Source organism: Streptomyces sp. NPDC006458 (genome assembly GCF_040612135.1).
In the GTDB taxonomy this organism is placed as follows: domain Bacteria; phylum Actinomycetota; class Actinomycetes; order Streptomycetales; family Streptomycetaceae; genus Streptomyces.
Genome location: NZ_JBEXPR010000007.1, coordinates 1 through 99,024, shown reverse-complemented (window position 1 = coordinate 99,024; position 99,024 = coordinate 1). Strand labels below are relative to the sequence as shown.

81 protein-coding genes and 15 pseudogenes are annotated in these 99,024 nt (G+C 71.5%); 51 read left to right on the top strand and 45 right to left on the bottom strand.

Annotated elements, in window-relative coordinates; translation table 11 throughout:
• Window positions 1-153: 153 nt before the first annotated feature.
• On the bottom strand, window positions 154-828 hold the full coding sequence (gene pdxH, locus ABZZ79_RS11680) for a pyridoxamine 5'-phosphate oxidase (protein ID WP_356688724.1): 675 nt from the start codon (window positions 826-828) through the stop codon (window positions 154-156).
• Between the two features lie 231 nt (window positions 829-1,059).
• Between pdxH and ABZZ79_RS11675 the strand changes: the two genes are divergently transcribed.
• Window positions 1,060-2,160 carry a citrate synthase 2 gene (locus ABZZ79_RS11675; RefSeq protein WP_356688923.1) on the top strand — a complete coding sequence of 367 codons (1,101 nt, stop codon included), beginning with the start codon at window positions 1,060-1,062 and terminating at the stop codon, window positions 2,158-2,160.
• An 82-nt stretch (window positions 2,161-2,242) separates the two neighbouring features.
• On the opposite strand, the pseudogene ABZZ79_RS11670 reads toward ABZZ79_RS11675, so the two are convergent.
• From ABZZ79_RS11670 to ABZZ79_RS11650, 5 genes and pseudogenes are all read right to left on the bottom strand, one after another.
• Window positions 2,243-3,272: pseudogene (locus ABZZ79_RS11670) on the bottom strand (2-oxoglutarate and iron-dependent oxygenase domain-containing protein).
• A 945-nt stretch (window positions 3,273-4,217) separates the two neighbouring features.
• Window positions 4,218-5,633 carry a PAS domain-containing protein gene (locus ABZZ79_RS11665; protein ID WP_356688723.1) on the bottom strand — a complete coding sequence of 472 codons (1,416 nt, stop codon included), beginning with the start codon at window positions 5,631-5,633 and terminating at the stop codon, window positions 4,218-4,220.
• A gap of 148 nt (window positions 5,634-5,781) precedes the next feature.
• A complete protein-coding gene (locus tag ABZZ79_RS11660) occupies window positions 5,782-6,234 on the bottom strand; it encodes a GNAT family N-acetyltransferase (RefSeq protein ID WP_356688722.1) in 453 nt (150 codons plus the stop codon).
• Window positions 6,235-6,267: 33 nt separating this feature from the next.
• Window positions 6,268-6,660, bottom strand: a complete 393-nt coding sequence (locus ABZZ79_RS11655; protein ID WP_356688721.1) for a RidA family protein — start codon at window positions 6,658-6,660, stop codon at window positions 6,268-6,270.
• Window positions 6,661-6,784: 124 nt separating this feature from the next.
• The gene (locus ABZZ79_RS11650; protein ID WP_356688720.1) at window positions 6,785-7,540 is read right to left on the bottom strand and encodes an SIS domain-containing protein; all 756 of its coding nucleotides are present in this window, start codon (window positions 7,538-7,540) and stop codon (window positions 6,785-6,787) included.
• 390 nt (window positions 7,541-7,930) lie between these two features.
• Here ABZZ79_RS11650 and ABZZ79_RS11645 point away from each other — a divergent pair, with 390 nt between their 5' ends.
• Together ABZZ79_RS11645 and ABZZ79_RS11640 are read left to right on the top strand one after the other, a co-directional pair.
• Complete coding sequence (locus ABZZ79_RS11645) at window positions 7,931-8,623, top strand: metal-dependent transcriptional regulator (protein ID WP_356688719.1); 693 nt, start codon at window positions 7,931-7,933, stop codon at window positions 8,621-8,623.
• 656 nt (window positions 8,624-9,279) lie between these two features.
• Window positions 9,280-10,173: an alpha/beta hydrolase gene (locus ABZZ79_RS11640; protein ID WP_356688718.1), complete on the top strand. Its 894-nt coding sequence runs from the start codon at window positions 9,280-9,282 to the stop codon at window positions 10,171-10,173.
• Window positions 10,174-10,540: 367 nt separating this feature from the next.
• Here the strand turns inward: ABZZ79_RS11640 and ABZZ79_RS11635 are convergent, their stop codons facing one another.
• The 4 genes from ABZZ79_RS11635 to ABZZ79_RS11620 all read right to left on the bottom strand — a co-directional run bounded on the left by ABZZ79_RS11635 (window position 10,541) and on the right by ABZZ79_RS11620 (window position 14,293).
• Window positions 10,541-10,951, bottom strand: coding sequence for a hypothetical protein (locus ABZZ79_RS11635; protein WP_356688717.1), 411 nt, complete (start codon window positions 10,949-10,951; stop codon window positions 10,541-10,543).
• A 26-nt stretch (window positions 10,952-10,977) separates the two neighbouring features.
• Window positions 10,978-12,564 (bottom strand): transporter, encoded by a 1,587-nt coding sequence (locus tag ABZZ79_RS11630; protein WP_356688716.1) that lies wholly within the window; start codon window positions 12,562-12,564, stop codon window positions 10,978-10,980.
• Entirely contained in the window at window positions 12,561-13,334 is a 774-nt protein-coding gene (locus ABZZ79_RS11625; protein WP_356688715.1) for an ABC transporter ATP-binding protein, read from the bottom strand. The genes ABZZ79_RS11630 and ABZZ79_RS11625 overlap by 4 nt, the downstream gene beginning before the upstream one ends.
• 296 nt (window positions 13,335-13,630) lie before the next feature.
• Complete coding sequence (locus ABZZ79_RS11620) at window positions 13,631-14,293, bottom strand: bifunctional DNA primase/polymerase (protein WP_356688714.1); 663 nt, start codon at window positions 14,291-14,293, stop codon at window positions 13,631-13,633.
• A 321-nt stretch (window positions 14,294-14,614) separates the two neighbouring features.
• Here ABZZ79_RS11620 and ABZZ79_RS11615 point away from each other — a divergent pair, with 321 nt between their 5' ends.
• Both ABZZ79_RS11615 and ABZZ79_RS11610 read left to right on the top strand, forming a co-directional pair.
• Window positions 14,615-16,000, top strand: coding sequence for a transcriptional regulator (locus ABZZ79_RS11615; protein ID WP_356688713.1), 1,386 nt, complete (start codon window positions 14,615-14,617; stop codon window positions 15,998-16,000).
• Window positions 16,001-16,119: 119 nt separating this feature from the next.
• Complete coding sequence (locus ABZZ79_RS11610; RefSeq protein WP_356688712.1) at window positions 16,120-17,838, top strand: hypothetical protein; 1,719 nt, start codon at window positions 16,120-16,122, stop codon at window positions 17,836-17,838.
• 97 nt (window positions 17,839-17,935) lie between these two features.
• On the opposite strand, the gene ABZZ79_RS11605 is transcribed toward ABZZ79_RS11610, so the two are convergent.
• Window positions 17,936-19,294 (bottom strand): ABC transporter substrate-binding protein, encoded by a 1,359-nt coding sequence (locus ABZZ79_RS11605; protein WP_356688711.1) that lies wholly within the window; start codon window positions 19,292-19,294, stop codon window positions 17,936-17,938.
• Between the two features lie 118 nt (window positions 19,295-19,412).
• Between ABZZ79_RS11605 and ABZZ79_RS11600 the strand changes: the two genes are divergently transcribed.
• Both ABZZ79_RS11600 and purU read left to right on the top strand, forming a co-directional pair.
• Window positions 19,413-19,913 carry a hypothetical protein gene (locus ABZZ79_RS11600; protein WP_356688710.1) on the top strand — a complete coding sequence of 167 codons (501 nt, stop codon included), beginning with the start codon at window positions 19,413-19,415 and terminating at the stop codon, window positions 19,911-19,913.
• A 46-nt stretch (window positions 19,914-19,959) separates the two neighbouring features.
• Window positions 19,960-20,841, top strand: coding sequence for a formyltetrahydrofolate deformylase (gene purU / locus ABZZ79_RS11595; RefSeq protein ID WP_356688709.1), 882 nt, complete (start codon window positions 19,960-19,962; stop codon window positions 20,839-20,841).
• Window positions 20,842-20,982: 141 nt separating this feature from the next.
• On the opposite strand, the gene ABZZ79_RS11590 is transcribed toward purU, so the two are convergent.
• The 3 genes and pseudogenes from ABZZ79_RS11590 to ABZZ79_RS11580 all read right to left on the bottom strand — a co-directional run bounded on the left by ABZZ79_RS11590 (window position 20,983) and on the right by ABZZ79_RS11580 (window position 23,293).
• Complete coding sequence (locus ABZZ79_RS11590) at window positions 20,983-21,147, bottom strand: hypothetical protein (RefSeq protein ID WP_356688708.1); 165 nt, start codon at window positions 21,145-21,147, stop codon at window positions 20,983-20,985.
• Window positions 21,148-21,231: 84 nt separating this feature from the next.
• A pseudogene (locus ABZZ79_RS11585) lies at window positions 21,232-22,589 on the bottom strand (zf-HC2 domain-containing protein).
• 122 nt (window positions 22,590-22,711) lie between these two features.
• Window positions 22,712-23,293, bottom strand: coding sequence for a sigma factor (locus ABZZ79_RS11580; protein ID WP_356688707.1), 582 nt, complete (start codon window positions 23,291-23,293; stop codon window positions 22,712-22,714).
• A 368-nt stretch (window positions 23,294-23,661) separates the two neighbouring features.
• Here ABZZ79_RS11580 and ABZZ79_RS11575 point away from each other — a divergent pair, with 368 nt between their 5' ends.
• Both ABZZ79_RS11575 and ABZZ79_RS11570 read left to right on the top strand, forming a co-directional pair.
• Window positions 23,662-24,042 carry an STAS domain-containing protein gene (locus ABZZ79_RS11575; protein ID WP_356688922.1) on the top strand — a complete coding sequence of 127 codons (381 nt, stop codon included), beginning with the start codon at window positions 23,662-23,664 and terminating at the stop codon, window positions 24,040-24,042.
• A gap of 143 nt (window positions 24,043-24,185) precedes the next feature.
• The gene (locus ABZZ79_RS11570) at window positions 24,186-24,698 is read left to right on the top strand and encodes an EF-hand domain-containing protein (protein ID WP_356688706.1); all 513 of its coding nucleotides are present in this window, start codon (window positions 24,186-24,188) and stop codon (window positions 24,696-24,698) included.
• 145 nt (window positions 24,699-24,843) lie between these two features.
• Here the strand turns inward: ABZZ79_RS11570 and ABZZ79_RS11565 are convergent.
• Window positions 24,844-26,021 (bottom strand): annotated as a pseudogene (locus tag ABZZ79_RS11565) (AMP-binding protein); the annotation flags it as partial.
• On the opposite strand from ABZZ79_RS11565, the pseudogene ABZZ79_RS11560 reads away from it, so the two are divergent.
• Window positions 26,021-26,617, top strand: a pseudogene (locus ABZZ79_RS11560) (acyl-CoA dehydrogenase family protein); the annotation flags it as partial. The pseudogenes ABZZ79_RS11565 and ABZZ79_RS11560 overlap by 1 nt on opposite strands.
• Window positions 26,618-27,125: 508 nt before the next feature.
• The gene (locus ABZZ79_RS11555) at window positions 27,126-27,584 is read left to right on the top strand and encodes an ATP-binding protein (protein WP_356688921.1); all 459 of its coding nucleotides are present in this window, start codon (window positions 27,126-27,128) and stop codon (window positions 27,582-27,584) included.
• Window positions 27,585-28,032: 448 nt separating this feature from the next.
• On the opposite strand, the pseudogene ABZZ79_RS11550 reads toward ABZZ79_RS11555, so the two are convergent.
• Window positions 28,033-28,958: pseudogene (locus ABZZ79_RS11550) on the bottom strand (cyclase family protein).
• Window positions 28,959-29,043: 85 nt separating this feature from the next.
• Here ABZZ79_RS11550 and ABZZ79_RS11545 point away from each other — a divergent pair.
• Together ABZZ79_RS11545 and ABZZ79_RS11540 are read left to right on the top strand one after the other, a co-directional pair.
• Window positions 29,044-29,931: an SDR family NAD(P)-dependent oxidoreductase gene (locus tag ABZZ79_RS11545; RefSeq protein WP_356688705.1), complete on the top strand. Its 888-nt coding sequence runs from the start codon at window positions 29,044-29,046 to the stop codon at window positions 29,929-29,931.
• Window positions 29,932-29,944: 13 nt separating this feature from the next.
• A complete protein-coding gene (locus ABZZ79_RS11540) occupies window positions 29,945-30,994 on the top strand; it encodes an alcohol dehydrogenase catalytic domain-containing protein (RefSeq protein WP_356688704.1) in 1,050 nt (349 codons plus the stop codon).
• An 82-nt stretch (window positions 30,995-31,076) separates the two neighbouring features.
• Here the strand turns inward: ABZZ79_RS11540 and ABZZ79_RS11535 are convergent, their stop codons facing one another.
• Window positions 31,077-32,147, bottom strand: a complete 1,071-nt coding sequence (locus tag ABZZ79_RS11535) for a helix-turn-helix domain-containing protein (RefSeq protein ID WP_356688703.1) — start codon at window positions 32,145-32,147, stop codon at window positions 31,077-31,079.
• A 104-nt stretch (window positions 32,148-32,251) separates the two neighbouring features.
• Between ABZZ79_RS11535 and ABZZ79_RS11530 the strand changes: the two genes are divergently transcribed.
• On the top strand, window positions 32,252-33,529 hold the full coding sequence (locus tag ABZZ79_RS11530; RefSeq protein ID WP_356688920.1) for an MFS transporter: 1,278 nt from the start codon (window positions 32,252-32,254) through the stop codon (window positions 33,527-33,529).
• A gap of 407 nt (window positions 33,530-33,936) precedes the next feature.
• On the opposite strand, the gene ABZZ79_RS11525 is transcribed toward ABZZ79_RS11530, so the two are convergent.
• From ABZZ79_RS11525 to ABZZ79_RS11515, 3 genes and pseudogenes are all read right to left on the bottom strand, one after another.
• A complete protein-coding gene (locus ABZZ79_RS11525; RefSeq protein WP_356688919.1) occupies window positions 33,937-34,548 on the bottom strand; it encodes a flavin reductase family protein in 612 nt (203 codons plus the stop codon).
• A 73-nt stretch (window positions 34,549-34,621) separates the two neighbouring features.
• A pseudogene (locus tag ABZZ79_RS11520) lies at window positions 34,622-35,194 on the bottom strand (enoyl-CoA hydratase-related protein); the annotation flags it as partial.
• Between the two features lie 83 nt (window positions 35,195-35,277).
• Window positions 35,278-36,477 carry an NAD(P)/FAD-dependent oxidoreductase gene (locus ABZZ79_RS11515; RefSeq protein ID WP_356688702.1) on the bottom strand — a complete coding sequence of 400 codons (1,200 nt, stop codon included), beginning with the start codon at window positions 36,475-36,477 and terminating at the stop codon, window positions 35,278-35,280.
• A gap of 253 nt (window positions 36,478-36,730) precedes the next feature.
• On the opposite strand from ABZZ79_RS11515, the gene ABZZ79_RS11510 reads away from it, so the two are divergent.
• From ABZZ79_RS11510 to ABZZ79_RS11500, 3 genes are read left to right on the top strand one after another with little or no spacing between them, the layout of a single operon-like run.
• Window positions 36,731-37,141 (top strand): DoxX family protein, encoded by a 411-nt coding sequence (locus ABZZ79_RS11510; RefSeq protein WP_356688701.1) that lies wholly within the window; start codon window positions 36,731-36,733, stop codon window positions 37,139-37,141.
• Entirely contained in the window at window positions 37,129-37,530 is a 402-nt protein-coding gene (locus tag ABZZ79_RS11505; RefSeq protein WP_356688700.1) for an OB-fold domain-containing protein, read from the top strand. The genes ABZZ79_RS11510 and ABZZ79_RS11505 overlap by 13 nt, the downstream gene beginning before the upstream one ends.
• A 30-nt stretch (window positions 37,531-37,560) precedes the next feature.
• Window positions 37,561-38,172 carry a GNAT family N-acetyltransferase gene (locus tag ABZZ79_RS11500; RefSeq protein ID WP_356688699.1) on the top strand — a complete coding sequence of 204 codons (612 nt, stop codon included), beginning with the start codon at window positions 37,561-37,563 and terminating at the stop codon, window positions 38,170-38,172.
• Here the strand turns inward: ABZZ79_RS11500 and ABZZ79_RS11495 are convergent.
• A complete protein-coding gene (locus ABZZ79_RS11495) occupies window positions 38,150-38,815 on the bottom strand; it encodes a pyridoxal 5'-phosphate synthase (protein WP_356688698.1) in 666 nt (221 codons plus the stop codon). The two genes, ABZZ79_RS11500 and ABZZ79_RS11495, sit on opposite strands and share 23 nt — an antisense overlap.
• Before the next feature lie 193 nt (window positions 38,816-39,008).
• Complete coding sequence (locus ABZZ79_RS11490) at window positions 39,009-39,626, bottom strand: LysE family translocator (protein ID WP_356688697.1); 618 nt, start codon at window positions 39,624-39,626, stop codon at window positions 39,009-39,011.
• An 82-nt stretch (window positions 39,627-39,708) separates the two neighbouring features.
• On the opposite strand from ABZZ79_RS11490, the gene ABZZ79_RS11485 reads away from it, so the two are divergent.
• The gene (locus ABZZ79_RS11485) at window positions 39,709-40,161 is read left to right on the top strand and encodes an Lrp/AsnC family transcriptional regulator (RefSeq protein ID WP_356688696.1); all 453 of its coding nucleotides are present in this window, start codon (window positions 39,709-39,711) and stop codon (window positions 40,159-40,161) included.
• 138 nt (window positions 40,162-40,299) lie between these two features.
• Here ABZZ79_RS11485 and ABZZ79_RS11480 read toward each other — a convergent pair whose 3' ends face one another.
• Window positions 40,300-40,935 (bottom strand): TetR family transcriptional regulator, encoded by a 636-nt coding sequence (locus tag ABZZ79_RS11480; RefSeq protein ID WP_356688918.1) that lies wholly within the window; start codon window positions 40,933-40,935, stop codon window positions 40,300-40,302.
• 133 nt (window positions 40,936-41,068) lie between these two features.
• Here ABZZ79_RS11480 and ABZZ79_RS11475 point away from each other — a divergent pair, with 133 nt between their 5' ends.
• The 3 genes and pseudogenes from ABZZ79_RS11475 to ABZZ79_RS11465 form a co-directional block, all read left to right on the top strand.
• On the top strand, window positions 41,069-41,791 hold the full coding sequence (locus tag ABZZ79_RS11475) for a VOC family protein (RefSeq protein WP_356688695.1): 723 nt from the start codon (window positions 41,069-41,071) through the stop codon (window positions 41,789-41,791).
• Window positions 41,792-41,981: 190 nt separating this feature from the next.
• Window positions 41,982-44,348 carry a PQQ-binding-like beta-propeller repeat protein gene (locus tag ABZZ79_RS11470; protein WP_356688694.1) on the top strand — a complete coding sequence of 789 codons (2,367 nt, stop codon included), beginning with the start codon at window positions 41,982-41,984 and terminating at the stop codon, window positions 44,346-44,348.
• A 191-nt stretch (window positions 44,349-44,539) separates the two neighbouring features.
• Window positions 44,540-45,142 (top strand): annotated as a pseudogene (locus ABZZ79_RS11465) (tyrosine-type recombinase/integrase); the annotation flags it as partial.
• Between the two features lie 194 nt (window positions 45,143-45,336).
• Here ABZZ79_RS11465 and ABZZ79_RS11460 read toward each other — a convergent pair.
• The 4 genes and pseudogenes from ABZZ79_RS11460 to ABZZ79_RS11445 all read right to left on the bottom strand — a co-directional run bounded on the left by ABZZ79_RS11460 (window position 45,337) and on the right by ABZZ79_RS11445 (window position 46,855).
• Window positions 45,337-45,702 (bottom strand): hypothetical protein, encoded by a 366-nt coding sequence (locus ABZZ79_RS11460; RefSeq protein WP_356688693.1) that lies wholly within the window; start codon window positions 45,700-45,702, stop codon window positions 45,337-45,339.
• Between the two features lie 191 nt (window positions 45,703-45,893).
• Window positions 45,894-46,115: pseudogene (locus ABZZ79_RS11455) on the bottom strand (helix-turn-helix transcriptional regulator); the annotation flags it as partial.
• 29 nt (window positions 46,116-46,144) lie between these two features.
• The gene (locus ABZZ79_RS11450) at window positions 46,145-46,483 is read right to left on the bottom strand and encodes a helix-turn-helix transcriptional regulator (RefSeq protein WP_356688692.1); all 339 of its coding nucleotides are present in this window, start codon (window positions 46,481-46,483) and stop codon (window positions 46,145-46,147) included.
• Window positions 46,480-46,855, bottom strand: a pseudogene (locus ABZZ79_RS11445) (type II toxin-antitoxin system RelE/ParE family toxin). The gene ABZZ79_RS11450 and the pseudogene ABZZ79_RS11445 overlap by 4 nt, the downstream one beginning before the upstream one ends.
• A 201-nt stretch (window positions 46,856-47,056) precedes the next feature.
• On the opposite strand from ABZZ79_RS11445, the pseudogene ABZZ79_RS11440 reads away from it, so the two are divergent.
• Window positions 47,057-47,836, top strand: a pseudogene (locus tag ABZZ79_RS11440) (AMP-binding protein); the annotation flags it as partial.
• A gap of 143 nt (window positions 47,837-47,979) precedes the next feature.
• On the opposite strand, the gene ABZZ79_RS11435 reads toward ABZZ79_RS11440, so the two are convergent.
• The gene (locus ABZZ79_RS11435; protein WP_356688691.1) at window positions 47,980-48,168 is read right to left on the bottom strand and encodes a sigma-like protein; all 189 of its coding nucleotides are present in this window, start codon (window positions 48,166-48,168) and stop codon (window positions 47,980-47,982) included.
• Between the two features lie 203 nt (window positions 48,169-48,371).
• Window positions 48,372-51,317 carry a BTAD domain-containing putative transcriptional regulator gene (locus ABZZ79_RS11430; protein ID WP_356688690.1) on the bottom strand — a complete coding sequence of 982 codons (2,946 nt, stop codon included), beginning with the start codon at window positions 51,315-51,317 and terminating at the stop codon, window positions 48,372-48,374.
• Window positions 51,318-51,493: 176 nt separating this feature from the next.
• Here ABZZ79_RS11430 and ABZZ79_RS11425 point away from each other — a divergent pair.
• From ABZZ79_RS11425 to ABZZ79_RS11410, 4 genes and pseudogenes are all read left to right on the top strand, one after another.
• Window positions 51,494-51,643: pseudogene (locus ABZZ79_RS11425) on the top strand (amidohydrolase); the annotation flags it as partial.
• 210 nt (window positions 51,644-51,853) lie between these two features.
• Entirely contained in the window at window positions 51,854-52,705 is an 852-nt protein-coding gene (locus ABZZ79_RS11420; RefSeq protein ID WP_356688689.1) for a TIGR03619 family F420-dependent LLM class oxidoreductase, read from the top strand.
• Between the two features lie 123 nt (window positions 52,706-52,828).
• Entirely contained in the window at window positions 52,829-55,414 is a 2,586-nt protein-coding gene (locus tag ABZZ79_RS11415) for a bifunctional FO biosynthesis protein CofGH (RefSeq protein ID WP_356688688.1), read from the top strand.
• A gap of 91 nt (window positions 55,415-55,505) precedes the next feature.
• A complete protein-coding gene (locus tag ABZZ79_RS11410) occupies window positions 55,506-56,066 on the top strand; it encodes a L,D-transpeptidase (RefSeq protein WP_356688687.1) in 561 nt (186 codons plus the stop codon).
• On the opposite strand, the gene ABZZ79_RS11405 is transcribed toward ABZZ79_RS11410, so the two are convergent.
• The gene (locus ABZZ79_RS11405; RefSeq protein ID WP_356688686.1) at window positions 56,063-56,632 is read right to left on the bottom strand and encodes a DUF2165 domain-containing protein; all 570 of its coding nucleotides are present in this window, start codon (window positions 56,630-56,632) and stop codon (window positions 56,063-56,065) included. The two genes, ABZZ79_RS11410 and ABZZ79_RS11405, sit on opposite strands and share 4 nt — an antisense overlap.
• Window positions 56,633-56,812: 180 nt before the next feature.
• Between ABZZ79_RS11405 and ABZZ79_RS11400 the strand changes: the two genes are divergently transcribed.
• A complete protein-coding gene (locus ABZZ79_RS11400) occupies window positions 56,813-57,931 on the top strand; it encodes an ADP-ribosylglycohydrolase family protein (protein WP_356688685.1) in 1,119 nt (372 codons plus the stop codon).
• A gap of 13 nt (window positions 57,932-57,944) precedes the next feature.
• On the opposite strand, the pseudogene ABZZ79_RS11395 reads toward ABZZ79_RS11400, so the two are convergent.
• From ABZZ79_RS11395 to ABZZ79_RS11385, 3 genes and pseudogenes are all read right to left on the bottom strand, one after another.
• Window positions 57,945-58,198, bottom strand: a pseudogene (locus ABZZ79_RS11395) (SDR family NAD(P)-dependent oxidoreductase); the annotation flags it as partial.
• 141 nt (window positions 58,199-58,339) lie between these two features.
• The gene (locus ABZZ79_RS11390; RefSeq protein WP_356688684.1) at window positions 58,340-60,163 is read right to left on the bottom strand and encodes an MFS transporter; all 1,824 of its coding nucleotides are present in this window, start codon (window positions 60,161-60,163) and stop codon (window positions 58,340-58,342) included.
• A gap of 171 nt (window positions 60,164-60,334) precedes the next feature.
• Window positions 60,335-62,689, bottom strand: coding sequence for a D-alanyl-D-alanine carboxypeptidase (locus ABZZ79_RS11385; protein WP_356688683.1), 2,355 nt, complete (start codon window positions 62,687-62,689; stop codon window positions 60,335-60,337).
• 235 nt (window positions 62,690-62,924) lie between these two features.
• Here ABZZ79_RS11385 and ABZZ79_RS11380 point away from each other — a divergent pair, with 235 nt between their 5' ends.
• The 3 genes from ABZZ79_RS11380 (at window position 62,925) to ABZZ79_RS11370 (ending at window position 65,752) form a co-directional block, all read left to right on the top strand.
• On the top strand, window positions 62,925-63,677 hold the full coding sequence (locus tag ABZZ79_RS11380; RefSeq protein ID WP_356688682.1) for a GPP34 family phosphoprotein: 753 nt from the start codon (window positions 62,925-62,927) through the stop codon (window positions 63,675-63,677).
• A 790-nt stretch (window positions 63,678-64,467) separates the two neighbouring features.
• A complete protein-coding gene (locus ABZZ79_RS11375; RefSeq protein ID WP_356688681.1) occupies window positions 64,468-65,331 on the top strand; it encodes a helix-turn-helix transcriptional regulator in 864 nt (287 codons plus the stop codon).
• A gap of 229 nt (window positions 65,332-65,560) precedes the next feature.
• Entirely contained in the window at window positions 65,561-65,752 is a 192-nt protein-coding gene (locus tag ABZZ79_RS11370) for a DUF397 domain-containing protein (RefSeq protein ID WP_356688680.1), read from the top strand.
• Between the two features lie 172 nt (window positions 65,753-65,924).
• Here ABZZ79_RS11370 and ABZZ79_RS11365 read toward each other — a convergent pair whose 3' ends face one another.
• The 3 genes from ABZZ79_RS11365 to ABZZ79_RS11355 all read right to left on the bottom strand — a co-directional run bounded on the left by ABZZ79_RS11365 (window position 65,925) and on the right by ABZZ79_RS11355 (window position 68,337).
• Window positions 65,925-66,776, bottom strand: a complete 852-nt coding sequence (locus ABZZ79_RS11365; RefSeq protein ID WP_356688679.1) for a MerR family transcriptional regulator — start codon at window positions 66,774-66,776, stop codon at window positions 65,925-65,927.
• A 101-nt stretch (window positions 66,777-66,877) separates the two neighbouring features.
• Window positions 66,878-67,384, bottom strand: coding sequence for a glutathione peroxidase (locus tag ABZZ79_RS11360; protein ID WP_356688678.1), 507 nt, complete (start codon window positions 67,382-67,384; stop codon window positions 66,878-66,880).
• A gap of 518 nt (window positions 67,385-67,902) precedes the next feature.
• On the bottom strand, window positions 67,903-68,337 hold the full coding sequence (locus ABZZ79_RS11355) for a MarR family transcriptional regulator (protein WP_356688917.1): 435 nt from the start codon (window positions 68,335-68,337) through the stop codon (window positions 67,903-67,905).
• 88 nt (window positions 68,338-68,425) lie between these two features.
• On the opposite strand from ABZZ79_RS11355, the gene ABZZ79_RS11350 reads away from it, so the two are divergent.
• Complete coding sequence (locus ABZZ79_RS11350) at window positions 68,426-69,208, top strand: hypothetical protein (RefSeq protein WP_356688677.1); 783 nt, start codon at window positions 68,426-68,428, stop codon at window positions 69,206-69,208.
• A pseudogene (locus ABZZ79_RS11345) lies at window positions 69,124-69,498 on the top strand (MFS transporter); the annotation flags it as partial. The gene ABZZ79_RS11350 and the pseudogene ABZZ79_RS11345, both read left to right, overlap by 85 nt.
• A gap of 151 nt (window positions 69,499-69,649) precedes the next feature.
• Here ABZZ79_RS11345 and ABZZ79_RS11340 read toward each other — a convergent pair.
• Window positions 69,650-70,360: a DUF4232 domain-containing protein gene (locus tag ABZZ79_RS11340; RefSeq protein ID WP_356688676.1), complete on the bottom strand. Its 711-nt coding sequence runs from the start codon at window positions 70,358-70,360 to the stop codon at window positions 69,650-69,652.
• A gap of 182 nt (window positions 70,361-70,542) precedes the next feature.
• Between ABZZ79_RS11340 and ABZZ79_RS11335 the strand changes: the two genes are divergently transcribed.
• Together ABZZ79_RS11335 and ABZZ79_RS11330 are read left to right on the top strand one after the other, a co-directional pair.
• A complete protein-coding gene (locus tag ABZZ79_RS11335; protein ID WP_356688675.1) occupies window positions 70,543-72,204 on the top strand; it encodes an alkaline phosphatase D family protein in 1,662 nt (553 codons plus the stop codon).
• Between the two features lie 17 nt (window positions 72,205-72,221).
• Window positions 72,222-73,877: a VCBS repeat-containing protein gene (locus ABZZ79_RS11330; protein ID WP_356688674.1), complete on the top strand. Its 1,656-nt coding sequence runs from the start codon at window positions 72,222-72,224 to the stop codon at window positions 73,875-73,877.
• A 384-nt stretch (window positions 73,878-74,261) separates the two neighbouring features.
• Here the strand turns inward: ABZZ79_RS11330 and ABZZ79_RS11325 are convergent, their stop codons facing one another.
• From ABZZ79_RS11325 to ABZZ79_RS11315, 3 genes are all read right to left on the bottom strand, one after another.
• On the bottom strand, window positions 74,262-74,525 hold the full coding sequence (locus ABZZ79_RS11325; protein ID WP_356688916.1) for a hypothetical protein: 264 nt from the start codon (window positions 74,523-74,525) through the stop codon (window positions 74,262-74,264).
• A 919-nt stretch (window positions 74,526-75,444) separates the two neighbouring features.
• Window positions 75,445-75,723 carry an SHOCT domain-containing protein gene (locus ABZZ79_RS11320; RefSeq protein ID WP_356688673.1) on the bottom strand — a complete coding sequence of 93 codons (279 nt, stop codon included), beginning with the start codon at window positions 75,721-75,723 and terminating at the stop codon, window positions 75,445-75,447.
• A gap of 76 nt (window positions 75,724-75,799) precedes the next feature.
• Window positions 75,800-78,151: an arylsulfatase gene (locus ABZZ79_RS11315; protein WP_356688672.1), complete on the bottom strand. Its 2,352-nt coding sequence runs from the start codon at window positions 78,149-78,151 to the stop codon at window positions 75,800-75,802.
• Between the two features lie 969 nt (window positions 78,152-79,120).
• On the opposite strand from ABZZ79_RS11315, the gene ABZZ79_RS11310 reads away from it, so the two are divergent.
• The 4 genes from ABZZ79_RS11310 (at window position 79,121) to ABZZ79_RS11295 (ending at window position 82,915) form a co-directional block, all read left to right on the top strand.
• Window positions 79,121-79,582 carry an SRPBCC family protein gene (locus ABZZ79_RS11310; protein WP_356688671.1) on the top strand — a complete coding sequence of 154 codons (462 nt, stop codon included), beginning with the start codon at window positions 79,121-79,123 and terminating at the stop codon, window positions 79,580-79,582.
• Window positions 79,583-79,781: 199 nt separating this feature from the next.
• On the top strand, window positions 79,782-80,108 hold the full coding sequence (locus ABZZ79_RS11305) for a hypothetical protein (RefSeq protein ID WP_356688670.1): 327 nt from the start codon (window positions 79,782-79,784) through the stop codon (window positions 80,106-80,108).
• A gap of 135 nt (window positions 80,109-80,243) precedes the next feature.
• A complete protein-coding gene (locus tag ABZZ79_RS11300) occupies window positions 80,244-80,651 on the top strand; it encodes a hypothetical protein (RefSeq protein ID WP_356688669.1) in 408 nt (135 codons plus the stop codon).
• Between the two features lie 845 nt (window positions 80,652-81,496).
• Complete coding sequence (locus ABZZ79_RS11295) at window positions 81,497-82,915, top strand: DUF2252 domain-containing protein (RefSeq protein WP_356688668.1); 1,419 nt, start codon at window positions 81,497-81,499, stop codon at window positions 82,913-82,915.
• 796 nt (window positions 82,916-83,711) lie between these two features.
• Here ABZZ79_RS11295 and ABZZ79_RS11290 read toward each other — a convergent pair.
• The gene (locus tag ABZZ79_RS11290) at window positions 83,712-84,959 is read right to left on the bottom strand and encodes a DUF4231 domain-containing protein (RefSeq protein WP_356688667.1); all 1,248 of its coding nucleotides are present in this window, start codon (window positions 84,957-84,959) and stop codon (window positions 83,712-83,714) included.
• Between the two features lie 241 nt (window positions 84,960-85,200).
• On the opposite strand from ABZZ79_RS11290, the gene ABZZ79_RS11285 reads away from it, so the two are divergent.
• Both ABZZ79_RS11285 and ABZZ79_RS11280 read left to right on the top strand, forming a co-directional pair.
• On the top strand, window positions 85,201-86,577 hold the full coding sequence (locus tag ABZZ79_RS11285; protein WP_356688666.1) for an IS1380 family transposase: 1,377 nt from the start codon (window positions 85,201-85,203) through the stop codon (window positions 86,575-86,577).
• A gap of 937 nt (window positions 86,578-87,514) precedes the next feature.
• The gene (locus tag ABZZ79_RS11280) at window positions 87,515-89,278 is read left to right on the top strand and encodes a hypothetical protein (protein WP_356688665.1); all 1,764 of its coding nucleotides are present in this window, start codon (window positions 87,515-87,517) and stop codon (window positions 89,276-89,278) included.
• 279 nt (window positions 89,279-89,557) lie between these two features.
• Here the strand turns inward: ABZZ79_RS11280 and ABZZ79_RS11275 are convergent, their stop codons facing one another.
• From ABZZ79_RS11275 to ABZZ79_RS11265, 3 genes are read right to left on the bottom strand one after another with little or no spacing between them, the layout of a single operon-like run.
• Complete coding sequence (locus ABZZ79_RS11275; RefSeq protein ID WP_356688664.1) at window positions 89,558-89,938, bottom strand: hypothetical protein; 381 nt, start codon at window positions 89,936-89,938, stop codon at window positions 89,558-89,560.
• Window positions 89,938-90,363, bottom strand: a complete 426-nt coding sequence (locus ABZZ79_RS11270) for an ATP-binding protein (RefSeq protein WP_356688663.1) — start codon at window positions 90,361-90,363, stop codon at window positions 89,938-89,940. The genes ABZZ79_RS11275 and ABZZ79_RS11270 overlap by 1 nt, the downstream gene beginning before the upstream one ends.
• A 46-nt stretch (window positions 90,364-90,409) precedes the next feature.
• Window positions 90,410-90,817, bottom strand: coding sequence for an NUDIX hydrolase (locus tag ABZZ79_RS11265; RefSeq protein WP_356688915.1), 408 nt, complete (start codon window positions 90,815-90,817; stop codon window positions 90,410-90,412).
• Between the two features lie 107 nt (window positions 90,818-90,924).
• On the opposite strand from ABZZ79_RS11265, the gene ABZZ79_RS11260 reads away from it, so the two are divergent.
• The 11 genes and pseudogenes from ABZZ79_RS11260 to ABZZ79_RS11210 all read left to right on the top strand — a co-directional run bounded on the left by ABZZ79_RS11260 (window position 90,925) and on the right by ABZZ79_RS11210 (window position 97,776).
• On the top strand, window positions 90,925-91,713 hold the full coding sequence (locus ABZZ79_RS11260; protein WP_356688662.1) for a GntR family transcriptional regulator: 789 nt from the start codon (window positions 90,925-90,927) through the stop codon (window positions 91,711-91,713).
• 91 nt (window positions 91,714-91,804) lie between these two features.
• Window positions 91,805-92,161, top strand: coding sequence for a hypothetical protein (locus tag ABZZ79_RS11255; RefSeq protein WP_356688661.1), 357 nt, complete (start codon window positions 91,805-91,807; stop codon window positions 92,159-92,161).
• Window positions 92,161-93,537, top strand: a complete 1,377-nt coding sequence (locus tag ABZZ79_RS11250; RefSeq protein ID WP_356688660.1) for an FtsK/SpoIIIE domain-containing protein — start codon at window positions 92,161-92,163, stop codon at window positions 93,535-93,537. Before ABZZ79_RS11255 ends, ABZZ79_RS11250 begins: the two co-directional genes overlap by 1 nt.
• Window positions 93,538-93,616: 79 nt before the next feature.
• A complete protein-coding gene (locus ABZZ79_RS11245) occupies window positions 93,617-94,276 on the top strand; it encodes a DUF2637 domain-containing protein (protein WP_356688659.1) in 660 nt (219 codons plus the stop codon).
• A 12-nt stretch (window positions 94,277-94,288) separates the two neighbouring features.
• Complete coding sequence (locus ABZZ79_RS11240) at window positions 94,289-94,480, top strand: mobile element transfer protein (protein ID WP_356688658.1); 192 nt, start codon at window positions 94,289-94,291, stop codon at window positions 94,478-94,480.
• Window positions 94,481-94,495: 15 nt separating this feature from the next.
• Window positions 94,496-94,690 carry a hypothetical protein gene (locus tag ABZZ79_RS11235; protein WP_018471713.1) on the top strand — a complete coding sequence of 65 codons (195 nt, stop codon included), beginning with the start codon at window positions 94,496-94,498 and terminating at the stop codon, window positions 94,688-94,690.
• Between the two features lie 25 nt (window positions 94,691-94,715).
• Entirely contained in the window at window positions 94,716-94,961 is a 246-nt protein-coding gene (locus ABZZ79_RS11230) for a SpdD protein (protein ID WP_356688657.1), read from the top strand.
• A gap of 153 nt (window positions 94,962-95,114) precedes the next feature.
• Window positions 95,115-96,415, top strand: a pseudogene (locus ABZZ79_RS11225) (replication initiator).
• Entirely contained in the window at window positions 96,408-96,620 is a 213-nt protein-coding gene (locus ABZZ79_RS11220; RefSeq protein ID WP_040252376.1) for a helix-turn-helix domain-containing protein, read from the top strand. Before ABZZ79_RS11225 ends, ABZZ79_RS11220 begins: the two are co-directional and overlap by 8 nt.
• Window positions 96,620-96,937: pseudogene (locus ABZZ79_RS11215) on the top strand (site-specific integrase); the annotation flags it as partial. The gene ABZZ79_RS11220 and the pseudogene ABZZ79_RS11215, both read left to right, overlap by 1 nt.
• Window positions 96,938-97,098: 161 nt before the next feature.
• Window positions 97,099-97,776, top strand: coding sequence for a tyrosine-type recombinase/integrase (locus tag ABZZ79_RS11210; RefSeq protein ID WP_356688914.1), 678 nt, complete (start codon window positions 97,099-97,101; stop codon window positions 97,774-97,776).
• Between the two features lie 292 nt (window positions 97,777-98,068).
• Here the strand turns inward: ABZZ79_RS11210 and ABZZ79_RS11205 are convergent, their stop codons facing one another.
• Window positions 98,069-98,905, bottom strand: a complete 837-nt coding sequence (locus tag ABZZ79_RS11205) for a RelA/SpoT domain-containing protein (protein ID WP_356688656.1) — start codon at window positions 98,903-98,905, stop codon at window positions 98,069-98,071.
• Window positions 98,906-99,024: the final 119 nt, after the last annotated feature.

Here is a 99,024-nt window from a genome sequence, read left to right as displayed (position 1 = left end):
ACGGGTCTCCCGCTGCCCGGGTCGGTCCGGTCTCGCGCCGCTCCGGGTCCGCCGGGTCTCCCGCTGCCCGGGTCGGTCCGGTCTCGCGCCGCTCCGGGTCCGCCGGGTCTCCCGCTGCCCGGGTCGGTCCGGTCTCGCGCCGCTCCGGTCCGCTCAGGGCGCGAGCCGCTCCACCTGCCAGCTGCCGTCCGACCGGGCGTCGTAGCGCAGCCGGTCGTGCAGCCGGTTCTCGCGGCCCTGCCAGAACTCCACCGTCCGCGGGGCCACCCGGAAACCGCCCCAGTGCGGCGGCACCGGCACCTGCTCGCCCTCCGGGTAGCGGGCCTCCAGCTCGGCGTAGGAGGCCTCCAGGTCGGCACGGCCGGCGATCACCGAGGACTGGGCGCTGGCCCAGGCGCCGAGCTGCGAGCCGTGCGGCCGGCTGCGGAAGTACGCCGCCGTCTCGTCCCGCCCGGTGCGCCGGGCCACCCCGTGCACGATGACCTGGCGGGCCATCGGATGCCAGGGGAACAGCAGCGAGACATACGGGTTCTCCCCGAGGTCGCGGCCCTTGCGGGAGTCGTAGTTCGTGTAGAAGACGAAGCCCTGTTCGTCGAAGTGCTTCAGCAGCACCGTCCGGGAGCTGGGCCGGCCCTCCGAGCCCACCGTGGACACGATCATCGCGTTCGGCTCGAACAGATGTGCCTCGACGGCGGCCTGCTTGAACCAGCGCGCGAACTGCTCCACGGGCGTCGCGGCCAGATCGGTCTCGGCGAGTCCCTCCGTCCGGTACTGCTTGCGCATGGCGGCGGGATCGGGCATGGCGGGCACGGCGTCGGCGTCGGTCACGCGGTCATCTTGCCGCATGTGCGGGCGGCCCGGCCGCGGGCGCCTTCGTGGCACTCAGTGCCGCCGAACCTCCCCGTGCCTGGCACTCAGGGATATGGTGCTGATGCCATCCAGGTTGGGTGACCGCCGACCGTACGGGGCATCACTGGGGTGACAGCCAGGACCGCCAGTCCCCGCACGGACCGTGGATCCATCGGCGTCATCTCCCGAACGATCATGAGGAGCCGCATGATGTCGGACTTCGTACCCGGACTCGAAGGAGTCGTCGCGTTCGAAACGGAGATCGCCGAGCCGGACAAGGAGGGCGGCGCACTCCGGTACAGGGGCGTCGACATCGAGGATCTCGTCGGCCACGTCTCCTTCGGCAACGTATGGGGCCTGCTCGTCGACGGTGCCTTCAACCCCGGACTGCCCCCGGCCGAACCCTTCCCGATCCCCGTGCACTCCGGCGACATCCGCGTGGACGTGCAGTCGGCGCTCGCCATGCTCGCCCCCGTGTGGGGCCTCAAGCCCCTGCTCGACATCGACGCCGAACAGGCCCGCGAGGACCTCGCCCGCGCGGCCGTCATGGCCCTGTCCTACGTCGCCCAGTCCGCGCGCGGACAGGGCCGCCCGATGGTCCCGCAGCGCCACATCGACAGGGCGCAGTCCGTCGTCGAACGCTTCATGATCCGCTGGCGCGGCGAACCCGACCCCAAGCACGTCGCCGCGGTCGACGCCTACTGGACCTCGGCCGCCGAGCACGGCATGAACGCCTCCACCTTCACCGCCCGCGTCATCGCCTCGACCGGCGCGGACGTAGCCGCCGCCCTCTCCGGGGCCGTCGGCGCCATGTCCGGCCCCCTGCACGGCGGCGCGCCCTCCCGCGTCCTGCACATGATCGAGGAGATCGAACGCACCGGCGACGCCGAGGCCTACGTCAAGCAGTCCCTCGACAAGGGCGAACGCCTCATGGGCTTCGGCCACCGCGTCTACCGGGCCGAGGACCCCCGCGCCCGCGTGCTGCGCCGCACCGCACGCGAACTGGGCGCACCCCGCTTCGAGGTCGCCGAGGCCCTGGAGAAGGCGGCCCTGGAGGAACTCCACAACCGCCGCCCCGACCGGGTGCTCGCCACGAACGTGGAGTTCTGGGCGGCCATCGTCCTCGACTTCGCCGAGGTCCCGGCCAGCATGTTCACGTCCATGTTCTCCTGCGCCCGGACCGCCGGCTGGTCCGCGCACATCCTGGAGCAGAAGCGGACCGGACGTCTGGTGCGCCCCTCCGCCCGCTACATCGGGCCCGGTCCGCGCAACCCGCGCGAGATCGAGGGCTACGGCGATATCGCCCGCTGAGCCACGTGCCTCAGCGGCGCGGGCGGCCACGGGCCGCGCACGGTCGGCCGCACCGAGTCCCGCGCCCTTGAAGGAACGTTTCTCAAGCCGGGGTCAGCAGATCCGCGTGATGCCGCTTCGCCACCAGCGGATGGGCGCGGAGCTTGCCCTTGAGCTCGTTGTAGCCGTACTCGGCGAACAGCGGATTGGACGGGTCTGCCGACACCCCGGGCGCGGCGTCCGCGTACGGGAAGACCAGGGGCTCGACGCGGGCGTCCAGGCGCGGGTTGTAGAAGAACGGCACCGAGAACCGCTCGGTGGCGCCCGGCGGCGACACGACCCGGTGGTTGGTGGCCACCAGATAGCCGTTGGTCGCCACCTCCAGCAGCTCACCCAGATTGACCACGAAGGCCCCGGGGATCGGCGGCACCTCGTGGAACAGCCCGTCCTCCCGCTGCACCTGGAGCCCGCCCACCTGGTCCTGGAGCAGCAGCGTCAGGAACCCGTAGTCCTTGTGCGCCCCCACGCCCTGGCCGGTCCCTTCCCCGGCGCTGCCCGGATACCGGACGAGCTTGAGATGCGGGTGGGCGTGCGCGCCGAAGGCGTGGTCGTAGAAGTCCGGGGAGGCCCCGATCGAGGCCAGCAGCTCGTGCAGCAGCTTCTCGGCGACCTGGCTCAGCCGCTCCACCCACCGCAGTGCGGCCGTCCGCAGCTCCGGGAGCGCCTCGGGCCACTGGTTGGGCCCCTGGAGCCACCAGTACGCGGGCTCGCCCGGCCCGGGAGCGCGGGCGGGCCGCTCCGCCCCGATGTCGAGCTGGTCCCGCCAGTCCTGGCGCCCGCCGGTGCGCTCGTCGCCGGTCCGCGTGTAGCCGCGGAAGTGCGGCGAGTTCACGTTGTCGATCGCCAGCCGCTGCTCCGTCGGCAGCGCGAAGAACCGCCGCATGGCCGACAGCAGCCGGTCGGTCTCCTCCTGCGTGACCCCGTGCCCCACCAGCTGGAAGAAGCCCACGTCGTGCGCGGCCCGGTGCAGCCGGGCACGCAGCCCGGCCCGCGCCTCGGGGCCGTCGTCGGCGGCGGAGAGATCGATGATCGGGCAGTTGCTGGTACGACGGATTCGTCGAGTCGTTCGTCATGAGATGCGTCCGCGGGTGTACGGGTCCCGGTCCCGCCGGGGGTGGGGCGGTGCACGGGTGCCGGCTGTGCAGGAGAGGTGGGGCGAAGCCCGGGCGGCCCGACACCGCGGGACCGCGAGAGGAATCCGAAACGGGGGCCGGAAGGCTCAGATCGAGCGTCGACAGCCCATGCTCGTGACGCGGACGTAGTCCACGTGGCGGCGTCGGACGAGCGAAAGCATGCGCCCAGGGTACTGCGTGCCGAAGGATTCGTAGGTGACGGGGGTCACCTGCCGCAGATCATCCGGCAGAGAACGCAGACGACCCGCGAGTCTGGTCCTCCAGAGGAGGGGCCGGCCGGACGTACCGGCGACTCGCGGGTCGGGTGACTGCGTTTGGATTGGCCGGCTGCGTGTATGGCGCACACGCTGGTCCGGCGCCGAACCGAGTTTGACGACGGGCTGCTAGCCCGCAGTCACCTCGCACGTCCGGGATGCATACATTCTCCGGATCACCTCCTTTCAGCGTGTGCCACACACTAAGGACCCGTGTGCCGTGGTTCAACGGGATTTTCGAGACGCTGACTCGACGCCGGCTCGTGGACTTCGGCCGGACGGGACGACGGCGGGCACGAGGCCTCCGGTGACAAGGCCGAAGTGCTGCTCGGCGCGGGTTCGCCGCGGACGCGGGAACCCATGGCGATCCGGCGTGGGGCGGGCGCGATCCGGCGTGGGGCGGGCGCACGACCCGCGCCCGGTGGCCTGGGTGACCAGGACGTGTTCGGGCAGTCGCCCGATGCCCCACGCGGTGGCGGGGCCTCCGTGAGCCGATTCGTCCCTGCTCCCAGGGGGCGTCCGCGCTCACCGGTGCCAGTGCGGACTGAGAGGTCCGCCCTCACCGAGCGCAGCGGCGCGCTCCGGTGCTACTGGATCTTCATCGCGCCGCGGCCCGAACAGGGCTCATGTGTCACTCCCGCCCCACCAGCCCCGCCAGGTCCAGCGCCGCCGCGATCCGTACGGCCACGTCCTCGGCGTACGAGGCATCGGCGCGTTCGAACGGGGTGCGGCCCGCGCCGCGCAGGAAGGTCACGACGCCCAGGTTGCGCCCCCGGCTGCGCAGGACCGCGCACAGGGCGTGCACGGCGTCGCCGGGCCACTGGCGGGCCAGCGCCCATTCGCGGGCCTGGTCGGGCGGGACCGAGCCCACCCCGGCACGGACGGTGCTCGCGCGGTCGACGCAGCTGAGGGCAGGGTGGCCCTCGCGGTAGCGGACCGGGAGCCCCGCGCGGCCCGCGAGGAGGCTCGGGCCGGGGGCGCCGGAGGGGGTCGAGGCGAGCCGGACCAGCCGTACCGGCGCGGCCGGTTCGCTCTCGGGGGCCGTGGCGCCCGCGATCCGGTCGATCAGCGCGTGATCGGCGAATCCCGCGAGGGCGAAGTCCAGGTGGACGGTGGCCGCCTCGGTCGGGTCCTCGCACTCGGCGGCCGCGCGGGCGGCACGGTGCAGCTGGTTGGTGCGGAAGCGCAGCACAGACGCCTCCTGCTCGCCCTGCTTGGCCTCCGTGACGTCCTGGAACAGCCAGCCCACGCCCAGCGGGACGGGCTCCTCGGCGAGCGGGGAGGCGAGGCGGACGAAGCCGCAGCGCCAGCAGCGGCGCCGTTCGCCGTCGGGGGTGCGCACACCGACCCAGATCTCGGCGGGCGCGGGCGGGGCACCCTCGGCCAGCACATGGGTGAGCGCGCTCTCCAGCTCCTCCACGCCCTGCGCGAGCAGTTCGCCGAGGGGACGCCCGAGAGCGGAGGTGCGGCCGGTGCCGAGCGCGCGGGCGGCGTGGGCGTTGACGACGGCGGGCCGCAGGTCGGCGTCCACGAGGACGACACCCCAGGACGCGTCCTCGAACAGGGCCTCGCTCAGGGCGATGGACCGCTCCAGGTCTATCTGCGCGTGCACCTCGCTGAACGCGCAGTACACGCCCGCGGGCTTGCCGTCGGTGCCGCGGACCGCCGCGGACTGGGTGCGCACCAGGACCCGGCCGCCGTCCTTGGTCAGCAGCGCGAACTCGTGCACCTGGCGTCCGGGGGCGTTCATGGCCGACAGCAGCCGGCCCTCGACCTCCTCGGCGTCGGCACTGCGCACCGCCCAGCCGGCCAGCCCCCGCCGGCCGACCGCCTCGGACGCGGTCCAGCCGAGGATTCGCTCGGCCTCGCGGTTCCAGTGGGTGACGGCTCCGTCCGCGTCGAACGCGCACAGGGCCGCGTCCATCCCGTCCAGCAGCGCGGCGAGCAGGTCCGAGCCGTCCCGGTCGGGCTGTTCCGACTCTTCGGGCTGCTCGGGCTCGTCGGGCCCCACTTCATCCGTGGTCCCACTACGCCGTGAAGCACTCACCTGGACCCCCAAGCAGGCTGCGTCCGCACGAACGGCGCGTCGGTTGCTCACTGGTCATCATTCAACTCGAACGTGACGCAGCCCACATATGGTTCCTGCAAGATTGCCGGGGAATCGTTGTACGGCGGATATCCCGCGGCCCGTTCTTCTAGTCTGCGGCGGGAGCCAGCCGCAGGTCGACCCAGACGTCGCTCTCGCCGTCCAGGGTGTAGCGCTCGGTCTCGACGAACCCCCGCGCGCGGGCGAAGGCCAGGCCCTCCTCGTTCACCGCCAGCACGCAGGTCTCCACCGCCCCGGCGCCGACCCCGCGCGCGTGGGCGAGGCCGTCCTCGTACAGGGCCGCGCCGTAGCCGTGGCCGCGGTGGCCGGGCAGCACGCGCGCGATGACCGTCACCGCCCTGTCCTCGCCCTCCGGCGCCCGCACGGTCGAGCAGCCGACCAGCTCGTCACCGACGTAGGCGTTGCACAGCCGGTGCCGGGCGGCGCGCTCGCGGACCTCGTCCAGGGACATCGCGGCGGGCGGCACGATCGCGTTGTGGACGTACCGCCACTGCCGCAGCATGGCGTCGCCGTCCACCGTCTCGATACGAAGATCAGTCACGGCAGCCAGCGAACAGGGGCACCCACCCGGACGTCAACGCGTTTGCGGCAAGCGCGCGTAGACCTCGATCTCGATCCGCATCCGGGGGTCGGCCAGCCCGCAGACCATCATCGTGGCGGCCGGCCGAACGTCCCCGAAGCGGCGGCGCAGCACCGGCCAGCACGGCTCGAAGTCCTCCCGCGCGGGCAGCAGGTACCGCACCCGGACGACGTCCCCGAACCCGCACCCGGCCCGCGCCAGCGCGTCCCCGATGTTGCGCAGACACTGTTCGGCCTGCTCCACCACGTCGTCGGAGATCGTCATCGTCGCGTAGTCGAACCCGGTCGTCCCCGACACATGGACCCGGTCCCCGTCGACCACGGCACGGGCGTACCCGATCTGCTCCTCGAACGGTGAACCGCTGAGGATGGCACGTCGCTCAGTCATGGCCGGAAAGCTAGGTGAGCTGCGGCGATACGTCGAATACGCACAGCGGACAGGTTCGATACGCGTAGACGTATGCTCCCGGAATGGAGCGCCCCACGCGCCGGGGCGCCTCGGCCCCTGGGGCTCAGTGCCGGTAGAAGATCCGGTCCCGGTACTCCTCCATCACGCGGCCGTTCCACTCGTGACCCCCGTCGACGTTCCCCGAGCGCAGCAGGGGCGGTTCGATGCCGCGGTCGGCGAGGGAGCCGGCGGCGGTGGCCATGACGGCCTGGAGGAGGGCGGTGGTGACGACGGTGGAGGCGGGGGCGAAGGGGGCCGGGACGGTGTCGAGGGTGAGTTCGGCGTCGCCGACGGCGATCTTGGAGTCGAGGACGAGGTCGCAGTGGTCCTTGAGGAAGGTGCCGGAGCTGTGCCGCGACGTCGTCTCGGAGGTGTAGGCGACGGAGGTCACGCCGATGACCTTCACGCCGAGGGCGCGGGCGTGCGTGGCCATCTCGACGGGCAGCGCGTTGCGCCCGGAGAGCGAGATGATCACGAGGGCGTCGCCGGCGCGGAGCGGGGAGGAGTCCAGGACCGCGCTCGCCAGGCCGTCGACGCGTTCCAGCGCGGAGCCCAGGGGCGCGGGCATCACGTCGACGCCCACCACACCGGGCACGGTGAGCAGGTTCATCAGGGCCAGGCCGCCCGCCCTGTATACGACGTCCTGCGCGGCGAGCGAGGAGTGCCCGGCACCGAAGGCGAAGAGGCGGCCGCCGGCCGCGACGGTGTCGGCGAGGAGGGTGCCCGCGGCCGTGACGGCGTCGGCCTCCTCGTCGCGGACGCGGCGCAGCAGGCCGATCGCGGCGTCGAAGTACTGGTCGGCCAGCTTGCTGTCGCCCATACAGAGCCCCTTCGCTCCTCGCGGTGCCGTCCCGCTGTCGGCGGTGCCCGCTTCCAGCGGTGCCTGTGTCGCGGATCACCGTGCGGTCTGGACCAGTGGGATGTCAATACGGCGGTCAAGGCGGTGCACCGGGCCGCTCCGGATCCCTGACGCGGGTTTGCCCCGCCATGGCCTGGGCCTTCCTGCGGCCCGGCCCCGGCCCGCTCCCCGCCTGGCCCGGCCTTGTCGGCCCCGGTCCGGGCCGGGGAGGGGGCAGGGCTTACCCACGCGTAACAGTCGCGTTCCGTCCGCGCGGCCCGGTTGTCAGTGGTATCCGGCAGAATTGACTCCAGGGCCAGCGCATGGGCCGGAGACCGTCATGCCTCCGGCAGATCTCACCGAGGGGCACGTATGTCCGGACTGATCGACACCACGGAGATGTACCTCCGCACCATCCTGGAGCTGGAGGAGGAAGGTGTTGTCCCCATGCGCGCCCGCATCGCCGAGCGGCTGGACCAGAGCGGGCCGACGGTCAGCCAGACGGTCGCGCGGATGGAGCGCGACGGCCTGGTGTCCGTGGCGAGCGACCGGCATCTGGAGCTGACCGACGAGGGCCGCCGGCTGGCCACGCGCGTGATGCGCAAGCACCGGCTCGCCGAGTGTCTGCTGGTGGACGTGATCGGTCTGGAGTGGGAGCAGGTCCACGCCGAGGCGTGCCGCTGGGAGCACGTGATGAGCGAGGCCGTGGAGCGGCGCGTGCTGGAGCTGCTGCGGCACCCCACCGAATCGCCGTACGGCAACCCGATCCCGGGTCTGGAGGAGCTGGGCGAGAAGGACGGCGCCGACCCGTTCCTGGACGAGAGCATGGTCTCGCTGGCCGAGCTGGACCCGGGCCCGGACGGGATGACGGTCGTGGTGCGCCGCATCGGCGAGCCCATCCAGACGGACGCGCAGCTGATGTACACGCTGCGGCGGGCGGGTGTGCAGCCCGGTTCGGTCGTGAGCGTGACCGAGTCCGCGGGCGGTGTGCTGGTGGGCAGCAGCGGCGAGGTGGCCGAGCTGCAGGCGGACGTCGCCTCCCACGTGTTCGTCGCCAAGCGCTGACGCGGCCGGGGGCGTTCGGGGTCCGGGCGTCCAGGGGTGACCCCCGGGGCGGGAGAGCCTCGGCGGTGTCCCTCGTGCGTGGCGATTCCCGGACCGGCTCCGCCGAATCGCAGCGGCGCGGCGCCGCGCGTGCCAGGCTTTGGCCGTGAGGCATATGACCGGGAGGGGCGGGCGGATGTGCCGAGAGCGTGTGGAGGGCCCCGGCGCCGTACGGCGCCGGGGCCTGTCCTCCCCGGTGTCGACCCGGAGCCCCGAGCTCTCAGGGTCGTTCCCCTCGGACCGGTTTCCCCGAGCGGTCCGCCTCCCGCTGAAGATCTCCCCTCGACGGCGGCGATCATTCCTCGGGCGGTGTCACTCGAATGAGGGGTGTTCCTCACGAAGACCGCGTTTTCGAATAGGGGTTCGATAGTCTGCGAGCGCGGCGGACGGCCCGAAGGGCCCCGCGGCACACCGGGGTACGGCAGTCGGCAGGCCCGGCCGTACCGCACCGGCACGACGAGTACCTACGACACGGGTACGGCCGCAGCGGCAGCGTGGACCGGCGGCACGGCCCAGCAGCACAGCGGTACGACGGGCGGGGCGGACGCGGATCGGGCGGACGCGCGGCCCCGGCGGCAGCGGGCGGTCCGAGCGGAGCTTGGGGGTGGCCAGAACCAATGGCGCGGCGCATCGATGTGACCGGAACGGGCGGCGTACGCCTCGCGGCCTGGGAGTTCGGCGACCCTCCCAAGCCCGGCGACCCGCCGGCCCCGGCAGGCGACTCGCACACCGTGGAGCTCCACCCTCCGGGTGTGCTGTTACTGCACGGCCTGATGGGCCGAGCCTCGCACTGGGCGTCCACCGCCCGCTGGCTCTCCGAACGCCACCGCGCCGTGGCGCTCGACCAGCGCGGCCACGGCCAGAGCGACAAGCCCCCGCAGGCCGCCTTCACCCGTGAGGCGTACGTCGAGGACGCCGAGGCCACCCTCGAACAGCTCGGCCTCGGCCCGGCCGTGCTCATCGGCCACGCCATGGGCGCGCTGACCGCCTGGCAGCTCGCCGCCAAGCGCCCCGATCTGGTGCGCGCCCTGATCATCTGCGACATGCGGGCCTCCGCGCTCGGCGCGGCCTCGCAGCGCGAGTGGTCCGACTGGTTCAAGGCCTGGCCCGTTCCCTTCGCCACCCTGGCCGACGTCCGCAAGTGGTTCGGCGAGGACGACCCGTGGGTGGAGCGGCCGAACCGGGCGAGGGGCGCCTTCTACGCCGAGGTCATGCAGGAGTCGCCCGACGGATGGCGGCCCGTGTTCGAATTCGAGCAGATGCTGAAGTCCCGCGAGACCTGGGTGTACGACGCCCACTGGGAGGAGCTGGCCCAGGTCCGGTGCCCCGCGCTCGTCGTCCGCGGCCTGGACGGCGAACTGGGCCGTGCCGAGGCGCAGGAGATGGTCCGCGTCCTGCCGCGCGGCCAGTACGCGGAGGTCGCCGACGCCGGCCACCTCGTCCACTACGACAGGCCCGAGGCGTGGCGCCTGGTGGTCGAGCCCTTCCTGGACGGGGTGCTGACACAGTGACGGACCCGGGCGGTGTCTCTGGGGAGTGACGGCTCTGGGCAGTGTCTCTGGGCAGTGGCGGCTCGGGGTGGCGTCTCTGGGGGGTGGCGGCTCGGGGTGGCGGGCTTGGGGAGTGGCGGCCCGGGGCGGCGGCCCTGGGGACTGACAGCTCCGGACGGCGTCGGCGGCCCTGGGGAGCGCCGCCGCGGCGGCGGACCGCAGCCTCTTGTCCTCCTTCGCTCCGGCGGGGGCGGGGAGGGCGAGAGCGGCGCGCGGGTGGGCGTGGTGCCCGCCCGCCGTGCCGCCCTCGGCGTCGTCCGTGTCGCCCTCGGCGAAGGGCCCGGGGCTGCCCGAGGGCAGCGGCGGCCGGGTCGGCTCCCCGGGCCGCTCACGCCTTCTCGATCCCGCCGACACAGCGCAGCACCGCCGCCACCGCCGCCCGGTGCGCGGGGAGTTCGAGCCGGGTGGCGAGGGCGGGGTCGCGGGATCCGGCCAGGATCTCCCGGAAGACCGGGGCCAGCGGGGCGAGGGAGGGATCCGCGCCGAGGTCCGCCAGGTTCTCGCGGGTGACCTCGGCCGTCTCGCCGTACCCGGTGGCGGCGGCCGCCAGGTTGCCCAGCGCCAACCCCAGATGCGTTACCGGCCACAGCTCCGCCGCCACGTCCGTCTCGCCGCGCAGCGCGGCCAGGGCCCGTGCGGCGACCGGCGCGTCGAGCGGCCCCAGCCCGGCGGCACCGCCGGATCGCGCTCTCCGTCGAGCACCCGCCGCAACGTCTGTGCGTACGCACGGTGTACCCAACGAGATCCGGGATCAGCCGAGTTGATTCACCCCTTGCTCACCGCCGCCAGGATCTCCGGCAGCCGCCGGGCAGTGCGCGGCGCGGCCAGCCGCAGCCCGAGGAGGGTGAGCCCGGCCCCGTACGCCGTGCCGAGCGGCAGCAGCAGCCACTGTCGGCGGTCGCCGTCGGCGCTCATATGCAGCCAGATGGTGGCGGCGATGACGGGGGAGCACAGCAGGGCCGCCGAGACCATGCCGCCGAAGATGGAGATCCAGGCGAGCCCGGCCTGACCGGGTGCCACGTTCTTGTAGCCCTCCTGCGGGATGGAGTACGGGAAGGAGGCGGAGGTCCACGCCCCCGTCGCCAGCATCGCGCCGAGCAGCGCGAAGGACAGCCCCAGCACCTCGGGCAGCGCTTCCCAGTCGCCGAGCAGGGCCGTCGTCACGACCGTCACCAGCGCCGAGTACGGCACGGTGATCACCATCAGGGCCAGGGCCCGCGCGCGCAGCTCGGCGTAGGCGTCCCGGGTGGAGGAGATGGTCGTCGCGACCATCCAGAACGCGGAGGTGTCCTGCCCGAACTGGTTGTACATCTGGATGCCGAGCATCCCGGCGGCGAAGCAGGCGAAGTAGACCGAGCCGGTGCCCTGGAGCGCGTTGAACGCGGGCACGATCAGACCGATGGCGAGCGAGGTCACCCAGGCGGCCTTGGTCTTGGGGTCGCGCCAGATGTAGCGCAGGCTGCGTTCCATGACCGTGCCGGTGCGCCCGGCCGGCAGCAGCCGGGCCAGGCCGGTGGAGGCGCGGGCGCGCGGGCCGGGGTCGGCGGACTGGAGGGTGGAGCCGTCCGGCGAGGTCATCAGCCGGGTCAGATGCCGTGCCCACACCGTGAGCGCGGCCGCCACCGCGGCCGCGCTGACCGCGAGCTGCGCGGCCGCGGTGCCGTAGGCCCCGTCGCTCACCGAGTGCACGGCGCCGACGGCCGACGCGGGCGGCACCCAGCGCAGTACGTCGGCGACCGGGTCGAGCTGGCCGAGCCCGCTCGAACCGAGGCGCTGCGCGCCGAAGTTGACCAATTGGGCGCCGACGGCGATCACCAGACCGCTGAGCACGGCCAGGTCGCGGCCCTTGCGGCTGGTCAGCAGGCGGATGTTGGCGGCTGCCACGGCCCGCGCGACGGCCACGCACACCAGCAGCATCAGCGCCACCGCGACGACCCCGACCGCGTACGCCGCTCCGCCGTGCGCGACCGCGATCACCGAGCCGACGGCCAGGCACAGGGTGAACAGCGGCCCTATCCCGACCAGCGAGGCCACCAGCAGCGCCCGCACCAGCGGCATCGGCCGCAGTGGCAGCATCACCAGCCGGGTCGGGTCCAGGGTCTCGTCGCCGCTGGGGAAGAACAGCGGCATCACGGCCCAGCCGAGCCCCAGCACGGCGGCCAGCAGCACGACCACGGCGTCCGCGTGCGCGGTGCCCCGCAGGAGGATCAGCCCGAACAGCTGGGCCACCGCGAACAGCAGCACGAACACGGCCGAGAGCACATACGCGGCCAGCCGCCCGCCGGACTGCCGCAGTCCGTTGCGCAGCAGGGACAGTTTCAGACGGACGAAGGTGGACGTGAGGGACGTCATCGGGCGCCGCCGCCGAGCCAGTCGAGGTCGCTGCCGGTGTTCCGGACGGCCACGCCGACCAGTTCGAGGAAGGCCTGCTGAAGGGTGGGCGCCTCGCCCCGCACCTCGGCCAGTGTGCCGTGGGCGCGGATCCGCCCGGCGGCCATCACGGCCACCCAGTCGCAGAGCGACTCCACCAGCTCCATCACGTGCGAGGAGAACACCACGGTCGCGCCGGAGGCGGTGTACCGCTCCAGCACGCCGCGAATGGTCTGCGCGGACACCGGGTCCACACCCTCGAACGGCTCGTCCAGGAACAGCACTTCGGGGTTGTGCAGCAGCGCGGCCGCGAGCCCGATCTTCTTGCGCATGCCGGTCGAGTAGTCGACGACGAGCTTGTGCTGGGCCCCGGCCAGGTCGAGCACGTCCAGCAACTGCGCGGCCCGCTTGTCGACCTCGTCCCCGGGCAGCCCCCGCAGCCGCCCGGTGTACGCGAGGAGTTCCCGGCCCGACAGCCGTTCGAACAGCCTGAGCCCCTCGGGCAGCACCCCGATACGGGCCTTCACCTCGACGGGATCGCGCCACACGTCGTGCCCCACGACCTCGACCGACCCCTGATCCGGCCGCAGCAGCCCGGTCACCATGGAGAGGGTCGTGGTCTTACCGGCCCCGTTGGGCCCCACCAGCCCGATGAACCGCCCGGCGGGCAGCTCCAGATCGATCCCCCCGACAGCCACTTGCTGCCCGAACCGTTTCCAGAGCCCTCGAACGACAACAGCACTTTTGGTCATGCCGAGACACTAAGGGCCTTCAAGGGGCGCGGGCTGTGTCTCTGCGCGGCTCCGCCGCGTGGGCGCGACGGGCGAGCGCTGCCTTCAGGGGCGCGGGGCTGTGTCTCTGTGCGGCTCCGCCGCGTGGGCGCGAAGGGCGAGCGCTGCCTTCAGGGGCGCGGGGCTGTGTCTCTGCGCGGCTCCGCCGCGTGGGCGCGAAAGGCGAGCCCTGCCTTCAGGGGCGCGGGGAACTGCGCGAACGACCACGAGCGACCCGCAGCCGCAAGACGAACAGGAACCCGGCAGACGAGAACGCGCTACCGATCCCGCCCACACGCATACGCCAGCGGCGAGATCAACTCCTCCGCGTCCGGCAGCCACCGGTTCGCGGGCGTAGGCCGGCAGGCCCACTGCACGGCCCCCCGGGACCCGAACCGCGTGGGCGGCGCGGCCACATACGCCCCCTCGCCCAGGGCCACCAGGTTCAGCGACGCGGGCGACCACCCCAATTTCCGCACCAGGTCGGGAACCTTCACCGAGGTCCCCGGCAGCACGAAGAAGTGCATGCGCCGCTCCGGCGTCAAGATCACCGGGCCCAGGGTGAGTTCCATCCGCTCCATCCGCGCCAGCGCCAGGAAGCCGGCCGTCTCCGGGACGGAGATCGCGTCGAACGTCCGCCCCGTCGGCAGCAGGATGGAGGCGTTCGGCTGCTTCTGCCACATCCGGCGCGCGACGGTCGCGCTGCCCGTCGCCTGCGTCGCCCAGTCGGGACGCGCGGGGTGCGCGCCGGGCGCCTCGCACGCCGCCTCCTCGCAGGAGCAGCGCTGCAGCCCGTCCACGGCATCCAGCCAGGTGCCGGGGAACACGTCCCAGTGGCGTTCCTCGGCGTAGCGTACGGCTGTCTCCAGCAGGGATTCCCCGCGCTGCTGGGGAATCTGTGCGGTTTCGGTGCCCTGGATCGTCTCTTCCACGCTCAACACAACTCCGCCGTCCACCTCGGGTTACGGGCGCGCTCGCGCGCGGACGAGGAGCATCGATCCGGCGTCCGGGGCGCATGGGTGCACGGGTGGGGGCGCGCGGGAGGATCCGGGGAGCGAGCCGGGTAGGCACCCCGGAGGCGGCTTGCACCTTTACCCCGGCAATTCTGGCATGCCTCGCATTGTCGGCATGTCCGCTGGGCATCGATCTTCCCGGCCGGAACTTTTCGGTGCACAAGCCGGTGCGTCCGATCCGCGTTCGGTTCTGAAATGACACGTCAACCGGTGCACGGGCAGGCACCGCAGCCACAGGGGGTCAGGACCATGGCCGCAAGGCCTCTCGTCGCGCGGCAGCCGAACGAACGGCTGCAGGCGCTCATCCAGGAAGCGGGCTGCTCGAACGCCGGGCTGGCCCGCCGGGTCAACATGTGCGGGGCCGAACACGGCCTCGACCTGCGTTACGACAAGACGTCCGTGGCCCGCTGGCTGCGCGGACAGCAGCCGCGCGGGCGCGCCCCGGCGATCATCGCCGAGGCGCTCGGACGCAAACTCGGCCGTACGGTCACGATCGACGAGATCGGGATGGCCAACGGCAAGAACCTCGCCTCGGGAGTGGGTCTCCAGTTCTCGCCGACGGTACTGGGAGCCATCGAGCAGGTGTGCGAGCTGTGGCGCAGCGACGTGGGCCGGCGGGACTTCCTGTCCGGGTCGTCCGTCGCCGCGTCCGCGCTGGTCGAACCCAGCCGCGACTGGCTGATCTCCTCGCCTGACGCGCAGGTGGCGCGCTCGGCGGGCCCGCGGGTGGGCGCGTCCGACGTGGCCGCCGTACGGGCCATGACGCAGGCGCTGACCGGCCTCGACCACCAGTACGGCAGCGGGCATGTCCGGCCCGTCGTCGTGCACTACCTCAACAGCGTGGTCTCCGGGCTGCTGGCCGGATCCTATCGGGAGGCGGTGGGCCGCGAGCTGTTCGCGGCCGTGGCCAGGCTCACCGAACTCGCCGGGTACATGGCCGTCGACACCGGCCAACCGGGCCTGGCCCAGCGCTACTACATCCAGGCGCTGCGGCTCGCCCAGGCGGCGGGCGACCGCGGTTACGGCGGCTATGTGCTCGCCGCGTCCATGAGCCATCTCGCCGCGCAGCTCGGAAACCCGCGCGAGATCGCGCAGTTGGCGCGCGCGGCGCAGGAGGGGGCGCGTGGAATCGTGACCCCGCGCGCGGAGGCGATGTTCCTCGCCGCCGAGGCCCGTGGCCACGCGCTGCTGGGTGACGTACGCGCGGCGCAGGCGGCGTCCTCGCGGGCGTTGGCGGCGATGGAACGGGCGGACCCGGACTCCGGGGACGACCCGGCGTGGATCGCGCACTTCGACGAGGCGTATCTCGCCGACGAGTTGGCGCACTGCCACCGCGACCTCGGACAGCCCGAGGCGGCCGCCCGCTACGCAGAGCAGTCCCTGGCCGGGCACCCGCACTCGCGTGCCCGCCGCCGGGCCATCGGCTATGTGCTGCTCGCCACAGCGCAGGTGCAGCAGCGCGAGATCGAACAGGCCTGCGCCACGGGCCTGAAGGCGGTGGAGATCCTTGAGACCCTGCGCTCCAACCGCGGCGCCGAGTATCTGGAGGACTTCCAGCAGCGGCTGGAGCCCTACCGGGACGAGGCGGTGGTACGGGAGTTCGGGGCGCGGCTGGATCTGCAGCAGGCGGCCTGAGCGCGTGTAACCGACGTCACAGGAAGGGAGATCGCTGTCTGAGCTGCGTGGCATGCGGCTCCGGGGACCCGGTAGCGTGAGCCGACGATCCCGAAGGTCCCCCATTCGTAGGAGTCCCGGTGACGCAGAGCGGACAGGGCGAGGAGCCCTCGGCGCGACCCGCGCACGAAGGCGTCGTGCTGCCCTCCGACGGCGGTGCGCCGCTGCTGCCGGGCGGCCAGGCCGCGACGCCGCCCGGCGGTCAGGCCTGGGGCACGCCGTGGGGGCCCGAGGCCCAGCAGAACCCGGCACCGGCCCAGTCCTGGCCGCAGCATGCCGACCAGCAGCCGGCCGACCCGCAGTGGGGCGCCGCGGACCAGGGCGCCTGGCCCGGGGCGCAGCCGGGCACCGTGCCGCCCGCGCCCGGTGCCCAGCCGCACGGGTCCGGCCCGGCGGCGCCGCCGGCCGGCCCGCTCCCGCCGGAGGCCCCGGCCGCACCGTCGTACGGCTACCCGCAGGACGGGTACGGCGGCCAGAGCCCGCAGGGCGGGACGTACGGCGGTGCGCCGCTGCCGCCCGCCGTCGACGAGGCCACCCGCTACATACCCCCGGTCGCCCCCGGCGTGGACGACGGGGCGACCCAGTACATCCCGCCTGTGGCCCCTGCCGCGCCCGGCCTGGACGACGGGGCGACCCAGTACATCCCGCCCGTGGCGCCTGCCGTGCCCGCCGCGGACGAGGGCGCGACGCAGTACATCCCGCCCGTGACCCCGGGCGCGCTCCCGCCGGAGACGCCCGGCGCCTCCTACGGCGGCCCCATCGCCTCCCAGGGCTCGTACGGCGGTCCCGCCGGGGCGTACGGCGGTCCGGCCCCCGAGGCGCCCGCGGAGACCACGACGTATCTCGGCACGGGTCCCGGCGCGGGCGGCCGGGCACCGGGCGGTGCCGACGCCGAGGCCACCCAGTACATCCCGCCCGTTCCCGCGGCCGGTGACCGGCAGCCGCCCGCCGAGTTCGCGGGCCTGTTCCGCGACGAGGAGGGCCCGGCCGGGGCCACCCAGCAGATGCCGCGTGTGCAGGCGCCGCAGGGCGGCTACGCCCAGCAGCCGCAGTACGACCGCCAGGGCGGCGCGGGCCACGGCTCCCCCTACCCGGGCGAGGGCCGGCGCGCGGGCCGGGACGACGACGGCGGCCGCGGCCGCGGCCGCGGCGGGCGCACCGGTTCGCGGGTGCCGGTGATCGCGGCGGTCGGCATCGGCATCGCGGTCCTCGGCATCGGCGCGGGCGCGCTGATGGGCAGCGACGGCGGTGACGACGACACCAAGAACGTCTCCGCCTCGACCCCGGCGACCGCCGAGAGCTCCTCTCCCTCCGCCTCGGCCTCCCCGTCCGCCGACCCGGCGAAGGCGCAGGCCGAGGAGCTGGACAAGCTGCTGGCCGACAGCGGCAACAGCCGGGCCTCGGTGATCGGCGCGGTGGCGAACGTGCGCGGCTGCAAGGACCTCGACAAGGCCGCCCAGGACCTGCGGGCCGCGGCCCAGCAGCGCAACGGCCTGGTGACCCGGCTGGAGGGCCTCGCCGTCGACCAGCTGCCCGGCCACAGCGAGCTGACGACGGCGCTGACCGCCGCGTGGAAGGCGTCCGCGTCGGCCGACGACCACTACGCGGCGTGGGCGGACCAGGTGGCCGGGAACAAGAGCAAGTTCTGCCGCGGCGGTACGGCCCGGTCCACCGGCCAGACCCAGGCGGGCGACCGCGCGAGCGGCACCGCCACCACGGAGAAGGGCAAGGCCGCCGGGTTGTGGAACACCATCGCCGACAAGTACGGCCTGACCCGGCGCCAGCCGACCCAGCTGTGACACGCGCGCGGGGCGCGGACCGGTCCGACCGGCCCGCGCCCCGCGGTGTCGTGCGTGCGGCTGCGCCGCTCGCACGGACCCGTAGGCCTGTCCTTCGCTACACGTCCGCGCCCTGGAGCGCCTTGGTCATGTCGACGAAGCCCTTGCGGGCCGCGACCAGCCGGCCGTCGCGGACGACCTGGAGGGTCACGTCGGTGTTGACCAGGCGGGGGAAACCGATGGAGGCGAGGCGGTCCTGGAACCGCCAGCGCAGGGTCGGGGTGAGCCCGCCGGTCTCGATCTCCAGCCCGCTGTCCAGGGTGCGCCGCACGGTGTCGGCGGTCACCTCGCCGGCGCCGATCTTCTCCAGCGCGGCCATCAGCACGGTGTAGGCGATCCAGCTGGTCTGCACGGCGGCGTCCGCGGGGTCGATGCGGGTGTCGGTGAACGCCTGCTCGCGGATCACGCCCTTCATCCGGTCCCAGCGCGGATCGGTCTCCACCGGGTACCAGCCGGTGATGTACGACCCCTCGTAGGGGCCCGACCTGCCACCGGAGGCGTCGATGGCGGTCTGGTCGACGCTGCCGAGGACGGTGCCGGTGCGCACCTCGGGGTACTCCTCGCGGGCGCGCCGGAAGGAGTCCATGAAGGTGCCGGTGCGGTCGCCGAGGGCGGGCACCACACAGCCGGTGGTGGAGGAGCCGGAGGAACCGGAGGAACCTGAGGAACCTGAGGAATCGGAGAAGCCGGAGGAGTCGGCGGTCGCCTCGCCCAGGGCGCTGCGGCTCTGTCCGGAGAACTCGGTGGCGTCCTCGGCGGCCCGCACGTCCCCGGCGGGCTCGTGGCCGCCGGCCTTCAGCCCGGCGTTGAGCATCACGGGCAGCTGGTCGCCGCCGATGGTGTCGGGCCGCACCAGGGAGACGGCGCCGCAGTCGTCGGCGAGCTCCTGGCCGAGTCCCGCGAGAAGGGTCGGCTGGCCGCCGTTGACGGGGTAGGACAGGGGCGAGGTGAACTCGTCGTTGGTGATGCCGTACCCGCCTATGTAGGGGATGCCGGCGCTCTCCAGGATCGGGAAGAAGGAGTTCGGGTGCTGGCTGTAGGAGCCGACGACGGCGACGGCGTTCTCCTTCACCGCACGCCGGGCGCACTTCGCGGCGGACACCGAGTCGTCGCGCTCGTTGCACGTCGCCACGTGCAGCTTGCGGCCGTTGATGCCGCCGCGGGAGTTGACCCAGCGCGCGAAGGCGCGGGCGAATGCGGGCATTCCGGGCTTGTTGGTCGCGTTCGTGTCCTGGGGTGCCCAGGTCATGACGGTGATGCGGTCGTCCCCGTCGCTCCCCGTGACGCCGGGGATGGCCCCGCAGCCGACGGCCAGCGACGCGAGCGTCACCAGGGCCCCCGCTGCGCGGATGCTTCTCCTGACGGGCCTGGTGAGGGTGGGGAGGAATGTGCTGCGGTCGCTTAGCCTGCCGGTCATGTCCACGCACGATTCCCCCGCATCCCTAACCCTGGAGTCTCCTTCAGGCAACAGCGAGTGACATCGAGGTGAATTACGGGGGACTGTTCCGACACGTGAGATGAGGAACGTACGATCGATGACCGTGCAAGGTTCGGAGAACTCTTCCCGTCGCGGCCGTCGCTCCTCCACCATGGGCGGCATGCCACTCAACGACATGCCGTGGTGGCGCTGGCGCAGCAATGTGCGCTCCGCGCTGCACATGCTCTCCGACCCGGTGTTCCAGCGGGACGTCTGGCTGGCCGGGATCGACGGCTACGGAGACGTCACCGACGCCGTGTACCGGCTGGTGGAGGACACCTGGCTGGACAACTGGTCCGCCGAGAAATACGTCGGCACGATCTTCCGCGACTCCCAGGAGGCGGCGCTCATCGACACCGCCGTGCTGCGGGTGCTGCGGATCATGCACCAGGTCGGCCCGGACGCTCCGGTCAGCTCCTACCTGGAGAACGCCGGCTGGCCCGAGGCGGTACGGGCCGCGCGCGACGCGCACGTACGGATGGCCACCGCGGACGGGGACGACCCCGACACCCCGCCGCGCTCGCTGGAAGTGCTGCAGATCATGACGCGGTCCGCCTAGCGGAACGGTTGCCGGTGGCTCGGCCGCGTGTGGGACCCTTTCCTGCATGAACGAGCAGCCCACCCGAGCCGCGGCCCCGGCCGAGCAGTACGTCCTGACGCTGTCCTGTCCCGACAAGCAGGGCATCGTGCACGCCGTGTCGAGCTACCTGTTCATGACCGGCTGCAACATCGAGGACAGCCAGCAGTTCGGCGACCACGACACGGGTCTGTTCTTCATGCGCGTCCACTTCTCGGCAGAGGCACCGGTGACGGTGGAGAAGCTGCGGGCGAGCTTCGCGGCGATCGGTGACTCCTTCCACATGGACTGGCAGATCCACCGGGCCGAGGACCGGATGCGGGTCGTGCTGATGGTCAGCAAGTTCGGGCACTGCCTGAACGACCTGCTCTTCCGCGCACGCATCGGCGCGCTGCCCGTCGAGATCGCGGCCGTGGTGTCCAATCACACCGAATTCGCCGAGCTGGTGGCTTCCTACGACATTCCCTTCCACCACATCACGGTGACGCGGGACACCAAGCCCGAGGCCGAGGCGCGGCTGCTGGAGCTGGTCCGCGAGCAGGACGTCGAACTGGTCGTCCTCGCCCGCTACATGCAGGTCCTCTCCGACGACCTGTGCAAGCAGCTCAGCGGGCGGATCATCAACATCCACCACTCCTTCCTGCCGAGCTTCAAGGGCGCCAAGCCGTACCACCAGGCGCATGCGCGGGGTGTGAAGCTCATCGGGGCGACCGCGCACTACGTCACCGCCGACCTCGACGAGGGGCCGATCATCGAGCAGGAGGTCGAGCGGGTGTCCCACGACGTCACCCCCGACCAGCTGGTCGCGATCGGGCGCGATGTTGAGTGCCAGGCGCTGGCGCGGGCCGTGAAGTGGCACGCCGAGCGGAGGATCCTCCTCAACGGCCGCCGGACGGTCGTGTTCGCCTGACGCCGGCGGCTGCCGGTTGTGGGTGGCTGATCGCGCAGTTCCCCGCGCCCCTGAGGGCATGGCCGACTGGTTGGTCGCGGGTGCCGGTTGTGGGTGGCTGGGCGTGCGGTTCCTCTTGGGACTGAGGGTGACGGCGTGTCCCTAGGGGCGCGGGGAACTGCGCGAGCAACCCACGATCACCCGCACCCGCACCCGCAGCCGCAGCCGCAGCCGCAGCCGCAGCCGCAGCCGCAGCCGCAGCCGCAGCCGCAGCCGCAGCCGCAGCCGCAGCCGCAGCCGCAGCCGCAGCCACAGCCGCACCCGCACCCGTACCCCGCAGCCGCACCCGCACCCGCACCCGTACCCCGCAGCCACAGCCGCACCCGCACCTGGTGATACGCGCCAGCCCCGCTACATCCGGCTCAAGGAAGCCGTCGCGTACAGGACGTCCCTGATGGCGTCCCGGTCGCCGACCTGCCCAGCCGCGGCCTCCTCCGGAGGAACGTGCCCCGCGGCCAGCCGGCAGAACTCCACGTCGTCCAGGGCGACATGAGCCACCTCGTGCGCGACGGAACCCACCGCCGCGGGGGAGTCCAGCGGGATCAGCCACTCACCGCCACCCGTCCCCTCGATCTCCAGCCGAAGGCTCCGGCCGGGCTCACCGGCGGCCACCAGATGGCGCTCGGGCCCCCGGGAGGCCAGCCCGGCCTGCCGCCGGGAGGCCAGCGCGGTGGGCAGCATCCTCGCGGCGAGGTCGATCATCCCGTGCAGATGGCGGCCGGAGGGCGGGTCGTAGGGGTAGTCCACGGCCTCGGCGATGTCCTCCGCGTGGACCCAGCACGCGAAGGCCCGGTCCATCATCGCGTCGTGCAGGGACAGTTCGAAGGCTCCGTAGGACACGCTGAGGCCGCCCGAGGTGCCGCCCGTGAAGGACACGGTGCGCACGATGTCGTGGCTCTGCTCCCGCCAGGGCGTCCGCACCGTGCGGGTGGGCGGGAAGTGCGAGTCGCGCCAGTACGCCTCGGTGCGCGCGGCCGGACCGCCCGCGCCGGGCGGGTCCGTGGCGTCGCCGAGCGGGTCGCCGAGGCCGAGGGAGAGCGCGACCAGCCCGTCGACCGCCATGAGATGCGCGATGACCCCGGCGACGGTGGTACGGCGGTTGTCGAACTCCTCGCCACCGAACCAGCGCAGCCGCACGGGCGCGTGCCACTCGGCGTCCCCGAAGTCCTGGAGCAGCGCGTCGAGGCGGGCGGTCTCGGCGTCGTAGGCGGTGGCCCAGGCGGCACCGGGATGCGCGGCGGGCGCCGCTCCAGGCAGCCGGCGAGGACACGGGTGCGCAGGCCGGGTTTGAGGTCGAGCGGCTCGGGCCGCTGGAGCAGTCCGACCGCCTCGCGCAGCCGCAGCGCCTCCTCCGCGCAGGTGCCGCAGTCACCGAGGTGCTCCTCGACGGCGGCGGTCTCCTCCGTCGAGCACGCGGCCAGCGCCCACGCGCCGAGCAGTGCCTTCAGCACCTGGTGCTCCAGCACGAGCGGCACCACCTCCCGCGGGGCCGGCGCCGGCAGCGGTACGCCGCTGTCCTCGACGGAGGCGCGGGGGAGCGGTATCCGGGGCGGCCCGGCCGCGCCGGAGGACTCCCCGAAGCCGGAACCGGAACCGGAACCGGAACCAGAACCAGAACCAGAACCAGAACCAGCGTCACCGGAGCCGGAGCCGGAGCCGGAGCCGGAGCCGGAGCCGGAGCCGCCGACGCCGGACCCGGTGGAGCCCACGGGCCCTCCAGACCCTCCAGGCCCTCCGGAGCCCTCGGATCCCGGCCCGTCGCCCCGCGGCGGCCCCTCGTGGTCGCGCGGCCCCTCCCGGTCGTCGTACGCCCCGAACGGGTTCGGCTCGGTCACGCCGCACCTCCGCATCCCGGGGGTGCGCCGGGGGCACCGGCGTCGTGCGCGGTGGACAGGAGCTGGAGGCCGAGGCGCAGGCGGCGGCGGGCCTCGTCCTCGGTGACGCCGAGGTCGACGGCGGCCTGGCGGTAGTCGCGGCGCTGGAAGTAGGCCAGCTCCAGCGCGGCGCGCAGGGGCGCGGGCATGGACTGCACGATGTAGTCGGCGCGGGCGGCGACGGAGGCGTGGCCGACCTTGTGCTCCAGTTCCTCCGTGCTGCCGGGGCGGCCCCGCTCCAGCGCGGCGGTCTCCGTGGCGCGCAGCCGCTGCACGGCCAGCCGGTGGGTCAGTGTGGCGACCCAGGAGCGCAGCGGGCCCTGCCGGGGGTCGTAGCTGTCGGGGTGCTCCCACACGTGGGCGAAGACGTCCCGGGTGACGCCGTCGGCGGCGCGTTCGTCGCCGAGGACGGTGTGGGCGAGGCCGTGCACGAGTGAGGCGAAGCGGTCGTAGAACTCGCCGAGGGCCGCCGCCTCGCCACGGGCGAGGCGCTGTTGCATCCTGCGGTCCCAGCGGGGCTGTGCGTCCTTCGTCGCCATGCGGCCCCCTCCCCCTGCTCCCGTCCGGTCCGTGACAAGCGTGCGTCCACCGCGTTCTCGAATGTAGTCGGCACATCTGACAACGCACGCCCCTTTATGGCAATGTGCGCCCCCCTGCGAGCCCCGAGTGATAGTGGACCTTTGGTGCACCTCGTGCCTTCTGCCGTGCTTACCCACCCTGTTCTTGATCAAGCTTGATGACAAGTCGATCGAACAGGATCAAGTGCGACTGAAACAAGCCTCTTCTGATCAGCTCCCGTTTCCGGTGCCGTGTTTCAGGGAACGGCGGCTGGGCAGCCGCGCTGAAAGGAAGCGTAGGCTCTGCTTCCGTTTCCGGGCTGTTCCGGGAAGTTCCGCGAATGAAGGGCATGGTGGTGACGTTCAATGTGACCGATGACGAGCGCGGTGACTGGGCCGTGCTCCGGGTGACGGGCGAGCTGGACCTGGTGACATCGCCGGTTTTGCGCCAGCGGGTCCACGACAAGGTGGCCGACGGCCGCCACTGCCTCGTCGTCGACCTCTCCGAGGTCGTCTTCTGCGATTCCAGCGGCATAGGCGTGCTCATCGCCACCCGCCGACTGCTGCGCTCCTGCCAGGGCCGGCTGCGCCTCATCCTGCCCGCCGAGGGGGCTGCCGAGGGCTCCCACGTCAACCGCGTCATCGGCGCCCTGGGAGTGCGCCGGCTGTTCGACGTCCACGCCGACGTCAGTGCGGCGGTCGCGGAGGAGGACCGTCCTCTGTCGGCGTGAAGGCCCGCCCGCAATGCCACATTGTTGTTCCGAAATTCCCCCGGTCTTGGCACATCCGTCGTTTTCCCGCTCCGGTGGGCCGCCCGGCGTCGTACGCTCCGTGCCTGAAGCACCCCGACGTCATGTGAGGCGGCCCGAGAGACATGGTCAGCAGCGAGTACGAGCGCAGGATCGCGGCCAGGTTCGCCGGTTTCGACCAGGACGGCAACGGCTACATCGACCGCCAGGACTTCAGCGGCGCCGCCAAGGCGCTGCTCGCCGAGTTCGGCACGCCCGCCCGCTCCGACAAGGGGCAGGCGCTGTACGCGGGCGCCGAGGCGTTCTGGCAGGGCATGGCGGGGATAGCGGACCGGGACGGCGACCAGCGCATCACCCGCGAGGAGTTCGTCGACGGCGCGGTCAAGCGGCTGCGCGACAACCCGGACCGGTTCGCGGAGATCGCCCGCCCCTTCCTGCACGCTGCCCTGGACGTCGCCGACACCGACGGGGACGGCGCGGTCACGGTCACCGACACCGCGCGCGTGCTCGTCATCCTGGGCGTCGCCGAGGCCGTCGCGCAGGAGGCCGCGGCGGCACTCGACGCCGACGACGACGGCAGGGTCGGCGAGGCGGAGCTGGTCCCCGCCTTCGCCCGCTACTTCACCGTCCCCGAGTAGCACCCGCGCCCCGCGTGCCCGAACGCGCTCGTGCGGCATCCGCGCCCCACGTGCCAGACCTGCCCGAACGCGCCCGTGAGCCATCGGCACCTCACGCGCCAGACGCGCCAGACGCGCCCGAACGCGCCCGTGAGCCATCGGCACCTCACGTGCCCGCGTAGCGCTCCCGCAGCTTGTACTTGAGCACCTTCCGCAGCGTCTCGCCCCGCGGAAGGGCGTCCACCACCTCCAGTTGCTCCGGCAGCTTGTGCACGGACAGCCCTTCCGCGCGCAGATACGACGTCACGTCCGCCAGCGTCAGCGGCGCGGCCCCGTCCGGCTGCTCCACGACCGCGCAGACGCGTTCGCCGCGTTCGGCGTCGGGAAGTCCGGTCACCGCCACGTCCCCGACGGCCGGATGCGCGGCCAGCAGGTCCTCGATCTCCCTCGCCGAGACGTTCTCGCCCTTGCGGATGATCACGTCCTTCAGCCGCCCGGTGAGCATCAGATGGCCGCTCGGGGTGAGATGCCCGAGGTCCCCGGTCCGCAGGAACCCCTCGGTGTCGAAGGCCTCGGCGGTCTGCGCCGGGTCCAGATACCCCTGGCACACCGCCTCCCCGCGCAGCCGCACCTCGCCGTCCACGATCCGGATCTCCATGCCCCCGGGCGGCCGTCCCTCGGTCGTCGCCAGATGCTCGGCGCTGTCGTCCGGGTCGCCCATGGTGATCATCGGCACCTCGGTCATGCCGTAGCCGTGGGTGAGGATCACGCCCAACTCCCGGGTCACCGCGTGGTACAGCTCCGGCGGCTTCGGCGCCCCGCCGCCCGCGAGCAGCCGCAGACTCGGCACGACCTTGGCGCCGGGCCGCTTGCGCTGCTCGGTGAGGAACATCGAGTAGAACGCCGTCGACCCGCCCGCGACGGTCACGCCGTGCCGGCGGAGGTCCTCCAGCGAGTCCGGCAGCGCGAACTGCTCGAACAGCACCGCCGGGAAGCCGTACAGCAGCAGCATCACCAGGTAGTCGGGGCCGCCTATGTGGCGTACGGGAAGGCGATCGAGCCGATGTCGCCCGGCCGGGGCCGCAGCGCGTGGGCGAGGCAGGAACCGCCCGCGATCAGTGAACGGTCGGTGTGCGGGACGCCCTTGGGGGCGGAGGTCGTGCCGGAGGTCCAGTAGATCCAGCGCACGGAGGTGCCCTCGGCGGGCGGCGGCGGCAGGACGGCCGGGTCGCCGTCGGGGAGTTCGCCGTACGCCTCGAAGACCCCCTTCGCACCGAGGCGCCAGGCCATCTGCTTTTGGTCGAAGCCGCGCAGGACGCCGGGCACCGCGAAGAACTCCGCCCGCCGACGGGGGGTTGGTGGAGTGGCTGGCGGAGGCAGACGTGGTGGTCGGGGGTCCGGGCGCGGCGGGCGGGAGTTGGCGACCTGGGGTCCCGGAGGGGGCGGTCCGCAGGCCGTACCGCTGCGGTCGGTCGACCCGTTGACGCCGCTGCACCGGGTGCGCGGCCCGGCCGCCGCGCCGGACCCCGTCGTATCGCTGCTGACGGCGGCCGAGCAGCTCGGTTCCGCCGGACGCCGGTGAGCCGGCCGTGCAACACGCCCGAGTGCGGGAGCAGTTCGGCAGGCCGATCGGAGCGTTCCAGGCCGTGCGGCATCTCTGCGCCGATCTGCTGGTGCGTACGGAGCTGGCCCGGGCCGCCGTCTACGCGGCGGCCGTGACCGCCGACCCGGCCGACATCGCCGCCGCCCGGCTGCTGGCCGACGAGGCCGCCGTACGCGGGGCGCGGGACTGTCTCCAGGTGCACGGCGGCATGGGATTCACCTGGGAGTCGGAGGTGCATCTGCATCTGAAGCGGGCATGGGTACGGACGTATCGTGCGGGAGGCGGCACGGACAGTGAGGAGTTGTTGGCCCGCGATCTGTCGGCCTCGGCGGGCTGACGGGGCGTCGGCCTGCGGGAACGGCTCAAAGGGCGCAGGGGTGTCGCGGATCGTGGCGTATCGGAATCACGGAGCGTTGATATCGGGTTGTGTCCTACGCGTGACTCGTCACGTCCTGGAGTCGGCGTCCCGCTCCGGTACCTTGTGTGGGATGCGAGTGGTTCCGGGGACGAGCCATGCCGGAGTTGCCTCTGAGGCGGCCCCGGATCCGGCGGTGCGCGCCGCTGCTCGTGGGGCGGGAGTGCGAGAAGCCACCGCCTGTTCGACCTCTCGCGGCGGGCGTCGCACAGTATGCCGCAGGGGTACTCCTTCGCGCTGGAATATGCCCGAAGCGCTTGTTGGGGTGACGGAACGTCAACCAAGCTGTCCTGTAAGGGATTCACGTTCCGTGACCCTTGCTCTGGCCGTTGTTCTGGTCATGCAGAAAATGGCTACGATCGTGGCCCTCGTGAGGCGCGAGCCTTTGTGTCCGCCGGTTCGGATGGTGTGAGCGGTGCAGGTGCTTCAAGTGCAGCTGGAGGTCCGGCCCGACCCCGCGGAGGTGGGGCGAGCCCGGAGGTGGGTGCGTGCGCGGCTCGCCGGTGCGGGGGTGGGTGGCGACGAGCCGCTCGCCGAGACCCTGATTCTGCTCGTGTCCGAACTGGTCACCAACGCCGTGGTGCACACCGGCCGGCCGGCCGTACTGCGCCTGGTGCTGCCGCTCGTGGCCGGACCGGCGCCCGTGCGCCTGGAGGTCGCCGACACCAGCGACCGCGCCCCGGTGCCGCGTTGCGCCGACGGCGAGGAGACCGGAGGGCGCGGACTCGCCCTGGTGGACGGACTGGCCGACCGCTGGGGCTGGAGCCCCGACGGCGCGGGCAAGCGCATCTGGTGCGAACTGGACCGATGTCCCGGGCCGCGTGCCGCGACCGTGGCGTACGGCGGCAGCGTGTCGGCGTACAAGGGGCTGGCGTACGAGGCGGTGTGACCCCCTCGCGGTCGTCCCGAGGTACGCCCGGGGCACGCCCGAGGCACGCCCGGGGCACGCCCGGGGCACGCCCGGGGCACGGGTGCGGCCTCCGTCCGCTCTCCGCCGCCGACGGGCCCGGATGCGCCCGGTTGTGCTTCCGTGCGCTCCATGCCCAAATCGGGCGCAAGTAACAATTCTCCGTGTAGGTGTTGACGTCCCGTGTCCGTTTGATCACGCTTGTGAGTAGCGATTCGCCGTGAGGGGACGGCGAGGGCTCCGGTGACGGGAGCCCTCGGCGAGCGTGGGTCGTGATCCGGCGGCGGTCCCCTTCGGGGTCGGAAGGGGCGGGGTGGGAACGCCGGAGCCGGTCGGCGGCGCGCGATGCCGTGCTCGGGGCGGGCAGTTGCGCGCCGTCAGCCGGAGGGTGCGGGGGTCCGGGACCTCCAGGTGCGGGCGGGCCCCCGGTTCAGAGAACGGCCACTGGCGCCACGGGGGTTCCTGTCGCGCCGACGAAGGGTTCGGGCATCGCCGACAGCAGGAGGGTGTGGCGGCCCGCTTGTCCACAGGCTGTGGACAACTCCTCCAGATTCCAGTTCTGCCCCTGGAGCATGCCCATCTCCACCAGGTGCAGGGCGTGCACCGGCAGCCACAGGTCCTCGATCTCGGGCGGGAAGATCTCGAACGTCAGGGTGTCGTTCGCGACCGCGGCCACATCGCGCGCGTGGAACCACTCGGGCGTGCGCACCGACAGACCCGGAGACGGATACGCGTACGCGTGCCGGTCCCCGGCCGGCAGCACCCGCATCTGCCCGGTGCGCACCAGCACCACGTCACCGGCCCGCACGCGCGTGCCCGCGAACTCCTCGGCCGCCTCCAGGTCCTCGGGGGTCACCGCGTGGCCGCCGTCCAGCCGTTCGACCCCACGCCGCGTGCCACGTCCAGCGGCACCCCGCGCGAGACGAGGTGCCGTGCCTTGTCGATGCCCGCGAACCCGGCGCCGCCGTGCGCGGTGACGGTGCCGGCCGGGCGGCCGTTGTAGAGCCGGCCCGAGTGCGAGACATGCGGCAGGGCGTCCCAGTGCGTGCCCGCCTGCAGGCCCATCGTCACCACGTCGTCGCTGCACGCCACCGTCCCCGGCCCGAACAACTCCTGATTGACCTGCACCATCGCGTGCAGGGGATCGATCCGGCCCGGGATCATGCCCGTCTGCACCCCGTCCTGCCGCAGCGGCAGCGCGAGCGGGACGCGGCGCCCCGTGCGCACACAGGCCGCTGCCTCGCGCACCACCGCGTCGGTGACGAGGTTCAGGGTGCCGATCTCGTCGTCGGCCCCCCAGCGGCCCCAGTTGTTCACCCTCTTGGCGTTCTCGTGGAACTCGGCCGGCAGTGCCATCGGTGCCTCCCCGGGGCTTGTCCTGGCCCGTCCGTCGGGACATAGAATCTAACGATCCGTCAGAAACGGCGGGGAGGGGCCAGGTATGGGGAACTTCTTGAGCGGCAAGGTCGTCGCGGTGACCGGGGCGGGACGAGGCATCGGCCGTGCGGTGGCACGGGCGGCGGCCGCCGAGGGCGCACGGGTCGTGGTCAACGACTACGGCGTCGCCGTCGACGGCGCCTCACCCACCAGCGAGATCGCCGACGCCGTGGTCAAGGAGATCGAGGCCGCGGGCGGTGAGGCCGTCGCCGTGGCGGACGACATCTCCACCATGGCCGGCGGCCGACGCGTCGTCGACACCGCGCTGTCGGCGTACGGACGCCTCGACGGGGCGGTGTGCGTCGCGGGCATCCTGCGCGAACGGATGCTGTTCAACATGTCCGAGGAGGAGTGGGATCCCGTCCTGGCCACCCATCTCAAGGGCACGTTCACCGTGTTCCGGGCCGCCTCGGCGGTGATGCGCCGGCAGCGGACCGGCACCCTGCTCGGCTTCACCAGCGGCAATCACCAGGGGTCCGTCTCCCAGGCCAACTACAGCGCCGCCAAGGGCGGTGTCATCTCCCTGGTCCGCAGCGCGGCCCTGGGACTGCACAAGTACGGGGTGACCCGTCTCGTACGGCAGTGGGCCGACCTGCGCGTCATGCGCTGGCACGCGCTGCGCACGCTCGGCGGCACGAGCGGCCCCAGTACGGCGAAGCTGCTGTGGGCCGGCTGGCACCAGCGGCTGGGGGAGCTGGCCGTGCTGGCGCGGGGCGCGGCGGCGGGAGTTGGGCCCGCCGTGTGGTCGGCCTCGGAGCCGTACGAACTCGACGCCGATCAGCATCTGTTCCTGTTCTCCCGTGCCGACACGATCTACGGCGGCTCGGACCAGATCCAGCGCACGATCAACGCCGAGCGGGTGCTCGGACTGCCCAGGGAACCCAGGGGATAGGGGAGTGGCCGCAATGCGTGGTGTGGTGTTCGACGGCAGGCGGGCCGAGGTCGTGGACGACCTTCAGGTGCGGGACCCGGGGCCCGGCGAGGTGCTGGTGGCCGTGTCGGCGGCGGGGCTGTGTCACAGCGATCTGTCGGTCCTCGACGGCACGATCCCGTTCCCCGTGCCGGTGGTGCTGGGCCACGAGGGCGCCGGGGTGGTGGAACAGGTCGGCGAGGGGGTCGGCCATGTCGAGCCCGGCGACCGTGTGGCCCTGTCCACCCTGGCCTGCTGCGGTGCCTGCGCCGAGTGCGACCGGGGCCGGCCGACCATGTGCCGACAGGCCATCGGGCGCCCGGGGCGGCCCTTCACGCGCGCGGGGGCGTCGCTGTTCCAGTTCGCCGCCAACTCCGCCTTCGCCGAACGGACCCTGGTCAAGGCCGTGCAGGCCGTCCGGCTGCCGGAGGACATCCCCATGCCGTCCGCCGCGCTCATCGGCTGCGCGGTGCTCACCGGGGTCGGGGCCGTCCTCAACCGGGCCCGGGTGGAGGCGGGGGACCGGGTCGTCGTCATCGGCGCGGGCGGGGTCGGGCTCAATGTCGTCCAGGGCGCCCGGCTCGCGGGTGCCACTCGCATCGTGGCCGTCGACGCCGACCCGGACAAGGCGGAGGCCGCCCGGCGGTTCGGCGCGACCGACTTCTTCACCTCGGCCGACGAGGTGGCCGGGGTACTGCCCTGTGGAGCCGACCACGTGTTCGAGTGTGTGGGCCGTGTCGACCTGATCCGCCGGGCCGTGGACCTGCTCGACCGGCACGGACAGGCGGTCCTGCTCGGCGTGCCGCCCGCCACCGCCGAGGCGTCCTTCCTCGTCTCCTCCCTCTACCTCGACAAGTCGGTCCTCGGCTGCCGCTACGGCTCCTCGCGGCCGCAGCGGGACATCGCCCGGTACGCCGAGCTGTACCGGGCCGGGCGGCTGATGCTGGACGAGCTGGTGACGCGGACGTATCCGGTGGAGGACTTCGACAAGGCGGCGCAGGACGCGCGGGCGGGGCGGGTTGCTCGGGCGGTGCTGACGTTCTGAGGGCGGCGCCTTGCTCGGGCGGTGCTGACGTTCTGTGGGCGGCGGGTGCGGGTGTGTCCGCGCGCCCGGCGGCGCCTGTGCGTCAGGCCCCCACGCGCGCCCCGCCGTCGGGCACGGCACCGCCGTCGGGCACGGCCCCGCCGTCGGGCACGGCCGCGCCGTCGCGTCCGGCGACCCGGAAGGTGCGGCGATAAGCGGTCGGGGTGACGCCGAGGGCCGTCTGCAGATGCTGGCGCATCGACTGGGCCGTGCCGAAACCGGCGCCCCGGGCGATCTGGTCGACGGACAGGTCGGTGGACTCCAGCAGATGCCGGGCCCGTTCGACGCGCTGCTGGGTGAGCCACTGGCCGGGGCTGGCGCCGGTCTCCTCGCGGAAGCGGCGGGTGAAGGTCCGTACCGACATGGACTCCTGCGCGGCCATGTCCCGCAGCTGGATCGGCTCGTGCAGCCGGCCGAGCGCCCAGGCGCGGGCCGTCGTGGTGGTCGCCTGCTGCGGGTCGGGCACCGGCCGCTCGATGTATTGCGCCTGCCCGCCGTCCCGGTGCGGCGGCACGACCGTACGGCGGGCCACCTCGTTGGCGACGGCCGTGCCGTGGTCACGGCGGACGATGTGCAGGCACAGGTCGATGCCGGCCGCGACGCCCGCCGAGGTCAGCACGTCACCGTCGTCGATGAACAGCACATCGGGGTCCAGGTCGACCTGCGGGAAGGTCCGCCGGAAGTGCTCGGCGTCGGCCCAGTGCGTGGTCGCGGGGCGGCCGTCGAGGTAACCGGCGGCGGCCAGGACGTACACGCCGGTGCAGATGGAGGCGAGCCGGGTGCCGGGGCGTACGCGGGCGAGCGCCGCCTTCAGCTCCTCGGTCAGCGCGCCCCGCTCGAAGACCGGGCCCAGCTCGTAGGAGGCCGGGACGATCACGGTGTCGGCGGTGGCCAGGGCCTCCGGGCCGTGGCCGACCTGGATGGCGAAGTCGGCGTCGGTCTCCACCGGGCCGGGCGGGCGCACCGAGCAGGTGATCACCTCGTACAGATGCCGCCCCCGGGCGTCCTTGGGGCGGCCGAAGATCCGGTGCGGGATGCCCAGCTCGAAGGGGAGCAGCCCGTCGAGGGCCAGGACGACGACGCGGTGCGGGCGGAACTCCGGCTCCCTGCTCATGGCCCGATTCTAACGAATGCTGTCCTTCGGGCCACTCGATGGGCGTGGCCGAATCCCGGAGGCTGAATGTCGTGAACCAGACAAGCCAGATCGCCGCAGACGCCATGCGGGAACCGAAGCCCGCCCGCGACCGCCGGCGCGTCCACCGCGCCTGGTTCGTCGCCGCCGTCGCCTTCGTGACGATCATCGGCGCCGCCGCATTCCGCACCCTGCCCGGACTGATGTTCGATCCGCTGAACGAGGAGTTCGGCTGGTCGCGCGGCACCGTCGGCGCCGCCGTCTCCGTCAACCTCGCGCTGTACGGGCTGACCGCGCCGTTCGCCGCGGCGCTGATGGACCGCTTCGGCATCCGCAAGGTGGTGGCCGTCGCCCTCACGGTGATCGCGCTCGGCTCGGGCCTGACCGTGTGGATGACCGCACCCTGGCAGTTGCTGCTGTGCTGGGGCCTGCTGGTCGGCCTCGGCACCGGATCCATGGCGCTGGCGTTCGCCGCGACGGTCACCAACCGCTGGTTCACCGAGCGGCGCGGCCTGGTCACCGGCATCCTCACCGCCGCGTCCGCGTCCGGGCAGCTGATCTTCCTGCCGCTGCTGTCCTGGATCGTCGACCGCCACGACTGGCGCCCGGCCGCCGTCACGGTCGCGCTCGCCGCCCTGGCCGTGGTGCCCTTCGTCTGGCTGCTGCTGCGCGACCACCCGGCCGACGTGGGCATGCGGCCCTACGGCGCCCAGGAGTTCGTGCCGAAGCCCGACCCGGTCCAGGGCGCCGCCCGCCGCGCGGTGAAGGTGCTGTTCTCGGCCGCGCGCACCGGCCCCTTCTGGCTGCTGGCCGGCTCCTTCGCGATCTGCGGCGCCTCCACCAACGGCCTGATCCAGACCCACTTCGTCCCCGCCGCCCACGACCACGGCATGCCGATCACCGCCGCGGCCTCGCTGCTCGCCGTCATCGGCGTCTTCGACGTCATCGGCACGGTGGCCTCCGGCTGGTTCACCGACCGCTTCGAGGCCCGCCGCCTGCTCGCCGTCTACTACGCCCTGCGCGGCATCTCGCTGCTGTTCCTGCCGATGCTGCTGGCGCCGAACGTGCACCCCCCGATGCTGTTCTTCATCGTGTTCTACGGCCTGGACTGGGTCGCCACCGTCCCGCCGACCATCGCTCTGTGCCGCGAGCACTACGGCGAGGACAGCGCGATCGTCTTCGGCTGGGTACTGGCCTCGCACCAGATCGGCGCGGCGGTGGTCGCCTTCGTCGGCGGTGTCGCCCGGGACGTCTTCGGCTCCTACGACATCGTGTGGTTCGCTTCGGGCGCGCTGTGCGCGGCGGCCGCGCTGATGGTGCTGGTGATCCGGCGCAGGACGGCCGGGGTACCGGCGCTGGCCTGAGGGTCCGGGCGGGCTTTCGGGTCCCGGGTTGGTGGTTCGGGCGGGTTCCCGGGGCCTGGCCTGAGGGTTCGGGCGGGTTCTCGGGGGCGGGGTGGTGGTGCGCGCGGGCTTTCGGGGGCGGGGTGGTGGTGCGGGCGGGTTCTCGGTTCCGGCTCGGTGGTGCGGGCGGGTTCGCGGGTTCGGATTGGCGGTCCGGGCGGGTTTCCGGGGTTCGGGCCGGTGGTCCGGGCAGGTTTCCGTCCGGGGTTCGGCCCGGTGGTCCGGGCGGGTTTCCGGGGTCCGGGCCGGTGGGCTGGGCGGGTTCCCGGGGTCCCGGGTTGGTGGTCCTGGCGGGTTGTGGACCTCGCCCGGCGGTCCGTGAGGGGTTCCGCTCCGGCCCTCGCCCGGTGGTCCGGGCAAGGCGGAGGTCAGGTCTCCAGCCGGGCGAACCGCCCTCGGTGGAAGAGCAGCGGCTCGCCCGTCTCGGCCGCGCCGAGGGCGTCCACCCGCCCCACCACGATCAGATGGTCACCCCCGGTGTGAACGGCGTGGATCGTGCAGTCGATCCACGCCACCGCGCCGAGGAGCCGGGGCGCACCGGAGAAGGGAGCGGCGTCGTACGCCACCCCCGCGAACTTGTCGCCGCCGGTCACCGCGAAGCCACGGCACAGCTCGCCCTGCCCGGCCGCCAGCACGTTCACGCAGAAGGCGCCCGCGCGGGCGATCCGCGGCCAGGTCGTCGACGCGCGGCCGACCATGAAGGCGATCAGCGGAGGATCGAGGGACAGCGAGGAGAAGGACTGGCAGGCGAAGCCCGCGGGAGAGGTCTCGCCCGCGGCCGCCGGTGCCGTGACAACGGCCACGCCGGTCGCGAAGTTCCCGAGCACCCGCCGGAACGCGCCCTGGTCCACCGGCGCCCGCTCGTCGGCACCCACACAGCGCAACTCCGGCCGGGGCAGCGCCGCCACGGGGCGGGGCGCGGCGCGGCCGGACGACCTGAGGTAGCGGACGGCGGCGGCCGCCATCGCTGCGGTTCCCATCACGGGAACAGTGAACCTGACGGCGTATCAGATGGGAAGCCCGCTTCGGGGACTTTCGGGGCCGGCGAGGCCCTCAGCGCCCCGTGAACCTCGGTGCCCGGCGCCGCACGAAGCTCTCCAGGCCCTCCCTGGCGTCGGAGGTCGTCATGTTGATCTCCTGCGCGGCGGCCTCCGCGGCGAAGGCGGTGCCGCGGTCGCTGTCGAGGGAGGCGTTGACGAGCTGCTTGGCCAGGGCGAGGGCGCGCGTCGGGCCCGCGGCGAGGCGGGCGGTCCACTCCCGGGTCGTGGCGGCCAGCTCGGCGTCCGGTACGACCCGGTTGACCAGGCCCAGCCGTTCGGCCTCGGACGCGGAGAGGGCGTCGCCGAAGAACATCAGCTCCTTCGCCCGCAGAGGTCCGACCAGGCGGGGCAGGAGGTAGGCGCCGCCCGCGTCGGGGACCAGGCCGCGGCGTACGAAGACCTCGATGAAACGGGCCGATTCGGCGGCCAGGACCAGATCGCAGGCGAGGGCCAGATGGGCGCCGAGGCCGGCCGCGACACCGTTCACGGCGGCGACGACCGGCTTCTCGCAGTCGAGAACGGCGGCGACGAGCCGCTGGGCGCCGAGGCGCAGGGTACGGGCCACGTCCCCGGCGGCCCGCTCGCCGGTGACGCCGCGGCCTGACACAACGTCAGGAACTGCCCGTGCGGACAAACTTGTGAAGCCCGGCCCGGCGTCGGCCCCATCGCTCACCCCACCAGCCGTGACACCCCCGAACCGGCCCGCTTGGCGACCGCCCTGGCGATGTTCTCCGCGTCGATGGCGAGTTCGCGCAGCATGCCGCTGATGGGGTTGGTGAAGCCGGTGAAGTACAGGCCGGGGGCCTTCCGCGGGGTGCGCGCGCCGTGGACGAGGGGCTTGCCGTGCGGGTCGAGGACGTCCAGGTGGCCGACCAGGCCCTCCAGGGCGCGGGTGTAGCCGGTCGCGGCGATGACGGCGTCGGGGGCGACGCGGGTGCCGTCGGCGAGGAGGACCTCGTCGCCCTCGAAGGCGTCGACCGCGGCGACCACCTCCACCCGGCCCGCGCGGACGGCGTCGATCAGGCCGGCGTCCTGGACGGGGATGGCCCCCTCGGTGACGCGGCTGTAGAGCCCGCTGTCGGGGCGGGGCAGGCCGTGGGCGGTGAGGTCGGGGACACTCACCCGTGCCAGCGGGCGGGCGAGCGCGTCGACGAGGCCCACGGGGAGGCGGCGGACGAGGACGCCGGTGTACTGGGCGGCCCAGCCGGCCGTGGAGCGGCGGACGATGTGCGGGGTCGTGCGCACCGCGAGCCTGACCCGCTTGGCGCCGCCCTCGACGAGGTCGACGGCTATCTCGGCGCCGGTGTTGCCGACACCGACGACGAGGACGTCACGGCCGGCGAAGGGCTCGGCGTTGCGGTAGCGGGAGGCGTGCAGGAACTCGCCGGGGTAGGCGTCGCGGCCCGGCCAGTCGGGGACGAGGGGGGTGTGGTTGTAGCCGGTGGCCACGACCACGGCGGCGCCGTCGAGCCGGCGTCCGCCCGTGGCGTGCAGCAGCCAGCCGGTGCCGTCCGGGGAGGGCTCGATCCGGGAGACCTCCACGCCGGTGACGATCTCCAGGTCGTGGTGCTCGGCGTACTTCTCCAGGTAGCGCACCACGTCGTCCCGCGCCACCCAGCGCCCGAACCTGCGGGGCATGGCCAGACCGGGCAGGGCGGACAGCCGCCGGGTGGTGTGCAGACGCAGCCGGTCGTAGTGGCCCCGCCAGGACGCGCCGACGGCGTCGGACTTCTCCAGTACGACGGCGCGCAGGCCCCGGGCGCGCAGCGCGTGCGCTACGGCGAGCCCGCCGGGTCCGGCGCCGACGACGTAAACGGGGCGTTCGGCGGGGTTCGCCACGGGGGGTGCGGACGCAGTGGAGTCGGACATGTCCGCGAGCGTAATGACGCCCTGGATTGATGGGTCTCGGTCAAGACCGGAATTGGTTGCGGAATGGTCACGAGTGGGGTGGTCGTGTGGGGGTTGCGCGGACGGGTGGCGGCTTCGCGGCGTCTCGCGCGGGGTCCGGTCTTCCCGCTCCCAGCTATCTGACGTACCGTCAGATTCAATCTTCGGCGGCGCGTCGACGGGAGCGGCGGCCATGGACACGATCTGGCTCACCGGTGCGGAGTGACGCGCGGGTTTGCGTATCGGGCTCGGCCTGTGGTGGCTGGAGAGCTGGCGGCACAAGGACAGGAAGGCGTGGTTCGAGCGGGGGAGCGGCATCGAGTGGGCGGCGGGGATCGCGGCCGAGCACCGCTGGGGTGCGGTGCGGTCGGGGTTCCGGACCGTGGTCGCGCAGCGACCGCGGCTGATGGTCTACGTCGTCGTCTACGCCGAACTGGCCCTCGGCCTGGGGCTGATCGCGGGCCTGCCGACCCCGGTGGCGCTGGTCGGCGGGCTGCTGCTGAACGCCGCCTACTTCGTGCTCATGATCCACGACTGGGCGGAGCAGGGGCAGAACTCGATGATCGCGCTGATCTCGGTGGTGGGCCTGTTCGGGATGTCGTGGCAGACCTGGTCGCTGGACGGCGCGCTCGGGTGGTTCCAGTGAGCGGGGCACCCGACACCGACCCCTTCTCCCGCCCCTACTGGGAGGCGGCGGCCCGCGGCGGGCTGCTGCTGCGCCGGTGCCGGGACCGCGGGCGGGCGCATCACCATCCGCGGGAGTTCTGCCCGCACTGCTGGAGCGAGGACGTGGCCTGGGAGGAGGCGAGCGGACGGGCCACGCTCCACTCCTGGTCGGTGGTGCACCGCAACGACCTGCCGCCCTTCCGGGAGCGCACGCCCTACGTCGTGGCCGTGGTCGACCTCGCCGAGGGGCCGCGGACGGCGACGGAGCTCGTGGAGGGCGCGGCCAAGGCGCCGCGGGCGGGGATGGAGCCGGAGGCCGACTTCAGGGACGGTGTGCCGGTGTTCAGGCCCCTTGGAGGGAGGACTTGATCGGATGAGCGGATGACCTTGAATGGGCGGATGACGTCGACACACGAGCCCTTTCTCACCAGCCCCGTCTCCGAACTGTCCGGCCACGGCCTGCGGCTGCTGCCCTGGGACGCCGACTCCCCGGCCGACGCGCAGGCCTGGCTGCGCGGGCTGACCGATCCGGAGTTCCGGCGCTGGAACACGCCTCTGAGGCCGGTGGAGGACCTGGCCGCCGCGCGGGCCTCGCTGCGCGCGAAGGCCGAGCGGGCGGCGGACGGCGCCGACGTCACGTTCCGCGTCGCGGACGCGGCGAGCGGGACGACGCTCGGCCAGATCGGCGTCAACATGATCGACCACCTCATGAGCGTCGCCCGCGTCGGCTACTGGGTCCTGCCCGAGGCCCGCGGTCACGGCGTCGCCACCCGGGCCCTGCGCCTCGCCACCCGCTGGGCCCTGACCGACCTCGGCCTGCACCGCCTCGAACTCGGCCACGCCGTGGGCCACGACATCTCCTGCCGCACGGCCGAACGCTGCGGCTTCCCCTACGAGGGCACCCTGCGCGGCGCGATGTGGGAGGACGAACGCCGTACGACGTACCGCGACGTGCACCTCCACGCCCGCCTGGCCGCCGACCCGGAGGTCACGGCCACAGCAGCCCCCTGACCCAGCCCTCCCCCTCCCGGCGGTAGGTCAGGCGGACATGGCGGCGCTGTTCGTCGCCCTGGAAGAACTCGGCCTCCTCGGGGCGCAGGCGGTAGAGGGTCCAGGAGGGGACCTCGGTGCCCGGGGCGGTGCGGGCCTGGGACCAGGCGGCCTCCGAGGCCCGGGTCAGAGTCTCCAGCGAGGGCAGGGGTTCGCTCTGGTGGCCGGTGAGGGCCGCCGCCAGGGCGCCGGTGGTGCGGGCGTGCAGATCGGCGCGGGCGGCGCCGGGCGGGGCCTGCTCGACGGGGCCGCGCAGCCGGATCTGGCGGCCGTGGGCGGGCCAGTAGAAGCCGAGGGCGGCGTAGGGGCGGGCGGCGAGGTGGCGGCCCTTGCGGCTGGTGGCGTGGGTGGCGAAGGCCCAGCCGTCGGCGTCGGCGCCGTGCAGCATCACGGTCCGTACGTCGGGCAGGCCGTCCTCGTCCGCGGTGGCGAGGCTCATCGTGTGCGGCTCGGGCTGGCCGGCCTCGACCGCCTCCGCGAACCATCGCGTGAAGAGGGTCAGCGGCTCGGCGGGGGCCGTGTCCGGGTCGAAGGGCCGCAGTTCGGTGACGCCGGGGGCCCACACCCGTAGCGACCGGAGCAGTTCGTGGAGGTCCTGTGCCATGGCCCGAGTATGGCCGGGCCGGGATCGGCCCCCTCACCCGTTCAGGATCCCTCAGCCGAGACCTGCATCACCCGTCCACAACCTCCCTGGACAGAACACCTAGCGCCTGCCGGACCAGCCGTCACAGCGCGTGCCGGACCAGCCGTCACAGCGCGTGCCGGACCAGCCGTCACAGCGCGTGCCGGACCAGCCGTCACAGCGCGTGCTGGACCAGCAGGAACGCGCCGATCCCCAGCATCGCGGCCCCCGACGTGCGGGTGACCGCGCGGGCGGCGGCGGGACGGGCGCGCAGCACCGCGCGGGCCAGGACGCCGACGGTGAGGTAGACCGCGGCGCAGCACGCCATGTGCAGCAGGCCGAGGGCGGCGGTCTGCACCGGCACCGGGAGACGGCCGCCGTCGACGGCGAGGAACTGGGGCAGGACGGAGAGGTAGAGCAGCAGGCCCTTGGGGTTCAGGCCGCTGATCGTGGCCCCCCGCAGGAAGACGCCCGCGCCGCCGCCGCGCATCGGCTCCTCGTCGGCTCCGGGCACTCCCGGGCGGCGCAGCACGCCCCAGCCGAGCCACACCAGGTAGCCGGCGCCGGCGACGGTGAGCGCGGTGAGCAGGACCGGGGAGCCCGCCACGAGCACGGCCAGGCCGGCCGCCGCGAGCAGTGTGTGCAGCGCGTAGCCCGCGACCAGGCCGCCGACCGCGGCCGCCACCGAGCGGCCGCGCAGCCCCGCGGCGATGGCGTACGCCCAGTCGGCGCCCGGTACGCACACCAGCAGCAGGTCGATCGCGAGGAAGGAGATGAGGGAACCCGAGTCCATGCCGGGAACGCTATGCCGGATTGGCCCGAAAGTGTTCCCGAAGTTTGCCCGCGCTCTCGCACAGTGAGGGAAGATCTGCCTCATGGATGACGTGGACCGGAAAATTCTTGCCGAGCTTCAGCAGGACGGGCGGCTGACCGTGACCGAGCTGGCCGGGCGGGTGCGGCTGAGTGTGTCGCCGTGCCATCGCCGGCTGCGGGAGCTGGAGCGGTCGGGGGCGATCAGCGGGTATCGCGCGGTGGTGGAGCCGGCCGCGGTCGGGCTGACCTTCGAGGCGCTGGTCTTCGTCTCCATGCGGCAGGAGGACCGGGACACCGTCGTGGAGTTCGAGCGGGCGCTCACGGAGGTGGAGCATGTGCTGGACGCGCAGCGGTTGTTCGGGGACCCGGACTATCTGTTGCGGGTGGCCACCGCGGATCTGGCCGCCTTCCAGCGGCTCTACGACGAGAGGCTGGCCACCTTGCCGGGGGTGCAGCGGCTGACGTCGACCCTCGTGATGAAGCATGTGGTGAAGGACCGGCCGCTGCCCGCGTGAGGGCCGTTCCTCGCGGTCGCCGTTGCGAGGCGCGGGCCGTCTTCGGTCGCTCGCGCCCACGCGGCGGAGCCGCATGCCGGCACTTCCCCGCGCCCCTTTCGGGGCGCTTGACAAGACGGTGGGGAAATTCCGACGGGGTTACTTGGTCGGCTTCTTGCCCGTGACCCCCAGGTGGACCAACAGGGCCAGGTTCGGCTTCAGTTCCGCCTGCTTGACGCCCCAGGAGGTGAAGCCCTTCTGGTGCGAGGCGACGGCGGCGAGCATCGCGACGAGGGAGCCGGCGACGGCGGCCGGGTTGACGTCCTTGTCGACCCTGCCTTTGGACTGGAGTTCGGTGACGGCTTCCGCGAGGGAGTTGTTCACCGAGTTGAGGATCTTCATACGGAGCTTGTAGAAGCGCTTGTCGCCCTCGGCCGCCCCGAGATCGACCACGCGCAGGATCGCGTCGTTCTTCCGCCAGAACTCCAGGAATCCGTCGACGAGTTCCTGCGCGGTCTGCCAGCCGGCCTTCCCGACCCAGCTGCGGCCCTCCAGGAGTTCCGCCAACCCGGCGCCCTCTGCGGCCATTTGGTCGGCGATCTCCAGGACGGCGCCCTCGACGTCCGGGAAGTACTGATAGAAGGTCGCGGGCGAAGTGCCCGCCTTCCGGGCGACATCGATGACCTTGACGTCCCGGTACGGAGACGAGCTGAGCATCTCGCTGAGGCAGTCGAGCAGCTTCTGCCGCGTCGCCTGCCCGCGCCGACCGGCAACGCGGCCGTCGACGGTACGCACTTGTCCTGTCATGTCGTCAGCTTACCGAGGGGTGATCGGAGCGCGATTCGGCCGACTGCAAATGGGGTGCGCGGGGCTTCCGCGGCAGTGTGCCTGGTCTGCGCGTTGCGTGAGCCGCCGTTACGTTTCTTGTATGGCCGAAAACAGGGCATCGCGGGTCACGGAGGGCGTCCCCTGCTGGGTGGACGCCCAGCTTCCCGACGTGGAAGCGGGCAAACGGTTCTACGGTGAGCTCTTCGGGTGGTCCTTCGAGGAGTGGTACGGCGGCAGTGTGCGGGCTCTGAAGGACGGTGAGCCGGTCGCCGCGCTCGCCCACAAGACGGACGGCCGGATGCCCACCGTGTGGACGGTGTACTTCGCCACCCCGGCCGCCGAGGTGCTGGCCCGGCGCGTCCGGGAGACGGGTGGCCAGGTGGTGGCGGTGCCGATGCCCATGGGCGCGCTGGGCACGGCCGGGCTGGCCGCCGACCCCGAGGGCGCGGTGTTCGGCCTGTGGGAGCCCGGCACCCACGCCGGCTTCGGCCTGCGCCACGCGCCGGGCAGCTTCGTCTGGGCCGAGCTGTACGCCCGGGACACCGCCACCGCCAACGGCTTCTACGGCGGCCTCTTCCACGACGCCCTGTTCGGGCCCGACGCCGAGCCCGACTTCGGGCGGGCGCCGGTCACCGACGTCTTCGCGGCCGAGATGCCCCCGCACTTCCTCGTCCACTTCCGGGTCGAGGACTGCGAGGCGGCCCTGGCGGAGGTGAACCGGCTCGGCGGACGCGTCCAGGCGGGGCCTTTCACCACGTCGTACGGCACAGTGGGGGTGGTCGCCGACGACCAGGGGGCGTCGTTCGCCGTGCTGGAGCGCTGATCAGGAGGCCTGCCGGAGGATTTTCGCCCCCGTTTGTCCGCTGACACCCCAATTCTCACCCGGTTCGCAACCGGGGGCTCCGCCAGGAAGAATCGGGGTGCGTGCCGCCATGGCGGTGCGGTGGTGAGACGCTGCACGGGGTCGCGTACACAAGTGGGGTACGAGGCCCGTACGGGGAGGTGGCAGGCAAGTGGTGGATCAGCTGACGCAGCACGATCCGCGGCGGATCGGGCCGTTCGAGGTGCTGGGACGGCTGGGCGCCGGCGGCATGGGGCTGGTCTATCTCGCGCGCTCGGCGTCGGGCCGGCGGGTGGCGATCAAGACGGTCCGTACGGAACTCGCCGAGGACCAGCTCTTCCGCGTCCGCTTCACGCGCGAGGTGGAGGCCGCCCGCGCGGTCTCCGGCTTCTACACGGCGGCCGTCGTCGACGCCGATCCGCGCGCGGCGGTGCCCTGGCTGGCCACCGCCTATGTCCCGGCGCCCTCCCTCGAAGAGATAGTGAACGACTGCGGGCCGCTCCCGGCCCAGGCCGTGCGCTGGCTCGCGGCGGGCGTCGCCGAGGCCCTGCAGTCCATCCACGGCGCCGGGCTGGTCCACCGCGACCTCAAGCCCTCCAACGTCCTCGTGGTCGAGGACGGCCCCCGGGTGATCGACTTCGGCATCGCGTCCGGTGTTTCGAACACCCGTTTGACGATGACCAACGTGGCGGTCGGCACGCCCGCCTACATGTCCCCCGAGCAGGCCAAGGACTCCCGCAGCGTCACGGGCGCCAGCGACGTCTTCTCGCTCGGCTCCACCCTGGTCTTCGCCGCCACCGGCCATCCGCCCTACCACGGCGCCAACCCGGTCGAGACGGTGTTCATGCTGCTGCGTGAGGGCCCCGACCTGGAGGGCCTGCCCGACGAGCTGCGGCCCCTGATCGAGTCCTGTATGCAGATCGAGGCCTCGGCCAGACCCACGCCGGCCGACCTCCAGGCCCAGCTCGCCCCGCATCTGTTCGGCTCCGGCTCCGACGACAGCGGCACCGCCTCCGCCTGGCTGCCGGAGAAGGCCGTCGCGATGATCGAGACCCGCCGCGGCGGCCGTCTCGCGCCCAGGCCCGCCGGCGGCGGCCGCAGCACCGGTGGGCGCCACCCCGGCCACGGACCCGCCGTACCGCCTCCCCCGCATCACCCGCCCGCCCCGGTGGGCGCGCCCGCCGGGGCGCCTGCCTCCGTGGGCGCCCCGGACGCCGGCCCCGTACACCTGGCCGGTGCCGCCGTACCGATCGGGCCGGGTCCGCGCGTGGCCGACGCCCGCGCCGCCGCCGTGAAGGCGCCCCCGCCCGAGGCGGGCCTGGTGGCCGCCTGGTCCAAGCCGCGGCCCGGCGTCAACGGCGCCGACACCGCCGCGGCGCAGCCGCCCGTCCCGGCCCCGGAGACCCCCGGCACCTGGCGCCCTTGGCGCTTCCGCATGTCCAACGACGTCTGGGGCACCCCGGCCGTCGCCGACGACCTCGTCTACGTCACCTCCTTCGAGGTGCACGCCCTCGACGTAGCCACCGGCCGGCGCCGCTTCAAGACCCGCGACGTCGCCTGGTCCATGGCGGTCGCGGACGGCCGTATCCACGCCTCGGACGGCCCCACCCTCTTCGCCCTGGACGCGAGGGAGGGCGCCGACCTGTGGCGCCTGCAGACGGACGCCTGGGTGTACTCGCTCAAGGCCGACCGCGGCACGGTCGTCACCGGCACCCGCGGCGGCGGCGTCCAGGCCTGGGAGGCCGCCGGCGGCCAGAAGCTGTGGGAGCTCACCGGCGCCCAGAGCGACTTCGAGTCCCCCGAGGCCGGCCCCGCCGTCCACGACGGCACCGTCTACGTCTGGCAGGACGCCCGGCTGCGCGCCCTGGACGCCCGCACGGGCGACGAGCGCTGGTCCTACCCCATCGGCGACGCGGCCTCCTGCGGCGGCGTCCCCGTCCGGCTCACCCCGGCCCCCGACGGCTACGTCTACGTCAGCGCAGGCACCCGCGTCCTGGCCATCGACATCGCCGCGGGGCACGTCAAGTGGCACTTCGAGGCACCGGCCGTCTTCCTCTGCCCGCCCGCCTACGCCCCCGGCCCCGCCGTCACCGGCGGCGGCGTCTACCTCGCCGACTACCTCGGCACCGTCTACGCCCTGGACGCCACCGACGGCCGCGACCGCTGGCGCATCGCCACCGAGAGCCGGGCCTCCATCGAGCCCGTCCTGGTGGCCGCGGGCCACGTCCACGTCGGCAGCGGCAACGGCCTGTACACCCTGGACGCCGTCACCGGCACCCCGAAGTGGCGCTTCCAGGCGGGCGGCGACATCGTCGGCGCCCCCTCGGTGGCCGAGGGCCGTATCCACTTCGGCTCCACCGACCACCTCCTCTACACCCTGAAGGCCGACGACGGCCGCCTGCGCTGGAAGCTGGCCACGGGCGGGGAGATCACCGGCTCGCCGGTGGTGAAGGACGGCATCGTGTACGCGTGCAGCAAGGACCGCTGCGTGTACGCGCTGGACGCGGAGAAGGGGACGGGCACGGCACGGACCACGTGACCCGCCGACGCCGCGCCTGACAGGGACGGCCGTCGTCCCGGGGCACGGAAAGGGGTCCAGACGGCGGCCGTCGCTCGCGAGGACGGGAGACGGGAGGCGGGCGCCGGTCACGGCACGGCAGGGGCCCCGCGTCTCACCGCTTTCACAGCAGACGCTACGCCCGGTGAGACGGCCCCGCCACGCGGACAGGCGCTCTTCACACCGGACTCCGCAAGGGCGAACTCCTCGGCCTGCACTGGGAAGACGTCTATCTCGACGCAGGCACCGCCGCCATCCGCCGAACCCTCCAGCGCACCAGCGCGGGCGGACTCACCACGCTGCCCACCAGGACGCGCGCCTCCGAACGCCGCATCGCCCTCCCCACCCGCTGCCTCCAGTCGCTGGAACTCCACCACGAGCAGCAGAAGACCGAGCGTGGGGCTGCGGGCGCCGCGTGGCAGCACGGCGGGCACGTGTTCACCACTGCGCAGGGCAGGCCGATCGACCCGACCAACGTCACCCGCACCTTCACCACACTCCTCCGCAAGGCCGGCCTTCGCCGCATCCGCTTCCACGACCTCCGCCACTCGACCGCCACTCTGCTCCTTGAGCAGGGCGTCGAACTCGTCGTGATCAAGGAACTCCTCGGCCACGCCCACATCGGTGTCACGGCCGCCGTCTACGCCCACGTCCGACTCCGCCTCCAGCGAGACGCCATCGACACCCTCGGCACCGTGCTCAACGGCCCGACGATCACCGAGACGGCCAACGGCAACGGCGACGAACCACCACCCTGCGCCGCCCTCGTCCGCTGACGTTGCCGTCAACTACTGCCGTCAGACCGCACTGGAGCCCTGCCAGGTGTGACACTTGGCAGGGCTCCAGATTTGCTGGCATAAATACGCCATCCATTGATGTGCTGGCACCGCGACCCAGTGCGCACGCAACCTCACGGAGTCGCACCACATCACGTTGTTCACGGAGCTGAAATCGAGGGCGTCAACTCTCGCTATTCAGACTCCAGCACCAGAACATCTCTGCCGCGCTCATAGATTTCGATCGCACCAGGGGAATGGTCCATAAATTCCTCCCAGAACCCCGGGACTTGCCAGGCGGCAGGTGCCATCGTGAGCGATCCGTCCCACTCGGTGGAAATCGTCCACGATGGATGCATCTTCGGCTCGACCACTTCAAAGAGCCTCGAATCAAAGAGGGGTGGGAGTTCGCCTCTGCGGAACTCGATCCTGAAGTAGTTCGGCCCATCCGCCTGGCAGTACACCTCAAGGACCACGTACATCTGTCCCTGACGCAGGGCGTCCGCCCCCTGTCGAACACTCTGCTCGTGGCCTTCGGCGCCAGTGAACCTTACTTTCACGGGGCGCTCCCTCTGCGGTTCATGACGACTGTGCAGGCCAGGCCGCTCCTACCTGCAAGTTTGCTGGTCAGCTGGCGATTTGACAGTCGCCGAATGTTCGTGCTTGTGCGCTGGAGTCTGCTGGTGTCGCCGTCACTACTGCCGTCAGTGGTCTACAGCGCCTGGGGAATTCCAGGAATTCCGAATGCGCGTCAAGCGGCTTTGTCGTGCGGGGTGAGGCTGATGGTCAGGTCGGCGCCGAGAGCCTGAGCCAGGCGGCGCAGGAGGGGAAGCGTGGGCATGGTCCCGCCTCCTTCGAAACGGGAGATCTGCGGCTGCTTCATCCCGCACCGCTCGGCCAGCTCGGCCTGGGACAGCCCGAGCTCGATGCGCCGGTCGTGGACGAGTTGCCCGAGCTCACAGGCGAGCGCGGAAGGCGGGTCCTGCATGGCTCCTCCCCGCCTCAGGCCGCTGGGGCGACGATGGTGACGGTGGGCTCGTCTCCGGCGGCGAGGTGCACGTCCACCGTGAGGTCCAGTGCGCGGGCCAGGCGCATGATGACCGCGATGGGCGGCAGCTCGGTGGCCGTCTCGATGCCTTCGATGTCATCGACGTCGACGTGCATGCGCTCGGCGAGGTCGGCCTCGCTCAGGCCCAGCTCCTTACGCCGGTCGTAGACGGCCTTGCCCAACGTCATGGCGAGGCCGGCCTCTTCGTAGACCCGGTCGTACTCGGGGTCAGCGTCCAGGTGTTCGCCCAGCAGCTGGCGGTGGCGACGGGTCCTCCATTCGCTGTGGTTCATCGGTTCTCCTTGAGGTTGCGGCTGTAGAGGTCGTGCTCGGCGGCGGCTTCATGCTCTGCCTCGCACAATCGCTGTGCGGCGTAGGCGCGGTCCACTTCGGTCTGCTCGCGCATCTTGGTCTTGCGGAACACGGTGAGCAGCACGACACGACGGTCGGGCGCCAGCCAGTAGGTGATCCGCTGATGGGCATCGCCCAGGCGGAAGCGCAGCTCGCGGAGCTTGCCGCCCAGGTGGCGGGAGTGCGGTTCGTCGAGCGTGGTGGGCTGCTCGGCGAGCAGGTCGGCGACACGTTCGGCCTGCTTGGGCGGGAATGTTCTCCAGCCACAGCCGCACCTCCGGCTCGATCTCGATCGAGTACCGCCCGCTGTCCATAGCGCCGATGATATATGGCGCGGGGTGCGAGAGCGCGACTTCGTAGTTCAGGTCGTGTGCCGTCGCCGCGATCGCAGCCACTCCAGCGTCGCACACCCCCGTACTCCCCCCTTCGTCCTGACGTCACGGCGCCGCCCGCAAACCCGCGGCAACCTGCTGAGACGGCGCAGGGCCGGCTTACTGCGGGGCGGGAGGCCGGTGGTGAGGGACGAGTGGGACGCCCCTTGGGGCAGCATTCCCGAGCTGGTGCGGTCGGCGGCCGAGCGGTACGCCGGCGTCGAGGCGGTCGTCGACTGCGGCGGCCGCGTGCGGGTGACGTACGGCGAACTGGGCGCGCGCGTGGAACGCGCGGCGGCGGCCTGCCTGGCCCAGGGCGTGCGCCCCGGCGACCGGGTGGGCATCTGGGCCCCCAACTCCCTGGAGCGGACCGTCGCGGCGCTCGGCGCCGCCTCGGCGGGCGCGGTCCTGGTCCCCCTGAACACCCGCTTCGAGGGCGCGGAGGCGGCGGACGTGCTGCGCCGCAGCGGGGCGCGGCTGCTCTTCGTCACGGGCACGTTCCTGGGGACCTCATACGTCGCCTGGCTGCGCAGGGCGGGGGAGGGCGACGGAGCGGGGCCGCTTCCCCGTCTGCCGGCGCCGCGGACCGCGGTGGTGCTGTCGGAGGACGCGCCGCGGGGCTTCATGACCTGGAAGGACTTCCTGGCGGGCGGGGAGGGGGTGGGGGCCGCGCGGGTCCGCTCGGTGGCGGTGCCCGGCACGGCGGCGTCGGACATCGACTTCACGTCCGGTACGACGGGACGGCCGAAGGGCGCGCCGATCACCCACGCGCAGTCCCTGCGGGCGTACGACACCTGGGCGGACCTGACGGGCCTGCGCCGGGGCGACCGCTACCTCGTCGTCAACCCCTTCTTCCACACCTTCGGCTACAAGGTGGGCGTCCTGGCGTGCCTGATGAGGGGCGCGACGATGATCCCGCAGCCCGGGCGGTCACCGGGGGGTGACGCCTTGAGGGGGCAGGGCGTCACCCCCCGGTGACGGCCTGCCCCCTCGAAACGCCACGGCCGCGGCGGCTCCCCTCCGTGGCCGCCGCGGCCGGTCCCCGTGGATACGGAAGTACCGGGGCCCTACTTGTCGTCCAGGCCCAGGACGGGCGGGGCCGGCGCGTGCTGGTCCAGCTTGGTGACCTCCTCGCCCAGGGCGGGCGGGACGGGCGCGTGCTGGTCCAGCGTCGTGACCTCCTCGCCCAGGGCGGGCGGGACGGGCGCGTGCTGGTCCAGCGTCGTGATCTTCTCGTCCTTGTTTGCTTCGCTCACGGTGTGAACCCCTAAGGCAGTAGCTGACGTTCTCGACGGAAAGCGCCCGTTCGGCGACTCCCCCGAGGGTCGCCGAACGGGCGTTTCCGAGGCCTCAGCGTAGTCACGAGACCTGGGAGATCCGCCTGCCCCCCGACGCGACGGATCCGTGCATTGAGAGTGGCAGGAGCCCATAAACGTTCGATGAACGAGCCGACTTGTGTTCAGGCGGCGGCGAGAGGAGACAGCAGCGTGCGCACCTCGCCGGCCTCGGCCGAACCCGCGGCGTCGTAGATGGCCAGCGCCTCACGCCAGCAGGCGCCGGCGCGGCCCGACTGGCCGAGCGCCGCCAGCGCCTTGCCGAGCACGGTGAGGGCGTTGGCCTTCATCCAGTCGCCGCCGATGCATCCGATCGCCAGGGCCTGTTCCGCGTGCGGGGCCGCCTGCGGGAACCTGTGAGCCGCCAGGTGGACCTGGGCGATGCGGAAGTGGGTCGTGCCCTCCCACAGACGCTGGCGGCTCTCGGTGAAGATCTGGAGCGCCTGGCTGAGCTGCGTCAGAGCCTCCGGCAGGAGACCGGCCTGGGTGAGGACGATTCCCGACGCGTAGCGGGCGTTGGCGAGCCGCACCGACAGGCCGAGTTCGTCGTATATCTCCACGCCTCGCTGGGCGAGTTCCACGGCCTCGGAACTGCGGCCCATCGAGGCGAGGGTGCGGGAGAGATTGCAGACCGCGCTGGCCTCGCCGGGCTTGTTGCCATCGGCCTGGAAGGCGTGGATCGCGCGGAGGAAGTAGCCCTCCGCGTCGGAGTACCGGGCCGTGCACAGGGCGATGATGCCCAACTGGTTGGGTGCGGTGCTGGTGGTCCAGGGGTCGCCGGCCACCTCGTTGAGAGCGTCGGCGCGGGCGGCTTCCCGCTCCGCCTCGTCGAACCGTCCCGCCTGGCTCAACACCTGCGCCAGCGTGATACGTGCCCGCACCTCCGCCCGGACGTCTCCCTGCTCCACGGCGGCCTGACGCGCGGCCACGGCCGTCGTCTCGTACCGGCGTGAACCGGCTCCGGACTCCGCCAGGTCTATGGTCGCGAGGAGAAGATCGACGGCCCGGCGCAGCGTGGTGACCTTCAGCGACTGCTGGACGAAGGCGAGCAGCGGCTCCGCCTCCGAGTGCAGCCAGTCGAGGGCCGCCGTGGCATCGGTGAACGTCAGGCCGTCGTAGTCGCTCTCCTCGAGATGCGCCACCGTCCGGTCCCCCGGCCGCTCGATCGCGTACACCCGAGCCGCCGTGGCCAGATAGAAGTCCAGCAGCCGCGACAACGCCGCGTTCCGCTCGCCCGGCGGCCGCTCGTCGCGCTCCGCGCAGGCCCGCGCGTAGAGGCGTACGAGGTCATGGAAGCGGTAGCGGCCGGGTGCCGCGGACTCCAGGAGGGAGGTGTCCACCAGGGACTCCAGCAGGTCCTCGGTGTCGTCCACGTCGAGGTCCAGCGCCGCCGCGGCCGCGGCCAGGGAGATGTCCGGCCCGTCCGCCAGCCCCAGCAGCCGGAACGCGCGTGCCTGGGCGGGCTCCAGCGCCCCGTAGCCCAGTTCGAACGTGGCCTTGACGGCGAGGTCGCCCGCCTGGAGCTCGTCCAGGCGGCGGCGTTCGTCGGCGAGCTTGGCCGCGAGCACCGACACGGTCCAGGTGCGCCGGGAGGCGAGGCGGGACGCGGCGATGCGGATCGCCAGGGGGAGGAAGCCGCAGGCCGCGACCACGTCGAGCGCGGCGTCCCGCTCGGAGCCGACCCGCTCCTCGCCCACGATCTTCGTGAAGAGGGCCAGCGCCTCGTCCGGGGACATCACGTCCAGGTCCACGAGGTGGGCCCCGGCCAGGTCCACCATCCGCACCCGGGACGTCACCAGCGCGGCGCAGCCGTCCGTGCCCGGGAGCAGCGGACGTACCTGCGCGGCGTCCCGCGCGTTGTCGAGGAGGACGAGGATTCGCCGGCCGTCGAGCACCGAGCGGTACAGGGCAGCCCGCTCCTCCAGGGAGTCGGGGATGGCCGAGTCGGCCGTGCCCAGGGCGCGCAGGAACGCGCCCAGGACCGTGTCCGGTTCCGCCGCCCGGGGGCCCGCGCCCTGGAGGTCCACGTACAGCTGGCCGTCGGGGAAGGCGGTCCGCGCCTGGTGGGCCACATGGACCGCCAGCGTCGTCTTGCCCACGCCGCCGATGCCCGCGAGCGCGGAGACCGCCATGACGCGGCCCTCCGCCGAGGTGAGGACGTCGCTCAGTTCGGACACGGACGACGTCCGGCCCGTGAAGTCGGGCACGGTCGCGGGAAGCTGCGCCGGGCGCACGGGGACCGTGGCGGGCTCCGCGGCGGGGGCGGACGGCTCGGCCAGGCCGGGGTCCGCCTTCAGGATGCGCTCCTGGAGTTCCCGCAGTCCGGGCCCCGGATCCACCCCCAGTTCGTCCGCCAGCAGGCGCCTGGTGTCCGCGTAGACGGCCAGCGCCTCCGCCTGGCGTCCGCTGCGGTACAGCGCCAGCATCAGCAGCTCGCGCAGCCGCTCGCGCAGCGGGTGCGCCGCCGTGAGCGCCGTGAGCTCGGAGACCGCCTCCGCGTGGCAGCCCTGCTCCAGGTCCATGTCCAGCCGGGTCTCAAGGAGTTGCAGGCGCCACTCCTCCAGGCGGACCCGCTGGGCGTCCGCGTACGGGCCGGGCACCCCGGCCAGGGGCTCGCCGTCCCACAGTGCCAGGGCCCGCCCCAGCACCTCCCGGGCCTGGCACAGATGCCCGGACTGCCGGGCCTTCTCCGCCTCGGCCGCCAGGTCCTGTGCCACCGCGAGGTCCAGGGACCCCTCGTCCAGGCCCCGGACCGCGTAACCGCCGGACTCGCTGGCCAGCACGCCCGCGTCCAGCACCTTGCGCAGGCGCGAGGCGTAGGTCCGTACGGCCGCCAGGGCCTGGGAGGGCGGCTCCTCGCCCCACAGGGCGTCGATCAGCTCGGCCGCGGTGGCCGTACGGCCCTCCCGCAGCAGCAGGGCGGCCAGCAGCGCGCGTTGCTGAGGGGAACCGGTCGGCAGCGGCTCCTCGCCGCGCCAGGCGCGCACCGGTCCGAGCACGCCGAAGCGCAGCGGCGCGGGCTCGTCCGAGCCTCGGCGGCGCTGCTCCGGCACTCGCGGTACCCCGTCCATCGACGCCCCCTAGACATCCCGAACAACTCCGTCAGTTTGCCTTGTTCACGGCGGATGCGTCAGCCGTGCGAGACGCCGATCACAGGGCGGCTCACGGGAGTCCACAAAGCCCTCACATCTCCCGCCCGCGATCACGCTAGCTGACGATCCGTCAGATCGGCGCTACGGTGGCCGACATGGACTCCAACCCCGGCTTTCCGCGCATCATTTCCGTCGACGACCACACCGTCGAGCCGCCGGCCGTCTGGCAGGACCGGCTTCCGAAGAGGTACCTGGACGCCGGTCCCCGGATCGTCCGCGCCCCGCTGAAGGAGATGACCTTCCTCCTGCCGCGACTGCGGCTCCTACGCCCTGCACGCCTATAGCGAGGTGCAGGCGATCGTCTGGCCCGGATGAGCCCCGGACGGCCGGGATGAGCGCCCGGACGGCCGGGATGAGCGCCCGGACGGCCGGGACGGCGCGGGCGCCGGGCGGCACAAGGGTGATGCCGACCGGTCGGTATGGACAGATGGGTCGTCGAACGGTAGAGATGGGTCATGCGTATCGCCGTCACCATCTTCCTCACCGACGAGACGATCACCCCGACGCGGCTCGCCCGTGAGCTGGAGCAGCGGGGCTTCGCCGGGCTGTATCTGCCCGAGCACACCCACATCCCCGTCGAGCGGACGACCCCGTACCCCGCGGGCGGCGAACTCCCCCGCGAGTACGGCCGTATGCTCGACCCCTTCGTCGCGCTCGGCCAGGCCGCGGCGGTCACCGGGCGGCTCGGGCTCGGCACCGGCATCACGCTGGTCGCCCAGCACGACCCGATCGGCCTGGCCAAGCAGGTCGCCACCCTGGACCATCTGTCCGGCGGCCGCCTCACCCTCGGGCTCGGCTTCGGCTGGAACGTGGAGGAGGCCGCCGACCACGGCGTGAAGTGGCGCGACCGCAGAGAACTGGTCCGCGACCGGGTGCGGCTGATGCAGGCGCTGTGGGCGGAGGAACCCACCGGCTACGAGGGCGAGTTCGGCGGTGTGCGGCCCAGCCATGCCCACCCCAAGCCCGCCCGGAAGCCGCGCGGCCCGGTGACCGGCCCGCGCACGCTGGTCGGCGGGGCCGCCGGGCCCAAGCTGTTCACCCACATCTGCGAGTACGCCGACGGCTGGCTGCCCATCGGCGGCCGCGGACTGTCCGAGGCCGTGCCGGCGCTGCGCGCCCGCTGGGCCGACGCGGGCCGCGACCCGGGCGCCCTCCAGGTAGTCCCGTACGCCGTCCACCCCACCCCGGGCAAGCTCGCCCACTACGCCGACCTCGGCATCGAGGAGGTCGTGGCGCAGCTGCCGCCCGCTGGGGAGGCGCAGGTGCTCGGCGCGCTGGACCTGCTGGCACCCTTCCTGGCCGGTTGACGCACGGCAGTTGGCCGCGGACGGCGTACCGGTGCGGGGGCCCGCCGAGGTCGGGTTCCCGCCCGGCGCCCGCCCCCGTGAAGAGCTCGTCGGCATCGATCGGCCCGACCGTATGCTTCGAGAATGACCACTTCCGCGACCTCCGGAACCGGCCCGACCGAGAACTCCCTGCGTCGCGCCCTCAGACGGGCCCGTGACGGTGTCGCCCTGGACGTCACCGAGGCGGCCGTCCTGCTCCAGGCCCGTGGCGCGGCACTGGAGGACCTCGCCGCGTCCGCCGCCCGCGTGCGCGACGCGGGCCTCGCGGCCGCCGGACGTCCGGGCGTGATCACGTACTCGAAGAGCGTCTTCATACCGCTGACCCGGCTGTGCCGGGACAAGTGCCACTACTGCACGTTCGTCACCGTCCCCGGCAAGCTGCGCCGCGCCGGGCACGGGATGTTCATGTCCCCGGACGAGGTACTGGACATCGCCCGCAAGGGCGCGGCCCTCGGCTGCAAGGAAGCCCTCATCACCCTCGGCGACAAGCCGGAGGACCGCTGGCCCGAGGCGCGCGAGTGGCTCGACGCGCACGGCTACGACGACACCATCGCCTACGTCCGGGCCATCTCCGTGCGCATCCTGGAGGAGACGGGCCTGCTGCCCCACCTCAACCCAGGGGTGATGTCCTGGACGGACTTCCAGCGCCTGAAGCCGGTCGCGCCCTCCATGGGCATGATGCTGGAGACCACCGCGACCCGCCTGTGGTCGGAGCCCGGCGGCCCCCACCACGGCTCCCCGGACAAGGAACCCGCCGTACGGCTGCGGGTGCTCCAGGACGCGGGCCGCTCCTCCGTGCCCTTCACCTCCGGGATCCTCCTCGGCATCGGCGAGACGTACGAGGAGCGCGCCGAGTCCCTCTTCGCGCTGAGGAGGATCGCCCGCGCCTACCACGGCATCCAGGAACTGATCATCCAGAACTTCCGCGCCAAGCCGGACACGGCCATGCGCGGCATGCCCGACGCCGAACTCGACGAACTGGTCGCAGCCGTGGCCGTCGCCCGGCTCGTCATGGGACCCTCCGCCTGCCTCCAGGCCCCGCCCAACCTCGTGGACAGCGAGTACGAGCGGCTGATCGCGGCCGGCATCGACGACTGGGGCGGGGTGTCCCCGCTGACCATCGACCACGTCAACCCCGAGCGCCCCTGGCCGCAGATCGAGGAACTGGCCGAGCGGTCCCGGGCCGCGGGCTTCGAGCTGCGCGAACGCCTGTGCGTCTACCCGGAGTTCGTCCGGCGCGGCGAGCCCTGGCTGGACCCCCGGCTGCGCCCGCACGTGGCCGCGCTCGCCGACCCTCAGACCGGGCTCGCGCGCGCCGGGGCGCTGCCGCGCGGTCTGCCCTGGCAGGAGCCGGAGGAGGCGTTCGTATCCTCCGGCCGCACGGATCTGCACGCCTCGATCGACAGCGAGGGCCGCAGCGCCGACCGCCGCGACGACTTCGACGAGGTGTACGGCGACTGGGACGCCCTGCGCGAGGCCGCCGCCCCCGGCATGGTCCCGGAGCGCGTCGACACCGACGTACGGCAGGCGCTGCGCACGGCCGCGGACGATCCGACGCGGCTGACCGACGCCGAGGCGCTGGCCCTGCTGCACGCGGACGGGCCCGAGCTGGACGCGCTGTGCCGGATCGCCGACGACGTCCGCAGGGCGGCGGTCGGCGACGACGTGACCTACATCGTCACGCGGAACATCAACTTCACGAACGTCTGCTACACCGGCTGCCGCTTCTGCGCCTTCGCGCAGCGCCGCACCGACGCCGACGCCTACACGCTCTCCCTGGAGCAGGTCGCCGACCGGGCCCAGCAGGCCTGGGACGTGGGCGCGGTCGAGGTGTGCATGCAGGGCGGCATCCACCCGGACCTGCCGGGCACGGCGTACTTCGACATCGCGAAGGCGGTGAAGGAGCGGGTGCCGGGCATGCATGTGCACGCCTTCTCGCCGATGGAGGTCGTCAACGGCGCGACCCGGACCGGCCTGTCGATCCGCGAGTGGCTGACCGCCGCCAAGGAGGCGGGCCTTGACTCGGTGCCGGGCACGGCCGCGGAGATCCTGGACGACGAGGTCCGCTGGGTGCTGACCAAGGGCAAGCTGCCCGCGGCCACCTGGATCGAGGTGATCACCACCGCGCACGAGCTGGGCATCCGCTCCTCCTCGACGATGATGTACGGCCATGTCGACCAGCCGCGCCACTGGCTCGGCCATCTGCGCACCTTGGCCTCGATCCAGCGCGAGACGGGCGGCTTCACGGAGTTCGTGACGCTGCCGTTCATCCACACCAACGCGCCCGTGTACCTCGCGGGGATCGCCCGCCCGGGACCGACAACTCGGGACAACCGCGCGGTCACGGCGATGGCCCGTCTGCTCCTGCACCCGTACATCCCCAACATCCAGACGAGCTGGGTGAAGCTCGGCACCGAGGGCGCGGCCGAGATGCTGCGCTCCGGAGCGAACGACCTGGGCGGGACCCTCATGGAGGAGACGATCTCCCGTATGGCGGGCTCCGCCTACGGCTCCTACAAGTCGGTCAAGGACCTGATCGCGATCGCCGAGGCGGCGGGCCGCCCGGCGCGCCCCCGCACCACCCTGTACGGCGAGGTCCCGCAGGAGCGGCAGCGGGCCGCGGCGGCCTCGGACGGTCACCTGCCGGAACTGCTGCCGGTACTGGACTGACCGCCCGTGGGGCCCGCCCCGGGCCTGGCAGTACGATGATCCGACCCTGGTGGCCTCGGTGGGCTGCCCGAGCGACTGAGGAGAAGCGCCCGTGTCTGCCCGACTGCCCTCATGGGCCTGGGTCACCGGTCTGACCGCGGGCGGGGTCGCCGCCGTCGCCGTCCTCGCGGTGCAGGCCGACAAGGGTCCGCACCCGGAGCCGACGGCGGCCCGGCCGAGCGTCTCGGCACCGGCGAGCCCGAAGCCGAAGCCGAGCGAGGCGGTACCGCCCGCCGCCCCGGCAGAGTCCGGCACCGGGCGCCGTGTCGTCTACTCGCTCGGTGAGCGCCGGGTCTGGCTGGTCGACGCCAGTGACGCCGTGCGCCGCACCTTCCCCGTCTGGCCGGGCACGGTCGCCCCGGACCCGGGCAGCTACACGGTCGGCGAGCGCGCGGAGGACCCGACCACCGGCTCCGACGGCGTCGAGATCGAGCACATCGTGTACTTCGCCCTGCAGTCGGGCGTGAACATAGCCTTCTCCAACGCCCTCGACGGCTCATCCCCGCCGCCCGCCCAGGGCCGGCAGACCGGCGGCATCCGCATGACCAAGGACGCGGGTGCCGCGCTCTGGGCGTTCGCGACGGCGGGGACGCCGGTCCGCGTGGTCGGCTAGTCCCGCTCCCGCTCCCGCTCCCGCTCGCACTCTCGTTCCCGCTCTCGGTCCTGCTCCGCTTTCCGCTCTCCCTCGCGGAACGGCAGCTGGACCACGATCAGGATCACGCCGCTCATCAGGAACACCCGGGTCGCGGCGTCCAGCCCGTTCCAGTCCGCCGACTGCCACATCGCGAACCACTCGCCGCCGATCCCGATGAACCCGGCACCGAACAGCAGCATCAGCATCAGCAGCCCGTACGTCGACACGCGCCGGGCCGCACCGAACCGGCCGCGCGCCCACAGCCAGGTCCCGGCGATCAGCACCAGCGCCGCCACCGTCTCCCAGACGATGATCGCCACATAGGCCGCGTCCTGAAGCGCCGTACTGGTGACGGCTCTCCACATCAGGTCCTCGTCCTTGAACGTGCTGTCCATCGCCAGCACGTGCCGCACGAACTGCTGATTGGACCCGAAGTCGGTGATGTTCCCGAGCGCCACGAGAGCGATGTAGAGCGCGGCCGTGGCGGTCAACAGCCCTGCGGCCAGGGGGAGTACGGGCGGGTGGGGGGATTTGTTTGTGGACATGACAGTCATCTTCCCCGATGGAGATCGCGGCCGTCCCCGGCGGGTGCGGGCTTCGGACACAGAGCCCGGAACCCCGCTGTCTGCCCGCCGTCGACCGATTCGCGCTCTGAGCCGACCGTTCCCGGTCGATTACAGTGCTGAGCCTGTCGTACGTACGGACGGTGCCCTGGGGAGGTCTTTGTGGGTGCGACGACCGGGGCCATATGGGGCCGGGCCGAGCAGCAGGACTTTCGGAGCCGGGTGCGGGGCACCCTGCTCGGGGCCGCTGTGGGGGACGCGCTCGGGGCGGCGGTGGACGGGCTCGATCTGGACGGCATCCGGGAGGAGCACGGGGCCGACGGGCTCGTCGACCTGGCTCCCGCGTACGGGCGGCGGGGCGCGGTCACGCATCTCACCCAGCTCGGGCTGTTCACCGTCGACGGGCTGATCCGGGCCCAGGTCCGCCGGGACACCGGGGCCTGGCATCCGCCGACCGATGTGCACCGCGCGTATCTGCGCTGGGCCGCCACCCAGCGAGACTGGGGCCCCGACGAGCGCCGCAAGGACGACGGCTGGCTGGCCCGTGAGGAGTGGCTGTACGCCCGCCGCGCCCCCGCCCGCCCGCTGCTGCTGGGCCTCGGCGACGACATCATGGGCACCCTGGAGGCCCCCAAGAACCCCGGCGCGCCGGGCCCCGAACCCGCGGCCCGCTCGGCTGCCTTCGGTCTCCTGGTCGGCTGGGAGCCCCAGCTCGTGGCGCAGCTCGCGCTGGAGTGCGCGGCCCAGACCCACGGGCACCCGGCGGCCTGTCTCACCGCGGGCGGCTACGCCGTGATCGTGCACGGGCTGGCCCGGGGGGAGCATCTGGACGGCTCGGTCCAGCGCGCGATGGGGCTGCTCGCCGCGCGGCCCGGCCATGAACCGGTGAACGACGCCCTGCAGAGGGCGCTCGGCGCGGTCCGCCAGGGCATCCCGGACCCGGCCCGGGTGGAGGAGCTGTCCGCCGAGGGCACGGCGGAACAGGTCCTGTCGGCGGCCGTGTACTGCGCCCTGGTCGCCGAGGACGTCCGTCACGGACTGCGTCTCGCCGCCAACCAGGGCGGCCCGTCCGCCGCCACGGCCTGCCTCACCGGCGGTCTCCTCGGCGCCCTGCACGGCGAAACGGCCCTCCCCCCGGCCTGGCTGGCCGAGCTGGAGGGCCGTCCCACGATCCTGGAACTGGCCGACGACTTCGCGATGGAGATGACCCAGGGGCCCGCCCTGCACGGTCCGACCGGATCGTCCCCGGGGTGGCTGGCGCGGTATCCGCGAACGCCCTGAAAGGCGCGCGAGGCCGAAGGCGATGTGCGGCTCCGCCGCGCGGGCGCGACCGACCGTACATCGCGCTGGTCAGCGCCCCCTTCGAGGCCGCGTACGCCGCCTGCCGCACCTGTGAGGCGCGGCCACCGCCGACTGCGTGCCGATGATCACCACCGAACCGCCGCGCACCCTCAGCAGCGGCAGACAGGCCCGGGTCATCCGCGGCGTCCCCAGCAGATTGACGTCGATCACTCTCTGCCAGGTCGTGAAGTCCGCGTCCGCGAGCCCGCACCGGGCTCGACGAGGCCGTCGCCGCCTCGGGGCTCGGCCGCGTCGAGCTGGTCGCCCCGTTCGTGCCGACCGTGCCCGGCACCGACACCCACGTCGACGAGCTGCGCCAGGGACTCTCGACGACGAGCGCCCCTTCGGTCAGCGCAGCTCCTCCGGGCAGGGCGTGCCACGCGGCAGCTCATAGGGGGAGGCGAGGCGGTAGGTGCCCGCTCGGGGCGCCAGCAGCTCGGTCCACCTGTCGCCGAGCGCGTCCTCCTCGGTCTCCAGCAGACAGCCGTTGAGGTTCTCGTACGTCTTCGGGGTGCCCTCGGGCCGGTCCTTCGAGGCCTCGGTCTCCTGGGGCGGCTCGACCCCCTTGCCGTCGGCGTCGACCAGCTTCAGCCAGGGCGAGTAGGGCACCCGGATCAGCACCCGGCCCGGCTGGGAGACCGTCAGGGTCATCTCGCCCTGCTCGGCCCGCTCGACCGTGGCCGGCGGGTCGGCGAGCGGGGCCGGGTCGGTGACGGCGAACAGCTGCCAGTTGGCGTCGCCCCACACCTGCCGCAGATACGGCAGCCCGCGCTGCACCAGCTCCCGCTCGCGCTCGGCGCCCTCGCCGTCCGGGTCATCCTTGGGCAGGACCACGAAGTGCACGGCCCAGCGGCGCAGCCACTCGTGGTAGTTCGCCGAGTTCAGGGTGTCGTCGTAGAAGAGGGGGTTGCGCTCCATGTCGGCCTGGCGGTTCCAGCCGCGGGCCAGGTTCACGTACGGCGCGAGCGCGGAGGCCTCGCGGTGCGAGCGGGCGGGCACGACCTCCACCCGGCCCTGGTCGGCGCCGACCTCCTGCAACTCGTTGACCAGCGGAGCGAGCTCGCGGGTCCAGGACGCGGTCGGCGTGGTGTGCACGACGTCGTCGACCGACTTGAAGCCGATCCAGCCGGCGAACCCGACCGAGGCGACCACGATCGTGTACCACTTGCGCGAGCGCGGCACCGTGAACGGCAGCGCGGCCACCAGCGCCACCCCCGCGAACAGCATCGGCAGCCGCGTGATGTTGGAGCCGATCTGCGAGCTGATCAGCCACACCAGCAGCACCGACAGCCCGTACACCGCGGCCGTGATCCGCACGGTCGTCCACGCGCGCGGCACGACGGCGAAGACGATGACCGCGTACAGCAGCGGCAGACTCGCGGAGGCGAAGGACATCGGCTGGGTGCCGGAGAACGGGAACGCCCACGCCGACACCGCCACCACCGCGGTCGGCCCGAGGCCCAGCGCCCACGCGCCCGGCAGGCGCTTCTGCAGGAACATCGCCACCGCGATCAGACCGACGAACAGCCCCGCGACCGGCGAGGACATCGTCGCGAGCGCCGCCAGCGGGGCCGCGCACAGGGCCTTCGCCCACCGCTTGTAGCGCCACTTGTACGGCCAGCAGAACACGACGGCGACCGCGCCGAGCGCGAACACCGTGCCCAGGCCGAAGGTCACCCGGCCCGAGACCGCGTTGCACAGGAAGGCGAACACGCCCGCGAGCGAGGCCCACAGCGGATTGCGCACCGACCTGCTGCGCATCAGCACCAGCGTCAGCAGGCCCGCGGACACGGTCCCGGCGATCATCATCGTCGTACGGACACCGAGGACCGACATCAGATACGGCGACACCACGCTGTACGACACCGGGTGCATGCCCCCGTACCAGGCGAGGTTGTACGCCGAGTCGGGGTGGCGGCCGACGAACTCGGCCCAGGCGTCCTGCGCGGCCAGGTCGCCGCCACTGTTCGCGAATGTGAAGAACCAGGCGACGTGCAGGACACCGGACAGGGCGGTGAAGGCGAGGACGGGGTGACGCAGGAAGGCCTCGCGGACGGCGGTCACGGCTCCGCGAGGAGGGGGCTCATCCTCGGACGGGGACAGCGGTATTCGCGGGCCGGTGTCCGGGCCCGGACCGGTGTCGTCGGCGCGTGTCGGCTCCGCAGTGGCCACCTGTAGGCACTCCCCGTATCCCGTCTTCTGCTGTCGGCCGCGTCCCGTTCCCACAAACTTCACGGCTGTGTTCCACGCCCGGCGACCTTGTCCCGTTTCGTGACGCTAGCATGCGGCCCGCCGACGGAAACCCGGGGCGGGTCCGTGGCGGGCCGCGGCCGCTTCGGCCGATCAGGCGATACGGGTCAGCCTGTCCGTCCAGCCCGGTTCGGCCAGGTCGCTCTGGAGGGCGACCGGCACCTTGACCGCGCCCGCGGTGCCGCCGTCGCCGACGGTGAGCGTGCCGACCTGGGTGCCGGCCTTCGCGGTGTGCGGCAGCTCGTCGGCGGTGAACTTCAGCTCCACCTTCAGACCGGCCCAGCCGACCGCGGTGACGTCCTTGGTCGCCACGACCGGGGTGCGGCCGCCGAGACCGTCGTCCACATAGCCGACGATGTCGCCCTTCTTCAGGATCGTCGCCGACTCCAGGCGCTCCTGCGCGGCCCGGATCAGCTCGTCGCCCGCGGACAGGGCGCCCTGCAGGATCGTGTTGTCGAAGCCGCCCGGGGGCTGGCGGACGACGGCGCCGACGATCGTGCGGGTCTCCCCGTCGATCTCCTTCTTCGCCGCGAAGACCAGGTTGCCCAGGGCGGAGGTGGTGGTGCCGGTCTTGATGCCGACGACGTCGTTCCTGCCGACCAGCTGGTTCCAGTTGGGGTGCCGCTCGCCCTTGTAGTCGTAGTACTCCATCATCGCCGCGACCTCGCGGAAGGCGGGCTCCTTCATCGCGGCCTTGGCGAGCTTCACCTGGTCCACGGCCGTGGAGACGGTGGTGTCGTTCAGGCCCGAGGGGTCGGTGTACGTGGTGTTCGTCATGCCGAGGTCCGCGGCGGCGGCGTTCATCTTCTCCACGAACGCCTTCTCCGAGCCGGCGTCCCAGCGCGCGAGCAGCCGGGCGACGTTGTTGGCGGAGGCGATGAGGATGCTCTCCAGTGCCTCACGCTGGGTGATCGAGTCTCCGGCCGTCACGTCGACGGTCGACTCCTGACCGGCGTCGGACTGGTCCTGGGCCGTCTGGTCGATCTCGATCTTCGGGCCCTCGGCGCCGCTCTTGAGCGGGTGGTCGCGCAGGACGAGGTACGCCGTCATCACCTTGGCGACGCTGGCGATCGGGACGGGCTTCTGCTCACCGGACGAGCCGAAGGAGCCGATGCCCTGCACGTCGAGCGCGGCCTGGCCGTCCTGCGGCCACGGGATGCCCTGGAGGTCGCCCTCGAAGGTGTAACTGTCCTTCGCGGTCAGCGTCAGCTCCGGCGCGGGGAGCGGGCGCATTGACTGTACGACCGCAAACACGACCACGAGGAGAAGGACCAGCGGGGTCCAGATCTTGACCCGCCGGGCCGCCTGGCGCAGGGGGGTCTGCGGGGGCGGCGGCGTGTTGGTCAGCTCGGCGAGGAGGTCCAGCGGAGGCCTCGGGGGAAGCGGCTGCTGGGTGGTGCGCTCGGGGGCACCGAGCTTGAGCGTGGTGGTGGGCTGGTCGGGGACGTCGCCGAGCCTGCGGAAGACGCTGGTGGGCTGGTCGACGGGCCTGGGACCGGCCTCGGCCTCGCCCGCGGCCGCCCTCGCGTCCCCGCCCGCACCGCCCGTGCGGGTCTCGTCGTCGTGCGCGGGTGGCTTCTGCGGGGTGTCCTCGCGGCCGGCGGCCCCGGGCCCGGGGGCGGGGGCTTCGTCGGCCTCGGCCGCGTCCTCGGCCTCGCCGCCCTCGGGCTCCGCGGCCGGGTCTTCCCGCTCGTCGGCGGGCCGGGCGGCCCCGGGCTCGTCCTCGGCCGTCTCGCCGGACTCCTCCGACTCCCCGGACTCCTCCGACTTCCCGGACTCCTCCTGGGACTCGGCGTCGGCGTCGGCGGCGGTGTCGGACTCACCGGACTCACCGGACTCGCCTGACTCGCCTGACTCACCGGACTCGTCCGCGCGTGCCTCCTCGGAGTCCGTGCCCTCGCTGTCCGTGGCGTCGTCGCCGTCCGTGGCGTCCTCGCCGGACGCCTCCTCGGAGGCCGCTTCGGGCTCGTCGTCGGGAAGCTCCTCGGCCGAGTCCTCGACGGAGTCCGCGGCCGGCTCCCCGGTCCCGTCCTCGGTCCCGGCCCCGGTCCCTTCGCCGGTCTCGTCCTCGGTCCCGTCCTCGACGGAGCCCTCGGCGGGCCCTTCAGGCGCCGTGGAGGGCTCCTCAGGCGCTCCAGACGCCTCGGACGGCTCCCCGGACGGCTCCTCGGAGGTCTGGGCGCCCTTGGTGACCCAGGCGGCCACGGCGGCGCGCAGGCGGGCGTCCTCCGCGGGCTCGGTGTCGTCCTCGGGCTCGGAGGAGGGGGTCTTCGGGAGGGAGAGGACCTGCGTGGCCGTGTCCTTCACGGGCGCCGGGGGCGTCGTGGCGGACTCGCGGGCCACGGCGAGTCGTGGATCGCGGGCCTCGGGAACCGGGGCCGCGGTTCCCGGCGTCGATTCTGCCGACGACTCGCGTTGCTTCGACCTGTCGGGGGACTCGCCCGCCACCGATGCCTCCTCCGTGCCGCACGCACTCCGCGCGCTCAACCGAACCCTGAACCGCCGCCCGGACCCGTGTCCACGACGCTGTCCGAACCGTGCACCAGTGTCCTGTGTGTGGCCCTGACCAACGCGATAGACGAGAACGACATACCTGCCGGTTCCCTTACAAACAGGTAACGCACCCTCGACAGACCAATGTGAGAGGGGTCACCCTGTCATTCATCCACGCGGGGAGGCATGGATGGGCAGGAGCCGCAGAACAATTCCGGAGGAGCTTCTGTTGCTGGCACTGGACCCGACCACGGGTACCACTGCACAGCCGCAGTCGCTCGACCTCGGTCTGGCCGGAGCGCAGCTAGTGGAGCTGGCGCTGGCCGGACGGATAGCCCCAGATGGGGATCGTATCGCCGTGGTGTCCCCACGGCCGACTGGAGATCCGACACTGGACTGCGCGTTGGAGTTGCTGCGAAGGCGCGGCGCTCCGGTTCGGGCTGTCCACTGGATCGGCGGGCCGCGTCTCGGGCTTCGCCAGACCTACCTCTCGCATCTGGAGCGGTGCGGCATGGTGCATGCCGTGGCGGGACAGATGTGCGGAGTGCTGCCGACGACTCGCTACCAGGCGACGGACACGGCGATCAGCCGGGAGATCAGGGCCCGGCTGGACTCCGCGATCCGCACCGGCGTACCGCCGGACCCGCGGACCGCGGCGCTCGCCGCCCTGGCCCACGCGGTCGGGCTCGGCAAGCACCTGTATCCGGGCAACGAGGGTCGCTCCTCGCGCTCCCGGCTGCGGGATCTGATCAGGCACGACCCGATGGGCGGTCTCGTGGCGCACGCGGTCATGGACGTCCAGAACGGCGCCGCGGCCCAGCCGCGACGCAACCCGGCCCCGGTCGGCCGCCAGGCCGCCCCGGGCAGGCCCGCAGCGGAACCCGCACGCAGTGTTCCGGTGCAGCCGCACCACAGCCCCATGGCACGCGCCGGAGTCCACTGAGCCGAGGGCCCCGGCACCGCCGCACGACCCCGCGAACCCGTCACCGGGAGCCGCCGCGACGGGCGGAGCGGAGCGACCACCAGGTCACCCCGCTCCGCTCGTCCGCACCCCCGGCCCGCGCCGGGCCTCACGTCGGCCCGCGCCCCGACGGACCTCGGGCAGGCACTCGCGCGCCCCGACCCCACCCCGGCCGACGTTCCGACACCCTCGGACCGGCGTTCCCGCGTGCCCGGTCCGCACCCCCGTCCCGCGCCGTCCCGCGCCGGTCCCCACCCCGGCCCGTACCCCGGCCCGTACCCCGGTCCGCACGCCGGCCGATGTCCGGGCAAGTCCGAGCCCAAGTCCGGACCCCGCCACGAACCGCGCACGGACCCGCTCCGGCCCGGCTCCGGCCCCCGTTCCGGCCCCCGTTCCGGCCCCCGTTCCGGTCCGGCTCCGGCCCCCGTTCGGGCCTCGCGCTCGTCCGCGTCCGGGCCCCGCCCGGCCCCGAGCCCAGAGGCCGCGATCCATGCCCGGCGAGGCTGCGGCCCCGTCCGCGCTCCCGCCGCGCCTCACAACATGCCATCCCACCCCATGTTCGAGGGAAGTCTCGTTCCCCTGTCCGGATGTAACCCCGTCCGAGTCCGGATGCGGTTCGGCGCGTGTCCGGATCGCGGCTTCGCACGTTCACTGTCGTGCACTTGGCGCATATCCCCCGTTTGCCAGCGGTAGGAAGCACCTTGGTGGCAGTCTGCTCAACAGCAGATACGCAAAGTGTTAGGTACAGGCAGCAGCCGGAGGTGCACGTCTCGTGGCGTCCAATGTCAATCCCACCGTCAGGCGGCGCCGGTTGGGCCAGGAACTGCGCCGGCTCCGTGAGCTCAAGGGCATGACGGCGGAGGAGGTGGCCGAGCGGCTGCTGGTGTCGCAGTCGAAGATCAGCCGCCTGGAGAACGGCCGGCGCAGTATCAGCCAGCGTGACGTCCGCGACCTGTGCGGGGTCTACGACGTGGAGGACCAGCGCGTCGTCGACTCACTGATGCAGATGGCCAAGGACTCCCGCCAGCAGGGCTGGTGGCACGCCTTCGGCGATGTGCCGTACAGCGTCTACATCGGCCTGGAGACGGACGCGGCCAGCCTGCGCGTGTACGACCCGCAGGTCGTGCCCGGCCTGTTGCAGACGCGCGGGTACGCCGAGGCCCTCATCGCGGGCGCGTTGCCGGAGGCCGCGCAGGGCGACATCGACAAGCGCGTCCAGGTTCGCATGCGCAGGCAGGAACGTATTTCCGCCGCCGACAACCCGCTCCGGCTGTGGGCCGTGGTCGACGAGGCGGCGCTGCGCCGCGAGGTCGGCAACCGCCAGGTGATGATCGAACAGCTGGAACATCTGCTGGAGATGGCCCAGCTGCCGCACGTCACCGTGCAGGTGATCCCGTTCTCCATGGGCGCACACCCGGGCGTCAGCGGCCAGTACGCGATCCTGGAGTTCCCCGACGCCGCCGACTCCACCGTCGTCTACATCGAGGGCGTGACCAGCGACCTGTACCTGGAGAAGGCGCAGGACGTGTCCAAGTACAGCGTGATGTACGAGCACTTGAGGGCCCAGGCCCTGAACGTCGAGCAGACCCGGGAGTTCATCTCCAAGGTGGCCAAGGACTACGCCCGCGAGGGCTGAGGGCCGCCCCGGAAGTCGTTGCCGAGACCGTTCCAGAGCTGGGGCGCCGGACGGTACACCGTTACACGACCTTGAGGGAAGTCCCTCTGGAATATGTCATCCGGTCGGGTGAACGGTTCCTCCGGGCGCCGGAGTTGGCGAGTAGCGTCGATCACGCCAATCGAGCACATGGGCTGGCGCAAACACAGCAACTCTGCAACTCAGCAAGCAACTGGCTACTGGAGCGAAAATGGCGATCAAGCAGGGCGCGACGGACACGTGGGTCAAGTCGTCCTACTCCCAGGGCAACGGCGCGTGCGTCGAGGTCAAGTCCCCTGTCCCGGCCGCACTGTCGGTGCGTGACTCCAAGGTCACCGACGGCCCGACCCTCGCCTTCCCCACCGGCGCGTGGCAGGCGTTCGTGACATCGGTCAAGGCCTGAAAGCGAGGGTCTTCCCGATCCTGCGCCGATGACACGACAACTCAACAAGCACCAGCAGGAGCCCTCTCGACCAGTTCGCCGTCCTTGCCGAGGGGGCTCGGCTTGTGCCCGGCGCCGCGCGGAGCCCCTCCGCGCGGCGCCGGGTCCGTACCGGGAGCGGTCGGCGCACCGGTCAGCGCACCGGGAACGCCACGTCGCACACCGGGTCCTCGGGCCCGGCGGTCTCCCAGTCGGCGAAGTAGATCTCCCGGCAGGGACCGTCGTAGGACAGCCCCTCGCGCTTCATCCACTCCTCCACCGCCTCGAAGGCCACCAGGATCTGCGGATGCGCGACCTGCGCCTTGGTGATCCGGGTGTAGGCCAGCTTACGGGCGGGCTCCACCCGGACCCTGGTGTCCCAGGTGCGGCCGTGCCGCTCGGCCCAGGCCCGCGCGGCGGCCTCGTCGGCGACCGGCAGACAGCTCTCGGCGGGGCCGTCGCTCTCCATCGACACCGCGGAGTGGTAGACGACGAACGGCGGCGCGGCGACGCCCCCGCACGCGCGGGCCGCTTCCTCCAGTCGTCCCATCGACGCCCCGATCCAGGCGGGCAGTTCGTCCGCCAGAACGTGCCGGGACTCGGTGATCACCGCCCGCGCGGGCACCTCGACCGTCTCGACCGTGAACTTTCCGTACATCTCGGAGCTCCTCCCCGAAAGGCGTCCACGGAGGTACTCGGCCAGCGTCCGCTGCGCGGCGAACCGCGTCTCCACGTCCGCCCAGTACACCGCCAGCAGCCCGGCGGCGTCGCCGGCGTCCGCGTCGGCCACCTCGGCGATCCGCGCCAGCGGCATGTCCAGCTGCCGCAGCAGGGCCACCAGCCGGGCCCGCTCCACCTGGCCGGCCCGGTAGTAGCGGTAGCCGGTCACGGCGTCCACCCGGGCCGGGGCGAGCAGTCCTAGCCGGTCGTACAGCCGCAGCGCCTTGGCCGACAGCCGGGCCCGCGCGGCGAACGCGCCGATGGTCAGCAGTTCGTCGTCGTCCATCTCAGGCAGCCTCGCCCTCCGTCGCCGGACGGCTCGTCCCGCCCGGCGACTCCGACGCTCCGCCTTGCCCCAGGGGCAAGGTCAAACTCCCGGCCGCAGGGTCAGCCGATCGCCTGCTCCACGGCCGCCACCAGCTCCGCCGACTCCGGCTCGGTCTGCGGCGAGAACCGCCCGACGACCTGCCCGTTCCGGCCGATCAGGAACTTCTCGAAGTTCCAGCGGATGTCCCCGCTGTGCCCCTCGGCGTCCGCGAACCCGACGAGCCGCTCGTACAGCGCGTGCCGCCCGTCCCCGTTCACCTCGACCTTCTCGGTCATCGGGAAGCTCACCCCGTACGTCGCCGAGCAGAACTCCGCGATCTCCTCCGCCGAACCGGGCTCCTGCCCGAGGAACTGGTTGCACGGCACACCGAGCACCGTGAACCCCTTCTCGGCGAACCGCTCCTGCAGCCGCTCCAGGCCGCTGTACTGCGGGGTCAGCCCGCACTTGGACGCCACGTTCACGATGAGGACGGTCCGGCCGGCGTAGGAGGCCAGATCCGCGGAGCCGCCGGTGAGGCTCCCTATCTCGACGCCGAGGGGAGAGGTCTCGTTGAGGTCATCAGTCATGCTCCGGATGCTAACGCCGCGGGCGAAGACGCCGCCGAAGGGGCGCGGGGAACGGCGCGAGAAGCGACGACCGCCCGCGGACGGCGACGAACGGTGACTACCCCCATCGGCCCCGAGCACCAGCATGTCCCCCGCCGCCGTTCGCGAGTACAGCACCGACCTCCCCGCCCGCTGTCGCCGCACCAGCCCCGCGTCCAGCAGCAACCGCAGATGCCGCCCCACGGACCCGAGCCCCTGCCCGGTCACGGCGACCAGCTGTGTCGTGGACATGGGGGACGTGAGCAGACCGAGCGCCGCGGCCCGGCCCGTCCCCAGCAGTGCCCCGAGCGCCGCGGGCACCGGCGCGCTGTCCCCGGCCAGCACCCCGAAGGCCGGGTAGACCACGGCGTACCGCGCCCGCCCCTCCCCCCTGGACCGGTCCGCCGGAGACCCCATCGAAGTCCGTGGTGCGAACCTGTTCGGCACGAAGGCGCCGCAGGAGTAGTCACACCCCGGGCCCGGGCCCGGGACCGGCGCCGTCAGGGCTGGGGGTCGAGGAACACCTCGGGCACCTTGCTGTCCTGCACCACGCGAGCCAGGAGCGCGGCCAGCTGGTCGCGCTCCTGCGCGCTCAGCCCCGAGGGCAGCTCGTCGATGCGACGGCACGCCTCGTCGTAGAACTCCTCCGCCAGCCGGGCGCCCTGCGCGGTCAGCGCCACGCGCACCGCGCGCCCGTCGCTCGGATCGGCCTCCCGGCGCACCAGCCCGCGCTGCGCGGTGCGGTCCACCAGACCGGTCAGGCTCGACTTGGCCAGCCCCAGCATCTCGCCCAGCTCACGCATGCCGTACGGCTGGGGCATCAGCACGCACAGAAGCTTGCCCTGTTGCGGCGTCAGCCCGTACGCGTGGCTCGCGTCGGCGTACACGGCGTCCACCAGGTACGAGGACCGCACCAACGCGGTCACCACGCTCATCCGCTCCCCACCGGCCTTTGCCATACGGGAAGCCTAACGGCGCCCGCGCCCCGCCGATACGACCGGGACGCGAGACCGGGTGCGGGGGGTGTTCCCGCCCCGGGTCCGCCCGGTCGATCAGGCGGGTGGTGGGCCCGGTGGTCAGCCCCGTCCGCGCGCCCAGTTCCCCGGGGGTCATCGGGCCGGACAGGTCGAGGACGTTTGCAGTGCCGACGCCTGGAACCGCGGCGACGGTACCGCCTACGGCCGGCACTTCACCGACGTCACCCATGCCGGCACCGTCTACCGCGGCGGCGCCGAGATCGGCCGCGCCCACCAGGACCTCTTCGACAGCTTCCTCAAGGGCACGACCCTGACCCTGGAGATCGTCGACCTGCGTCTGCTCGGCCCCGGCACGGCCGTGGCGGTGACGCGCGGCGGACGGCGCGCGCGGCGGCTCGACAAGCGCGCCAGCTACACGGTCGTACGCGGCCGGGAGGACGGCCGCCGGCGGATCGCGGCCGTGCGGAAGACCGCGCACCGGCGCCTGACGGAGGCCTTCTCCTTCCGCCTGCGGCCCGCCACGCGGCCGGCCGCGTGGCCCTCGCGATGTGCCGAGATGCGGGCCGTCACGGGGCGGCTGATCATCGAAGGCGTGTCGACCACCGGCCATGTTCACAGTGAGCAGCCGTCCGCGGAGCAGGCCGGCGACCGGCCGTCCGCCGCCGCCTGGCGGAACCTCGCGATGGCCACCCTCGGCTTCACCCTCACCTTCTGGGCCTGGAACCTCATCGCCCCGCTCGCCTCCGGGTGCACCCGGCGGTGGTCACGTCCTGGGCGCTGGGCGCGGTGGCGCTGCTGGCCGTCGTCCAGTCCTTCGACCCGCCCCTGAACCCCGGCGCCACCCTCTGCCTACTGACGATGGCCGCCGGTCTCGGCACCGCCAGCGGCTCCGTCATCGCGCTCGTCGCCCGGGTCACCCCGCAGCCCCAGGTCGGCAGCGTCACCGGCATCGTCGGCGCCATGGGCGGCCTCGGCGGCTTCGTCCCGCCGCTGGTCATGGGTGCCGTCTACAGCGCCAAGAACTCCTACTCCATCGGCTTCATGCTGCTGTCCGACCTCGCGCTCGCGGGGTGCGTGTACGCGTACGCGCGGATGCGGCAGGCGGAGCGCCCGGGGTGACGTTCCCTGCGGGCGGTCCGGGCCATCGGGCCCTGGGTCCTCGACTGCCGGGCCCTCGTCCACCGGCCCGCCGTCACCTGGGACACCCGCCGACTGCTGCGGGCCGCCTCCCCGGGCCTGACCGGGACGACCTGGAGGAAGCGGGTGGCCCTCACGATGAGGGCGCGAACGCCGTCACCCTCACGCCGGTGTCGCAGATCCGCACGTCCGTCCTCGTCCCGCCGGACGTGGTGAAGCCGGGCGTCAGAGGCCGGGACTCGCCGGGCGGGACGACGTCGAGGCCGGTCACCGGCTCGCACTCGTCGAGGCTCGTGAAGGTGAGCCCGGCGGTGGCGGAGTCGCCCGGGGCGAGGGTCACCTTCGCGGCGTTCGCCGCCGAGCCGTCCCAGTCCACGGGCAGTTCGGCCCGGCCGGCCTCGCCCACGAAGAGCAGGGAGAGGAAGCCGCGCAGCGTGCAGGAGCCCTTGCCCTCGTTGGTGAGGACGACCTCGGCCCGGCCCTGCCCGGTGCCGCGCGCCACGGCCGACAGGTCCTTCGTACGGCAGTGGTCGGCGGCGGGGGTGGGGAGCTGGTCGGCGCCGTAGAGGACACCGGGGGGCGGTGAGGAGGGGGAGGGGCCGCTGCCGCCGGTGCTCTGGCCGCTCTGGCCGCTCTGGTCGTTCGGGTCGTTCGGATCCGTCGGGTCGGACGCCGTGCCGCCGGCTTCGTCCGCGCCCGACGACCCGCTCCCGGCCTCCGCGGCGGACGAGCCCGACCCGGCGCCGCCGCCCGGACGGTCCTCGGCGTCGGACGACGAGGAGCATGCCACCGCCCCGGCCAGCAGCAGGGCGGCCGTGAGGACGGAGAGCGTGGGTCGGCGCATGGCTCCTGCTGTCTGCTTCGGTGTCGGCTTCGGTGTCCGCGTCCGTGTCTGCATCGGTGTCCGCGTCGGTGGCTGTTCGGTCGGCCGGGGGGCCGGGTCCCTCATCGGCGAGGGTATTAGAATCCCGCCGATCAGTTCACCGGCGCTGCCCAGCGCACCGCCTCCGGGGAAGGGCACGCGCTGTGAACGCGAGCAGTTCGGACGGCATACGCCGCAGGCGGTTCCTGGGCGCGGGAGCCGTCACACTGGGCACGGCGGGCGCGCTGGCCGCCGGACAGTACCTGACCGGCGACGCCTCGGCCTCCGTGGGCGGCCCGACGGCCCTCGCGGGCCCCGGCGCGACCGTGAGCGGCACGGTCTTCAAGCTGGGCGTGGCCTCCGGCGACCCGCTCCCGAACGCGATCGTGCTGTGGACCAGGCTGATCCCCGCCCAGCAGGGCGGCTCGGGCATCCTCGCCCCCACAGTGCCGGTGGCCTGGGAACTCGCGACGGACAGCGCCTTCACGAAGATCGTCAAAAGCGGTACGGCGACGGCGAGCGGCACCCTCGGCCACAGCGTCCACGTCGACGTCACGGGCCTGACCCCGGCGACGGACTACTGGTACCGCTTCAAGGCCCTGGGCCGCACCTCCGGCACGGGCCGTACCCGCACGGCCCCGGCCGCCGGAAGCACCCCGGAGCGCCTGCGCATCGCCCTCGCCTCCTGCCAGAACTGGCAGCACGGCTGGTTCACCCCGTACCGGGACATGAAGGAACAGCGGCCGGACCTGGTGCTGTTCGTCGGCGACTACATCTACGAGAGCTCCGCCAACTCGTATCGCGTACGCCGGCACGAGGGCGGGGGCGCGCCCGTCACGCTCGCCCAGTACCGCGCCCGCCACGAGCAGTACAACACCGACCCCGACCTCCAGGCGATGCGCGCCGCCGCCCCCTTCGTCGTCGTGTTCGACGACCACGAGGTGGACCAGGACTGGGCCGGATCCGTGGCGGGCGACCCGGCCGCGTGGCCCCGCGACACATTCCTCGCCCGTCGCGCGGCCGCCTTCCAGGCCTTCTACGAGCACATGCCGATCCGCGCCCGGCAGAAGCCCAGCGGCCCCGACGCGCTGATGTACCGCAGGCTCGACTTCGGCGCCCTGGCCCGGCTGCACGTCCTCGACACCCGCCAGTACCGCGACGACCAGGCGGCCACCGCCGAGGCCGCGACCGAGACCGGCCGCGTCATCATGGGCGACACCCAGCGCGACTGGCTGCTTTCGGGCATGGCCGAGTCCGGCACGACCTGGAACCTCGTCGCCTCCCAGGTGATGATGGCCGAGACCGACTTCCTGGCCGGCGTCGGCAAGGAGTGGTCGTACGACGCCTGGGACGGCTACCAGCAGGAACGCGCCGCCCTGCTGCGGGAGTTCAGCTCCGTCCGCAACCCGGTCGTCCTGTCCGGCGACCGCCACCGCACCATCGTCAGCGACCTCAAGCTGGACTACGCCGACCCGGAATCGCCCGTCGTCGGCGCCGAGTTCGTCGGCACCTCCATCTCCAGCAGCGGCGACGAGGACCTTCAGGCCTTCGCCGCCGAATGGGCCCCCAAGCTGGCGGACAACCCCCACTGGAAAATGATCGACGCGCGCCGCGGCTACCTCCTCCTGGACATCGCCCCGGACGGCATCGACGCCCAACTGCGGGCGATCTCGACGGTGTTGACGAGGAACGGCACGACCGCCACGGCGGCGACGTTCCGGGTGGACGACGGGGTGCCGGGTGTGCGGCAGGTCGGGGTGGAGGCGCAGCCGTCCCCGAGTACGAGCACCGGGGCGTCCCCCGAGACCACTGCGGCCACCCCTTGACCCCTCCGGGAGAGAACGTGTTCACCACCCGATCCCGGCGGCGCGGCGCAAGCCGGGTTCACCGGCGCCCCCGATCGCTGTCCGTGCTCGCCGCGGCGGCCGCGGTCCTCGCGGCAGGCGTCTTCGTCGCGCTGCCCGAAGACGCCGACGCGAAGGCCCCGACGCGCGGCGATTTCGACGGGGACGGCACGTCCGACCTGGTCTACCGGAACGTAGCGGGCCAGTTGTACGTCAACACGGGCACGTCGGCGCCCGAGACGATGGCCCTGGACTCGGACGTCGCCAAGGTCAAGGACGTCCTGGCGCCCGGCGACCTGGACTCCGACGGCGTCCAGGACGTCCTGACACTGAGCCCGAGCGGTGTCCTGCGCCTGCACACGGGCGTCTACGCCAGGACGCCCGGCGGCCTGGGTTCGTACCGTACGGTCGCCACCGGCTGGCAGATCTACAACAAGGTGCTCGCCCCGGGCGACATGAACCGCGACGGCAGGGCCGACCTGCTGGCCCGGGACCTCTCGGGCGCCCTGTGGTTCTACCCCGGTGACGGCAAGGGCGCCTTCGGCGCCAGGGCGAAGGCGGGCACCGGCTGGCAGCAGTTCGACCAGCTGATCGGCGCGGGCGACCTCGACGGCGACGGCGTGGGCGACGTCCTGGCACGCACCCCCGCCGGGGCCCTCTACCGCTACCTCGGCCGCGGCGGCGGCATCTTCAACGCCCGCGTCCAGGACCCGAGGAGCGACTGGGCCTCGTACAACCAGCTCGTCGGCGGCGGCGACTGGGACGGGAACGGCAGGACCGACCTGCTGGCCCGGGACTTCTCCGGCGCCCTGTGGTTCTACGCCGGCGACGGCAAGGGCACCTTCGGCACACGGTCGGCCCGCAGCACGGGCTGGGGCAAGGTCACGCAGTTCGCGGGCGCGGGCAACACCCCGCACTTCGGCAAGTTCGGCATCATGGCCCGCACGTCCGCCGGCTCGCTCTACAGCTACGAGGTGACCGGCACGGGTTCCCTGACGAGCAGGCTGGAGATCGGCTCGGCCTGGCCCCCGTCGACGAGCCACCTGGCCTACGCCTCCGCCCTGCGCGAGAACGGCCTCGCCGACCTGGTCGTCCACTCGACCGGCACGGGCCGCCTGACGAACCCGGCGTACTACGCGCTGTCCGACCCGGAGATCGCGGGCGGCTCCACGTCGTACGGCCGCATCCTCGGCCCAGGCGACCTCACGGGCGACGGCTTGGGCGACCTCCTGTCGGTCACCACCTCCGGCACGGTCTATCTCAACGCGGGCAACGGCTCGGGCACTTCGGTGGCCGCGCGCGCCTCGGTGGCCACCGGCTGGCAGACGTACAACGCCCTGATCGCCGGCGGTGACCTCACCGGCGACGGCCGCCCCGACGTCCTCGCCCGGGACACCTCCGGCACCCTGTGGCGCCTGGCCGGCACTGGCAGGGCCTCGGCGCCCTTCCTGCCCCGGGTGAGGATCGGCACGGGCTGGCAGCAGTACCGCAAGCTCTTCTCCCCGGGCGACGCCAACGGCGACGGCAAGGCCGACCTGATGACGACGACCTCGACGGGCGCCCTGTACTTCCACGCGGGGACGGGCACGGGGGGCTTCACCTCGCGGGTCACGAAGGCCACGTCGGGCTGGGGCTCGTGGGCTGACCTGCTGTGAGGGCCGCCCCGGCCGGTCCGTGCGGAGGAGGGACGGGTGTGGGGCACGACGTCGTGGGCGCGCCGTGCCCGGACGTCGGCGCGACGCATCACGCCCCGCTCCCGGCGCGACGCATCACTCCCCGCTCCCGGGGGGGGGGGCGCGTCGGCCGTGCGCCAACGACCCCGGCGTATACACACCGGGGTCGCCCTTCCGGGCCGGTCGCACGTGAGAGTGTGCCGACCCGCTTTCATGCTATGCCCGATGCGCGTTTCGGGCATCGGGCGGGCGTTTCGGGGCCCGCGGATCCCTTCGGTTCCGGCGTGAGCAGCGCGGACGCGTTTTCACGGCTCCCGGCGAGGCCCTGCCGGGAGATCCGGAGATCGTCGCGCGGGTTCGCGCGCTTCAGACCTCGTCCGTCTGCCTGTGGCCGTCCCCCGAGGACCTGCTCGTGACCAGCCAGGACCGCGCGGGCTCTGCCGCGCGGTCCGTGTCCACCGTCAGGTGGAGGCGGGTTCCGCCTGGCGCCGTGCCGACGGGATAGCTGCGTTGCTCGGTCGAGGCGAAGCAGCGACGGAGAATCTCCGCGACCCGGCGGGCGGCCTCGGGGGAGGAGGCGACGAGGCGTACGTCGACGTTCCCGGCAGAGGGCGGTTCCAGTGACTCCACGGGGCGACGCGGTCCCGGCCCGCCCACTGCTTCCACCGGGGAACGGGCGGACTCGTCCGGGGCACCGCCCGCCGGGGCGTCATGGGCGGTGGGCGACGCGGACGGCTTCGGCGCTCGTCGGTTCCTCGCCCGCCGACGGCCGATCCCCGGTAGCGCGTCGCTGTAGCGGTAGGCCGCGATCCTCGCGTCGTGCTGCGCGTTGAGCTGGTGGATCAGGGCGATTCCCATGGTGACCATGGCGATGATCAGCGCCGCGGCGATGAAGGTCTCCACGTCCTCACCTCCCGCGGGCGGAGCGGAAGAGGCCGACCGTGCTCAGTGATGGCCGGTGTCTGCTGGTCGCGGTCATGACGCGAACCTGTCTCCGGGCTCGTCTTCGACGTTCCGGTCCTGTTGTTCGCCGAGAACGGCACCAGCGTCCGATCTGGTGTGCGAAGTACTCCCGGTGTCTCGACACTACTCCGGTCGCAGGTCCCTGTGGGCGGGACGAACGACCAGGAATCCTCCCGGCGAGGCGGCGTGCGGGTCACCGTGCGGGCGGGGTCCGGGGTTGGGCGCGTCCGAGGGGGAGACGCAGGGACAGGGTGCCCGTCGCCGGGCACGTGGGTGAACGGGGGCTGGTTCCTGGCCGGGCGGGACCCGCACGAACCGCTGCTGCTCTCCTCTCAGGGGGCCGCTGGAACACGCGGGTGATCCCGCCGCGGACGGATCCCGCCGTGGACGGATCCCGACGCGGACGGATCCCGGCCCGGCCGCGAGGCTGATGGCGCCGCGAGCGACCCGCTGGGCAGCTCGACCGCGGACCGGGCTCGCACCCTGCGGGACCCGCTTTCAGGAGTGCGGTCGAAGCCTTGCCGGGTGGGTGCCCTGCCGCGTGGTGCCCTTTCGCCTGATCGGCGCCACGCGGCTCGATGCCCGGTCAGGAGCCTAGAATTCTGCGCTTCTGCTCCTCGAACTCCGCGTCGGTCAGCACCCCTTGGGCCTTGAGTTCACCGAGCTCCTTCAGCCGGGCGATCGTGTTGTCCGAGGCGTCGGCCGCAGGGGCCGGCGGCGGTGCCGCCGGGGCTGGTGCGGGCTGCTCGGCGGCGGCCTGCTGGGCCCAGCGGCCCTGCTGGCGCCGTGACACCCGGTTGGAGACGGCGGTTGCGGTTCCGGCGACGACGGCGGTGCGCGCGACCCCGCGGATCAGACCTGGCATGTTGCTCTCCCTGCTGTCTCAGGTTCCGGCTGGGTCCGCTGTCCGGGCCGGGGAGGCCTGTTCCACCACCGGGCCTTCACTGGCGGGCCATGTGCATACGCATCTCGCTGTCCGCGTCGATGATGAGCTCGCCCGACAGGTCGACGGTCACCGTGCGGAGCCCGCCGGTGAACCGGAAGGGCGACCGGTAGTCGGACGTGACCGGCTGGCCCGGGTTGGCGCCGCAGGTCATCCCGCCGGGGTTGAACATGACGGGGGTGGTCAGCGGGAACTCGGCCGCTCCGACCAGGCGGCGGTCGACGTAGAGCTCCGCACGCCCCGGTGCGCCCTTGCCGGCGGCGAGGTCCGGCTTGCCCGTCGGCTCGAACTCGAAGCGCAGCTCATGGCGGCCCGCGGGCACGGGGTCGGTCGAGGTCACCGTGTAGAGGGCTCGCGAGACGTAGTTGTGGACGTACGTCAGCTTGCCGTCCTTGATGTAGAGGCTCCAGCCGCCGGCCATCGAACCCTGGCACATCAGCACTCCCTCGGCGCCGTCGGCGGGGATCTCCACGTCGGCGGTGATGCTGTGCGGACGGTTGAGCACCCGGGGGGCGACGGAGGGTGGCAGCGACTGCGTGCCGGGCCGGAAGGTGTAGCTGGTCCGCTCCTTGCCGATGTGCGGACGTTCCGTGGACATCCGTGCCAGGACGCTGCCGTCGATCGGCAGCACGCCGTACTTGCCGGCCTCCACGTACCACAGGGAGATCAGCTCGATGGTCTTGGCGCGGTGCTCGGCGGCGACATCCCGGGTCTCCGCGAAGTCCTCGTCGATGTGGTACAGCTCCCAGGCGTGGGCGTCCAGTTCGGACAGCTTCTCCGAGCTGATGGGCGTGCCGAACGGCTGGCGCGCCTCGGTGAAGGACGGACCCGGCCAGGGGCATACGGCGCGCCAGCCGTCGTGGTCGATGGCACGGTGCCCGAGCATCTCGAAGTACTGGGTGCGGTGGAGCGTCGGCGCGGCCGGGTCGTCGAAGGTGTGGGCGAAGCTGACCCCGTGCAGGGGGGACTGTGTGACGCCCTTGATCGTTTCGGGCGGCTCGATCCCGAGGATGTCGAGCACGGTGGGGACCATGTCGACGAGGTGTGCGTACTGGGTGCGCACCTCTCCCCGCGCCTTGATGCCGCGCGGCCAGTGGACGAGGAACGGGTCGCTGGCGCCGCCGCGGTAGGTCTCCCGCTTCCAGCGCCGGAACGGCGTGTTGCCCGCCCAGGTCCAGCCCCAGGGGTAGTGGTTGAACGTCGTGGGACCGCCGAGGTCGTCGATCGCCCTCAGGCTCTCCTCGATCGGTTCGGGAGCGTTGTTGAAGAACTGCGCCTCGTTGGTCGTCCCGGTGACGCCGCCCTCGGCGCTGGCCCCGTTGTCGGAGACGACCATGATCAGGGTGTTGTCCAGTTCCCCGATCTCCTGGAGGAAGTCCAGCAGCCGCCCGATCTCGTGGTCGGTGTGGGACAGGAACCCGGCGAAGACCTCCATCATGCGCGCGGCGAGCCGGCGGGCGTCCGGGGACAGGGAGTCCCACTCCGGCACGTCCGGGTCGTGGCGCGAGAGAACGGCGTCGGCGGGTACGACACCGAGGCGCTTCTGGTTGGCGAACGTCACCTCGCGGTAGGCGTCCCAGCCGTCGTCGAACTGCCCCCGGTAGCCGTCGGCCCACTCGCGCGGTACGTGATGCGGCGCATGGGTGGCGCCGGGGCAGAAGTGGAGGAAGAACGGCTTGTCGGGGGCGACCTGTTTGGCGTCGGAGATGAAGAGCATCGCCTTGTCCGCCAGGTCCGGAGTGAAGTGATAGCCCTCTTCCGGTGAGGCGGGGGGCTCGACCTGGTGGTTGTCGTACACCAGCTCCGGATACCACTGGTTGGTGTCGCCGCCGAGGAAACCGTAGAACCGCTCGAAGCCGCGGCCGAGCGGCCAGCGGTTGTAAGGCCCGGCGGGTGACTCCTGGGCCGAGGGCATCAGGTGCCACTTGCCGAGCATGTAGGTGTTGTAGCCGTGCTCCAGCAGCATCTCGGACAGGAACCCGTTCTCGAACGGGATGTTGCCGTTGTAGCCGGGATAGCCGGTCGCCAGCTCCGTGATCGCCGCCATGGCGTTGGCATGGTGATTGCGACCGGTGATGACGCAGGAACGCGAAGGCGAGCACAGTGCCGTGGTGTGCATGTTGTTGTACAGCAGCCCGCCCGCGGCCAGTCCGTCGAGGCGCGGCGTCCGCATCGGACTGCCGTAGCAGCCCAGTTGTCCGTATCCCGTGTCGTCGAGCACGATCGTCAGCACGTTGGGCGAGCCCGGCACCGCCCCGGGCGGCTCGGGCCACGCCGGGCTGGACAGGTCCGTGGTCCGCCCGATCACCCCGGGGAAGGCGGTCCCCGGCTTGTACTCGTTCACTGGCATCGTGCCCGTCCTCTCTTACCGCCGAGCCGCTGGACGTTTCGGCGGATGGACCCATGTGCGGCGTCTCTCGCCACGTGTCCGGGTTGCGGCGGCTGGGGTCGTGCGCGATGTCGGCCGCGGGCACGCCGTGGCGGGATCGACGCATTGACGCATTGACGCATTGACGCATTGACGCATTGACGCCTCGACGCCTCGGCGCCTCGACGCTTCTGCGCCTTCCGGCGAACGCGAGGCCCGGAATGCGGGCCGCTCGGCAGGGATCGCGGACCGCAGGCGGCCGGAATTCCGCCGGAACCATATGCGCGGCATGCGCCTCTTCGGTCATGCACGGCATGCGCCTCTTCGGTCCTGTGGCCGACAGGGGTAGTCCGGTTGCCGGCTGCCGCGCCCGCAGCACGATATTCATGCTAGATCCGCGACATGACAGCTGCCACTGGGGCCTCATCAATGATGACCGGCCACAGGGCCATGGACTGCGTTACGGTCGCCTTCGTCACCGTGCTCGGATCACGACGCGCAACGACGGCGTTCTGTTCCTGAGTCACATGCCCCGAGGCCCGATCCAGACGAGGGCCGTGGATCCCGGCTTCGGTGACCTGGCCTCGTCCGGCGTCGCGGCACTTCCCGGGGCCGACCCGGTGGCCCCACGGCCGCGCGGGAGCCGAAGTGCTTCAACTCGTCGGCACCCCTTGGCACATCACCGAGGCCGAGGTCTCCGCAGGCGATGCCGCCGGCATGGAGACCCACGCGTCGGAGCAGGATCCCATCGGCCGGCTCCTGCCGTGCAACGCGGCGTCGGGCGCGTACGACGTCGGGCGCGTACGGCGTCGGGCGCGTACATCCTGCGGGACGACACGCATACGACGAAAATCCGACGAATAGGCGGGGCTCAAGGAGCTGAGAAAAGCCAACGCGGAATAGAAAGCAAAAGGACGAATTCAAATGGCCCGGCACTGGTATCCCCTCGCCATGAGCGGAGACGTATTCCTGCGGTCCGCGCCCTTCCTCTACGTGAGCTCCGTGGAGACCACGGCCCCCGCCGAGCGGATCTGGGAGGTTCTGACCGGCGAGACGCTGGTCCACTGGGTGGGGGTGTTCACCGGTCTGCGCTGGCTTTCGCCGCGCCCGTTCGGCGTCGGAACCGAACGCGAGGTCACGTTGCTGGGAGTGCTCACCGCTCGTGAGCGCTTCTTCCGCTGGGACGAGGGGCGCCGGTACACGTTCGGCGCTGTCGAGGCATCTCTTCCCGGCCTCCGACGCGCGGCGGAGGACTGGACCGTCGAGTCCACGCCGTCCGGCTCCCGCCTCACCTGGACGATGGCCATCGAGGCCACCCCTGCGGTCACTCCTCTTCTACGGGTCGCCAGCCCGGTCATCGGTCTGGTGACACGACGCGCCCTGCGGACCATCCGCGCCCACGTCAGCGGCTGACGCCGGGCTCCCGTCCCGGGCGCGAAGGGCCCGCCTCGATGCCCGCCCACGCTCTGTGAGCGGGAACACAGCGACCGGCCCGACCAGGGACGTACGATCCGCGTGAAATGTCGCACCCGCGCGATGCCGGGGCGAAAGGCCCGGTGCCGGCCGACGACGTGATGGTCGAGGAGGCATCCCCACACCGCGGAGGGCTCGCATGTTTCGCCCGGCTTCCCTGACGGACACGCGCGTGTGCGCGGTGCGCGAGGCGCTGAGCCCGTACGACTGGCGCAGGCTCACGCCCGAGATGGTCAGCCGTCGCGCGCTCGCCGCGATCGACTCACCCGGAACGGCCGACGCGGTCCCCGTGGCCCGCCACGACGAGCGGATCGGAGTACTCGCCGAGCCTCTCAAGAGCTGCCGGTGGCGCTCACTGACGGTCGAAGCGGTGAGCCGTCGGCTGGTGACCGCCCTGGACGCGTGGCTTCACGAAAGCCAATGGCTCGAGATCGAGCTGCGCTGGATTTCCGACGAACGCAGCTGAGACGGCGCGCTGAGAGGCGCGGGAGACACCTCACCCACCTCACCGGCCCGAAATGGCCCCGCCCGCCCGGACGGCGCAGCATGGAGGAGAGGGGCCGCGATCCTGCGGGCCCCCGGGATGAATCGAGGCACGGCAATGGCGACGACTGCTTCTCCCCATCGATCGGAATCGTCCAGTGCGGCCGCGGGCGGCCTGGTGATCTTCGCCGCGGTGATGCTCTTCATCAGCGGTGTCCTCGGCATCTTCCGGGGAATCATGGCGATCGCGGATGACGACGTCTTCGTCAGCACCCCGAACTACGTCTTCAAGTTCGACCTGACCAGCTGGGGCTGGATCCACCTGATTCTCGGAGTCGTGGCGGTCCTGGTGAGCATCGGCCTCTTCTCGGCCGCTGTGTGGGCGAGGGTCATCGGGGTCGGGATCGCCGGGCTGCTGCTCATCGTCAGCTTCCTGTCCATCCCGTACTACCCGCTGTGGTCGATCACCCTGATCGCGCTGTACGCGCTCGTCATCTGGGCGCTGTGCGTGGTCAAGCGCGACTGATTCACCGGCGCCGGGCGGAGCGATTCCCGCGACACCAGGGCGGCGCCGGGGTCCGTGGAGAGGGCGACGTCTCGCCCGTACGGTCCATCAGGGCGTGCCGAAGCGGTCGCCCGTCTGGTCACGGCCATCGTCCGGTCATAGCGCGCCGCTTCTGCCTCCCGCGCGCCGTCCGGGACACATCGGAGCGCGCAGCGGACTCGGCGGCCGGATGGGCGTACGCCCACCAGGTCCGCACCGGCCGGACGGGGACCTGGTGCCCGGGCTGGATTCGTGCCGGCCGCCCTGCTGATCGTGGCCCTGGTCTTCGCGCTCAGGAACCACCCGACGGCGTCGACCATCCTGTTGCTGGTCACCCTTCTGGTCCCATCCTCCTGGCCTGCATCCTGCTGGTCGTACCGGCGCGGCGCTACTCGCGCTCCTCGCCGCCCCCGGCCGCGGCGCAGCCGATGCCGAACAGGCGCCGCCACCGTCGGCGAGCGGGCGCCGCCACTGATGGCGAGCAGCCGCCGACACCGATGGCGAACGGGCGGCACGGCCGGGACTGAGACCGGACGGGCACGGCCGGGACTGCGACCGGACGGCACGGCCGCGACTACGACCGACGGCGGCGCGTGAACGGCCGGTTCGTGGCCTCCGGGCCCGGGTAGCTGGGAGGACCCTGCGGGGATAGCCTGAAGCAAATGGGTGAATTCACCCATTTGACCCAGTGCGGTCGGGCAGGGACCGTCTGCCGCGGCAGCGTCCCTTCGGCACCGAACTCGACGTCATGCTGGACGATCCACGGCCTCGGCGGCCGTGGATCGACGCGCTGCGCGCCGGCCACCAGAAGAGGGAGCGTGTCCGCAATGACCGAGAACCACCTCTCCGGCGACGAGACGCGGCACCTCACCCCGCAGGAGCGTGTCGCCCGCGGCAAGGCGGCGCGCGGGGACGTACCCCGGTCCAGCCACGCCGAGTTCCAGCCCCCGCCCAAGCGCACGGACCCGGTGGAGATCATCGGGAACCAGTCGGCGAGGAGGGTGCCGGAACTCGTGCCGATCCGCTACGGCAGGATGAGCGAGGCGCCGTTCCGCTTCTACCGGGGAGCCGCCGCCATCATGGCCGCGGACCTCGCGGAGACGCCGCGCACCGGGATCAGGGTGCAGTGCTGCGGCGACGCGCACATGCTGAACTTCCGGCTGCTGGCGTCCCCGGAGCGGCGGCTGATGTTCGACATCAACGACTTCGACGAGACGCTGCCCGGCCCGTGGGAGTGGGACGTCAAGCGCCTGTCCGCCAGCTTCGTCATAGCGGGCCGGGCGAACGGCTTCAGCGCCGAGGAACGGGCGACGGTGGTACGCGCGGCGGTGGGGTCCTACCGCGAACACATGCGGAGCTTCGCCGGAATGGGCAATCTCGACGTCTGGTACACCCGTGCCGACGCGGACGAACTGGCGCAGCAGTTCGGCAAGATACTCAGCTCCGGGCAACGAGATCGCTGGGAGCAGGCCACGCAACGGGCCCGCGCACATGACACGCTGCAGGTCTTCGAAAAGCTCACGCACGTCGTCGACGGCCGACGTCAGATCGCTCCCGATCCACCGCTGCTGGTCCGGCTCCAGGATCTGCTGCCGGACGCCGAACGCGGCGCGCTGGAGACGGAGATCACCCGCCTGATCGAGCACTACGGCGAGACCCTGCAGACGGACCGCCGGTTCCTGCTGCAGGGCTACCGCGTCGCCGACATGGCCCGCAAGGTGGTCGGTGTGGGCAGCGTGGGGACCCGCTGCTGGATCATCCTGTTGCTCGGCAAGGACGACGAGGATCCCCTGTTCCTCCAGGCCAAGGAGGCCGACGAGTCGGTGCTGGCGCCCTACGTCGGCGGCAGCGGCTTCCGCAACCAGGGCGAGCGCGTCGTAGCCGGCCAGCGGCTCATGCAGGCCACCAGCGACATCTTCCTGGGCTGGGAACGCGTCCAGGGCATCGACGGCAGGCGGCGGGACTTCTACGTACGCCAGTTGCGCGACTGGAAGGGCATCGCCGTCGCCGAGAACATGTCGCCGAAGAGGATGGCCCTGTTCGGCCGGCTTTGCGGCGCCACACTGGCCCGCGCCCACGCCCGCTCCGGCGACCGCATCGCGATCGCCGCCTACCTGGGCGGCGGCGACGCCTTCGACCGCGCGCTGGCGACGTTCGCCGAGCTGTACGCGGACCAGAACGAGAAGGACCACCAGGCCCTGCTGGACGCCATCCGGACCGGACGCGTCCAGGCCGAGGCGGCCTGAAGCCCCAGGGCCCTCGGCCGACGGCGCCGGGGCGTGCCACGCGAGGCCCTTCACTGTCCTGACACCAGGTGGCCGGCCATCCTGCCCAGCTCTCCACCATCGAGGCCATGCGCCACACGCCCCGCAAACACAAAGGCCCTCCCGCCTACGGAGACGGAAGGACCTCTGACCAGATGCTTCTCTGTGCGCCAGCAGGATTCGAATCTGCGACACCCGATCTAGGAGTTCGATCTCCCCCGCCGTGGTTGCGGCTCACGTCACGTACCGGTGCCCTGCGTGGCTGCCGATGGTCATCGTCGTCCGTGCTCGTTGATGTCAGCGTTGGATGTCACCGGAACAGCCCCGGGACTGAGCAGACCTCCAATGGGTCGTCCGGCCGGTCTGCCCAGCTCCACCAGGCATGCCCATCGGTACACCTCCACAGCGACCGACAGGTCCGCCGGCACGTCGTCCTCCCGCTCGGAGAGCACCAGGCCGCCGGACTTCATGGGTTGGCTGCACTCGGGACAGCCCGGGGCATCGTTGGTCATGCGGCGCACCCTAACGGAGCGACCTCTTCGTCCCGAAACAATATGGGGTGCCCCCTGTCCTTCGGCTGCTGGGCTGTCACCTGCATGGATGGTCTGCTGACGTCCACGGTTGTCCGCGGGGTGTGCGCCGTGGTTGTCACGCGGTCAGACACTCACCGGGGAGACAGGTGCGTGTTCACTTAGCCCTGCCAACGCCTCCCAGGTCCGCCTCGCACGAGGTGCCGCGTCGTTCGGGTTGGTCGTACTGACGGCCGCCCTGCTGCCGGTCAGATGACGTCGGCCTGCCCCTGATGCGGCTGTTCCAACTGTTGTTCCCGCTTGCGCTGCTCCATCCGAAGCGTCTCCACGTTCTCCGCGAACCGCTCCAGGTTCACCGCAGCGTCCGCATCCGCGTACGGCGCAATCCCCAGATCGAAGGCCGTGGCGTGCTGCTCTACCTGATCCGCGGTCTGCTGAAGGTTGTACGCCCGCTCTCGGAATTTGAAATAGCCCGTCACCGCGGTAGCGAAGGCCAGGAACGACCCCAATATGATCAGGATCGTCTTACCCGGCTGCGGGGTCTCCCAGAAAGCCGTAGTCGCCGTGGTCCCCACCGACGCGAAGAACACCCCCCACTGAAACCAGTTGTGAATACGCCGGTAGAACCGTGTATCCCGCCGTAGACGATCTATGACCCGCGGTATGTGCTCCCGGTAGCCGTCCCGCCGTTCCGTCGTCGGGCGTGTCTTTGAGGCGTTGAGGGTCCACCGGTCATGGATGATCTCCAGATCTCTGCGGAGCAGGAAGACCGACTTGACACCGTGTTTCTCGTCCTTCACCCGCAGGAAGTGGCCGACCAGGAACACCACCACCAGGACCAGCATCACCGCGATGGTCACGATGTTGAACGTGCGCAGGTCCGGCACGGCTTCCGGCCACAGGTTTCCCCATCCGACCACTGCCAGAACCAGCGGCATCACCACGAGCGGCACCAGCCGGAGCCACCGCGACAGAAGAGCCCTGCGGATGCGGCGTTCCGCCGTCGCGACGTCCCGCCGGTAGGTGATAACGCTGTTCGCATACTCGTACTGTCTGGCGGGCTCTAGACTCCATCCATACTCTGGTTTTGGCTCATTGAGGAATTCAATGACTTCTTCAACGAGTTCGCCCCAGGTGGAATTTGAGTCTGCGGTGAACACGCTCCTAAGCAGTACGTAAGGTTTGTATCGGTCGGGGGAGTCATATTTTCGATGGAAGATGTATGCGCCCTCACTGGCGTATCTGACCTGTCGGGCTATTTGGACGTCTATGGTCCACTTGAGTTCTTCCCTATCGGTCTTCCAGGCGGCAGAGAGGATCGCGGCTACGCCCTCCCAGGTCAACATGAAGCCCTCGGGGAGGGGGGTGAGTATGTCGGCCTCCGACAGCCGCTGGCCTTCGTATGCGAGGTGATGCAGGACATCACCCACCCACGGCTGGTAACTGTCGGCGGTTGCGGGTTCAGGTTCGCGCGGCACGTCGGTAAGGCCGGACATCGCGGAGTGGCTCCCAGTCGAGGGTGGTGGTGTGTGGTCGACGGCACGCTACCGCCGCCCTGCCTTCCACCAGTCGGAAACCCGCCTGTTTGGGGGGGAGTTGACCGCACCCGCCCCTAACCTCGCGCTTTCACGCGGCAGTGCGTCCGGTGGGTGATCAGAAACGCGAAGAGTGCTCCTGACCTGCAACGATGGGACTTGTCTAGGGTCCAGGTCGTCGCGTGAAAGAAGCACTCTCCAGGTGAAGAAGCGTATCGGGTCCTACCCGCGTGTCCGTACCGAAGGCGGTGGTCGCGGGGTGGTATCCCAGGCCGGCGGTGTGCTGCTGGTGGAGACGATCCGCAAAGCCGGTCTGGATCAGGCGATATCGGCGGCATTGACGCCGTGGCGCAAGCCGCGGACGGTGCATGATCCGGGCAAGGTCCTGCTTGACGTGGCGCTCGCGGTCGCACTGGGCGGAGACTGCCTGGCAGAGGTCGGTCTGCTGCGGGCCGAGCCGGCGGTGTTCGGGCCGGTGGCATCCGATCCGACGGTCTCCCGGCTGATCGACACGCTGGCTGCGAGCGGGAAGCGGGCGCTGATCGCAGTGCGGCAGGCCCGCGCTCAAGTCCGAGAACATGTATGGAGGTTGGCCGGCCAGGCGGCGCCGGACGCGGCCGGACAGGTGATCGTGGACCTGGACGGGGTGCTCGTCCTCGCGCATTCCGAGAAGCAGGATGCCGCCGCGACCTGGAAGAAGACCTTCGGGCACCATCCGCTGATGGGGTTCGTCGACCACGGCCGGGGCGGATCCGGGGAGCCGGTGGCCGGGCTGCTGCGGCCCGGGAACGCGGGCAGCAACACCGCCGCCGACCACATCGAAGCCGCCCGCCTCGCCCTGAAGCAGCTGCCGAAGCAGTACCGACGGGGACGGCAGACGCTGATCCGCACCGACTCGGGCGGGGGCACCCACGAATTCGTCGACTGGCTTTCCGCCCGCGGCCGGTGGCTGTCCTACTCGGTTGGCATGACCATCACCGATGCCATCCACGAGGCGGTCCTGAAGGTTCCGGCGTCGGCCTGGACGCCGGCCGTCGAGCCCGACGGCGAGGTCCGCGCCGGCGCCTGGGTGGCCGAACTCGACGGCGACTGCCTCAAAGGCTGGCCCAAGGGGATGCGGCTGATCGTGCGGAAGGAACGGCCGCACCCCGGCGCCCAGTTGCGCTTCACCGACGCCGACGGCATGCGCCTGACCTGCTTCGCCACCAACACCAAGAACACCGCGATCGCGGCGCTGGAGCTGCGGCACCGCCAGCGCGCGAGGGCCGAGGACCGCATCCGTGCCGCGCGGGCCACCGGCCTGCGCAACCTGCCCCTGCACGACACAGCACAGAACCAGGTCTGGCTGGAGATCGTCCAGATCGCCCTCGACCTGCTGGCCTGGCTGCCGATGCTCGCGCTGACCGGCCAGGCCCGCCGATGGGAGCCCCGGCGCCTGCGGCTGCGGCTGTTCTCCGCGGCTGCCCAGCTGGTCACCACCGGTCGGCGTCGCATTCTCCGCCTCGCCAAGCACTGGCCCTGGACCGGCATGATCACCGACGCCCTGCAACGGCTCGCGGCCCTGCCGCACCCCGGCTGACCAGCAGCGTCCCGCCCCTGCGAGCAGCACACCCCGACCGGAGCCGTGGAACCCGGCGCCACCCGGCGCGACAGCCGGGCCACCCGCCTGCCCACCTGCCCAAATAGCCACCCCGATCAAGCCGAAAGGGTCCGTCAGCAAGCTGACGAACCCTCATGCAAGATCGAGGTTAGTAACTGCCTTGCTGCGAGCAGCGTTGCAGTCTCGGACAGCGGCCTTGCCCCAGCTGCTTCCTGATCCCCTGGCAGCACCTGGCACGTAGATGGCCTGACTCTTGCCCTCTCCCACAGGGCATCCTTTCCGGCTCGGCCTGGTACGTCTCTGCCTCAGCAGATGACAAGTAGGCAATGGGGCGGGTCATGATCCTGCTGTCCGTAGCCCTCCGATTGCCAGTCGCTAGGAATCGCGTCATCCTGAAAGAGCAAGCGCCTTGCGCGGACGTTTGGGCTCAATTATCTCCTTCTCGCCGAATCATGAGTGATGGCGAGTCGTTGCTGAGTGACTTCGGAGCCGGAGGGTGGTCATGGGTACACCCCATTCAAACCAGCCAAGAGTCGTAGTTTCAGGAGACGCCGTAGCTGATTGGGTCATGGCTCGGCGTAAAGAAGATGAGCCACGGCGTACCACCGGAACCAAGTGGCAAGAACGACAACAGGAGGTTACCCAACGAGAGATACCTGGGGGTGCTCGTCTGCTGACCATGTTGATCGAGGGGGCACGAGACGGGGCAGACTTCCTTTCTTATACGAATGCACGGAGTGAGATTAGTTGGGCCGAAGAGAGGATCAGTCACCACTATGCCATCCTTGGGCGTTTTCCAAAAAGTGGGAGTGTAACCGATTTCGAAGATGACGAAAACTTTTGCTGGCGAATGTCGGACGGCATCGGGATGACCAGAAGGCGCACGCCATGTATAGGCCATAATGACATTTGCGAGATGAAGGATGATCCTGAGGAGGCTCATCTTCTCGTACTCGTTGAATCCGGGCTAAAGTATTTTGAGGATCATGATCTACCCAAGGCGATTAACCGAAAAGATAAAAGCCCGTGGCTACTTGTGAAGCTGGGTGGGGATGGGATGCTGGACCGTCATGACAAACTGCACGAGGCTCTCACTCAACGCAGAGACAAGGTTATCGTCATAACTACAGCGGACGACCTAAGGCGCATCCCCGGGACGAAAATAAGCCGAAGCACGGCTTGGGATCTCGAAGCATCCGATTGCGCTCGAGTTTTCCGTGCCCAAGATCGACTTAACCAGTACCGGTTCGTCGTTGTGTCATTTGGTCCAGCAGGGGCGCTGCTATTTGACAGAGAGGCCGACAGTGCCGCCCAATTGAGTCTATTCTACGATGCCTCAACAGTAGAGGGGTCGTCGGATTTCTGGCTCAATGGAAGAATGTGGGGGTACACATCTGCTTTGACTGCGGCGATTTGTCGCAAAATCCTGGCTTCATGGGAGGGTGATACGTCTTTTGGGGTGGACAATTACGTCATGGAGGAAGGAGTATGGCACGGCATCGGGGCAATGCAAAAGATTTATGATGCCGGATTTGGTCCAGTAACTGATCACGTCCCCCTCGGCTTCCCCGTGGAGGAGGTAAGTGCCGCAATCAATGGCGCCGTTATCGATCGCCTCGAAAAAGTGAAAGTGGACAGAGAGGCTGGAAGCTCCTGGACGGTACTTAATGTTAGCCCGCGCCGCCTGGATGAAATCGCACATGAGATTGTTTACAGGGGCGCCAAAAAGGTGCTGGAAGAAACGAAAGTCCCTCACCTGAAATACGGAAAAGTAGTCAGCGTTGATCGGCGAGAGATCGAGAGCTATCAATCAGTTAGGTCGCTGGTTAAAGATTATGTCGAGAGGCGCGGGACTCGTGTCCGGAATTACTGGGAGATGCAACAAGCTAGGACGCCAGTACCCCTGTCCATAGCCATATTCGGACAGCCGGGATCGGGTAAATCTACGGCAGTTAAGGAGATCATAGGGACACTGAAAATCCAGGACAGGGAGCTGAAGATTGAGGAGTTCAATCTTTCCCAATTCCGAGAGACTTCCGAATTGATCGACTCCTTCCATTTGCTCCGCGATCACCGCCTGAGGGGGCGCGTGCCCGTAGTGCTTTGGGATGAATTCGATACAGATTTTGACGGAGTCCTAGGTTGGCTTCGGTATTTCCTGTCTCCGATGCAGGACGGTAGTTTTCAGCAAGGGCAAGCCGTGCATCCCATAGGGCGATCCGTCTTTGTATTTGCGGGAGGGGTTGCAAGTAGTCTGGACGAATTTGAGAAGCTGGGCAGTGAGGGCGAATTTAAGCTGGCGAAAGGCCCTGACTTTTTGAGCAGGGTGCGCGGGACCATGGAGCTGCAGGGAATTGACAAGCGGGATGGTGATCCGCTTTGGGTTCTGCGGAGAGCGATCTTGCTTCGGTCCATATTGGAAAGTGAGACCCATCTATTTGACGGTCGTGAGGATGGGGTTAATGCGCTAGATGCGGACGTGCTAAACGCCTTCCTGGGTGTCGATAACTTCATTCATGGAGTCCGCTCCATGAGGGCTATCGTGGTAAATAGTTCACTTCTCGGCGAGTATTACTACTCGAAGTCGAGTCTGCCGAATGAAACTCAACTGAACCTTCATGTGAAGGTGGGGGACTTTTATGCCGCCATGAAGGAGAAGTGGTACGAGAAATATCATTAGCGTGGCGCGGGCTCCTTAACTTTTCCGTCCGTAGAGGTCTAGCAAGTTACTTGGAGGGCCTGGTTCCGGCCTTGCATCGGTTGGCATTTTGCAATGTGAAGCTGACCGCCCAGGCCACGCACAGCTCTTCTCTTTATATGGTGGCTGATTGCTGAGAGCGCGGCTCGGACGGCGGCCGGGCTGGAGCGGGGCGGAGACAGGAGCGCAGGCCCGGCCGGGGGCCGGGCCGCGCGCGGTGAGCGGAGCGAGCCGCCTTGAACCAGTAGAGAAAGTTGTAACTCAGTCTGTGGCGTGGGGCCGGAAGTCGTGTGCGCAGGCTGGGAGTTCGACACCTTGGCGGTGGGCCAGAGGCAGGAAGACCACTGGCCGGATCGTCCATGTGATGCGGGTGCTGGCGTGGGTTACAGAGACCGTGCAGGGTTCCATGCGTAAGAGGGCTCGTCGTGTGTCGATGCGGCCGTCGTAGAGCCAGGCCCAGGCCTCGTCGGAGGCGTCCGGATCGAGTGCTGGTGAGATGGTGCGCAGGGCGACCGCTACCCATCTGTCGGCCTGTGGTGCCGAGTAGGCGTCGAACGATGCTCGGAGTGCCGGCGATCCCGTCTCGTCGTTGACGTCTTGAGTCCAGCACTCGCACCAGAATCCGCGCTGGGGCTTGTCCATCAGCACGGGTCGCCTCCGGGCTGGGTGTCCGTGAAGAGTTCGGCGGTGACGGTGTAGCCGCTGTGGTTGCCATGGACGACGACCCGGTGTGCGATGACGCTGACCATGCTCAGGCCGCGGCCGTGTACGGCGTCCTCGCTCGGCTGCTCGACCTTCGGGGCGGTGCCCGTTCCTCCCTCGTCGGTGACCGACAGGGCGACCACCTTGGGGGAGACCGCGAGGGCCAGGTGAAAGCTGCCGAGGCCGCCGCTCGCCGTGTGAAGGATCGCGTTCGCGCTCAACTCGCTCACGATCAGTTCGGCATCGTCGGCCAGGGGAGATCCGCGCAGGATGTCCCGTGTCCAGCGGCGGGCTCGGCTGACCTCTTCCGGAAAACCTGGGCAAGTGAGTCCCCAGACCCGGGCGGTGCTCGTATACTCGTGCATACAAGTTCCTTCGTGCTGGTAGGCCGCCATGTGCAGCGGGTTCGGGCTAGACGAGTTTGACGCCGTCGTGGGCGCGGATGGCCGGCGGGGATACCGCGTCGAGTGCGTCCAGGACGCGGATCGCGTACGCCTCGTCGGCGAGTTCGATGACCTCTTCGCGGGTGGCCCAGCGCAGTGCGCGGGTCTCGTCCCCGGTGGTGGGCGTGCCGTCGGCGGCCTCACAGCGGAAGACCATGGAGACGATCAGACCCTTCATGTTCTTGTAGATCCCGGTCAGCATCGCGGGAAGCGCGATCTTGATGCCGGTCTCTTCGAGAACTTCGCGCTGGAGGGCCTCGGGGATGGTTTCCTCGCGTTCGAGGACGCCGCCCGGGGGTTCCCAGTGGCCGTTGTCGCGGCGCTTGATCAAGAGGGCGCGGTCCTGGTCGTCGACGATGACTCCGGCGACGCTCACGGAGTGCGGACGGTCGGTGCTCACGTTCCTCTGCCCTCTCGGATGGCTAGGCTCTCCACCGTAGCAACAAAGCTCGCCCACTCGTCTAGATACCTAAAGGAGTACACGTGCCCTCTCTTTCCTCCGGCCTCCTCGGCGATCTCGACCCCACGAGCGATCGTGCGGTCTTCCGGCAGATCGCCGACCAGCTGCGCGAGGCCATCGACCGTGGGCGATTCAAGGAGGGCGAAAAGCTGCCCTCCGAGGCCGAACTAGTCGAGCGCTACGGGGTTTCCCGTATGACGGTTCGAAACTCCTTCTCCGTCCTCCAAGGCGAGGGCCTGGTGCACGCCGAGCACGGCAAGGGCGTCTTCGTGCGACCACGCCCGCCTGTCCGGCGGCTCGCCTCCGACCGGTTCGCCCGGCGTCACCGCGAGCAGGGGAAGTCCGCGTTCATCGTCGAGGCCGACGCCGCCGGCAGTCACCCGCAGGTGGACAGCCTGGAGGTCAAGGAGGAGAAGGCCAGCCAGGACGTCTCCACCCGGCTCGGGTCCGTGCGGCGAGTGCTGGCCCGGCGTCGCCGGTATCTGCTGGACGGGCGGCCGGTGGAGTTCGCCACCTCGTATCTGCCGCTCGACATCGCGCGGGGCACACCGATCGCCGAGCCCAACCCCGGGCCCGGCGGCATCTACGCACGCCTCGAGGAGCTGGGGCACCGCCTCGACCACTTCGAGGAAGAGATTCGTGCCCGGATGCCCTCGCCTGATGAGGTGCGCACGCTGCGGCTGGCCTCCGGCGTGCCGGTCATTCACCTGATCCGCACGGCGTTCGACCAGGAGGGACGGGCTGTAGAGGTCTGCGACACGGTCATGGCGGCCGACGCGTACGTCCTGTCGTACCAGCTCCCGGCGACGTGAGTATCTGATCGGCGGTGGTGCGCGTGGTGCTTCTCCGAACTCGTACACCCCAACGCGCTTACTTGTATAGACGAGTAGATGGGAAGAAGCCTTGCGCACCATCCGTGTAGAGACCTCCGCCGCAACGATCCTGCTGACCGAGGCGCCCGAGCCCAAGGTCCGCGACCGGCAGACGGGCGAGATCGCCAAGGACACCACCAGCGGCGAGGCCCTGATGACGATCGGCGTCGTCTACCTGGAGGACGGCGAGTCGTCGCTGATCAAGGTCACCGTTCCCGAGAGCGGAGTGTCCGAGGGGCTGACGCTCGGGGCTCCGGTCTCGCTGCCGGGGCTGGTGGCCCGACCGTGGGAGAGCGTCTTCAACGGGCAGCAGCGCCACGGCATCGCCTACCGCGCCGCCGCCGTGACACCGGCCGCCTTCCCGGCCGCCACCGGGGCCGCTGCCTGATGACCGATCTGACGACACTCCTGGAGGTGGGTGGTCCTGTCGCCGCACTCGGCGGCGGGGCCGCCTACGCCCGGGCAGAGCATCCCGGGGTGTACTGGTCCACGGTCGGCCTGCCGATATCCGCGGCCCGGCTCCTCAGCTCCTACAGCTCGGTCATGGAAGCCTGCGGCCTGACCGTGGCTCCGTCCCGGCTGCGGATGCTGGCGGTCAAGGCCACCACTCGCCGCGAGGTCCGTCCCGTACCGCCGCGTCGGGGCATTATCCGGCCCACCTCGACCGGTCTGCGGCTCCGTCTACGGCTCGCTCCGGGGCAGGAACCCGCCGACGTGGCAGCCTCGGCGGAACGGCTGCGGCACGCTTGGGGCGTTCATGCGGTGTACGTCTCGACGGTCAAGCCGGGTGTGGTCGAACTGCGTCTTGTCGGCTTCGATGTCCTGCACCGGGTGCGGATGCCGCGCAAGATCGACAGTGGATTGCTGAGCGTTCCGGTTGCCCTGCGGGAGGACGCCACGCCCTTCGTGCGCGACTACCGGACTGTGCCCCACCAACTCACCCTCGGCGCGACGCTGTCGGGCAAGTCCATGTATCTGCGGCACCTGATCGCCGGACTCACCTCTCAGCCGGTCGCCTTGGTCGGCATCGACTGCAAGCGTGGTGTGGAGCTGGCACCGTTCGCTCCTCGGCTGTCCGCGCTGGCTACCGATCCGGAGCAGGCCGCCGAGCTGCTGCCCGTGCTCGTGAAGGAAATGGAGGACCGATACGACCTGATCAAGGCCCGGCAGGGCGTCGCCCCGGATACTCCGGCTGAGGAAATCACTTCGGACGTCTGGGGACTGCCCGACTCCGAACGCCCCGTTCCCCTCGTTCTGTTCGTGGACGAGGTCGCTGAACTGTTCCTCGTCGCCACCAGGAAGGACGAGGAACGCCGGGACGAGATGGTCACCCAGCTCATCCGGCTCGCCCAGCTCGGCCGCGCGGCCGGCATCTACCTGGAGGTCTGCGGGCAGCGCTTCGGCGCCGAACTCGGCAAGGGCGCCACCATGCTGCGAGCGCACTTAACCGGTCGCGTCTGCCACCGGGTGAACGACGAAGCCTCCGCGAAGATGGCACTCGGCGACATCGCATCCGAAGCGGTCACGGCCGCCTGCGCCATCGCCCCCGAACGGCCCGGCCTCGCCGTGGCCGGTGACACCTCGGGCGGCTGGTCCCGCATCCGCACGCCGTACTTGTCGCTGGGCGAAGCGGCCGAGACCTGCCGGGAGTCGGCCCACCTGGTTCCCGACCTGCCCGCGCTCAAGCCTTTCCGGCCCAACGTGCCCGTACGGCCCGTCGAGACACCGGGCCCGGCGGTGCGGCCCCGACCGGTGACCGACTGACCCGCGCAACCTCGGTCGGCGTGACCGCCTCACGCCACGTCCCTACCCCTCCCATGCCCGAACCGGAAGGAGCCGCAGCATGCGTGCCCACCTGGCCCGCGTCGATGCGGTGCTCGTTCAGGCGGTCATCGCCGCCGCGCTGTCCTTCGCCCATCTCCACGACGTCGCCTCGGCGGCCGGACAGGACGGGTGGAAAGCGTGGGCCTACCCGATCAGCGTTGACCTGCTGCTCGTTGCTGCCTGGCGCCGACTGCGCTACGGGGAGGCGAAAGCGGCCGGGTGGTGCTGGTTCCTGATCGCACTCGCCGCGTCCCTCGGCGCGAACGTGGCCACAGCCGGACTGCTCGACCTGGACCACGTACCGGCCTGGCTCCGCATCCTCGTCGCGGGCTGGCCCGCGGTCGCTTTCCTTGGCGGAACCCTCCTGGTCCACTCGCCGCCGGCGTCGCCCGACGAGACCGAGAACGCCGTGGCCCAACAGGAACCCGAGGACATCGAGGACCAGGAGGACGTGCCCCAGCCTGCACAAGAACCACCGATGCCACCGGTAGCCGACCCGGCACCTGACCCACCGTCGGACCCGCCTCCGGTCGCTGTCCCGGTCGCCCTGGTCGAGCACGCCCGCAAAGTCGCTGCCGAGCACCACGCCTGCACCGGAACGGCTATCGACACCCCGACCCTGCGCGCCCGCCTCGGCGTCCCGCCGCCCATGGCCGACGCCATCGCCGCCCAGCTCTGAGAGGAGACCCACGTGAGCGCCAACCGCCGTTTCCGCTCCGTCACCCGCATCGGCCCCGTCCAGGTCGGCACGTCCTACGACGGTCGCGGCCGGGAAAGGCACACCGCTGCCTGTACCGCCCCTCGCTGCGGCTTCTCCGCCGACTACGACAGCCGCGCTGTCGCCGAGCTGGCCGCTCGTACCCACCGCTGCCCCGTCCGCTGAAAGGACCCGGAAACCGTGACCGTCAGCCTGCCGCTCGTCGTCGTCCTCGGCTTCTTCGCCTGGGGAGCGGTCAAGTTCCTCGGCGTCCGCACGTGGATCGTCGTCCTGATCGCCCTCTTCGGCTTCTGGCTCTCGCACACGTTCATGGCTCCGGCCATCGAGTCCGGTACGCGCTCCGGCGTGGACATCGTCAACGGCTCACATGACTAGACGAGTAGGTAAGGAGAGCTTCGCCGTGTTCCTGCCCAAGTACCCCGACAGCCCGACACCGCCGCCCGCATACCCCCACACCGTTGCCGACCAGGCGCCCGCGCGGCGTCCCGCCCCTCAGATCTCCGTCAGCACGGGAGCGGTCGCGGCCGTCCTCGTCGGCGGCGTCGTGCTGACCGCCCTCCTGGCCGCCGTCGCCGTCACGGCCGTCTCCGTGACCGTCGCCGCCGTGGTCCTGCGCTCGATACTCCGCGACCAGCACCGCCGCTGACACACCAGACCCCCGGGGCGGCCTCGATACCGCCAAGCATCCGCCGCCCCGGGGGCCCTCTCCCTCCAGCCGAAACCAGAAGGAGAAGCCATCATCACCCGCGCCACTCCGCCTCCGCTCCACGAACTCGGCGAACTGGCCGCCCTCGGCACCATGCCCGCACTCCTGCGCCAGCTCGCCGGCCTCGGCGGCTGCACACACCCGATCCGCCTCGACGGCCACCGCACCGAGTACGACGTGAACACCCGCACCGGCGAGATCGGCAACGTCCTCCACCACCTCGACTCGTCCAGCCTCCCGGCCGGGCACCTCTTGGTCCGCTGCAACAACCGCCGCACGACCCGGTGCGCGGCCTGCGCCGAGGTCTACCGCCGCGACACCTTCCACCTGATCACCTCCGGCCTTCGCGGCGGCAAGGGCGTCCCCGAACGCGTTGCCGCACATCCGCGAGTGTTCGCCACCTTCACCGCGCCGAGCTTTGGCCCGGTCCACAACCGCCCCACCGGACCGGCCGGTTCGGTCCGCCGCTGCCGCTGCCGCTGCGGCACGCTCCACGATCAGGACGACCCCGCACTCGGCACCCTGCTTGACCCGGACACCTACGACTACGAAGCGGCCGTGTCTGGAACGCGCACGCCGGTCCCCTGTGGCGGCGCTTCTCGACCTACCTGCGCCGGGAGGTCGCCAAGTGCGCCGGACTGACTCAGCGCGCCTTCCGCGAGCACGCCCGGGTGTCTTTCGCCAAGGTCGCCGAGTACCAGAAGCGTGGGACCGTCCACTTCCACGCCGTCATCCGCATCGACGGCCCTGAGGGCGGGGACACCCCGCCTCCCGCCTGGGCCACCGCCGAGCTGCTGACCGGCGCGATCCGCGCCGCTGCTACTGCGGTTCGGGTGGAGGGCCCCGTCATCGACGGCCGCGCGCATGTCTTCACCTTCGGCCGTCAGCTTGACGTACGCACCATCCGCTCGGCCGACTTCGACGGTGGCCAGGAGCTGAGCGAGCGGGCCGTTGCCGCGTACATCGCCAAGTACGCGACCAAAGGCGCCGAGACCGCCACGGGAGCCCTGGACCGGCCGCTTAAGTTCCTCGCCGAACTCGCCCAGCTCGACATCAGCGACCACGCCCGCCAACTGATCCGCACGGCTTGGACGCTCGGCGCCCGGAAGGACCTCGAGCACCTCCGCCTGCGGGCCTGGGCCCACATGCTCGGCTTCCGTGGCCACTTCTCCACAAAGTCCCGTCGCTACTCCACCACCCTCGGCGCCCTCCGTGATGCCCGCGCCGAGTGGCGCCGCGCACAAGCCGCCGAAGCGACCGAGACCGGCCCGGCCACAACCCTCGTCCTCGCGCACTGGGTCTACGCCGGGACCGGCCTCACCGACGCCGAAGCCTGGCTCGCCGAAACCCTCGAACCCGCCCTCGGAACGGAAGGAGAGTCCACCCATGGCTGACCGCTACCTGACCGTGTCGCAGGTGGCCGAACTCCTCGGCACCACGGAACGCTTTCCGCGCCGCCTGATCGCCGAGCGACGCATCGTGTTCGTCAAGGTCGGCCGACACGTCCGTATCCCGGAGAGCGCACTGAACGCCTTCATCGACGCCCATACGGTGCAGCCGATCGGCCATCGGCGCAGCTCCCTGCGGAGGGCTGCCTGATGGCCAACAAGAAGGGGAGGCGAAGGGACTTCGGTTCGGTCCGGCAGCTTCCGTCCGGCCGGTGGCAGGTCCGCTACCGGGACCCGGAGACGGGGCAACTGCGCCCGGCGGAGAAGACCTACCCGACCAAGACAGACGCCCAAGTCGCGCTGACGCACATCGAGTCGGACATCACGCGCGGGCAGTGGTCGGACCCGGACGCCGGTGCGGTGAACTTCAAGAAGTACGCCACCGCGTGGCTGCGGGACCGGAAGCTTGCCGACCGGACCCGTGAGCGGAACGAGTCGGTGATGCGGCTGCACATCCTGCCCACCTTCGGGGCCGGGAGCGTGGCCGACGTGACCACGGCCCGGGTACGCAGCTGGCGCGGCAAGCTCCTCGCGGCCGGCATCGGGGAGCCGACGGTCGTCAAGGCGTACCAACTGCTGCGCGCCCTGATGAATACGGCCGTCGACGATGAACTGATCCGGCGCAACCCGTGCCGCATCAAGGGCGCAGACCGCTACGACGTGCCCGAGCGGCCGGTCCTCACGGTCGCGGAGGTCTTCGCCGTTGCCGACTCCATCGCGCCGCGCTACCGGCTGCTCGTGCTTCTGGCGGCCTTCACCACGCTGCGGTTCGGGGAGCTGGCGGCCTTGCGACGCCGGGACATCGACCTGGAGGCGCTGACTGTCACTGTGCGCCGCGCTCAGGCCGAGCTGCAGGACGGTCGGCTCTTCGACAAGGCACCGAAGTCCGCGGCCGGGGTTCGTTCCGTCTCCTTCCCGGCCGAACTGCTGGACGCGGTCAGGCATCACCTGGAGCACTTCGCCGCTCCCGGCCGCGAAGGGCACGTCTTCGTCGGCCGCAGGGCGGGCAACTGCGGCGGAGCAACTTCCGGGACGACTGGGTTAAGGCCCGGAAGGCCGCGGGCGTCACGGCCGAGCTGCACTTCCACGATCTTCGGCACACTGGCAATACGCTCGCCTCCACGGCCGGGGCCAGCACACGCGAGCTGATGACGCGCATGGGGCACAGCAGCTCCAGGGCCGCGCTGATCTACCAGCACATGACCAGCGACCGGGACCGGGCCATCGCGGATCGGCTCGGGGTCATGATCCGGGGCGGCGGGGGAGTGGCTTCAAGATCCCCCGGGGAGGACCCTGAGCGGACGTAGTGGCACGCGTGTGGCACGGCGCCTGAAACGGCTAAGGGCCAGCCTGGGAGGAAACCCCTCCTGAGCTGGCCCTTCTGGCTGTGTCCCCGGCAGGATTCGAACCTGCGACACCCGCTTTAGGAGATCATCCGGGCGTTCCGCTGATCAGCGGTGAGGCTTGTTCGTCTCTGTGAATGGTGTGCGTTCGGGCCTCCCAGTACGGCAACGTCCACTGGTGTTGCCGTCAAAGACTGCCGTCACTCCACTGCTCCTCCTCGCCTGCTTCAACGTGGGGTACGTCACCGATCAGCGCCTAAAGGCACGCCATGACGAACTCGGTGAAACGGCCGGTGTCTGCGAAGTAGTTCGGGTACGCGTCGCGCAGCTGGCTGATCCGGGCGATGTTGATGAGCACCGCGTCCAGGTCCTCGTCGTCCAACGCCTCCAACTCGGTGATCCGGGCCTCCGCGGCGGCCAGCGTCTCGTGTACCGTCACTGTGAGCTGTCCCTCGGTCCGCCAGAGCTCGAGGGTCAGCGTGTTCCGGCGGTCCGTCTTGGCGTGCTCGCCCACGATCGCCGCGTAGCCTCGTAGCCGCTCCAGAACGCCGACGTTCGCCTCCAAGCGCGCCAACTCGGCCGCCAACTCCTCCCGCGTCCCCTCGGCGCCGGGTACCGGGGTGGTGCCTTCCTCATACGCCATAAGCGAGCCGACCAGGACGAAGAACCTGAGCACGCCCGTGTCGCCCTTCCCGTACTTCAGCTCGCTGCCCGAGAACAAATCCATGGTCTCGACGGCGGTCGCCCAGGCGTGCTGGAGCCGCGTGCGCACCTGCAGCTCGATCCGCAGGCCGTGGTACTCCTTTTTCGAGGCCCCGTACTCGTACACCAGGTGAACACCCCGGTAGCCAGAGTCGCGTGGCCCCGGGTCATCACGTAGGTAGTCGTAGACCTTCTTGACGCGGTTCTTGCTCCGTGGCAAGTCCACCAGGACGCTGACCAACTCGTCCACCTCGGCAACGGTGTCGAAGACCACCCGGCAGCCCCCCAAGTCCTGCATGGTGGTCACGCTCATCGTGGGGTGGCGCTTCAGCTTGTCCAGGATCGTGGGCAGGCGCTTCCGGCGCTCGGCCACGACGGCGTTCGGGTTCACTTCTAGCGCCAACGCCGTTCAGTTAAGGGCGGGGGCTGTTCGTCAAGGCCCGTGAACGAGGCAGCGGAGCTGCTGTAGAAGAGGGTTGTCCTCCAAGACATCCTCACCACAGGAGCTCC

What these genes read in the sequence shown, in the direction of transcription:
- ABZZ79_RS11675 (WP_356688923.1), top strand. Translation starts at nt 1,060, where the DNA reads ATGTCGGACTTCGTACCCGGACTCGAAGGAGTCGTCGCGTTCGAAACG.
- ABZZ79_RS11655 (WP_356688721.1), bottom strand. Translation starts at nt 6,660, where the DNA reads ATGACTGAGCGACGTGCCATCCTCAGCGGTTCACCGTTCGAGGAGCAG.
- ABZZ79_RS11650 (WP_356688720.1), bottom strand. Translation starts at nt 7,540, where the DNA reads ATGGGCGACAGCAAGCTGGCCGACCAGTACTTCGACGCCGCGATCGGC.
- ABZZ79_RS11645 (WP_356688719.1), top strand. Translation starts at nt 7,931, where the DNA reads ATGTCCGGACTGATCGACACCACGGAGATGTACCTCCGCACCATCCTG.
- ABZZ79_RS11640 (WP_356688718.1), top strand. Translation starts at nt 9,280, where the DNA reads ATGGCGCGGCGCATCGATGTGACCGGAACGGGCGGCGTACGCCTCGCG.
- ABZZ79_RS11630 (WP_356688716.1), bottom strand. Translation starts at nt 12,564, where the DNA reads ATGACGTCCCTCACGTCCACCTTCGTCCGTCTGAAACTGTCCCTGCTG.
- ABZZ79_RS11625 (WP_356688715.1), bottom strand. Translation starts at nt 13,334, where the DNA reads ATGACCAAAAGTGCTGTTGTCGTTCGAGGGCTCTGGAAACGGTTCGGG.
- ABZZ79_RS11615 (WP_356688713.1), top strand. Translation starts at nt 14,615, where the DNA reads ATGGCCGCAAGGCCTCTCGTCGCGCGGCAGCCGAACGAACGGCTGCAG.
- ABZZ79_RS11605 (WP_356688711.1), bottom strand. Translation starts at nt 19,294, where the DNA reads ATGACCGGCAGGCTAAGCGACCGCAGCACATTCCTCCCCACCCTCACC.
- ABZZ79_RS11600 (WP_356688710.1), top strand. Translation starts at nt 19,413, where the DNA reads ATGACCGTGCAAGGTTCGGAGAACTCTTCCCGTCGCGGCCGTCGCTCC.
- purU (WP_356688709.1), top strand. Translation starts at nt 19,960, where the DNA reads ATGAACGAGCAGCCCACCCGAGCCGCGGCCCCGGCCGAGCAGTACGTC.
- ABZZ79_RS11580 (WP_356688707.1), bottom strand. Translation starts at nt 23,293, where the DNA reads ATGGCGACGAAGGACGCACAGCCCCGCTGGGACCGCAGGATGCAACAG.
- ABZZ79_RS11575 (WP_356688922.1), top strand. Translation starts at nt 23,662, where the DNA reads ATGGTGGTGACGTTCAATGTGACCGATGACGAGCGCGGTGACTGGGCC.
- ABZZ79_RS11570 (WP_356688706.1), top strand. Translation starts at nt 24,186, where the DNA reads ATGGTCAGCAGCGAGTACGAGCGCAGGATCGCGGCCAGGTTCGCCGGT.
- ABZZ79_RS11545 (WP_356688705.1), top strand. Translation starts at nt 29,044, where the DNA reads ATGGGGAACTTCTTGAGCGGCAAGGTCGTCGCGGTGACCGGGGCGGGA.
- ABZZ79_RS11540 (WP_356688704.1), top strand. Translation starts at nt 29,945, where the DNA reads ATGCGTGGTGTGGTGTTCGACGGCAGGCGGGCCGAGGTCGTGGACGAC.
- ABZZ79_RS11535 (WP_356688703.1), bottom strand. Translation starts at nt 32,147, where the DNA reads ATGAGCAGGGAGCCGGAGTTCCGCCCGCACCGCGTCGTCGTCCTGGCC.
- ABZZ79_RS11530 (WP_356688920.1), top strand. Translation starts at nt 32,252, where the DNA reads ATGCGGGAACCGAAGCCCGCCCGCGACCGCCGGCGCGTCCACCGCGCC.
- ABZZ79_RS11525 (WP_356688919.1), bottom strand. Translation starts at nt 34,548, where the DNA reads ATGGGAACCGCAGCGATGGCGGCCGCCGCCGTCCGCTACCTCAGGTCG.
- ABZZ79_RS11515 (WP_356688702.1), bottom strand. Translation starts at nt 36,477, where the DNA reads ATGTCCGACTCCACTGCGTCCGCACCCCCCGTGGCGAACCCCGCCGAA.
- ABZZ79_RS11500 (WP_356688699.1), top strand. Translation starts at nt 37,561, where the DNA reads ATGACGTCGACACACGAGCCCTTTCTCACCAGCCCCGTCTCCGAACTG.
- ABZZ79_RS11495 (WP_356688698.1), bottom strand. Translation starts at nt 38,815, where the DNA reads ATGGCACAGGACCTCCACGAACTGCTCCGGTCGCTACGGGTGTGGGCC.
- ABZZ79_RS11490 (WP_356688697.1), bottom strand. Translation starts at nt 39,626, where the DNA reads ATGGACTCGGGTTCCCTCATCTCCTTCCTCGCGATCGACCTGCTGCTG.
- ABZZ79_RS11485 (WP_356688696.1), top strand. Translation starts at nt 39,709, where the DNA reads ATGGATGACGTGGACCGGAAAATTCTTGCCGAGCTTCAGCAGGACGGG.
- ABZZ79_RS11475 (WP_356688695.1), top strand. Translation starts at nt 41,069, where the DNA reads ATGGCCGAAAACAGGGCATCGCGGGTCACGGAGGGCGTCCCCTGCTGG.
- ABZZ79_RS11450 (WP_356688692.1), bottom strand. Translation starts at nt 46,483, where the DNA reads ATGAACCACAGCGAATGGAGGACCCGTCGCCACCGCCAGCTGCTGGGC.
- ABZZ79_RS11430 (WP_356688690.1), bottom strand. Translation starts at nt 51,317, where the DNA reads ATGGACGGGGTACCGCGAGTGCCGGAGCAGCGCCGCCGAGGCTCGGAC.
- ABZZ79_RS11420 (WP_356688689.1), top strand. Translation starts at nt 51,854, where the DNA reads ATGCGTATCGCCGTCACCATCTTCCTCACCGACGAGACGATCACCCCG.
- ABZZ79_RS11415 (WP_356688688.1), top strand. Translation starts at nt 52,829, where the DNA reads ATGACCACTTCCGCGACCTCCGGAACCGGCCCGACCGAGAACTCCCTG.
- ABZZ79_RS11405 (WP_356688686.1), bottom strand. Translation starts at nt 56,632, where the DNA reads ATGTCCACAAACAAATCCCCCCACCCGCCCGTACTCCCCCTGGCCGCA.
- ABZZ79_RS11380 (WP_356688682.1), top strand. Translation starts at nt 62,925, where the DNA reads ATGGGCAGGAGCCGCAGAACAATTCCGGAGGAGCTTCTGTTGCTGGCA.
- ABZZ79_RS11370 (WP_356688680.1), top strand. Translation starts at nt 65,561, where the DNA reads ATGGCGATCAAGCAGGGCGCGACGGACACGTGGGTCAAGTCGTCCTAC.
- ABZZ79_RS11365 (WP_356688679.1), bottom strand. Translation starts at nt 66,776, where the DNA reads ATGGACGACGACGAACTGCTGACCATCGGCGCGTTCGCCGCGCGGGCC.
- ABZZ79_RS11360 (WP_356688678.1), bottom strand. Translation starts at nt 67,384, where the DNA reads ATGACTGATGACCTCAACGAGACCTCTCCCCTCGGCGTCGAGATAGGG.
- ABZZ79_RS11355 (WP_356688917.1), bottom strand. Translation starts at nt 68,337, where the DNA reads ATGAGCGTGGTGACCGCGTTGGTGCGGTCCTCGTACCTGGTGGACGCC.
- ABZZ79_RS11340 (WP_356688676.1), bottom strand. Translation starts at nt 70,360, where the DNA reads ATGCGCCGACCCACGCTCTCCGTCCTCACGGCCGCCCTGCTGCTGGCC.
- ABZZ79_RS11320 (WP_356688673.1), bottom strand. Translation starts at nt 75,723, where the DNA reads ATGCCAGGTCTGATCCGCGGGGTCGCGCGCACCGCCGTCGTCGCCGGA.
- ABZZ79_RS11315 (WP_356688672.1), bottom strand. Translation starts at nt 78,151, where the DNA reads ATGCCAGTGAACGAGTACAAGCCGGGGACCGCCTTCCCCGGGGTGATC.
- ABZZ79_RS11310 (WP_356688671.1), top strand. Translation starts at nt 79,121, where the DNA reads ATGAGCGGAGACGTATTCCTGCGGTCCGCGCCCTTCCTCTACGTGAGC.
- ABZZ79_RS11305 (WP_356688670.1), top strand. Translation starts at nt 79,782, where the DNA reads ATGTTTCGCCCGGCTTCCCTGACGGACACGCGCGTGTGCGCGGTGCGC.
- ABZZ79_RS11300 (WP_356688669.1), top strand. Translation starts at nt 80,244, where the DNA reads ATGGCGACGACTGCTTCTCCCCATCGATCGGAATCGTCCAGTGCGGCC.
- ABZZ79_RS11295 (WP_356688668.1), top strand. Translation starts at nt 81,497, where the DNA reads ATGACCGAGAACCACCTCTCCGGCGACGAGACGCGGCACCTCACCCCG.
- ABZZ79_RS11290 (WP_356688667.1), bottom strand. Translation starts at nt 84,959, where the DNA reads ATGTCCGGCCTTACCGACGTGCCGCGCGAACCTGAACCCGCAACCGCC.
- ABZZ79_RS11280 (WP_356688665.1), top strand. Translation starts at nt 87,515, where the DNA reads ATGAAGGATGATCCTGAGGAGGCTCATCTTCTCGTACTCGTTGAATCC.
- ABZZ79_RS11275 (WP_356688664.1), bottom strand. Translation starts at nt 89,938, where the DNA reads ATGGACAAGCCCCAGCGCGGATTCTGGTGCGAGTGCTGGACTCAAGAC.
- ABZZ79_RS11270 (WP_356688663.1), bottom strand. Translation starts at nt 90,363, where the DNA reads ATGCACGAGTATACGAGCACCGCCCGGGTCTGGGGACTCACTTGCCCA.
- ABZZ79_RS11250 (WP_356688660.1), top strand. Translation starts at nt 92,161, where the DNA reads ATGACCGATCTGACGACACTCCTGGAGGTGGGTGGTCCTGTCGCCGCA.
- ABZZ79_RS11245 (WP_356688659.1), top strand. Translation starts at nt 93,617, where the DNA reads ATGCGTGCCCACCTGGCCCGCGTCGATGCGGTGCTCGTTCAGGCGGTC.
- ABZZ79_RS11220 (WP_040252376.1), top strand. Translation starts at nt 96,408, where the DNA reads ATGGCTGACCGCTACCTGACCGTGTCGCAGGTGGCCGAACTCCTCGGC.